Origin of the sequence: Streptomyces sp. NBC_01520 (assembly GCF_045040375.1) — a bacterium.
Taxonomy (GTDB): Bacteria; Actinomycetota; Actinomycetes; order Streptomycetales; family Streptomycetaceae; genus Streptomyces.
Genome location: NZ_CP109404.1, coordinates 4472846 through 4585693, shown reverse-complemented (window position 1 = coordinate 4585693; position 112848 = coordinate 4472846). Strand labels below are relative to the sequence as shown.

The 112848-nt window shown below is 71.4% G+C and carries 107 protein-coding genes, 1 tRNA gene, 3 pseudogenes and 1 riboswitch (2 of these 112 only partly in view); of the genes and pseudogenes, 55 read left to right on the top strand and 56 right to left on the bottom strand.

The window, feature by feature from the left end; genetic code table 11:
* Window positions 1-1348 carry the beginning of a sacsin N-terminal ATP-binding-like domain-containing protein gene (locus OG524_RS20825; RefSeq protein WP_405389342.1) on the bottom strand. 1838 nt of this gene lie to the left of the window's left edge, so 1348 of the gene's 3186 nt are visible here — the first part of the coding sequence; the start codon lies at window positions 1346-1348; the stop codon falls past the left edge of the window.
* 400 nt (window positions 1349-1748) lie between these two features.
* Window positions 1749-2681, bottom strand: coding sequence for a DUF3027 domain-containing protein (locus OG524_RS20820; protein ID WP_405389343.1), 933 nt, complete (start codon window positions 2679-2681; stop codon window positions 1749-1751).
* Between the two features lie 462 nt (window positions 2682-3143).
* Between OG524_RS20820 and OG524_RS20815 the strand changes: the two genes are divergently transcribed.
* From OG524_RS20815 to OG524_RS20800, 4 genes are read left to right on the top strand one after another with little or no spacing between them, the layout of a single operon-like run.
* Complete coding sequence (locus OG524_RS20815; protein ID WP_405389344.1) at window positions 3144-4580, top strand: MFS transporter; 1437 nt, start codon at window positions 3144-3146, stop codon at window positions 4578-4580.
* A 27-nt stretch (window positions 4581-4607) separates the two neighbouring features.
* A complete protein-coding gene (locus tag OG524_RS20810) occupies window positions 4608-5090 on the top strand; it encodes a DUF2771 domain-containing protein (protein WP_405389345.1) in 483 nt (160 codons plus the stop codon).
* Between the two features lie 28 nt (window positions 5091-5118).
* Complete coding sequence (locus tag OG524_RS20805) at window positions 5119-5838, top strand: futalosine hydrolase (RefSeq protein WP_405389346.1); 720 nt, start codon at window positions 5119-5121, stop codon at window positions 5836-5838.
* On the top strand, window positions 5810-6703 hold the full coding sequence (locus tag OG524_RS20800; RefSeq protein ID WP_405389347.1) for a 1,4-dihydroxy-6-naphthoate synthase: 894 nt from the start codon (window positions 5810-5812) through the stop codon (window positions 6701-6703). Before OG524_RS20805 ends, OG524_RS20800 begins: the two co-directional genes overlap by 29 nt.
* 102 nt (window positions 6704-6805) lie before the next feature.
* Here OG524_RS20800 and OG524_RS20795 read toward each other — a convergent pair whose 3' ends face one another.
* Window positions 6806-7189 carry a cold-shock protein gene (locus tag OG524_RS20795; RefSeq protein WP_056797121.1) on the bottom strand — a complete coding sequence of 128 codons (384 nt, stop codon included), beginning with the start codon at window positions 7187-7189 and terminating at the stop codon, window positions 6806-6808.
* Between the two features lie 168 nt (window positions 7190-7357).
* Between OG524_RS20795 and OG524_RS20790 the strand changes: the two genes are divergently transcribed.
* A complete protein-coding gene (locus OG524_RS20790) occupies window positions 7358-7594 on the top strand; it encodes a hypothetical protein (protein ID WP_384497615.1) in 237 nt (78 codons plus the stop codon).
* A gap of 9 nt (window positions 7595-7603) precedes the next feature.
* On the opposite strand, the gene OG524_RS20785 is transcribed toward OG524_RS20790, so the two are convergent.
* The 3 genes from OG524_RS20785 to OG524_RS20775 form a co-directional block, all read right to left on the bottom strand.
* Window positions 7604-8224 carry an HAD family hydrolase gene (locus OG524_RS20785; protein WP_405389348.1) on the bottom strand — a complete coding sequence of 207 codons (621 nt, stop codon included), beginning with the start codon at window positions 8222-8224 and terminating at the stop codon, window positions 7604-7606.
* A 107-nt stretch (window positions 8225-8331) separates the two neighbouring features.
* Entirely contained in the window at window positions 8332-8586 is a 255-nt protein-coding gene (locus OG524_RS20780; protein ID WP_405811484.1) for a hypothetical protein, read from the bottom strand.
* Window positions 8587-8949: 363 nt separating this feature from the next.
* Entirely contained in the window at window positions 8950-10047 is a 1098-nt protein-coding gene (locus tag OG524_RS20775) for a hypothetical protein (protein ID WP_405389351.1), read from the bottom strand.
* Window positions 10048-10111: 64 nt separating this feature from the next.
* Between OG524_RS20775 and OG524_RS20770 the strand changes: the two genes are divergently transcribed.
* Window positions 10112-12577: a helicase C-terminal domain-containing protein gene (locus OG524_RS20770; protein ID WP_405389352.1), complete on the top strand. Its 2466-nt coding sequence runs from the start codon at window positions 10112-10114 to the stop codon at window positions 12575-12577.
* Between the two features lie 170 nt (window positions 12578-12747).
* Window positions 12748-14391 (top strand): DNA repair helicase XPB, encoded by a 1644-nt coding sequence (locus tag OG524_RS20765; RefSeq protein ID WP_405389353.1) that lies wholly within the window; start codon window positions 12748-12750, stop codon window positions 14389-14391.
* 45 nt (window positions 14392-14436) lie between these two features.
* Here the strand turns inward: OG524_RS20765 and OG524_RS20760 are convergent, their stop codons facing one another.
* Window positions 14437-14625, bottom strand: coding sequence for a hypothetical protein (locus OG524_RS20760; RefSeq protein WP_405389354.1), 189 nt, complete (start codon window positions 14623-14625; stop codon window positions 14437-14439).
* Between the two features lie 369 nt (window positions 14626-14994).
* On the opposite strand from OG524_RS20760, the gene OG524_RS20755 reads away from it, so the two are divergent.
* Window positions 14995-17079, top strand: coding sequence for a HelD family protein (locus OG524_RS20755; RefSeq protein WP_405811483.1), 2085 nt, complete (start codon window positions 14995-14997; stop codon window positions 17077-17079).
* Between the two features lie 16 nt (window positions 17080-17095).
* On the opposite strand, the pseudogene OG524_RS20750 reads toward OG524_RS20755, so the two are convergent.
* The 7 genes and pseudogenes from OG524_RS20750 to OG524_RS20720 form a co-directional block, all read right to left on the bottom strand.
* Window positions 17096-17347: pseudogene (locus tag OG524_RS20750) on the bottom strand (MMPL family transporter); the annotation flags it as partial.
* Between the two features lie 54 nt (window positions 17348-17401).
* Complete coding sequence (locus tag OG524_RS20745) at window positions 17402-18097, bottom strand: copper homeostasis protein CutC (RefSeq protein WP_405389356.1); 696 nt, start codon at window positions 18095-18097, stop codon at window positions 17402-17404.
* A 355-nt stretch (window positions 18098-18452) separates the two neighbouring features.
* Window positions 18453-19472: a CU044_5270 family protein gene (locus tag OG524_RS20740; protein WP_405389357.1), complete on the bottom strand. Its 1020-nt coding sequence runs from the start codon at window positions 19470-19472 to the stop codon at window positions 18453-18455.
* Window positions 19465-20184, bottom strand: a complete 720-nt coding sequence (locus OG524_RS20735) for an RNA polymerase sigma factor (protein WP_405811482.1) — start codon at window positions 20182-20184, stop codon at window positions 19465-19467. Before OG524_RS20735 ends, OG524_RS20740 begins: the two co-directional genes overlap by 8 nt.
* Window positions 20185-20290: 106 nt before the next feature.
* The gene (locus OG524_RS20730) at window positions 20291-21178 is read right to left on the bottom strand and encodes a biotin-dependent carboxyltransferase family protein (RefSeq protein WP_405811481.1); all 888 of its coding nucleotides are present in this window, start codon (window positions 21176-21178) and stop codon (window positions 20291-20293) included.
* The gene (locus tag OG524_RS20725) at window positions 21175-21810 is read right to left on the bottom strand and encodes an allophanate hydrolase subunit 1 (RefSeq protein ID WP_405811480.1); all 636 of its coding nucleotides are present in this window, start codon (window positions 21808-21810) and stop codon (window positions 21175-21177) included. The genes OG524_RS20730 and OG524_RS20725 overlap by 4 nt, the downstream gene beginning before the upstream one ends.
* Window positions 21807-22556, bottom strand: coding sequence for a LamB/YcsF family protein (locus OG524_RS20720; RefSeq protein ID WP_405393138.1), 750 nt, complete (start codon window positions 22554-22556; stop codon window positions 21807-21809). Before OG524_RS20720 ends, OG524_RS20725 begins: the two co-directional genes overlap by 4 nt.
* Before the next feature lie 92 nt (window positions 22557-22648).
* Between OG524_RS20720 and OG524_RS20715 the strand changes: the two genes are divergently transcribed.
* Both OG524_RS20715 and OG524_RS20710 read left to right on the top strand, forming a co-directional pair.
* On the top strand, window positions 22649-23293 hold the full coding sequence (locus OG524_RS20715) for a hypothetical protein (RefSeq protein ID WP_405389362.1): 645 nt from the start codon (window positions 22649-22651) through the stop codon (window positions 23291-23293).
* Between the two features lie 72 nt (window positions 23294-23365).
* Window positions 23366-24679 (top strand): Cmx/CmrA family chloramphenicol efflux MFS transporter, encoded by a 1314-nt coding sequence (locus OG524_RS20710; RefSeq protein WP_405811478.1) that lies wholly within the window; start codon window positions 23366-23368, stop codon window positions 24677-24679.
* Here the strand turns inward: OG524_RS20710 and OG524_RS20705 are convergent.
* Both OG524_RS20705 and OG524_RS20700 read right to left on the bottom strand, forming a co-directional pair.
* Window positions 24627-24902: a DUF4031 domain-containing protein gene (locus OG524_RS20705; RefSeq protein WP_405389364.1), complete on the bottom strand. Its 276-nt coding sequence runs from the start codon at window positions 24900-24902 to the stop codon at window positions 24627-24629. The two genes, OG524_RS20710 and OG524_RS20705, sit on opposite strands and share 53 nt — an antisense overlap.
* On the bottom strand, window positions 24899-25267 hold the full coding sequence (locus OG524_RS20700; protein WP_405389365.1) for a hypothetical protein: 369 nt from the start codon (window positions 25265-25267) through the stop codon (window positions 24899-24901). Before OG524_RS20700 ends, OG524_RS20705 begins: the two co-directional genes overlap by 4 nt.
* Before the next feature lie 145 nt (window positions 25268-25412).
* Here OG524_RS20700 and OG524_RS20695 point away from each other — a divergent pair, with 145 nt between their 5' ends.
* The 7 genes from OG524_RS20695 to OG524_RS20665 all read left to right on the top strand — a co-directional run bounded on the left by OG524_RS20695 (window position 25413) and on the right by OG524_RS20665 (window position 32076).
* A complete protein-coding gene (locus OG524_RS20695; protein ID WP_405389366.1) occupies window positions 25413-26330 on the top strand; it encodes a MurR/RpiR family transcriptional regulator in 918 nt (305 codons plus the stop codon).
* A gap of 73 nt (window positions 26331-26403) precedes the next feature.
* Window positions 26404-27372, top strand: coding sequence for an N-acetylmuramic acid 6-phosphate etherase (gene murQ / locus OG524_RS20690; protein WP_405389367.1), 969 nt, complete (start codon window positions 26404-26406; stop codon window positions 27370-27372).
* 44 nt (window positions 27373-27416) lie between these two features.
* Window positions 27417-28940 carry a PTS transporter subunit EIIC gene (locus tag OG524_RS20685; protein ID WP_405389368.1) on the top strand — a complete coding sequence of 508 codons (1524 nt, stop codon included), beginning with the start codon at window positions 27417-27419 and terminating at the stop codon, window positions 28938-28940.
* Between the two features lie 200 nt (window positions 28941-29140).
* Window positions 29141-30103 (top strand): SDR family NAD(P)-dependent oxidoreductase, encoded by a 963-nt coding sequence (locus OG524_RS20680; protein WP_405389369.1) that lies wholly within the window; start codon window positions 29141-29143, stop codon window positions 30101-30103.
* A gap of 95 nt (window positions 30104-30198) precedes the next feature.
* Window positions 30199-30369, top strand: coding sequence for a hydrophobic protein (locus OG524_RS20675; RefSeq protein ID WP_405389370.1), 171 nt, complete (start codon window positions 30199-30201; stop codon window positions 30367-30369).
* A gap of 157 nt (window positions 30370-30526) precedes the next feature.
* Window positions 30527-30880, top strand: coding sequence for a PRC-barrel domain-containing protein (locus OG524_RS20670; RefSeq protein ID WP_405389371.1), 354 nt, complete (start codon window positions 30527-30529; stop codon window positions 30878-30880).
* Window positions 30881-31236: 356 nt separating this feature from the next.
* Entirely contained in the window at window positions 31237-32076 is an 840-nt protein-coding gene (locus tag OG524_RS20665) for a hypothetical protein (RefSeq protein WP_405811473.1), read from the top strand.
* 22 nt (window positions 32077-32098) lie between these two features.
* Here the strand turns inward: OG524_RS20665 and OG524_RS20660 are convergent, their stop codons facing one another.
* Window positions 32099-32305, bottom strand: coding sequence for a hypothetical protein (locus OG524_RS20660; RefSeq protein ID WP_405389373.1), 207 nt, complete (start codon window positions 32303-32305; stop codon window positions 32099-32101).
* 16 nt (window positions 32306-32321) lie between these two features.
* Complete coding sequence (locus OG524_RS20655; RefSeq protein ID WP_405811471.1) at window positions 32322-32591, bottom strand: hypothetical protein; 270 nt, start codon at window positions 32589-32591, stop codon at window positions 32322-32324.
* Window positions 32592-32694: 103 nt separating this feature from the next.
* Here OG524_RS20655 and OG524_RS20650 point away from each other — a divergent pair, with 103 nt between their 5' ends.
* Window positions 32695-33537, top strand: a complete 843-nt coding sequence (locus tag OG524_RS20650; RefSeq protein WP_405389375.1) for a Scr1 family TA system antitoxin-like transcriptional regulator — start codon at window positions 32695-32697, stop codon at window positions 33535-33537.
* On the top strand, window positions 33518-33784 hold the full coding sequence (locus OG524_RS20645; protein ID WP_405389376.1) for a DUF397 domain-containing protein: 267 nt from the start codon (window positions 33518-33520) through the stop codon (window positions 33782-33784). Before OG524_RS20650 ends, OG524_RS20645 begins: the two co-directional genes overlap by 20 nt.
* Before the next feature lie 325 nt (window positions 33785-34109).
* Here OG524_RS20645 and OG524_RS20640 read toward each other — a convergent pair whose 3' ends face one another.
* Complete coding sequence (locus tag OG524_RS20640) at window positions 34110-35039, bottom strand: AraC family transcriptional regulator (protein WP_405811468.1); 930 nt, start codon at window positions 35037-35039, stop codon at window positions 34110-34112.
* A 110-nt stretch (window positions 35040-35149) separates the two neighbouring features.
* Here OG524_RS20640 and OG524_RS20635 point away from each other — a divergent pair, with 110 nt between their 5' ends.
* The 3 genes from OG524_RS20635 to OG524_RS20625 all read left to right on the top strand — a co-directional run bounded on the left by OG524_RS20635 (window position 35150) and on the right by OG524_RS20625 (window position 38593).
* The gene (locus tag OG524_RS20635; protein WP_405811466.1) at window positions 35150-35830 is read left to right on the top strand and encodes an NAD(P)H oxidoreductase; all 681 of its coding nucleotides are present in this window, start codon (window positions 35150-35152) and stop codon (window positions 35828-35830) included.
* Window positions 35831-36167: 337 nt separating this feature from the next.
* A complete protein-coding gene (locus OG524_RS20630) occupies window positions 36168-37847 on the top strand; it encodes a sensor histidine kinase (RefSeq protein ID WP_405812481.1) in 1680 nt (559 codons plus the stop codon).
* A gap of 92 nt (window positions 37848-37939) precedes the next feature.
* A complete protein-coding gene (locus OG524_RS20625) occupies window positions 37940-38593 on the top strand; it encodes a response regulator (RefSeq protein WP_405389380.1) in 654 nt (217 codons plus the stop codon).
* Window positions 38594-38604: 11 nt separating this feature from the next.
* On the opposite strand, the pseudogene OG524_RS20620 reads toward OG524_RS20625, so the two are convergent.
* Window positions 38605-39283, bottom strand: a pseudogene (locus tag OG524_RS20620) (NAD(P)-dependent alcohol dehydrogenase); the annotation flags it as partial.
* 460 nt (window positions 39284-39743) lie between these two features.
* On the opposite strand from OG524_RS20620, the gene OG524_RS20615 reads away from it, so the two are divergent.
* Window positions 39744-40646: a hypothetical protein gene (locus OG524_RS20615; RefSeq protein WP_405811464.1), complete on the top strand. Its 903-nt coding sequence runs from the start codon at window positions 39744-39746 to the stop codon at window positions 40644-40646.
* Window positions 40647-40916: 270 nt separating this feature from the next.
* Here OG524_RS20615 and OG524_RS20610 read toward each other — a convergent pair whose 3' ends face one another.
* Together OG524_RS20610 and OG524_RS20605 are read right to left on the bottom strand one after the other, a co-directional pair.
* Window positions 40917-42068, bottom strand: a complete 1152-nt coding sequence (locus tag OG524_RS20610) for a DUF3103 family protein (RefSeq protein WP_405811462.1) — start codon at window positions 42066-42068, stop codon at window positions 40917-40919.
* A 246-nt stretch (window positions 42069-42314) separates the two neighbouring features.
* Window positions 42315-44903, bottom strand: a complete 2589-nt coding sequence (locus OG524_RS20605) for a glycoside hydrolase family 9 protein (RefSeq protein ID WP_405393140.1) — start codon at window positions 44901-44903, stop codon at window positions 42315-42317.
* A 390-nt stretch (window positions 44904-45293) separates the two neighbouring features.
* Between OG524_RS20605 and OG524_RS20600 the strand changes: the two genes are divergently transcribed.
* Entirely contained in the window at window positions 45294-46334 is a 1041-nt protein-coding gene (locus tag OG524_RS20600; RefSeq protein WP_405389385.1) for a LacI family DNA-binding transcriptional regulator, read from the top strand.
* Between the two features lie 83 nt (window positions 46335-46417).
* Here the strand turns inward: OG524_RS20600 and OG524_RS20595 are convergent, their stop codons facing one another.
* A complete protein-coding gene (locus OG524_RS20595; protein ID WP_405389386.1) occupies window positions 46418-49198 on the bottom strand; it encodes a glycosyl hydrolase in 2781 nt (926 codons plus the stop codon).
* A 240-nt stretch (window positions 49199-49438) separates the two neighbouring features.
* Between OG524_RS20595 and OG524_RS20590 the strand changes: the two genes are divergently transcribed.
* The 4 genes from OG524_RS20590 (at window position 49439) to OG524_RS20575 (ending at window position 54280) form a co-directional block, all read left to right on the top strand.
* Window positions 49439-50740 (top strand): ABC transporter substrate-binding protein, encoded by a 1302-nt coding sequence (locus OG524_RS20590; RefSeq protein ID WP_405389387.1) that lies wholly within the window; start codon window positions 49439-49441, stop codon window positions 50738-50740.
* A gap of 216 nt (window positions 50741-50956) precedes the next feature.
* Complete coding sequence (locus OG524_RS20585; protein ID WP_405389388.1) at window positions 50957-51928, top strand: carbohydrate ABC transporter permease; 972 nt, start codon at window positions 50957-50959, stop codon at window positions 51926-51928.
* Window positions 51925-52830 carry a carbohydrate ABC transporter permease gene (locus OG524_RS20580; protein WP_405389389.1) on the top strand — a complete coding sequence of 302 codons (906 nt, stop codon included), beginning with the start codon at window positions 51925-51927 and terminating at the stop codon, window positions 52828-52830. Before OG524_RS20585 ends, OG524_RS20580 begins: the two co-directional genes overlap by 4 nt.
* Before the next feature lie 46 nt (window positions 52831-52876).
* Window positions 52877-54280, top strand: a complete 1404-nt coding sequence (locus OG524_RS20575; RefSeq protein WP_405389390.1) for a GH1 family beta-glucosidase — start codon at window positions 52877-52879, stop codon at window positions 54278-54280.
* 133 nt (window positions 54281-54413) lie between these two features.
* Here OG524_RS20575 and OG524_RS20570 read toward each other — a convergent pair whose 3' ends face one another.
* The 5 genes from OG524_RS20570 to thrC all read right to left on the bottom strand — a co-directional run bounded on the left by OG524_RS20570 (window position 54414) and on the right by thrC (window position 59311).
* Entirely contained in the window at window positions 54414-54923 is a 510-nt protein-coding gene (locus OG524_RS20570) for a DinB family protein (protein ID WP_405389391.1), read from the bottom strand.
* Between the two features lie 165 nt (window positions 54924-55088).
* Window positions 55089-56711, bottom strand: coding sequence for a chaperonin GroEL (groL, locus tag OG524_RS20565; protein WP_405389392.1), 1623 nt, complete (start codon window positions 56709-56711; stop codon window positions 55089-55091).
* A 310-nt stretch (window positions 56712-57021) separates the two neighbouring features.
* Window positions 57022-57228, bottom strand: a complete 207-nt coding sequence (locus OG524_RS20560) for a cold-shock protein (RefSeq protein WP_003967346.1) — start codon at window positions 57226-57228, stop codon at window positions 57022-57024.
* A 480-nt stretch (window positions 57229-57708) separates the two neighbouring features.
* The gene (locus tag OG524_RS20555; protein ID WP_405389393.1) at window positions 57709-57984 is read right to left on the bottom strand and encodes a MoaD/ThiS family protein; all 276 of its coding nucleotides are present in this window, start codon (window positions 57982-57984) and stop codon (window positions 57709-57711) included.
* 28 nt (window positions 57985-58012) lie between these two features.
* The gene (gene thrC, locus OG524_RS20550; protein WP_405389394.1) at window positions 58013-59311 is read right to left on the bottom strand and encodes a threonine synthase; all 1299 of its coding nucleotides are present in this window, start codon (window positions 59309-59311) and stop codon (window positions 58013-58015) included.
* Between the two features lie 18 nt (window positions 59312-59329).
* Window positions 59330-59457, bottom strand: a riboswitch (SAM riboswitch).
* 153 nt (window positions 59458-59610) lie between these two features.
* Between thrC and OG524_RS20545 the strand changes: the two genes are divergently transcribed.
* Together OG524_RS20545 and OG524_RS20540 are read left to right on the top strand one after the other, a co-directional pair.
* Complete coding sequence (locus tag OG524_RS20545; protein ID WP_405393141.1) at window positions 59611-60561, top strand: glucosyl-3-phosphoglycerate synthase; 951 nt, start codon at window positions 59611-59613, stop codon at window positions 60559-60561.
* A 56-nt stretch (window positions 60562-60617) separates the two neighbouring features.
* Window positions 60618-61994, top strand: coding sequence for a trehalose-6-phosphate synthase (locus OG524_RS20540; protein ID WP_405389395.1), 1377 nt, complete (start codon window positions 60618-60620; stop codon window positions 61992-61994).
* Between the two features lie 25 nt (window positions 61995-62019).
* On the opposite strand, the gene otsB is transcribed toward OG524_RS20540, so the two are convergent.
* The 3 genes from otsB to OG524_RS20525 all read right to left on the bottom strand — a co-directional run bounded on the left by otsB (window position 62020) and on the right by OG524_RS20525 (window position 64519).
* Window positions 62020-62868 (bottom strand): trehalose-phosphatase, encoded by an 849-nt coding sequence (otsB, locus tag OG524_RS20535; protein ID WP_405811455.1) that lies wholly within the window; start codon window positions 62866-62868, stop codon window positions 62020-62022.
* Between the two features lie 180 nt (window positions 62869-63048).
* Window positions 63049-63291 carry a DUF3263 domain-containing protein gene (locus OG524_RS20530; protein ID WP_405389397.1) on the bottom strand — a complete coding sequence of 81 codons (243 nt, stop codon included), beginning with the start codon at window positions 63289-63291 and terminating at the stop codon, window positions 63049-63051.
* A 10-nt stretch (window positions 63292-63301) separates the two neighbouring features.
* Window positions 63302-64519: an extracellular solute-binding protein gene (locus OG524_RS20525; protein ID WP_405393142.1), complete on the bottom strand. Its 1218-nt coding sequence runs from the start codon at window positions 64517-64519 to the stop codon at window positions 63302-63304.
* A gap of 244 nt (window positions 64520-64763) precedes the next feature.
* Between OG524_RS20525 and OG524_RS20520 the strand changes: the two genes are divergently transcribed.
* The 3 genes from OG524_RS20520 to OG524_RS20510 all read left to right on the top strand — a co-directional run bounded on the left by OG524_RS20520 (window position 64764) and on the right by OG524_RS20510 (window position 67967).
* The gene (locus OG524_RS20520; protein WP_405389398.1) at window positions 64764-65696 is read left to right on the top strand and encodes an ROK family protein; all 933 of its coding nucleotides are present in this window, start codon (window positions 64764-64766) and stop codon (window positions 65694-65696) included.
* Window positions 65696-66859, top strand: a complete 1164-nt coding sequence (nagA, locus tag OG524_RS20515) for an N-acetylglucosamine-6-phosphate deacetylase (protein ID WP_405389399.1) — start codon at window positions 65696-65698, stop codon at window positions 66857-66859. Before OG524_RS20520 ends, nagA begins: the two co-directional genes overlap by 1 nt.
* A gap of 160 nt (window positions 66860-67019) precedes the next feature.
* On the top strand, window positions 67020-67967 hold the full coding sequence (locus OG524_RS20510; protein ID WP_405811452.1) for a 1-phosphofructokinase family hexose kinase: 948 nt from the start codon (window positions 67020-67022) through the stop codon (window positions 67965-67967).
* Window positions 67968-68043: 76 nt separating this feature from the next.
* Here OG524_RS20510 and OG524_RS20505 read toward each other — a convergent pair whose 3' ends face one another.
* Together OG524_RS20505 and cdgB are read right to left on the bottom strand one after the other, a co-directional pair.
* Entirely contained in the window at window positions 68044-69027 is a 984-nt protein-coding gene (locus OG524_RS20505; protein WP_405389401.1) for a carbohydrate-binding protein, read from the bottom strand.
* Between the two features lie 132 nt (window positions 69028-69159).
* On the bottom strand, window positions 69160-70812 hold the full coding sequence (cdgB, locus tag OG524_RS20500) for a diguanylate cyclase CdgB (RefSeq protein WP_405389402.1): 1653 nt from the start codon (window positions 70810-70812) through the stop codon (window positions 69160-69162).
* Window positions 70813-71191: 379 nt separating this feature from the next.
* Here cdgB and OG524_RS20495 point away from each other — a divergent pair, with 379 nt between their 5' ends.
* The 3 genes from OG524_RS20495 to OG524_RS20485 are packed head-to-tail and all read left to right on the top strand — an operon-like array spanning window position 71192 to window position 72879.
* Window positions 71192-71698: a flavin reductase family protein gene (locus OG524_RS20495; protein ID WP_405389403.1), complete on the top strand. Its 507-nt coding sequence runs from the start codon at window positions 71192-71194 to the stop codon at window positions 71696-71698.
* A gap of 43 nt (window positions 71699-71741) precedes the next feature.
* The gene (locus tag OG524_RS20490) at window positions 71742-72323 is read left to right on the top strand and encodes a sugar O-acetyltransferase (RefSeq protein WP_405389404.1); all 582 of its coding nucleotides are present in this window, start codon (window positions 71742-71744) and stop codon (window positions 72321-72323) included.
* 10 nt (window positions 72324-72333) lie between these two features.
* Window positions 72334-72879, top strand: a complete 546-nt coding sequence (locus tag OG524_RS20485) for a TetR/AcrR family transcriptional regulator (RefSeq protein ID WP_405389405.1) — start codon at window positions 72334-72336, stop codon at window positions 72877-72879.
* 214 nt (window positions 72880-73093) lie between these two features.
* On the opposite strand, the gene arfB is transcribed toward OG524_RS20485, so the two are convergent.
* On the bottom strand, window positions 73094-73528 hold the full coding sequence (arfB, locus tag OG524_RS20480) for an alternative ribosome rescue aminoacyl-tRNA hydrolase ArfB (RefSeq protein WP_405811448.1): 435 nt from the start codon (window positions 73526-73528) through the stop codon (window positions 73094-73096).
* Between the two features lie 172 nt (window positions 73529-73700).
* Here arfB and OG524_RS20475 point away from each other — a divergent pair, with 172 nt between their 5' ends.
* Both OG524_RS20475 and OG524_RS20470 read left to right on the top strand, forming a co-directional pair.
* Complete coding sequence (locus OG524_RS20475) at window positions 73701-74276, top strand: TerD family protein (protein ID WP_384501496.1); 576 nt, start codon at window positions 73701-73703, stop codon at window positions 74274-74276.
* A gap of 271 nt (window positions 74277-74547) precedes the next feature.
* The gene (locus tag OG524_RS20470) at window positions 74548-76137 is read left to right on the top strand and encodes a M4 family metallopeptidase (RefSeq protein ID WP_405389406.1); all 1590 of its coding nucleotides are present in this window, start codon (window positions 74548-74550) and stop codon (window positions 76135-76137) included.
* 21 nt (window positions 76138-76158) lie between these two features.
* Here the strand turns inward: OG524_RS20470 and OG524_RS20465 are convergent, their stop codons facing one another.
* Window positions 76159-77574 (bottom strand): M1 family metallopeptidase, encoded by a 1416-nt coding sequence (locus tag OG524_RS20465; RefSeq protein ID WP_405811445.1) that lies wholly within the window; start codon window positions 77572-77574, stop codon window positions 76159-76161.
* A 134-nt stretch (window positions 77575-77708) separates the two neighbouring features.
* Between OG524_RS20465 and OG524_RS20460 the strand changes: the two genes are divergently transcribed.
* Window positions 77709-78206, top strand: coding sequence for a hypothetical protein (locus OG524_RS20460; RefSeq protein ID WP_104787848.1), 498 nt, complete (start codon window positions 77709-77711; stop codon window positions 78204-78206).
* A gap of 27 nt (window positions 78207-78233) precedes the next feature.
* Here OG524_RS20460 and OG524_RS20455 read toward each other — a convergent pair whose 3' ends face one another.
* Window positions 78234-78944 (bottom strand): pentapeptide repeat-containing protein, encoded by a 711-nt coding sequence (locus OG524_RS20455; protein WP_405389408.1) that lies wholly within the window; start codon window positions 78942-78944, stop codon window positions 78234-78236.
* Between the two features lie 100 nt (window positions 78945-79044).
* On the opposite strand from OG524_RS20455, the gene OG524_RS20450 reads away from it, so the two are divergent.
* The gene (locus tag OG524_RS20450; RefSeq protein ID WP_405389409.1) at window positions 79045-80247 is read left to right on the top strand and encodes an NAD(P)-binding protein; all 1203 of its coding nucleotides are present in this window, start codon (window positions 79045-79047) and stop codon (window positions 80245-80247) included.
* 43 nt (window positions 80248-80290) lie between these two features.
* Entirely contained in the window at window positions 80291-81292 is a 1002-nt protein-coding gene (locus OG524_RS20445) for a zinc-binding dehydrogenase (RefSeq protein ID WP_405389410.1), read from the top strand.
* A 16-nt stretch (window positions 81293-81308) separates the two neighbouring features.
* Here the strand turns inward: OG524_RS20445 and OG524_RS20440 are convergent, their stop codons facing one another.
* Together OG524_RS20440 and OG524_RS20435 are read right to left on the bottom strand one after the other, a co-directional pair.
* Window positions 81309-81785 carry a GNAT family N-acetyltransferase gene (locus OG524_RS20440; RefSeq protein ID WP_405389412.1) on the bottom strand — a complete coding sequence of 159 codons (477 nt, stop codon included), beginning with the start codon at window positions 81783-81785 and terminating at the stop codon, window positions 81309-81311.
* Window positions 81786-81825: 40 nt separating this feature from the next.
* A complete protein-coding gene (locus OG524_RS20435) occupies window positions 81826-82734 on the bottom strand; it encodes an aminoglycoside phosphotransferase family protein (RefSeq protein ID WP_405389413.1) in 909 nt (302 codons plus the stop codon).
* Window positions 82735-82836: 102 nt separating this feature from the next.
* Between OG524_RS20435 and OG524_RS20430 the strand changes: the two genes are divergently transcribed.
* Window positions 82837-84237, top strand: a complete 1401-nt coding sequence (locus OG524_RS20430; RefSeq protein ID WP_405389414.1) for an NAD(P)/FAD-dependent oxidoreductase — start codon at window positions 82837-82839, stop codon at window positions 84235-84237.
* 211 nt (window positions 84238-84448) lie between these two features.
* On the opposite strand, the gene OG524_RS20425 is transcribed toward OG524_RS20430, so the two are convergent.
* Window positions 84449-84521: transfer RNA gene (locus OG524_RS20425), tRNA-Thr, on the bottom strand.
* 158 nt (window positions 84522-84679) lie between these two features.
* On the opposite strand from OG524_RS20425, the pseudogene OG524_RS20420 reads away from it, so the two are divergent.
* From OG524_RS20420 to OG524_RS20400, 5 genes and pseudogenes are all read left to right on the top strand, one after another.
* Window positions 84680-84898, top strand: a pseudogene (locus OG524_RS20420) (helix-turn-helix domain-containing protein); the annotation flags it as partial.
* Between the two features lie 86 nt (window positions 84899-84984).
* Entirely contained in the window at window positions 84985-85731 is a 747-nt protein-coding gene (locus OG524_RS20415; RefSeq protein ID WP_405811441.1) for an RNA-guided endonuclease InsQ/TnpB family protein, read from the top strand.
* A gap of 336 nt (window positions 85732-86067) precedes the next feature.
* Complete coding sequence (locus tag OG524_RS20410) at window positions 86068-87204, top strand: ABC transporter ATP-binding protein (RefSeq protein WP_405389416.1); 1137 nt, start codon at window positions 86068-86070, stop codon at window positions 87202-87204.
* Window positions 87205-87437: 233 nt separating this feature from the next.
* Entirely contained in the window at window positions 87438-87857 is a 420-nt protein-coding gene (locus OG524_RS20405) for a hypothetical protein (protein WP_405389417.1), read from the top strand.
* A gap of 33 nt (window positions 87858-87890) precedes the next feature.
* Complete coding sequence (locus OG524_RS20400) at window positions 87891-88610, top strand: NDP-sugar synthase (protein ID WP_405811438.1); 720 nt, start codon at window positions 87891-87893, stop codon at window positions 88608-88610.
* Window positions 88611-88710: 100 nt separating this feature from the next.
* On the opposite strand, the gene OG524_RS20395 is transcribed toward OG524_RS20400, so the two are convergent.
* The 10 genes from OG524_RS20395 to OG524_RS20350 form a co-directional block, all read right to left on the bottom strand.
* Complete coding sequence (locus OG524_RS20395; RefSeq protein ID WP_405811437.1) at window positions 88711-90309, bottom strand: DoxX family membrane protein; 1599 nt, start codon at window positions 90307-90309, stop codon at window positions 88711-88713.
* Between the two features lie 260 nt (window positions 90310-90569).
* A complete protein-coding gene (gene rlmB / locus OG524_RS20390) occupies window positions 90570-91526 on the bottom strand; it encodes a 23S rRNA (guanosine(2251)-2'-O)-methyltransferase RlmB (protein WP_405389420.1) in 957 nt (318 codons plus the stop codon).
* Window positions 91527-91646: 120 nt separating this feature from the next.
* The gene (gene cysS, locus OG524_RS20385; protein WP_405389421.1) at window positions 91647-93047 is read right to left on the bottom strand and encodes a cysteine--tRNA ligase; all 1401 of its coding nucleotides are present in this window, start codon (window positions 93045-93047) and stop codon (window positions 91647-91649) included.
* 60 nt (window positions 93048-93107) lie between these two features.
* The gene (locus OG524_RS20380; protein ID WP_405389423.1) at window positions 93108-94361 is read right to left on the bottom strand and encodes an MFS transporter; all 1254 of its coding nucleotides are present in this window, start codon (window positions 94359-94361) and stop codon (window positions 93108-93110) included.
* Window positions 94358-96070, bottom strand: coding sequence for an ABC transporter permease subunit (locus OG524_RS20375; RefSeq protein WP_405811434.1), 1713 nt, complete (start codon window positions 96068-96070; stop codon window positions 94358-94360). Before OG524_RS20375 ends, OG524_RS20380 begins: the two co-directional genes overlap by 4 nt.
* 4 nt (window positions 96071-96074) lie before the next feature.
* A complete protein-coding gene (locus tag OG524_RS20370) occupies window positions 96075-97583 on the bottom strand; it encodes an ABC transporter substrate-binding protein (protein WP_405811432.1) in 1509 nt (502 codons plus the stop codon).
* Window positions 97584-97631: 48 nt separating this feature from the next.
* Window positions 97632-98225 carry a GNAT family N-acetyltransferase gene (locus OG524_RS20365; RefSeq protein WP_405389426.1) on the bottom strand — a complete coding sequence of 198 codons (594 nt, stop codon included), beginning with the start codon at window positions 98223-98225 and terminating at the stop codon, window positions 97632-97634.
* 152 nt (window positions 98226-98377) lie between these two features.
* Window positions 98378-98896 carry a 2-C-methyl-D-erythritol 2,4-cyclodiphosphate synthase gene (gene ispF, locus OG524_RS20360; RefSeq protein WP_405811430.1) on the bottom strand — a complete coding sequence of 173 codons (519 nt, stop codon included), beginning with the start codon at window positions 98894-98896 and terminating at the stop codon, window positions 98378-98380.
* Window positions 98886-99650: a 2-C-methyl-D-erythritol 4-phosphate cytidylyltransferase gene (gene ispD, locus OG524_RS20355; protein ID WP_405389428.1), complete on the bottom strand. Its 765-nt coding sequence runs from the start codon at window positions 99648-99650 to the stop codon at window positions 98886-98888. The genes ispF and ispD overlap by 11 nt, the downstream gene beginning before the upstream one ends.
* 382 nt (window positions 99651-100032) lie before the next feature.
* The gene (locus tag OG524_RS20350) at window positions 100033-100515 is read right to left on the bottom strand and encodes a CarD family transcriptional regulator (RefSeq protein ID WP_006380568.1); all 483 of its coding nucleotides are present in this window, start codon (window positions 100513-100515) and stop codon (window positions 100033-100035) included.
* Window positions 100516-101159: 644 nt separating this feature from the next.
* On the opposite strand from OG524_RS20350, the gene OG524_RS20345 reads away from it, so the two are divergent.
* Window positions 101160-101858, top strand: coding sequence for a DUF461 domain-containing protein (locus tag OG524_RS20345; protein ID WP_405389430.1), 699 nt, complete (start codon window positions 101160-101162; stop codon window positions 101856-101858).
* A gap of 233 nt (window positions 101859-102091) precedes the next feature.
* On the opposite strand, the gene OG524_RS20340 is transcribed toward OG524_RS20345, so the two are convergent.
* Both OG524_RS20340 and OG524_RS20335 read right to left on the bottom strand, forming a co-directional pair.
* Window positions 102092-102772 carry a response regulator transcription factor gene (locus OG524_RS20340; RefSeq protein ID WP_014047499.1) on the bottom strand — a complete coding sequence of 227 codons (681 nt, stop codon included), beginning with the start codon at window positions 102770-102772 and terminating at the stop codon, window positions 102092-102094.
* Entirely contained in the window at window positions 102769-104037 is a 1269-nt protein-coding gene (locus OG524_RS20335) for a sensor histidine kinase (protein ID WP_405389431.1), read from the bottom strand. Before OG524_RS20335 ends, OG524_RS20340 begins: the two co-directional genes overlap by 4 nt.
* A 199-nt stretch (window positions 104038-104236) precedes the next feature.
* Here OG524_RS20335 and phoU point away from each other — a divergent pair, with 199 nt between their 5' ends.
* Both phoU and OG524_RS20325 read left to right on the top strand, forming a co-directional pair.
* Entirely contained in the window at window positions 104237-104914 is a 678-nt protein-coding gene (gene phoU / locus OG524_RS20330; protein WP_384499564.1) for a phosphate signaling complex protein PhoU, read from the top strand.
* 167 nt (window positions 104915-105081) lie between these two features.
* Window positions 105082-105231, top strand: a complete 150-nt coding sequence (locus tag OG524_RS20325) for a hypothetical protein (RefSeq protein ID WP_164494140.1) — start codon at window positions 105082-105084, stop codon at window positions 105229-105231.
* A gap of 78 nt (window positions 105232-105309) precedes the next feature.
* Here OG524_RS20325 and OG524_RS20320 read toward each other — a convergent pair whose 3' ends face one another.
* Window positions 105310-106659, bottom strand: a complete 1350-nt coding sequence (locus OG524_RS20320) for an MDR family MFS transporter (protein ID WP_405389432.1) — start codon at window positions 106657-106659, stop codon at window positions 105310-105312.
* Window positions 106660-106867: 208 nt separating this feature from the next.
* Between OG524_RS20320 and OG524_RS20315 the strand changes: the two genes are divergently transcribed.
* Window positions 106868-107629, top strand: a complete 762-nt coding sequence (locus tag OG524_RS20315) for a phosphoglyceromutase (RefSeq protein ID WP_405811426.1) — start codon at window positions 106868-106870, stop codon at window positions 107627-107629.
* A gap of 527 nt (window positions 107630-108156) precedes the next feature.
* Complete coding sequence (locus OG524_RS20310) at window positions 108157-108624, top strand: VOC family protein (protein ID WP_405389434.1); 468 nt, start codon at window positions 108157-108159, stop codon at window positions 108622-108624.
* A gap of 320 nt (window positions 108625-108944) precedes the next feature.
* On the opposite strand, the gene OG524_RS20305 is transcribed toward OG524_RS20310, so the two are convergent.
* Window positions 108945-109271, bottom strand: a complete 327-nt coding sequence (locus OG524_RS20305; RefSeq protein WP_405389435.1) for a hypothetical protein — start codon at window positions 109269-109271, stop codon at window positions 108945-108947.
* A gap of 294 nt (window positions 109272-109565) precedes the next feature.
* Here OG524_RS20305 and OG524_RS20300 point away from each other — a divergent pair, with 294 nt between their 5' ends.
* On the top strand, window positions 109566-109814 hold the full coding sequence (locus OG524_RS20300) for a hypothetical protein (protein WP_361899439.1): 249 nt from the start codon (window positions 109566-109568) through the stop codon (window positions 109812-109814).
* The gene (locus tag OG524_RS20295) at window positions 109811-110053 is read left to right on the top strand and encodes a hypothetical protein (RefSeq protein ID WP_384499532.1); all 243 of its coding nucleotides are present in this window, start codon (window positions 109811-109813) and stop codon (window positions 110051-110053) included. Before OG524_RS20300 ends, OG524_RS20295 begins: the two co-directional genes overlap by 4 nt.
* 21 nt (window positions 110054-110074) lie before the next feature.
* On the opposite strand, the gene OG524_RS20290 is transcribed toward OG524_RS20295, so the two are convergent.
* Entirely contained in the window at window positions 110075-110845 is a 771-nt protein-coding gene (locus tag OG524_RS20290) for a hypothetical protein (protein WP_405389436.1), read from the bottom strand.
* A gap of 267 nt (window positions 110846-111112) precedes the next feature.
* On the opposite strand from OG524_RS20290, the gene OG524_RS20285 reads away from it, so the two are divergent.
* The gene (locus OG524_RS20285) at window positions 111113-112138 is read left to right on the top strand and encodes a phosphotransferase family protein (RefSeq protein WP_405811422.1); all 1026 of its coding nucleotides are present in this window, start codon (window positions 111113-111115) and stop codon (window positions 112136-112138) included.
* Here the strand turns inward: OG524_RS20285 and OG524_RS20280 are convergent.
* Window positions 112107-112616 (bottom strand): YbjN domain-containing protein, encoded by a 510-nt coding sequence (locus OG524_RS20280; protein ID WP_405389439.1) that lies wholly within the window; start codon window positions 112614-112616, stop codon window positions 112107-112109. The genes OG524_RS20285 and OG524_RS20280 overlap by 32 nt on opposite strands.
* A gap of 68 nt (window positions 112617-112684) precedes the next feature.
* Window positions 112685-112848, bottom strand: partial view of a D-inositol-3-phosphate glycosyltransferase gene (mshA, locus tag OG524_RS20275; RefSeq protein ID WP_405811420.1) — the end only. The gene runs 1189 nt beyond the window's last position; only the last 164 of its 1353 coding nucleotides appear in the window; its start codon lies off the right edge, out of view; its stop codon occupies window positions 112685-112687.

The window sequence follows — 112848 nt, the reverse complement described above, 5'->3', positions numbered from 1 at the left end:
TCTCGGCACCCACGCCCTCGACGACCTCGGCCTCGATGGGCCGCAGCGCGGTCGTCGCCTGACGGGGCGCACCCGCTCCGGCATCCTCCCAGTCCTCCCACGCGGGCTCGGCGGCCGGGTCCCGGGGCGCGGCGGGTTCCAGGAACGCGATCCGGGGCAACCGTTCCAGGATCGCGGCCCGCAGCGCGCCGTCGAGCTGCCCCTTTCCGAGCGGGCCGGGCACCAGCGCGATCGTGGTGATCGACACGGGCTCCCACCCGGCGAGCAGTTCCGCGTACGCGTCGGCCGCGCGCTGCACCAGGAAATCGGTCAGCGGGCCCGGCGCGGGATGCCGGCGGGTCGTGTCGAGCGGCAGCGAGACGATGAGCAGCGCGGGGACGCCGAGGGGCTCGTCGGTGGGCGTCGGCGCGTGCACGACGGGGGCGGTACGGGGGCTCTCGGGCGCCCCGTCCTCGCCGACGGGCACGGCCCACGTGACCGACCAGTAGGGCCGCAGCCGCTCCTCGACGGGCCGGTCGGCCAGCAGGGAGGGCTCGACGGATCCGTGCCGGGCGACCGTGCGCCAGCGGTGGAGACCGTGCGTGGAGTCGTCGACGTGCGTGTACGGGCCGTGCTGCGAACGGTGCAACGTCCTCACGCCGTCCGGGGCTTCGATGACGATCTCGTCGAGGCCGGTGAGGGTCAGCAGGAGCGCGTCGTCGACTCCGGCCAGCAGCCGCCCGACGAGGTCCTCGGCCACGCCGTCGCGGAGCGGCAGGACGACGACGGTGTCGTACCCGTCGGGCGCGGTGCCCTCGGCGGGCAGCGGGAGCCGGAGCAGCGGTACGTGGCCGTCGCGGCGGCGGAGCTCGTCCCCGAGGCCGGGACTGCCCACGGCGGCCTGCCGGGCGAGGTCGCGGGCCTCCGCGAGGGACCAGCGGACGCCGCCGTGCCGGCCGATGACGGCCGGCTCGTCGCTGACCGCGAGCACGGCGGCGAAACCGACGCCGAAACGGCCGACGGACGACTCGTGGCCCTCACGCTTGGCGGAGGCCCGGAGCGTGCTCAGCGACTCGACGCCGGTCGCGTCGAGGGGGGCGCCGGTGTTCGCGGCGGCGAGGACGGCCGGGCCGTCGCCCGCCGCGTGCAGGGTGAGGCGGAGCCGGCCGGGGACGCCCGCGCGGGCGGCGGCGTCGGCGGCGTTCTGGGCCAGCTCGACGACGAGCCTGTCCCGGTAGCCGCCGAGGACGAGGTCCTCCTCGGCGTTGGCGTCCTCACGGAAACGGGCAGGACCGGCGCCCCAGGCGTCGAGCACGCCGCGCCGCAGCCGTGCCGTCCCGAACGGATCGGCCCCCTCGGTCGCATTCATGCTCACGCTCGTAACTCCGCTCTTCCGGTGACCCGTGACGCCCAGTGTGCGCCCGAAGGTACCGCGAGCGGGGCCGCCGCCATGGGCAGCCTGTGCCCCGCGCGCACCGGACGCCCCGGCTCACCCCTCGCGCCCGGCCGCCCGAACCGGCACAAGGGTTGCGTCCTCAAACGCCGGACAGGCTGGATTCGGCCCTGGTCAGGCCAGATCGAGCCGTCCGGCGACTAGGACGAAGCCGTCACCGGAGCAGGCCAGGACCACACCGCGCGCTGAGGACACACCACCCGCACAGGGCCGAATCGAGCCCGTTCGGCGATCGAGGACGAAGCCGTCCCCGGGGCGCCCCGGGCCGGGCGACGTCCGGGCACCGCAAGCCCGGACCCCGCAGCGGACAGGAGCGTCAGGAGTGGCCCAGATCCTCCGTCGGCCCGTCCGCCTGCGCCGGCACCGAGCCGGAGTCCGCAGGACGCAACGGATAGTCGTCCACCTGCAACGTGTCCAGCGCGTGCGGCGCCGGCTGGACCGGCTTCGGCATCACCGCGGCCTCGGAGTGCCCCCCGCAGCCGTAGGAGAGCGAGACCACCCGACCGTCCGCCGGCGCGAACTCGTTCGCGCACACCCCGAAGGCCTGCTTCAGCGACCCCGCCATCGGCACCAGGAACGCACAGGTCACGCAGGACGCGGGCGCGGCCTGCGCCATGGGCGTCTTCGCGCCGAACTCCTCGTCCCACCGGTCCGCCGCCAGCCGCAGCCCGTACCGGGACAGCACCCGTGCCCGCCGCGTGCCGAGCTCCTCCGCGACCGAGGCGATCGAGCCACGGGTCGTCCCCGCGGGCCGGATCGTCAGCTCCGCGTCCTCCGCGTCGACGAGGGCCGCCAGCTCCTGGGACACCTCGGAGACCGGAGAGTTCGGCAGGGGCTCGTCCTCGCCCGTGTAGCCGGGCTCCAGGCGCGGGTCCTCCGCCTCGGTGGGCAGCAGGTCGCCGGGACCCATGTCGCCGGGCCGCAGCCGCTCGCTCCACGGCACCCACTCGGGGGCGAGGAGCGCGTCGGAGCCCGGCAGCAGCACCGTTTCGTCAAGGGTGACGTTCTTGGCGCGGGAGGCCCTGGCGACCGTCACCGCCCAGCGCCAGCCCCGGTAACCGGGCTCCTTGCACTCGAAGTAGTGCGTGACGACCCGGTCCCCCTCGGAGACCAGCGCCACGTGTTCACCGACCACTCCGGGCCAGGCGGCCTCCTCGGCCGCCTCGCGGGCGAGGTCTACCGCCTCGGCACACAGACGGTCAGGGGCGGGGGTACGGGCCGTACGGCTTCGCGTCGTCGCAGCACTCACAGGTCTCGCTTCTCTCCATACGCCGTCTCACGAGCGCGCCAGCAGCCCATCGGTGTCCGATTTCAGCCATGACAGGTGTGGGCGGAGCGGACCTGGGGGCCGCGTCGACGTCCACACCCGTTGTGCCTGCCTCGGGCGCGCCTTCTGCCCCCCATTCTGCGGGATCGCGGAGAGGCGCGCGGCCAAGAACAACCGCCGGTGGCGCGTGAGTGCACGCTACCCTCTCTGCCGCCCCGCGCCCACCTGCCCGCCCCAAACAGGACCGGAACAGTGCCGGATCCACAGCTGAGCAGGCACGGAGAGGGGCGAATCCGGTGTGCGCACCCCCTGATCCACCCGCCGGGACCCCACGTCCGTAAGCCACCGGACGGCCCATTCGGTCACCCACCCGTGTGGGGATCCGTCGCCGCGCCCCGGCCCGATCATGGTTCGTGACGGCAGGGTGTGGGGCACTATGACCACGTGGCTGCCGCCAGGTCGTCCGACGGGTCCGGCCCGCTCCGCAGAGGGGGCCGGGCGATGGGCCATGCCCTGCGGACCCCGTTCACGGGCACCGCGAAGGGGATCCGGAAGGCGACCCACGCCCACGGGGCCGGCGAGTCCGGCCTCGGCAAGCTGATCGAGCTGCACGCGGTCAACGGGGCGGGTGACGTCATGATCACCGTGGCGCTCGCGTCCACGGTGTTCTTCTCCGTGCCGACGGACGAGGCGCGTGGGCGCGTCGCCCTGTACCTCGCCGTCACGATGGCCCCCTTCACCCTCCTCGCGCCGGTGATCGGCCCGCTCCTGGACCGGCTGCCGCACGGCCGTCGCGCCGCGATGGCCGGCGCCATGTTCGCCCGGGCGGTGCTCGCGATCACCATGTCGGGGGCGGTCGCGACGGGCGGCCTGGAGCTGTATCCGGCGGCGCTGGGTGTCCTGGTGTCCTCCAAGGCGTACGGGGTCGTGAGAAGCGCCGTCGTACCCCGCCTCCTGCCACCACGCTTCTCCTTGGTGAAGGCCAATTCCCGGGTCACCCTGGCCGGTCTGCTGGCGACGGGCGTGGCGGCCCCGATCGGGGCCGGGCTCCAGATGATCGGATCGCCCTGGCCGCTCTACGGCGCCTGTGTGATCTTCCTCGGCGGGACCGTCCTCGCCTTCACCCTGCCGCACAAGGTCGACTCCGCGAAGGGCGAGCGCAAGGCCCGCCTGGTCGTCCCGCACGGCGAGGAGGCCACCCCGGCGCCACGCCCGGGCAGCACCCGGGACGGCCGGAAAAAGGACGGGACGAAGAACGGGAAGAAGGACGCCCGGGAGAAGCCGCCGGGGCTGCGGTCCGTCGGGCCGTCCGTGCTGCACGGCCTCCAGGCGAACGCCTCGCACCGCGCGCTCTCCGGCTTCCTGATCTTCTTCCTCGCGTTCCTGCTGCGTGAGCACCCGCTCTCCGGGCAGAGCGCCGCCGTGTCGCTCGGCATCGTGGGTGTCGCGGCAGGGGTCGGCAACGCCTGCGGTACGGCGGTGGGATCCTGGCTCAGGGCCCGCGGCCCCGAGGTGATCGTCGCGACGGTGCTGGGGCTCGCCCTGGGTGTCGCGGTGCTCGCCGCCGTGTTCTTCAGCACCCTGATGGTCGCCGTGCTGGGCGCGGTCGCCGGATTCACCCAGGCCCTGTCGAAGCTGTCGCTGGACGCCATGATCCAGCGGGACGTGCCGGAGGAGGTGCGGACCTCGGCCTTCGCCCGGTCCGAGACCGTGCTCCAGATGTCCTGGGTGGTCGGCGGCGCCATCGGTATCGCCCTCCCACTCAACGGAGTACTCGGTATGTCCGTCGCCGCCGGCATCCTCGCCCTCGGCGCAGCCGCCTCCGTACGGGGCCTCCTGGGCGCCGCGCGGCGCGGCTCACCGCACCCCCGCGTGGCGTGAGCGGTGACGACCGATAACCTTCGGCGCATGACCGTTGCGTTCTTCTCCGGTAAGGGCCGTCGAATCGGCGTCGCTCTTGGTGCCGTGTCCGCGGGACTCCTTGTCCTGTCCGCCTGCGACAAGCCGACGCCGCTCGCCACCGTGACGGTCGGCGACAACTCGGTGAGCACCGAGGCCGCCTGCTACAACGACGGCAATGCTCTCAAGGAGTCCGAGATCCAGGGCTGCCTCAACAAGAAGGCGGAGAAGTCCGTCAAGGTCGCGATGGACGACAAGGTCCGCTTCGGCGTCGACCCCGAGGTCGCGGAGAACGGCTGGACCCTGTTCATCAACGGCCAACAGGCCGAGCAGGAGCCGTACAAGAAGACCTACCGCTCCATCCCGGGCAGCGCCTTCTTCGCCAGCCAGACCGGCGAGGAGACCGCGTCCAAGACGCAGATCAGCATCGTCGAGACGAAGGGACAGAAGCTCACGGGCGTCTGGCACTTCGAGCTCAAGAAGACCTCCTGATCCCCTGAACCTCTGAAGGACCACCGCTGTGCGGGTGCTTGTCGTGACCGCCGTCCCTGTTGAACGGGACGCGGTCACGCGCGCGTTCGGGGGTCCGGCACGGGTACGTGAGGTGCCTGGCGCCGAGGTGCACCACGCCGGTCCGTTCGACGTCCTCGCGGGCGGCGCGGGTCCGGCCGCCGCAGCGGCCGCCGCAGCCTTCGCCCTGGCCGCCGCACCCGCCTCCGAGCCGTACGGCCTCGTCGTCTCGGCCGGTATCGGCGGCGGCTTCTCCCCCGCCGCACCCGTCTGCTCCCTCGTCGTCGCGACGGACATCGTCGCCGCCGACCTGGGTGCCGAGACCCCGGAAGGCTTCGTGCCCGTCACCGGTCTCGGCTTCGGCAGGGACTCGTTCCTGCCGCCCGCCGCCCTCGTCCGGGACGTGGTGGCGGCCACCGGCGCCGTGCCGGGCCCCGTGCTCACCGTCTCCACCGTGACCGGCAGCGCAGCCCGCACCGCCGCGCTGCTGGCCGCGCACCCCGGAGCGGTCGCGGAGGCCATGGAGGGCTTCGGCGTCGCCGAGGCGGCGGCACGGCTCGGCGTGCCGGTGCTGGAGATCCGGGCCGTCTCGAACACCGTGGGCCCGCGCGACCGGGACGCCTGGCGCATCGGCGAGGCCCTGGCCGTGCTCACCGAGGCGTTCGGGAAGACCGCGGCCGTAGTAGAAGGTTGGACCCACCATGACCGACATGACCGAAACCGTGACTGACTCCGCCGCCGCACCGGGTGCGAAGCTGCGCATCGCCTTCTCGCCGTGCCCGAACGACACCTTCGTCTTCGACGCCTGGGCGCACGGACGGGTCCCCGGCGCGCCCGCCCTCGATGTCACCTTCGCCGACATCGACCTCACCAACGGCATGGCGGAACGCGGCGAGCTCGACGTGCTGAAGGTCTCGTACGCCGTCCTGCCCTGGGTGCTCGACGAGTACGCCCTGCTGCCGTGCGGCGGTGCACTGGGGCGGGGCTGCGGGCCGCTCGTCCTCACGAAGGAGCCGGGCACCGACCTGACGGGGAAGACCGTCGCCGTGCCGAGCGAGCGCTCCACCGCCTATCTGCTGTTCCGGCTGTGGGCGGCCGAGGTCGTGCCGGACGGCGTGGGCAAGATCGTCGTCCTGCCGTTCGACGAGATCATGCCCGCGGTGCGCGACGGCCGGGTGGACGCCGGGCTCGTGATCCACGAGGCCCGTTTCACGTATCGGAACTACGGCCTCCACAGCCTCGCCGACATGGGCGAGCACTGGGAATCGACCACCGGACTGCCGATCCCGCTCGGCGCGATCATCGCCAAGCGGTCACTGGGCGAGCGGACGCTGCAGGAACTGGCCGACTCGGTCCGCACGTCGGTACGGATGGCCTGGGACGACCCGGAGCAGTCACGGCCGTACGTCCTGGAGCACGCCCAGGAGATGGACCCGGCCGTGGCCGACCAGCACATCGGGCTCTACGTCAACGAATTCACCGCCGACCTCGGCGAGAACGGCTACGCGGCTATCCGCGGCCTGCTGACGCGGGCGGCTGCCGAAGGGCTCGTACCGCCGCTGGGCCCGGACGCCCTGTCCTTCGCCGCCCGCTGACCGTACGAGCGGCACTGCGCGAGGAGCACGGGCGGCGCCCTCCGGCGGAGGGCGCCCGGCGGCGGCAGGACCGCGCGCCGGGTCCGCGCCGTCCCGGCCGGCTCAGACGTCGAGCTGGTCGGCGACCGCCCTCAGCAGGCCCGCGATCTTCGCGCCCGAGGCCTTGTCGGGGTAGCGGCCCCGCTCCAGCATCGGCGTGATGTTCTCCAGAAGGGTCGTCAGGTCCTGCACGATGGACGCCAGCTCGTCCGGCTTGCGGCGCTGCGCCGCGGCGACGGACGGGGTCGGGTCGAGGATCACCACGGAGAGGGCCTGGTCACCGCGCTGGCCCGCGACCACACCGAATTCGACGCGCTGGCCGGGCTTGAGGGCATCGACGCCGGCCGGGAGTACGGACGAGTGGACGAAGACGTCGGCGCCGTCGTCGCGCGAAAGAAAGCCGAAGCCCTTTTCCGAATTGAACCATTTGACCTTACCCGTGGGCACGTCTGTCCTCGTCCTCGTACTCGTCGGTGTGTGGCGGAGCCGCGGAAACGGCTCCGGATAGCAGTACAGCGGGTCTCCACGACCCGCCGTGCTCAAGGCTAGTGGCCCAGGGGCCGGAGACAAGGCGTCGCCGATGGGTTCCGCCGAGGTGGGAACTACCCTGGCCGGGTGACTACTACTCCTTCCGGCGCAGGCGACCGGCTCGTCCAGGTCGGTGCGATCGTCTTCTTCATCGGCGCACTGGCCACTTTGGTCACTGTGGCCCCGCTGTTCCTGGGTACCGATCCGTTCCCGTCCGTCGCTTATGCGGTGTGCATGTTGATGGGAGTGGGCTTCCTCATCGCCGCGGCGGGGGTGGTGCGCTCGGCGTGGAAGAGCTCCCCGAAGCGCGCCGCCACCCGCTGACCGGAGCCGTCAGGAGCGTCCGGCGAAGGCCCGCAGCCAGTCGGGGAACGCACTGAGATTTGGCAGGATCACGTCGGCGCCGGCCGCCCGCAGTTCGTCCGCGTCGCACGGCCCTGTGGTGACTCCGACCGACAGGGCGTTCGCGACGCGTGCCCCGCGCACGTCCCCGGTGTGGTCACCGACGTAGATGTGCGCGCCGTGCTCCAGGAGCGCCTCCCCCTTGCCCTCGGCCCAGAGCCCGCCGATCAGCACGTCCGGCTCGATGCCCAGGTGCGCGAGGTGCAGCTTCGCGTTCGGCCCGTACTTGGCCGTGACGACGAGCGCGCGTCCGCCGAGGGCCCGCACCGCCTCGACGGCCTCGCGGGCACCCAGGAGCGCGGTCGACGGGGTGATCGCGTGGTCCGGGTACATCGCGCGGTACCGGTCGGCGGTCGTCGCGATCATGTCGGCCGGAAACCAGTGGGCAAGCTCGTCCTCGAGCGGCGGACCGAGCCGGCTGATGGCCAGGTCGGCGTCTATGGCGAAGCCGGTCTCGGCGGACAGGGCGAGGAAGGCGGCCTTGATTCCGGGCCGGGAGTCGATCAGCGTCATATCGAGGTCGAAGCCGACCGTCGGGGCGTTTGAGTGCATGAAGCCATTGTGCCGAGGCACCGGACCGGCCGATGTGGCACTGCTTAGACTTAGCCAAGCCTTACCTCCCTTTGCCCGTTTCTCCGCGCACTGGATTGGGTCCGATGTCAGCCGCCGCCGAACCTCGCCTGTCCCGACGCGCGCTCGCGACGGCGGCGGCCGTCGTCGCCCTGCTGGTGGCCGTCCTGCTCAGCCTCACCGTGGGGGCGCGGACCATCGGACGGGCCGCGGGTCATCGGCTTCGGCATCTCCCGGGTCGCGGCCAACCGGACGATGACCGCGACGGGGCGTGTCCTGGGCACTCCGCCGTACATGTCCCCCGAGCAGTTGGCGTCGACGCGTGCCCTCGGACGTGTTCTCACCGGCCGCCGCGCTGACGTTCGCCGCGTGCGGGTACGGGCCGTTCGACGCGGAGAGCTCGTACGCGGCCGCGTACGACACCGCCCACACACCGCCGGTGCTGGGCGGGGTGCCTGAGCCGTTGCGCTCGGTCCTGGCCCGGTGTGTGGCGGTTGGGCCGGTGGGACCGCAGACCGCAGGGACCACAGATCGCGCGAATCAGCCGCCGGCCGCGTCCGTAGGACCACACCCACCGGCCTGTCGCCGAGCCCGGGGGACCACGGCGGCTCGACCGACCACCGAGCCCGCCGGACCACGGCGGCCCGGCGGCCCCGGGTCCGGCCCCGGGTGCGGCTCGGCTCCACCGCCGCCGGTCCCCCGCCCCGTCAGAGCCGACGCGCCCGCCACACCAGGTACACCGCCGACGCCACCGCGGCCGTACGCAGGACCACCGGCCAGGCCTCGGTCATCGCGTCCCCCATGGCGCCCTCCGCGAGGGCGCTGCCCCAGCGGCCCGTCACGCGGCCCCACAGCCAGACGAAGGCACCGGCCACCACCACGCCGGGCAGGCCCAGCGCGATCCACTTCGCCTCCGCGCGCGAGATCCGCCGCGAGCTGTACGCCAGCAGCCAGCCGGCCGCGAGCGCGATCCACGAGCCCAGCACCGCGCCGGCCACCAGCAGCGCGGCGGCCAGCAGCAGGAACGGATTCCCGAGGCTTGCCCTCTCCGCGGAGGCAGAGGCGGCGGCGGCCGGCCCGCGGCGGCGCAGCCGCAGCCGCCCCCGCAGCCGCTTCCGGGCAGCCGGGGCGGCCTCCTCCCCGGCGGCGTCCGCCGACGGCTCCGCCTCCGCCTCCGGCTTCTCGACCGGCCGCCGGGACCGGAACAGTTCCGGGCTCTCCAGCCCGCCCACGAACCCCGGCACGGCCGTGCCCGGGTCGCCCTCGCCGAACGGTCCGGGCTCGATCCGCCACCACTCGGGCGCCCCGGACGGGGAACCCGCCTCGTCCATCCCGACCATGTGCGGCGCCGATGCGGACGGCCAGCCGGGCACCCGGCCCTCGTCCTCGTCCTGTTCCGGGGGCCTCCCCCCGGTACTTCCCCCGGCCTTCTCCTCCGCCGGGGACCCGCCCGACGCGCCCTTGCGCAACGCGTCTTTCCGGAGGATCCCCCGCCGCGGCCGGGGCATCGCGCGCGGCTTCGCGGCAGCCGTCGGCGGCTCGGCCCGCGGGGTGGGCAGCTCCACCGTCCCGTCGCCCGACCCGGCTGCCGCGGCGACGAGTTCGGCGGGTGCGCCCAGGCGGCCGATGATGCGCCGGACCACTGCGGGAGAGTCCGGTCCGTTCGTCCCGCGCTGCCGGTCGATCTCGCCCCGCAGTGTCGCGACGAGTCTCATCCGGGCGCCCGAGGACAGCTGTTGCTGCTGCGCCAGGTCACCGACCCGGCTCAGATAGTCGTAGACAAGCTGGTCGCTCTCGATCCCCACGCGTTGGTTCTCCCTCTACCCGCCCTGCCCCGACGGTAGCGTTCCAGGGGCTACCGTGGGACGGATGGGGACGACCACACCACCGCGCACGCTCGCCGAAGCCCTGCGCGCCCGGGGCGACGAATCGCTGGCGGGGCTTCTGCGTGCCCGCCCCGACCTGCTCAGTCCCGTGCCGAACGACATCACCCAGCTGGCGACACGGGCCGGCACACGCGCCTCCGTCATCCGTGCACTGGAGCACCTCGACCGGTTCGCCCTGCAGACCGCCGAGGCGCTGGCCGTGGCGCCCGATCCCGCTCCGTACGACGCGCTGCTCGCGCTCCTCACCGGTGACGGCGAGGGGGACGGCGACGGGCGCGACGACGCCGGTGCGGCGATCACCGCCGCTCTGCCCGCCGCGCTCACGACCCTGCGCGAACAGGCCCTGGTCTGGGGCGAGGACGAGCGGCTGCATCTCGTGCGCACCGCGCGCGAGCTGCTCGCCCCGTCCCCGCAGCACCCCTCCCCCACCGGTCTCGGCCCGACCGTCGCCGAGGCGACGGCCGGCATGTCGCCGGGCAGGCTGCAGGAGATCCTGACGGCCGCCGGACTGCCGGCCACCCATGACCCGGTCTCGGCCGTCGCCGCGCTGGCCGGTCTCTTCACGGACCGGACCAGGATGGCGGCGCTGCTGGACACCGCCCCCGTCGAGGCGCTGTCCGTACTGGACCGGCTGGTGTGGGGCCCGCCGTACGGGGAGGTCACCCCGAATCCCGCCCCGCCCGTCCAATGGCTGCGGGACCGCGGCCTGTTGCTGCCGGTGTCGACCCGGACCGTCGTCCTGCCGCGCGAGGCCGCGCTGCACCTGCGGGCCGGCCGCGCCCACCGCGTACCCGAGCCTGTGCCGCCGGCCCTCGTGGCGGCGGCCGAACGCGATCCCCAGGCTGTGGACAGGGCGGCGGCCGGTCAGGCCTTCACCGCGCTGTCGACGATCGAGGAGCTGCTGAAGCTCTGGAACAACGGCGGTCCGGCCATCCTCCGCGCGGGCGGGCTGAGTGTGCGCGAACTGAAGCGCGTCGCGAACGCCCTCGACGTGTCCGAGCCGATCGCCGTCTTCTGGGTCGAACTCGCGTACGCGGCGGGGCTGCTGGCCACCGACGGGGAGGCCGACGAGCGGTATGCGGCGACGCCCGCGTACGACGACTGGCTCGAACTCCCCGCCCAGGACCGCTGGACCCGCCTCGCCACCGCCTGGCTGACCGCGACCCGCACCGCGGGCCTGGTCGGCGGCCAGGACGCCAAGGGCCGTGCGCTCTCCGCGCTCGGCCCCGAGCTGGACCGTTCGGCCGCGCCCGAGGTACGCCGCCGGGTGCTCGCCCTGTTCGCCGCGCTCCCCCCGGGCACCGCACCCGACCCGCAGACCCTGCTGGCCCGGCTCCGCTGGGAGCGGCCGCTGCGTGCGGCCGCGTCCGGCAGGGCCTCGTCCTCCGGCGACATCTCCGACCTGCGTTCCCGGCTCGCCCTGTGGACGGTCAACGAGGCGGAGCTGCTCGGCGTCACCGGTCGCGGCGCCCTCTCCTCCCAGGCCCGGGCACTCCTCGAACAGGGCACCCGCGAGGCCGCCGCCCGCCTCGCCCCGCTCATCCCCGAGCCGCTCGACCACGTCCTGCTCCAGGCCGACCTGACGGCCGTGGCCCCCGGCCCGCTGGAACGCCCGCTCGCCGAGATGCTGTCGGTGCTCGCGGACATCGAGTCCAAGGGCGGTGCGACGGTCTACCGCTTCACGCCCGGTTCCGTACGCCGCGCCCTGGACGCCGGTCAGGCCGCGTCCGACCTGCACGCCTTCCTCGCCACGCACAGCCGCACGCCGGTGCCGCAGCCGCTGAGCTACCTCATCGACGACGTGGCCCGCCGCCACGGCCATCTGCGGATCGGCGCCGCCTCCGCGTACGTACGCTGCGACGACGAGGCCGTACTGAACGAGATCCTGGCCGACAAGCGCTCGGCCGCCCTGCGGCTGCGCCGTCTCGCGCCGACCGTCCTGGCCGCCCAGACCGACCCGGGCTCGCTGCTCGAAGGGCTGCGGGAGATGGGATACGCCCCGGCCGCGGAGTCCGCCGAGGGCGATGTGCTGATCACCCGCGCCGGCGCCCGCCGCACCCCGCCCCGAACGGCTCCCGCCCCCGTCCCCGAGGGCCCGCCCGTACCGGACACGACCCTGCTGTCCGCCGCGGTACGGGCCATCAGGGCCGGGGACACGGCCGCGCGGGCCGTCCACAAGGACTCCCCGGACACGGCGTCGGCCGGTTCGCTCCCCCGCACGACCCCCGCCGAGACCCTCGCCACGGTGCAGGCGGCCGCGATGACCGGGTCCGCGGTATGGATCGGCTACGTCAACGCGGACGGCGCGGCCAGCCAACGGGTGATCGCCCCCGTCAAGGTCGAGGGCGGCTTCGTCACGGCATACGACCACACAGCCGACGAGGTCCGCACCTACCCCCTGCACCGCATCACAGGCGTAGCGGAACTGGCCGACGACGCGGCCCCGTAACCCCGGCCCTCCTGGGAAGTCACGGACGAATATCCGCCCCGTATGCCCGATATGGCCGTCGGTAACTTCCCCATGCCAGGGGTGGGCCGCGCACGCCCCCGATGAGGCACACTGGACGTTTGGCTGTTCTCATCCGGGCGGCCACCCCCTGCCGGAAAGGGCCGACGCGCGTGACCGGACCCCTCATCGTCCAGAGCGACAAGACGCTGCTCCTCGAAGTCGACCACGACCAGGCGGACGCCTGCCGTCGTGTGATCGCCCCGTTCGCGGAGCTGGAGCGTGCACCCGAGCACATCCACACCTACCGGGTCACCCCGCTCGGCCTGTGGAACGCCCGCGCCGCGGGGCACGACGCCGAGCAGGTCGTCGACGCGCTCGTGGAGTACTCGCGCTACCCCGTGCCGCACGCGCTCCTCGTCGACATCGCCGAGACGATGGCGCGGTACGGCCGCCTCACCCTGTCCAAGCACCCGGTGCACGGCCTGGTGCTGACCTCCAACGACCGGCCGGTGCTGGAGGAGATCCTCCGCTCGAAGAAGGTCCAGCCGCTGGTCGGGGCCCGTCTCGACCCGGACACCGTCGCCGTGCACCCCTCCGAGCGCGGGCAGATCAAGCAGACGCTGCTGAAGCTGGGCTGGCCCGCCGAGGACCTCGCCGGGTACGTCGACGGCGAGGCGCACCCCATCGAGCTCGACCAGAACGGCTGGGCCCTGCGCCCGTACCAGAAGCAGGCCGTCGAGGGCTTCTGGCACGGCGGTTCCGGTGTCGTCGTCCTGCCCTGCGGTGCCGGGAAGACGCTGGTCGGCGCCGGTGCGATGGCGGAGGCCAAGGCGACCACGCTGATCCTGGTCACCAACACCGTCTCGGCCAGGCAGTGGAAGCACGAGCTGGTGAAGCGGACCTCGCTGACCGAGGACGAGATCGGCGAGTACAGCGGTACGCGCAAGGAGATCCGGCCGGTCACCATCGCCACGTACCAGGTGCTGACGACCCGCCGTAAGGGCATCTACCCGCACCTGGAGCTGTTCGACTCCCGTGACTGGGGGCTCGTGATCTACGACGAGGTGCACCTGCTGCCCGCCCCCGTCTTCAAGTTCACCGCCGACCTCCAGGCCAGGCGGCGCCTCGGGCTCACCGCCACGCTGGTGCGTGAGGACGGGCGCGAGTCGGACGTCTTCTCGCTCATCGGGCCCAAGCGGTTCGACGCGCCGTGGAAGGAGATCGAGGCGCAGGGCTACATCGCGCCCGCCGACTGCGTCGAGGTCCGCGTCAATCTGACGGACTCGGAACGGCTGGCGTACGCGACGGCCGAGGCCGAGGAGAAGTACCGGTTCTGCGCGACGACCGCGACGAAGCGCAAGGTGACCGAGGCGCTCGTCCGCAAGCACCAGGGTGAGCAGACCCTCGTCATCGGGCAGTACATCGACCAGCTCGACGAGCTCGGTGAGCACCTGAACGCCCCCGTGATCAAGGGCGAGACCAGCAACGCCCAGCGCGAGAAGCTGTTCGGCGCGTTCCGCGAGGGTGAGATCAGCGTGCTGGTCGTGTCGAAGGTGGCGAACTTCTCGATCGACCTGCCGGAGGCCACGGTCGCCATCCAGGTGTCGGGAACGTTCGGCTCGCGCCAGGAGGAGGCGCAGCGGCTCGGCCGGGTGCTGCGGCCGAAGGCGGACGGGCACGAGGCCCGGTTCTACTCGGTGGTCGCCCGCGACACGATCGACCAGGACTTCGCGGCACACCGCCAGCGGTTCCTGGCCGAGCAGGGGTACGCGTACCGGATCGTCGACGCGGACGAACTGCTCGCGGACAGCTGACCCGGAGGCTGTCGGGCGCCGGGCGGGAGGGCGTCCGGCGGTCTCTCAGCGGTGGCGGCGGATGACGCCCGCCTCCTCCGCGTACTCGCCGAGGACGGCCACCCCGAAGGCGGTGCGCGCGAAGACGCCGACGGCGCGCACCGCGTCGCCGAGACGGTGGCGGGGGTGACCGGTGGCCGCGGTCGCGCCGTGCGCGGGCCCGGTCCTGCGTGGGTTCACATATACGGTGCTCATGCATTCCATGGTGCTCCGCCCCCGCCCGGAACGTCATCGGCCTGTGGACGGAAGCGCGCGAGGGCCCGGGTAGGGCCCAGGTCGCACCCCGCCCTCTGCCGTCCCCTACGGGACGTACGGACACCGTCCTTATTCGTTCGACGCCGCGGACCGCGGTCGATACAATCGCCGGTCTGCCCGCCTCCCGCACCGTGGTACCGGTCCGCCACCTTGAGCGGCCGGCAGCCGGGGGAGCGCCGCCGACCGGACGGAAACCGGCCGACAACAGCCGTACGCACCATCTGCGTGCGCACCTGTGAACGTCCTTGAGCGGACCAGGCCCTCTGAGCCCGGTCCGCCGTCCTGCGTTGAAAAGCCGGAGGCAACACCGTGCCCGCGCACGAAGAGACAAGCGAAGACACCAGCGAAGCGACGAGCAGTCCACTGGCCGGGGAACGCGCCCACCTCGCCGGTTCCCGCGCCGCACTGCGCGCCATGCGCGAGGACGTACAGTCCCTCGACATCCGCGACGTCACGGCGAACTGGGTCAACGCCGCCGTCCTGCAGGCCCAGATCGACGACCGCATCAAGGCGCTCGCCGACCTCTCCCACACCCCGCTGTTCTTCGGCCGCCTCGACTACCGGCACCCGGTCGGCACGGACGAGGCGGAAGGGGCCGAGGGCGAGCAGTTCTACATCGGGCGCCGCCACGTCCACGACGCCCACGGCGACCCGATGGTCATCGACTGGCGCGCCCCGGTCTCCCAGCCGTTCTACCAGGCCTCCAGGAACAACCCGCTGGGCGTCGACCGGCGCCGCCGCTTCGGCTACACCGGTGGCGAGCTGACCGCGTACGAGGACGAGCACCTCACCGACCCGGCGGAGACCGAGCAGACCAGCAAGCTCCTCCAGGCGGAGATCGAGCGGCCCCGCGTCGGCCCGATGCGCGACATCGTGGCGACGATCCAGCCGGAGCAGGACGAGATCGTCCGGAGCGACCTCGGCGGAACGGTCTGCGTCCAGGGAGGCCCCGGCACCGGGAAGACGGCCGTCGGCCTGCACCGTGTCGCCTACCTCCTGTACGCGCACCGCGAACGGCTCGCCCGCACGGGCACCCTCGTCATCGGCCCGAACCGGTCGTTCCTGCACTACATCGAGCAGGTGCTGCCCGCGCTGGGCGAGCTGGAGGTGAAGCAGGCCACCGTCGAGGACCTGGTGACGGCACAGGTCGAGGTGCGCGGCGCGGACGAGGCCGCCACCGCCGTGATCAAGGGCGACGCCCGGATGGCCGAGGTCCTGCGGCGCGCACTCCGCTCGCACGTCACCCCGCCGACGGAGGGGGTCGTCGTGGTGCGCGGCTCGCGGCGCTGGCGCGTACCGGCGTACGAGATCGAGGAGATGGTCGACGAGCTGCTGGCCCGCGACATGCGCTACGGCGCAGCCCACGAGGCGCTCCCGCAGCGCATCGCGCACGCCGTCCTCGTACGGATGGAGGAAGCGGGCGAAGCTCCGGACGACCGCGTGCAGAACGCGGTGGCGCGTACGCCCGCGGTGAAGGCTGCCGTGAAGGCGGTCTGGCCTGCGGTGGACCCGGCGAAGCTGGTGCTGCGGCTCCTCTCGGACCCCGAGTTCCTGGCGGTGCACGCGGAGGGGATCCTCACCGCGGACGAGCAGAAGCGGATCGTCCTGGCCAAGCCGGCCCGCAGCGTGAAATCGGCGAAGTGGTCGGCGGCGGACGCGGTCCTGATCGACGAGGCGGGCGACCTGGTGGCCCGTACGCACTCGCTGGGCCATGTCGTCATCGACGAGGCCCAGGACCTGTCCCCCATGCAGTACCGGGCGGTGGGCCGCCGCTGCTCGACCGGCTCGGCGACGGTGCTCGGCGACCTGGCGCAGGGCACGACACCCTGGTCGACGGAGAGCTGGGCACAGGCGCTGTTCCACCTCGGCAAGGGGGACGCGGTGGTGGAGGAGCTGACCGCCGGATTCCGTGTGCCGCGCGAGGTGATCGCGTACGCCTCCCGGCTGCTCCCGGCGATCTCGCCCGGCCTGGCCCCCGTGGAGTCCGTACGTGAGACGCCCGGCTCGCTGGCCGTACGGGAGGTGGCCGGCGCGGACGCCCTGGACGCGGCGGTGGTCGCGGCGTGCGAGGAGTCGCTGGCCCACGAGGGCTCGATCGGCCTGATCGCCGCCGACGCCCGCATCCCGGCACTGGCCGACGCCCTGACGGCGGCGGGCCACGCGTACCTCTCCCCCGGCGAGGAGACGACGGCCGCGTCCCGGCTGACACTGGTACCGGCGTCGCTGGCGAAGGGCCTGGAGTACGACTACGTGGTGCTGGACGAACCGGCCGCCGTGGTCGACGGCGAACCCGACGAACGCACGGGCCTGCGCCGGCTGTACGTGGCCCTGACCCGGGCGGTCTCGGGCCTGGTGGTCCTGCACGCGGCCCCGCTGCCGGAGCGGCTCGGGTAGGAACCGCCGCCCCGCCTCACCTGCCGGTCCGGGCGGCCTGTGCCGCGTCCCCGGATCCTTCCGCGTCCACCTTCGGAAGGATCCGGTCCAGCCGGCGCGGTGTCCACCGGGCGGCGCGGCCGAGCAGGGTCATCACGGCCGGGACCAGGAGGAGCCGGACGACGGTGGCGTCGACGAGCACGCTCGCCGCGAGACCGAGTCCGAGACCGAGACCGAGACCGAGCATCTTCACCACGATGTTGTCGCTGATCAGGAACGCGGCGAAGACGTCGCCCGTCGCGCGCCCGCCCGTCGCGCCCCGCGCGCCCGCCCCGCCGCGTGCTCACCCGTCGAGGGCCGCGCGCCACTCCCGTACCGCCGCCACGTCCACCGGGCCCGACCAGCCGGCCGGGCGGGCGGCGCCGCCGATGTGGAAGGCGTCGATACCGGCGGCCACCAGGCGAGGCAGGTGTTCCAGGCGGAGCCCTCCGCCCACCAGGATCTGCGGCTCGTAGCCCGGCTGCCCGGCGGCCGCTCGAGCCGCGTCGGCGAGCAGGGTCGGGATGCCGTCGTCGACGCCCTTCGCCGAGCCCGCCGTCAGGTACGTGTCCAGGCCGGGCAGTTCCGCGAGGTGCTTGCGGAGCGCGTCACGGTCCACGGCGCGGTCGATCGCCCGGTGGAACGTCCACCGGCAGCCGTTCAGCTCGGCGACGAGACGCTCGACGGCCACCAGGTCGACGTTCCCCTCCTGGTCGAGGAAGCCGAGCACGAATTCCTCGGCCCCCTCCGCCCGCATCTCTCGCGCCCTCTCCACGAGCACGTCGATGTCGCCGACCGCGAACCCGTCCGCGACCCGGAGCATGACGCGCAGCGGGATGTCCACGGCGGACCGGATCTCCGCGACGGTCTTCGGGGAGGGCGTCAGGCCGTCCGCGGCCATGTCGGTGACCAATTCGAGGCGGTCCGCACCACCCGCCTGAGCCGCGACCGCGTCCTCCGCGTCGAGAGCGATCACCTCCAGGACTGCACGGTTGCTCATGAGGTTCCATTCCTTCGGAGCGGCTATAGGTCTAGTCCAATAAACAGCCTACGGGTCAGCTCCGGACGGCGCAGCTTCCCCATGGGAACGCATGGGCGTGAAAGATACGCGAGGCCCCGGGCACGTCCGTGGACCCGGCCACATCCAGGGAACGGACGCGCCGACGGCCTCACGGGGCAGCCGCCCCGCCGGCCAGGACGCGCCGCCGCCGTCGCGCCGCCCTCACCGACGAGGAGGGGCCGCGCGGCGGGATGCGGGAGGGCCACGTCACCAGCCGAAACAACTCGCGGGTAGGTTGCACTCGGCGTGTGCGGGGCGGACCCGGCCCCCCGACCGGGCCCGCCCCGCACACGCCCTACGGGCGCTGCCCCATCCGGTCCACCACGGCTGCCCGGACGAGTCCCTTGACCTCCACGAACTTCGTGGTGCCCCGCAGCTCACCGGTTACCCTCCCGCCTCTGTCCGGGCCCTCCCTGTCCGGGTTCGGCCGCACCGTCGCGGTCACCGGTTTCCCGCCGGCGATGCCCTCCTGACGCATTCCCAGATAGGCGTACGTGTCCCGCTCGAAGACGAGACCGAATGACATCCCCGGATACGAGACGCCGATGCCGTGCCGGCCGAGGGCGTCCGCCTCGTCGTCGTCCAGCACGACACCGGGCAGCCTCGCGAGGGCTTCGAACGCGGCGGCCTGCAGGCCCGGCGGCATCACCCGCGGCCCCCGCAGCAACAGGCACGCTTCCATGTACGCCATCTGATTACCCCCCTCGGCGCCGCCACCGCGCCTGAACAGGGCGAGGAGTTCGTCCGGGTCGGTCGGCAGCTTCTTCAGCTCCGCGTACTCGGTGGGCAGCGACCTCACCTCGTGCTCGCCCAACGGCGGCTCGTCGACGATCCGTTCGTCGTAGCTGTACCGGGACGGCTTGGAGCCGTCGACCGAGAGCCAGCTCTCGTCCGTGAAGGTCTTGGTCCCGCCTGTCCTGTTCCCGCCGTCGTCGAGCAGGGTCCGTCTGGTGATCTCCTCGGTGTAGAAGTACTGGTCGTCGCGCGGGACCGGCAGCGCGGCACTGTCCGTCCGTGACCGGTCCGCCGCCCGGTGGAGGACCTGCGCGGCGCTGAGCGTGGTCATCCGCGGTCTGCCCGGGCCCTCGCCCTCCCCGTCCGGCGCGGCGACCACGACGGTCCCCGCGACAGCGGCGGCGGCCGTCGAGGCGACGGCGACCCGCAGCACCAGCCGCCTGGGCACGGCCCGGAAACGTCCCCGGCAGGTCTCCTCGGCCACGGCACGCGCCAGCCGGGCACGGGCGGCGGCACGGGCGTCGCCCGTCGGCCCCGGTGTGTCGGCCTCGAACGTCCGCAGTGCAGTCAGGTCATCCATGGTCCTGCTCCTCCCGGTCCTCGAACAGGCGCGCCGGATCCGCCCCGCCCAGGGCGTCGCGCAGTCTTTTGCGGGCCCGGTGCAGCCGCGAGCGCACGGTGCCCACCGGTATGCCGAGGGCCTCGGACGCCTCCGCGTAGTCGAGGTCGCCCCAGGCGACGACCAGCAGGGCGTCCCGGTAGCGGGCGGGCAGCGCGGCGAGGGCTCCGGCCAGCTCGGCCCGGGTGCTCTCGGCGCTGACCCGGGCCGCCACCCGGTCGGCCAGCGGCTCCCCGTCGCCGCTCCCTTCGTCCGGGACGGTGGAGGCGGCCCGCGCCAGGGTCCTCAGCCGCCGGGCCTCGGCCCGGCGGTGGCCGCCGACGAGGTTGGTGACGATCCCGTAGAGCCAGGGCCGCGCGTGCGGTCTCGACAGGTCGTACCGGCGGCGCTGCTGGAAGGCGATCACGAACGTCTCGGCCATCAGGTCGTCGGCCGCCTCCGTGCCGAGCCGCCGGGCGGCGTACCGGTGGATGTCGTCGGCGTACCGGTTGAACAGCACGGCGAAGACGTCGGGGTCGTCCCAGGAAAGCCGGACGATCGCGGCATCGGTCCCGGAACTCCCGTCCGTACCACCCGCCCCGGAACTCCCGTCCGTACCACCCGCCGCGGAACTCCCGTCCGTACCACCCGCCGCGGTGACACGGTGCGGCTCCAGACTCGGTGGCGCGGTCACTGGTCGGCTCTTGAGCTCATCGGGACCCCCTCGAAGGTGCGGGCACTGTCACCTGTTGTTGTCCGCCGACCCCGTTCGAGTTCCCGTCCAATTTCCAGGTGGTCGCTCAGGCCGCCACGAACCGCACGGGCGTACCGGGCACCGCCTGGGCCGCCGCTGCCAGGGCGGCCTCGGCGACGACGCCGACGACCGGGTAGCCGCCCGTCGTCGGGTGGTCGTTGAGGAAGACCACGGGCCGCCCGTCCGGCGGCACCTGGACAGCACCCAGCACGATGCCCTCGCTTGGCAGTTCGCCGTCCCGGGAGCGTTCCAGGGCGGGCCCCTCCGTACGCAGTCCGATGCGGTTGCTCCGCTCCGAGACCCGGTACGCGGCGGTGCTGAGCGTACGGAGCGCGGCCGGGGTGAACCACGTGTGGCGGGGCCCGGGGTACAGCGGCAGGACCAGCTCCGCGGGGGCACCCGGCCAGGGCACGGCGTCGGCGGGCGGGCAGCCGTGTCCGTGCCCCAGGGGCAGTACGTCACCGTCGCGCAGGACCGGCGGGCCGAGCCCCGAGAGCAGGTCGGCGGACCGGCTGCCCAGCACCGGTTCCGGCACCAGACCGCCGCCGAACGCCAGATAGCTGCGGAGCCCGTGCACGGCGGGCCCGGCCTCCAGCACGGCCCCTTCCGGTACGCGCACGGGCGCACCCCACGCCACCGGCCGGCCGTCCACCGTGACCCGGCAGCCCGCCCCGCCGACGACGGCGGTCATGGACCGGGCGCCGGACAGGCGGACCGCGCAGCCCGTGAGCGTGGTCTCCAGCACCGCCGCGTCCGGCGCGTTGCCGACGAGCCGGTTGGCCAGCCGCCGGGCGGGCGCGTCCAGCGCCCCCGCCCGGGGCACCCCGAGATGCGCCCAGCCGGTCCGCCCCTCGTCCTGCACGGTCGTCAGCGCCCCTGCCCGCACGACATGGAGCCCGGGGCTCATCCGCATACCCCCGCCGCCGGGGCTCATCCGCGCACCCCCGCCGCCACGAAGCGCACCCGGGCGCCGGGGCCGAGCAGCGCCGCCGGTTCGCGTCCCGGGTTCCACAGGGCGGCAGGCTCCGGCATCCGGCCGACGATCTGCCAGCCGCCGGGCGACGCACGCGGGTAGATCCCCGTGTACGGCCCGGCGAGGGCCAGCGCACCGGCGGGCACCCGGGTCCGCGGGGTGGCTCGGCGCGGTACGCGCAGGTGGCCGGGCAGCCCCGTGAGGTATCCGAATCCGGGCGCGAATCCGCAGAAGGCCACCCGGAACTCCGTACCGGCGTGGATGCGCGACACGTCTTCGACGGCGACGCCCCACATCCCGGCGACCTCTGCGAGATCCGGGCCGTCGTAGACGACGGGGATCTCGACGGCCTCCCCCGTGCCCCGGTGCAACGGCGGAATCTCCCAGGTCAGCAGCCGCTCGGCCAGCGCACGGTCCTCGACCCCGTCCAGCAGCACCGTCCGGGCGCCGGGAACGATCTCGCGGACGGCGGGCAACGAGCCGTCCGCCCGGCTGCGCAGCAGCTCCGCGTGGAAGGCCTCCGCGTCCTCACCGGAGGCCAGCTCCACCAGGAGGGCCCGGGGTCCGGCCGGCAGCACCCGTACCGCGCTCACGCGAACGCCCGCACGGACACGCCCGCGTCCTCCAGCGCCCTGCGGATCCGCAGGGCGAGCGCCGCCGCTCCGGGGGTGTCGCCGTGGACACACAGCGACCGAGCGGCGACCGGTATCCGGCTCCCGTCCAGGCCGGTCACCGTCCGCCCGACGGCCATGCCGACGCTGCGGTGTACGACGTCGTCCGCGTCGTGCAGCACCGCGCCCGCCTCGCCGCGCGGCACGAGCGTGCCCTGCGGGGTGTACGCACGGTCGGCGAACGCCTCCGGCACCGCTGTCAGGCCCGCCGCCTCCGCGTGGGCCAGCAGTCTGGACCCGGGCAGCCCGAGGACCGCCGGACGGCCGCCCGCGAGCAGGACGCCCTCGACGACTGCGGCTGCCTGGCCGTCGTCCCACACGACGCGGTTGTACAGGGCGCCGTGCGGTTTCACGTACGAGACGGTGGAGCCCGCCGACTCCGCGAAGACCCGCAGCGCACCGATCTGGTACGCGGTCTCGGCGGTGAGCTCGCCGGCCGGGACGTCCATGGCACGGCGTCCGAAACCGGCCAGGTCGCGGTAGGAGACCTGCGCCCCGATCCGCACGCCCCGGGCCGCCGCCAGGTCGCAGACCCGGCGCATCACGGAGGCGTCCCCGGCGTGGAAGCCGCAGGCCACATTGGCGCTCGTGACACAGGTCAGCAGCGCCTCGTCCTCGGTGAGGGTCCAGCGTCCGAACCCCTCTCCGAGGTCCGCGTTGAGGTCCATCGGGTACGTCGGGTCCGCAGTGTCCGTCACGGGCGCACGCTAACCACCGGCCGCCCCGCACGACAAGGCCGGGCACGTCCTACAGTCGCCGTATGACCGACGCCCTCACGCTCCGCACCCGCTGGCAGGACGCTCTCGTCGCCGCCCGGCGCGGAGCCCCCGGCCCCGACCCGGCTCCGTACGCCGACAACCTCCTGGCCCGATGGGCCGAATCGCAGCGGCGCTACCACACGACCGCCCATCTGACCCAGGTCCTGGACCGCGTCGACACCCTGGCCGGCCATGCCACCGACCCGGACCTGGTGCGTCTCGCCGTCTGGTTCCACGACGCGGTCTACCGCCCCGACCGCACCGAGAACGAGGAGCGCAGCGCCGCCCTCGCCGAGCGGGCCCTGCCGGAGGCCGGTGTCCCCGACGCCGGCGTGGCCGAGGTGGCCCGGCTGGTCCGGCTCACCGTCACCCACGACCCGGCGGACGGCGACACCAACGGGGAGGTGCTGTGCGACGCGGACCTGGCGATCCTCGCGGCGGGCCCGCAGGAGTACGCGGCGTACGCGGCGCAGGTACGGGAGGAGTACGGCTTCGTCCCGGACGACGCCTTCCGTGAGGGCCGGGCGGCCGTCCTGCGGCAGCTGCTGGACCTGCCCAGGCTGTTCCGTACGCCGCACGGGGTCGCGGAGTGGGAACCGCGTGCCCGGCAGAACCTGACGACGGAGCTGGAGCTGCTCACCCACTGAGACGGGGGAATGCCAAGGGAAGAGACACTGTTGGTCACAGTCATGCCCGACTCCGCCTCCAGCCGTCCCCGTATGCCCTTGGCCGTATACATCCTCGGCCTTTCGGTCTTCGCTCTCGGTACCAGCGAGTTCATGCTGTCCGGGCTGCTGCCACCGATCGCCGACGACATGCACGTGTCGATCCCGCAGGCCGGACTCCTCATATCCGCCTTCGCGATCGGCATGGTGATCGGCGCCCCGCTGCTGGCCGTGGCCACGCTCCGGCTGCCACGCCGCACGACGCTCATCGCGCTCATCTCGGTCTTCGGCCTGGGCCAGATAGCGGGTGCGCTGGCGCCGACGTACGAGGTGCTCTTCGTCTCCCGCGTGGTGAGTGCGCTGGCGTGCGCCGGTTTCTGGGCGGTGGGCGCGGCGGTCGCCATCGCGATGGTGCCGGTGACCTCGCGGGCCAGGGCGATGGCCGTGATGATCGGCGGGCTGTCGATCGCCAACGTGCTGGGCGTGCCGCTGGGCGCGTTCCTCGGGGAGAGCTTCGGCTGGCGTTCGGCGTTCTGGGCGGTGGGCGCCGCGTCCGCCGTGGCCCTGGTCGGCGTCGCCACACGCATCCCGCGCATTCCGCTGCCCGACGAGAAGCCGCAGCTCAAGCGCGAGGTCACGATCTACCGGGACCGCCAGGTGTGGTTGTCGATCGTGATCACGGCGCTCGCGGCGGGCGGTGTCTTCTGCGCGTTCAGCTATCTCGCGCCGCTCCTGACGGATGTCGCGGGGCTGAGCTCCGGCTGGGTGCCGTGGGTGCTGGCGCTGTTCGGCGTCGGCGCGGTGATCGGGACGACGATCGGCGGCCGGGTCGCGGACGCGCACCTCTTCGGGGTGCTGCTGAGCGGCATCACCGCGTCGACGGTGTTCCTGGTGGCCCTGGCCCTGTTCGCGTCGAACCAGGTCGCGGTGATCGTCCTGGCGTTCCTGCTCGGACTGTCCGCGTTCTACACGGCCCCGGCGCTCAACGCCCGGATGTTCAACATCGCGGGCGTCGCCCCGACGCTGGCCGGTGCGACGACGACGGCGGCGTTCAACCTGGGCAACACGAGCGGCCCGTGGCTGGGCGGCACGGTCATCGACGCGGACTTCGGCTTCCAGGCGACGGCCTGGGCGGGCGCCGCGATGATGCTCGTCGGCCTGGCAGCGGTGGTGGTCTCGATGCGCCTGGGCGGCAACGGCACCCCGTCCCGACGCGTCGCAGGCGCCCCGGGAAAGGCCAAACCCACGCGGCCCACCGAGCTGACTCCTGCCACCCCTTCCACTTCTGCCACTCCTTCCACCTCTGCCCCGCTGATCACTGCCGCGGAACAGGCCGCCCCTTCGGGCGCCGCAGCCCCGCGGCAGTGATCCGGCGCACGATCTCCTTCGATCCGACCTCCTGAGCCCCGGCGTGCACCGCGTCCGCGTAGTGCGCCTCGGGTACGTCGTAGTGGTCGCGCTCGAACGCGCGGGCCGGGCAGCCGATCGCGGCGGCGAAGGCGTGCAGCTCGTCGAACGACACGTCGCTGACCAGGTGGGACCACATGCGGCCGTGCCCCGGCCAGGTGGGTGGGTCGATGTAGACGGTCATCCGCCGAGCACCCCGGCGAGCTCCCCCACGGGTGCGACGGCCACCGTCGCCTTGGTGCAGACCCAGTGCGGGTCGGGGCCGAGCTCGGGTTCGACCTCCAGGGCGTGCGGCCCGTCCTCGGTGCACACCGGGCACAGCGGCCAGCGGCCGTAGCGCTCCAGCAGCGCGTCCTGCACGTCCTGCGCCACCAGGCCGGTGACGAAGGCCACGCCTTCGGGCCACTGCTCGACCCACCAGCGCCGATGGGTCACCGCGTCCTCGACCAGCGAGACGATCTCGGCCTCGGCCACGTCGCCCGCGACGAGGTCGGCCATCACCAACGCCCGCGCGCTATGCAACTCCCGCTCCACCACACTCAACTCCATCCCCCCATTCTCCCCCGCCCTCCCGGTCCGGTCATCGGGAACTTAGCGACACCCACATCGGGCATTTCACCCGCATTTCCGTCCCTACCCTCCCAACCAGTCATAGGGGATTGACGAAGGGGCGGAGTGGAAATAACTTTCAAGGGTGACCAATGACGTGAAGGAAAGTTTCAGCGCTGATTCCCCGCCCGCGCCGGCGGCCCTCGCGGCCAAGGTGCGGACCCTCGCCCCGTCCATGACCCGCTCCATGCAGCGGGTCGCCGAAGCCGTGGCGGGGGACCCCGCCGGATGCGCCGCCCTCACCGTCACCGGTCTCGCCGAGCTCACCGGCACCAGCGAGGCCACCGTCGTCCGCACCGCCCGCCTCCTCGGCTACCCCGGCTACCGGGACCTGCGCCTGGCGCTCGCCGGGCTCGCCGCGCACCAGCTGTCCGGCCGGGCGCCCGCCGTCACCGCCGACATCGCGGTCGACGACCCGATCGCCGACGTCGTGACCAAGCTCGCGTACGACGAGCAGCAGACCCTCGCCGACACCGCCGCGGGCCTCGACACCGTCCAGCTCGGCGCCGCGGTCGCCGCAGCCGCGACCGCCCGCCGCATCGACATCTACGGCGTCGGCGCCTCCTCCCTCGTCGGCCAGGACCTGGCGCAGAAGCTGCTCCGCATCGGTCTGATCGCCCACGCCCACACGGACCCGCACCTCGCGGTGACCAATGCCGTGCAGCTCCGCGCCGGCGACGTGGCCATCGCGATCACGCACTCCGGCTCCACCGGTGACGCCATAGAGCCGCTCCGGGTCGCCTTCGACCGGGGTGCGACGACGATCGCGATCACCGGCCGCCCGGACGGACCGGTCTCGCAGTACGCCGACCACGTCCTGACCACGTCGACCGCCCGCGAGAGCGAGCTGCGGCCCGCCGCCATGTCGAGCCGTACGAGCCAACTGCTCGTCGTCGACTGCCTGTTCATAGGCGTCGCCCAGCGTACGTACGAGACGGCCGCACCCGCCCTTGCCGCTTCGTACGAGGCACTCGCCCACCGCCACAGCCCGCGCAGCCGCTGACCACACGGCCGCACCCGCACCCGCACCCGCACCCGCAGAACCGTACGAGACCGAGAAAGCAGAGCAGCTGTCCATGACCTCCACCACCGACGCCGGCAACGACGCCGCCGCCCCCGACGGCTACGGCGAGCTGCGCGCGCAGCTCGCCACCCTCACCACGGAGGCGTTCCGCCCCGAGCTCGCCGAGATCGACCGGCTCTCCACCCAGGAGATAGCCCGGATCATGAACGGCGAGGACGCCACCGTGCCCGCCGCGGTCGCCGAGAAACTGCCGCAGATCTCCGCAGCGATCGACGCCACCGCCGAGCGCATGGCGCGCGGCGGCCGGCTGATCTACGCGGGCGCCGGCACGGCCGGCCGCCTGGGTGTGCTCGACGCCAGCGAGTGCCCGCCCACCTTCAACACCGACCCGTCCGAGGTCATCGGCCTGATCGCGGGTGGCCCGTCCGCCATGGTCAAGGCTGTCGAGGGCGCCGAGGACAGCAAGGAGCTGGCCGCAGCCGACCTTGACGAGCTGGGCCTCACCGCCGACGACACGGTGGTCGGCATCTCCGCCTCCGGCCGCACGCCGTACGCCATCGGGGCCGTCGAGCACGCCCGCGGCAAGGGCGCGCTCACCCTCGGCCTCTCCTGCAACGCCGGCTCCGCACTCGCCGCGGCCGCCGAGCACGGCCTGGAGATCGTCGTCGGCCCCGAGCTGCTCACCGGCTCCACACGGCTGAAGGCGGGTACGGCCCAGAAGCTCGTCCTCAACATGCTGTCGACGATCACGATGATCCGGCTCGGCAAGACGTACGGGAATCTGATGGTCGACGTGCGCGCGTCCAACGAGAAGCTGCGCGCCCGCTCCCGCCGGATCGTCTCCCTCGCCACCGGCGCCTCCGACCAGGAGATCGAGGCGGCGCTCGCCGCCACCGACGGCGAGGTCAAGAACGCCATCCTCACGATCCTGGGCGAGGTCGACGGTCCCACAGCCGCCACGCTCCTGGCCGACTCCCACGGCCACCTCCGCGCCGCCCTCGCGGCCGTACGCACCACCTGACGCACCACCTGCACCACTCCCCCGCACAGCAAGGCACCACGCACATGGCTACTGAAGACAAGAACCGCGCCACCGCCGCCGCGATCCTTCCGCTCGTCGGTGGCGCAGCGAACGTCAGCTCGATCGCCCACTGCATGACCAGGCTCCGGCTCGGCCTGCACGACCGTTCCCTCGTCGACGACGAGGCCCTGAAGGCCGTCCCCGCCGTGATGGGCGTGGTCGACGACGACACCTACCAGATCGTCCTCGGCCCCGGTACGGTCGCCCGGGTCACCCCGGAGTTCGAGCAGCTGGTCGAGGAGGAGCGCGCGTCCGCGCCCCCCGTCGTCCATACCTCCCAGGAGCTGGCGGCGCAGGGTGCGGCGATCAAGGCGCAGCAGAAGGCGAAGAACGCCACCCCGTTCAAGCTGTTCCTGCGCAAGATCGCGAACATCTTCGTCCCGCTGATCCCGGCCCTCATCGGCTGCGGCATCATCGCCGGTCTCAACGGCCTGCTGGTCAACCTCGGCTGGCTGCCGTCGGTCACGCCCGCCCTGGCCGCGATGGCCTCCGGCTTCATGGCGCTGATCGCGGTCTTCGTGGGCTACAACACGGCGAAGGAGTTCGGCGGTACGCCGATCCTGGGTGGTGCGGTCGCGGCGATCATCGTCTTCCCCGGCGTCGCGAACATCGACGCCTTCGGCCAGGCCCTCTCCCCGGGTCAGGGCGGTGTGCTCGGCGCGCTGGGGGCCGCGGTCCTCGCGGTGTACGTGGAGAAGTGGTGCCGCCGCTGGGTGCCCGAGGCCCTGGACGTCCTGGTCACCCCGACCCTGACGGTGCTGATCTCCGGCCTGGTCACGATCTTCGGCCTGATGTACGTCGCCGGTGAGGTCTCCTCCGCCATCGGTACGTTCGCCGACTGGCTGCTGTCCACGGGCGGCGCGGGTGCGGGCTTCCTGCTCGGCGGCTTCTTCCTGCCGCTGGTGATGCTGGGCCTGCACCAGGCCCTGATCCCGATCCACACGACGCTGATCGAGCAGCAGGGCTTCACGGTCCTGCTCCCCATCCTCGCCATGGCCGGCGCGGGCCAGGTCGGCGCGGCGGCCGCGGTCTACCTGCGCCTGCCTCGTAACGAGTCGATCCGCAAGACCATCAAGTCGGCCCTCCCGGCCGGTCTGCTGGGCGTCGGCGAACCTCTGATCTACGGTGTCTCGCTCCCGCTCGGCCGCCCGTTCATCACGGCCTGTGTCGGCGGCGCGTTCGGCGGCGGCTTCGTGGGCCTGTTCAACCAGCTCGGCGACTCCGTCGGCTCCACGGCCATCGGCCCGTCCGGCTGGGCCCTGTTCCCGCTCCTGGACGGCAACCACGGTCTCGGCTCGACGATCGCGATCTACGCGGGCGGTCTGGCGGTCGGCTACGTCGCCGGATTCGTCGCCACGTATTTCTTCGGCTTCAGCAAGGCCCTGCTGGACGAGTTCAACGTCTCGCAGGAGCCGGTCCCCTCGACGGTCGCCGCCACCGGCGGCCCCGCCACGACGGACCCGGGCACCGCACCCGGCGCCCCGGCGAAGGAACCGGCGGGGGTCTGATCTCCGCCTCGAACCCCTCGAACCCCTCGAACCCCTCGGACCGCCGGGCCCCGGACCCCCCCCCGGTGCCCGGCGGTCCGAGGGGTCCGGGGGTCCGCACCACCTCGCGGCAGAGGCGGTGCGGTGCCCGCCCGCCGCCGTCGTCGGCGGCGGCGGCGGCCCTTGACCTGGAGCGCGCTCCAGCATCTAGCGTCTCCGCCATGACGACACCTCAGCACAAGATCGGATCGGGTTTCGGTGCCCGGAGCACCGTGGACGACGTCCTGGGCGGCATCGACCTGTCCGGCAGCACCGCGATCGTCACCGGTGGTTACTCGGGACTCGGCCTGGAGACAACCCGCGCCCTGGCGGGTGCCGGTGCACGCGTCGTCGTCCCCGCCCGGCGACGGGCCGCCGCCCAGGCGGCGGTGGAGGGCATCGACGGCGTCGAGACCGACGACCTGGACCTGGCCGACCTCGACAGCGTCCGCGGTTTCGCCGAGCAGTTCCTGGCGTCGGGCCGCACGGTCGACATCCTGATCAACAACGCCGGCATCATGGCCTGCCCCGAGACGCGGGTCGGCCCTGGTTGGGAGGCGCAGTTCGCCACGAACCACCTCGGTCATTACGCGCTGGTCAATCAGCTCTGGCCGGCGATCGCCCAGGGTGGCGGGCGGGTGGTCGCCGTGTCCTCCGGCGCCCACGGCATCACGGGCGTGCGCTGGGACGACGTGCAGTTCGAGCACGGCTACGACAGATGGCAGGCGTACGGGCAGGCGAAGGCGGCGAACGTGCTGTTCGCCGTGCACCTCGACGCACTCGGCCGCGACGCCGGGGTCAGGGCGTTCGCGGTGCATCCGGGCAGCATCCTCACCCCGCTGCAACGCCACCTCCCGAAGGCGGAGATGGTCGAAGCGGGCTGGATCGACGAGAACGGCAACCCGGCCGATCCCACCTTCAAGACACCCGGGCAGGGTGCGGCGACGCAGGTATGGGCGGCGACCTCCCCCCGGCTGGCGGGCATGGGCGGCGTGTACTGCGAGGACTGCGACGTGGCCGAGCCTGCCGGCGACGGCTCGGGAGGCGGCGTGCACCCACACGCCACCGACGCGGAGCAGGCCGCGCGCCTGTGGGCGCTGTCGGCCGACCTCACGGGCGTCGACGCTTTCGCGGCGGAGACCTGAGGAAGACGCCGACTCGCACGGCGACGAAAACCTTCGGATAATCTGGGAGTAGGAAATCATCTCAAGGGCATCAGAAGCCTTGGAGGTTGATAACAATGGTTCCCCTGCTTCTCGTTCTTCTGCTCGCCCTGGTCCTCTTCGGTGCCGGGTTCGCACTCAAGGCGCTGTGGTGGATCGCAGTAATCGTCCTCGTGGTCTGGCTGATCGGATTCCTTGTCCGGCCGACCGCGAGCGGTGGCCGACGTGGCCGGTGGTACCGCTGGTAGAACGCCTTCACCAGCACTGTTGACGCGGGTGGGCCCGGACCGAATATCCGGGCCCACCCGCATTCACCTTTTCCCGTCGCCTCATATGCGTGCACCTCCGGAACGGGGGCACGCGAGTTGTGGAACACGAAAGATTCCGTCGCGAAAGGAGCCAATGATGACCGACCACCTGTGGGGCTACCAGCCGACAAGCGGTCACACCGCCGGCGCCGACCTGACCGGTTATTCGGTCGAGGCGACGGACGGAAGTGTCGGAAAGGTCGACAAGCACTCCGACGAGGCCGGCTCGGCCTACCTCGTCGTCGACACCGGTGTCTGGATCTTCGGCAAGGACGTCCTGCTGCCCGCAGGCACGATCAAGGCCATCGACATCGAACGCCGGACGATATTCGTCGACCTGACCAAGGCTCAGATCAAGGACTCGCCCGAGTTCAACAGGCACCGGCACGCGAACGACCCGGGGTATCACGCCCAACTCGACAGCTACTACGGCACCTTCCGCATCATGTGAACCCAGCGCACCCCGACCGACCGGAAGAGACCGGGCAGAGCACCGGGCAGAGCACCGGGCAGAGAACCTGGCAGAGAACCGAACGCCGTTCACCGGCATCACACTGTCCAGACGCTGATCCGTGAACCATCGGGCAACGCGTACGGACAGTGGGAGGCGGCAGACATGACGCACGGGCCGGCTCGTGTGACGGTGAGGGATCATCGGCCCCGCGCGCGGAACGGCGGGCGGAGGAGGGGCGCGGGCCCCGACACGGCATCACCCGAGCGGCGTTCGCCGTCCTGCGCCGTGACGGACTCCCCCTGTTCGGCCGGGCCGCACGCGTAGCCGGGCCGGCGGCACTGGGGGGCCTGCTGGTGACGGTCGTGGCCTTCCTCGTCGCCTGGCCCACGTTCACCCGGATACGCCTGAACGCGATGCAGGCCCGTCTCGACGAGGACTCCTACGCCCCCAGCGGCAGCCTGGTGAACAGCCTGTGGCTCATCGCCCTGGCCTGCCTGCCGTTCCTGATACTCCTGCTGCACCTGGGATGCACCGTTCTCCAGACCGCGTCCGCCCGTGCGGCTGCCGGACGGGCTCCCGGCCGCTTCCGTACGGTCCTGGGCGTGGACCTGCTGCGCGGAGTGTGCGTATGGGCTCCGCTGGTGCTCGGTGTCCTGGTGGCGGAGTACTTCACGACCACCACGTTCAGGGAGTACACCGCGATCGTTCCGAAGTGGGAGTACCCCAACCTGTTCCTCCTGCTGCGCTACGGTCCGCCCTTGCTGGGCCTGGTGGCGGCGCTGGTGCTCCGGCTCGGCTGGACCCTGGCCCCGACCGTCGCCGCGACGGAAGGCCTCACACCCGTCGCCGCCCTGCGCCGCTCCTGGTCGCTGGTGTGGGGCCGGGCCGCCGCCTGGTTCCGCACCGTGGCCGTCGCGCTGCCCCTGGGCGGGCTCACCGCCGGCACGTATCTGCTGCTCCACCTCGCCGCCCGGCCACTGCGCCCCGGCACTGTCGCCCGCTTCCTGACGTGGGGCCCGGACAACACCTACGCCGCGTACGTCGCCGGGCTCCTCGCCCCCATCGCCTTCGCCCTGCTGCTCACCGGCGCCCTGACCCTTCCACCGGCGTACACCACCCTCGCGATACTCCACCAGCGGCTCGTCCTGGCCCGGGGGCGGCAGCCGGCGGATGCGGCGGCCACCCGAATGTGACGCCGGGCGACGGCCTACGCCCTCACGGCAACCGCCCCTCCCGGTTGATCTCCCTCACCCGGGCCCGCAGCACGAGTCCCGACGGGGCCGGCCGGACAGCTTCGGGCGGACAGTCCCACTCCGCGCCGCCGCCCGGCGGACGCAGTTGTACGTACGGCCCGACACGCCCCATCACGCGGCCCACCCTGCCGTCCCGGCCGTCCATGACGAACGATCCGGGCTCCGGCATGCACGGCTCAAGCCCTTCAACTGTCATGAGCCACCGCCGCTTCCCGCTGCAGCTCTTCCAGCCCGGCGCTCAGCCGCAGCGCCGTGTCGATCGTGCACCGGCCGAGGTCGACCAGCGGGGCCGGCTCGTCGCGTGCGCACGACACCGGGTCGATCCGCAGCGACGGCAGCTTCACGCCGATCCCGGCGAGCCCGGCCCGCAGCCGTGCCACCGCATCCTCCGCAGCCGCCACTCTGCCCGCTGCTTCTCTGCGCCGTTCCGTAGCCGTCATCATGATCTTCCCCATTTCCACGCTCAGTAGTTGCTATGCCTACCCAGCGTGGCCAATTCGTCGGTACCGTGGAAGAGGTGCAGTTCCAACACCCGCACGTGTGTCACAGGGAGTCGCCATGCCCGGGCCGAAGAAGCTCGATCCCTCGTCCTCGCCCCGCGCCCTCCTAGGCGCCGAACTCCGCCACAGGCGCGAGGCCGCAGGCCTCTCCCAGGAGGAACTGGGCACCCCCCTGTTCGTCAGCGGCTCCTTCATCGGCCAGTTGGAGGCCGGTACGCGCCGCATGCAGGCCGATCAGGCCCAGAAGCTGGACGAGGTGCTGGGCGCCGGCGGGTTCTTCACGCGGAACTGCGTCGCGCTGAAGCAGTCGAAGTACCCGGACCACTTCGCGGAGGCCGCCGAGGCGGAGGCGGTCGCAGTCACTATCAAGGAGTACGCGCCGCTTCTCATCCCAGGGCTGTTGCAGACGGAGGCGTACGCACGGGCGGTCTTCCGAGGCGGTCTGCCCACGGCTACGGAGAGCGCGATCGATGAGCTGGTAGCCGCCAGGCTGGAGCGAGCCCAGCTCCTGGCCGATCCAACGACGCCCTTGTTGTGGGTAGTTCTCGACGAGGCGCTGCTGCGTCGCAAGACAGGTGGGGCTGCGGTAATCGCAGAGGCGCTGCGTCACGTGGCTGCGATGGCACGTCAGCGACGCGTGATTGCACAGGTTTTGCCCTTCTCAGCAGGCGCCCACATGGCCTTGGAAGGTCCGCTCAAGCTGATGTCGTTCTCGGATGCCCCCTCTCTCGCCTATCTCCAGGGCCTGGGCACAGGAAAGTTGCAGGACGATCCTGCAACCGTCCGCCACTACGAGCTGACTTACGATCTGGTGGCGGCCAGCGCATTGTCACCGGAAGCGTCCCTGGCCCTGATCGAGTCGGTGGCGGAGGATTACGCCCATGAAGCCCATCGGATCTGACTACGACCTGTCCACGGCGACCTGGCACAAGTCCTCGTACAGCGGCGGCGACGGCGGCAACTGCCTCGAAGTCGCCACCTGGCGTAAATCCACCTACAGCGGGGCCAGTGGCGGTGACTGCCTCGAAGTCGGCGAGGGCCACCCCGGTGTCGTCCCCGTGCGCGACTCCAAGGTGACCGACGGACCCGCGCTGCTCTTCCGGTCCGACGCGTGGGCCGCCTTCGTCACCGGTCTCAAGCGCGGCTAGGAGGCCTCTACCCGCACCTTCCATTCGCATGGGAGCGCCGCTCTCACCACCCTGCAGCAGATCGGCGGCGCGACCGGTATTGCGGTGCCGATCGCCGTGCTGACGCTCTTCAGCGACCCGCACAATGCAGGATCGACCGCAGATGATCTGCTCACCGGCATGCGAGCGACCTTCATCGCTGCAGCTGCGGGCCCAGGACCCGTTCCAGCGACGGGTGGATCTGGGCGCGCAGGCGCCGTGGAGCCGGTTGGTGACCGTGGCTCGTCTGGTCGAAGAAGCAGGCCCGTGCCGCCCGGCCCGTGTCTCTGCGGCCGCGTGCCGTGACTCACGCCGCCGTGGTGCGGAACGTGCTGGGGCTGAGTCCCTTGTGGCGTTTGAAGGCGGTGCTGAAGCCGAACGCGTCGGCGTAGCCGACGGTCTTGGCGATCTGGGCGATGCTGAGGTCGGTGTCGGCCAGGAGTGCCTCGGCGTCGTCCATGCGGCACTCGGTGAGGTAGGTGAGGGGCGGACGTCCCATCAGCTCGGTGAAGCGACGGGCGAACAGCGCCCGGGAGACGCCGGCTTGAGCGGCCAGCGACGCGACCGTCCAGCTCTCGGCGGGCCGCCCGTGGAAGGCGTGCAGGGCGGGGGCGAGGACCGGGTCGGCGAGGCCGCGGTACCAGCCGGGCGCGTCGGCGCCTGCCCGGTCGAACCAGGTGCGCAGCGTGCAGACCAGAGCCCAGTCCAGGAGCCGGTCCATCAGCGCCTGCGAACCGGCTGAGAGCCGGGCGGCGTCGGCGGCGGAGTTCTCCAGCCAGGCGCAGACCTCGGCGTCCTCGGCCACGACCAGGACGGGCGGCAGGGCTCGCAGGAGCCGTTCGTGGCGGTGCCCCGAGGCGCGGTAGGCGCCCACGATCAGCGCGGTCGCTCGATCCGGGCCGGTGCCCCAGTGAATGCCGTCGAGTTCCTGGCCGGTGCACGCGGCGTCCGCGGTGAAGCAGTTGATCTCGTACGCGGTGTGGGGGCGGTGGACAGTGCCAGGCTCGTCCGCGAGGCGGAACCGTGCGGGGCCCTGGACGATGGCCGTGTCGCCCGCGCCGATCGCGCACTCGGTGCCGTCGGACAGCAGTAGCGTGCCGCCACCGCGGAGCACGCTGACCATGGTGAGCGGAGCGGCGTCGGCGAAGGTGATACTCCAGGGCGCCGTCAGGACGGCATGGCTGACGACCGAGCCCTCGGCTCGGATGCCGCTCAGCAGTGAACTCAGAGGATCCACACCGCAATCGTAGACGATCTCCAATGTCTTGGAGAGTTTCTCCCATGGATCATCTACGGTGCCGCGGTTGTACTGGACTCACTGCACAGATCGAGCCCTCGGGAGACACCGTGCCGCAGCACAGCAGTGACACCAGGACAGCCCTCGTGGTCGTCGCGCACCACCGCAGCGATTCCCTCACCGCCCATACCGCCCGCCGCGCGGCTGCCCAGATCGAGGCCGCCGGATACCGCATCGACCTGCTCGACCTGCACGCCGAGGGGTTCGACCCGCGGATGAACGTGGAGGACCAGCCGGATTGGGGCAACCGGGAGAAGCCGTACTCGGACCAGACGCACGCCCACATGCGGCGGATCCTCGACGCCGATGTCGTCGTCGCCGTCTTCCCGGTGTACTGGCAGAGCGTGCCCGCCCTCCTCAAGGGATGGATCGACCGCGTATGGAACTACGGGTTCGCCTACGGCCGCAGCAAGCCCCGCCTGGCGGGCAGGCGCATGCTGTGGCTGGCCCTGGCCGGCGCCACCGCCGACGACCCCATCGCGGAGTCGATGCAGTCCGTCCTCGATGCCAACCTGAGCGACGGCATCGCCTACTACTGCGGCTTCTCCCGCTCCACCGTAGGCCTGCTCCTGGACGCGGAGGAGCGACCGCAGCGCATCGACGCCGAGGGCAATCTGCTGGTCGGCGAAGCGGTCGCCGGCGCCGAGCGGAAGGCGCAGTACACCGATTTCGACCGTCGGGCACGGAAGTTCGTGGAGGAGCTCCTCGCGGACGAACTCGTCGCGGCCTGACGGTCTCCGGATCCCGTGGGCTGACACTGCGGCAGTACGTGCGGGACCTGTTGGCCCGGGTCGCACCGGCGGACACCTGGCGCGATTCCGCCGCCTGCGGGTCGAGCGCTGCGCCGCCGGGACGCCGCAGGACATGCGCGCGCTGCAAGGTTCCACGACTTTCGTCGCAGGCCGCCGCGACCAATGGCCACAGCGGTGTCCGGTCCGGGGTCTCTACCGTAGGCGCGTGACTCGTGCCGAATCCATGGACCCCGCAACCCCGCCCCTGACCTCGGCGGTGAGGGCGCTTCAGGCGTTCCGGCCGACCGTGCCGGGGCGGGCCCTCTTCGCGCCCGGGATGTGGCCCGTCGGGCGCGTCGTGGGCGAATCGATCCTCAGCCTGGCGCTCGCGCTGCTGGCGATGGGCACGGAGTTCCTGGACGACAGCGGCACCGTGCAGGTCTTCGGCGTCGCGCTGGGGGCGGCACTGTTGTCGCCCCTGCGTCGGGTGCTCCCCGCGACCGTCCTGCTGATGGTCGCCGTCGGCTCCGTCCCGTTCGCCGGACTCGGGCCCCTGTTCCTCGTCGCCTCGTGGTCGGCCGGGCGGCGGATCGAGGGTCTGGGCAGGGCGGCCGGTGTCTTCGCGCTCACCTACGCTCTCACCCTCGGCCAGACCGCCGTGTCGGAACCCGACGTCTCCCTGTCGATGCTGGTCTTCAGCGGACTGTTCCTGCTGGTCCCGACCATCGTGCCGGGGCTCGCCGGGCGCTACTGGTCGCAGCGCCGCACCCTGACCGACACCCTGCACGAGTACAACGCGCAGCTCCTGCGCGAGCGCGAGATGATCGCCGGGCACGCCCGGATACGGGAGCGTCAGCGCATCGCGCAGGACATGCACGACAGCCTCGGCCATCAGCTCGCGCTGATCGCGGTGCACACCGGTGCGCTGGAGGTGGACCGTGAGCTGACGGGGCGGCAGCGTGAGGCCGTCGGTGTGCTGCGTGAGGCGTCGGTGGCCGCGATGCACGAACTGCGCGACGTGGTGGGCGTACTGCGGGACGGGGTTCCGGACAGCCCGCGGGCAGCCGACACGGACGGTGAGGAGCCCGGGAATCCCTCTCGTGGGGTGGCCGGTATCGAAAGTCTGGCGGAGGGGTCGCGGAGGGCCGGGGCTGCCGTGGACGTGCGGCGTTCGGGCGAGGAGCGGCCGCTCGCGCCGACCGCCGACCATGCGGCGTACCGCGTGGTCCAGGAGGGTCTGACCAACGCTCACAAGCACGCGCCGGGGGCCGCTATCACCATCGGGCTGCGGTACGAGCCGGACTCGCTGGTCGTGGAGGTCGCCAACGGTCCGGCGGTGGAGCCGGTGAGCGGCAGTGTGGCGAGCGGCTGCCAGGGGCTGACGGGGCTGGAGGAACGGGCGCGGCTCGTCGGCGGGATGGTGCACGCCGGCCCCACGGCGGACGGCGGCTTCCGGCTGGCGGGCGTCCTGCCGTACACGTCGCCGGGTGACGGCTTCCCGAGCCCGCCGCCCGGTGATGTCCTGGCGACGTTCGTCGCGCCCACCGACGACTTTCGGGCGCAGAACGCGAAGGGCTCCGCGGGTGAAAGTGATCCGGTCACCGACTGGAACGGTTTCCCGAAGGAGTTGGCCAGGACCATGAGCAGGACCAAGAGGGGCAACGGCATAGCCATCGGCTGCGGAGTTGCGGTGCTCGTCGCCGTGCTGCTGGTGATCGGTCTGGTCGTCGGGGGGATCTTCCTCATGCGTGAGGCGGACTCGGCGATGATCGAGCCCAAGCAGTACGAGGCGGTGAAGGTCGGCCAGTCCGAGGCGGAGGTCCGCGACCAGCTGCCGAGCGGCGAGTCGTTCCTGAACGCCGAGACGGGCAAGGGCGCGCCGCCCGAGCCGGAGGGGTCGACGTGTCTCACGCTCCTCTCCACGGAGTTCGGGACGGGCTGGGACGCGGAGCCGGTGTTCCGGTTCTGTTTCAAGGACGGCAAGCTGATCGAGAAGAAGTCCTTCGAGACGAAGTGAGGGCTCCTGCCCGGCTGTTCGGCCGGACACCCGATCGGGGATGATGAACCGATGCCCGCAGGTATGACCGCTCAGGACCGTTCGGGAGAGTCGTGATCAGGGTTCTTGTGACGGACGACGAGCCGCTCATTCGCGCGGGCATCAGGATGATCCTTTCCTCGGCCGACGACATCGACGTCGTGGCCGAGGCGGCGAACGGCCGCGAGGCGGTCGGGATCGCGCGGGCCCAGCGTGTGGACGTGGCCCTGCTGGACATCCAGATGCCGGTCATGGACGGGCTGACGGCCCTGGCCGAGCTGCGTCGGACCGTGCCCGAGGTTCGGGTGCTGATCCTGACGACGTTCGGGGAGCGGCACAACGTCCTGCGGGCCCTGACCGAGGGGAGCGCCGGCTTCCTCCTGAAGGACTCGGCGCCCGCGGAGCTCATGCGCGCGGTACGGGCGGCGGCGGCCGGGGAGGCGTATCTGTCGCCCGGCGCCACCCGTCATGTCGTGGACTCGCTGGCGTCCGGCGGCACCGCGCACCGCGCGGAACAGGCCCGCCGCCGGCTGGAGAAGCTGACGGCACGCGAACGGGACGTCCTGGCCCTGCTGGGCGAGGGCCTGTCCAACGCGGACGCCGGTCAGCGGATCCACATGAGCGAGGCGACGGTCAAGGCGTACGTGAGCCGCATCCTCGCCAAGCTGGGGTGCGAGAACAGGGTGCAGGCCGCCCTGCTGGCCCGGGACGCGGGCCTGGGGGCGTAGGCCGGGCCCGCTCACACCACCTGGATCACGTGCTTCCCCCGCACTCCGCCCGCTTCCAGGGCCCGGTGGGCGGTGGCGATGCCGGTCAGGGGATGGACGCCGTCCACCACGGGGCGGATCGCACCGCTCTCCGCGTAGCGGGTCAGTTCGGCGAACAGGTCGCGCTTCGGGTTGCCGCTGAAGAAGCGGACCCGGTGCGGGCCACAGGCCGTCGAGACGAGCAGGCAGGAGAGGCTCCGGCAGAGGTGGTCCACGTCGGACGCGATGGAGACCATGCGCCCGCCGGGGGCCAGGAGCCGCCGGAAGGCGGGTGTTCGGTGCCGACCGTGTCCAGGACGACGTCGAAGGTGCCGAGGCCGGCCGGGCCCGTCGTCGTGTAGCTGAAGGCCTCGTCGGCGCCCAGGTCCCGGACGAGGTCGAGGTTCTTGGCGTCCGCGAGGCCGGTGACATGCGCGCCCAGGGCCTTGCCGAGCTGTACGGCGACGCTGCCGATCCCGCCGGAGGCACCGCGGGCGAGGAGCCGCTCCCCCGGTTTCAGCCGCGCCTTGGCCCGCAGCGCCGTGATGGCCGTCGTACGGGCGGGGAGGGAGGCGGCCTCGATCAGGCTGAGGTTCTCCGGGGCGTACGACAGCTGCCGGGGCCGACCGCCACGTATTCGGCGGCGCTTCCGAAGCGGCGCCCCAGCAGCCCCCCGCCGGCCAACTGCGGTGCGACGGCCGGGGCGGGCGAGCAGGCCGCCGCCGCGTCCCGGCGCCCGGTCGCCCATCTGCTCCAGTCGTTCCGGGCCGGACCGGCCGCTCCCCTGCCGTCGCCCGTGCGGCTTGACCTGGACCTGGACCGGATCCACCCGCACTGAGCGCGGGACCTGGACCGGATCCACCCGCACTGAGCGCGGGACCTGGACCGGATCCACCCGCACTGAGCGCGGGACCGGGACCGGGGCTCAAGCCGCGAGTTCCGAGCGCTCTTTCAGCGGAATGGGTGGAGGGATTGTCTTCCCACCCACCCTCCCTGCCTGGGGGGTTGACTTTTCGTGACCGACTTGCCACGGACAGTCGCGGCGTTCTGGCGTGCCGATAGACCAAGCGACCCCCACCTGGTGCGGGAACACCGGGCAGGGGTCTCACCAGATCGATCGAACGGCGATCTCATGGCTGCCGGCCAGTTTAGTGCTACCCCCTCCACCCCGTACGAGCCCCCGCACCCGATGGCCAACCCCGGCTACGGCAAGCGCTCGGCTCCGGACCAGCGACCGCGCGGCGAGCGCGACTTCGCGCATCTGCCGCCCCGCGAGGCGGCCGTCGCCGCGTACCTCGACCGGCTGCCCGACGGCGCCGACATCTCCGTGAAGACCCTGGCCAAATGGCTCCCGTACGGACAGTGCGCCCTGCGTACCGCGCTCAACCGGATCCAGGCGGCCGGCCACCTTCGCCGGGGCAGCGAATGCGTCGCCACCGACGAGGTGCTGCTCTGGGTCACCCGGACGTTCTTCTCCCGGACCGCGCGGGACGACGACTGGTGGGCGTCCTTCAGCCGGGGCGACGTACCGCAGGAGACGCGACGCCCCACCCGTTCGCGGGCGTTCGTCCTGCTGGCCGCTCTGGGGCGTACCGCGCCCGCGCTGAGCCTGTCGGCGGCGGACTGCGTGAGTCTGGAACCGCAGGTGAGCGAGTGGTTCGAGCGGGGCGCCACCGAGGCGCAGACCCTGCACGCCCTGACGCACGGGCTCCCCGCCGTCGTGCACCACGCCGCCTCCCTCGTCCGGCGCCGCCTCCTCGACAAGCTGCCGCCCGAGCGGACCCGCCCAGCCCCCCGGACCGTCCTGCGCACCCTGGAGTGCAGCGTGTGCCGTGCGCCCGGCATCCCCGAGGCGCTGCGCGGCGGCCGGTGCGGTCCGTGCCGCGACGAACCGGTGGACGGCCCCGCCGGTCCCCCCGGAGCGGTACCCACCACCGGGGTGCGCGAGCGGATGACAGCGGTCCGGGCAGGCCTTGTCCCACGGCAGGACAGGACCGTCAGGGCCAGGGAGTCCATGGCCCGCACCCGGCGCTGATCGCGCCCCGGCGCGGGGTCCGTCGGAAGCGGGCCGGAGTCGAGGCGAAGCGGGCGCCTCCGCACGGCAGCACGGCAGACTCGGCGGACGCCTGGTGACTGGGACGGTGCCCTCCACAGGGCGGATCGCGCCGCTCTGCGCGTACCGCGGGATGCGCGAGCGGATCTCCGCGTACCGCGCGGGCCTTGACCCTCGGCGCCGACCGGCCGGCCCCCGGGGGAAGGACCGGCCGGACGGACAAGGGGTGTGGGTTGCCTCGCGTGTGCCGGGTCAGAGCCCCGACACGTAGTACGGGGAGACGTTGATCCAGCCGTTCGCCGCCGCGCCGTTGCGGGTGCCGCTGGAGGTCTTGGCCAGGGTGTACCAGGAGTCGACGTAGTCCGGGTCGTCGACCCACCAGGAGGTGGGAATGGCGTCCAGGAGTGCGTCGACGAGCGGAACGTACACGCCCTGGTCGGTGATCGTGAGGAGGATCGCGACGAGGCTCCTGGCGAGCGCCTCGTAGTTGGTGTCGCCGTCGTCCTCCATCATGACCGCGTCGGCCAGGTTGTATTTGTAGTTCGACCAGTTCACGAGGACCTGGCGGGGGTAGTACGTGGTGCCGCCCTCGTTCAGGTACGGCATCTCGACGATGTCGACACGCGCCTTGCCGTCGTGGCCGAAGCCGGTGACGAGGCTGAAGATCTCGGCGTCACCCTTGATCCACGGCTCCTGCACGTCGGAGATCCGCACCGAGTTGATCAGGGTGGTGTCGATGCCCGCCACGGCCGTCGACGCGAGGGTGTTCACCTCCGCGGCCGGGGCCGGGACGTCGAGCCCTTTCGCCGCCAGGGCTTCGCGGAGGACCTCGAGCCCTGCGGTGACCGCCTTGGCACCGTCGATGTCGACGAGGTAGACGGGCTGCTCGGGGATGGTGTCGACGGCCAGCTCACGGGCGGTGCCCTCGCTGTCGTACGCGATGAACGTCGCGGTGTCGTCGGACGGGGCGGCGGCCACCAGCGGGGTCTCGCCCCCGGCCAGCCGGGCCTCCATCGACGGGTGCGCCAGCCCGACGCGCAGCAGCGAGCCGATGTCGCCGCCCAGGCCCTTCGCGGTGGCGACGCCCCGGTCCGCCGAGGCGATCGACGCGGCGAGACTCCTGCCCCTGGCCGTGGTGGAACGGCTGGTCAGGGCCCGCAGGTCCACCGAGTCGGCGGCCAGCGCGGCCGACCGGACCTGACTGTTCCAGGCCGGATCGGCGAGGGAGGCAGCGAGGGTGCGCGCGGTCGCGTCCTCGATGCCGGCGACCGACGCCGCCGGTACGACGGCGGACCGGGCCGAGTCGTTCTGCGCTGCCAGCGCGGTGCCCTGCAGGGGTACCAGAGCCGTCGCGGCCAGCACGACCCCGATCAGGGTGGTGCGCAGCGGCATGGATGTGCTCAAGGCTGTCTCCTGATGACTGGGTGGAGCACAACGGGGGTGAGCGGGTCCGGTCATCTATGCGAGTAGACCCCGCCGCTATAGATGTACATGCCCATGCCCGTCCAAACCGCGCCGGTCGAAAATTCTTCTTCCAATTGCCCTTCCACACAAGCCTGTTGGCGTTTCGACCGGGACGCGCGACGCCCGGGTGCGGTGTCCGCCGGGAGGCGGCCCGCACCCGGGCGTGACCGTGCAGGCTCGGGTGGATCAGCTCGTTGCGCAGGAAAGGCCGTTGAGCTTGAAGGTGCTGGGTTCGGCCGCCGTAGCGGAAGCCGTGGTGTTGAAGCCGAAGTCGACCGTGGCACCCGGCGCGATCACCCGGTTCCAGGACAGCGGCCGGGCGCTGATCGTCCTGCCGTACTGGTCGAACTCGGCGCTCCAGGTGTGGCTGACCGCCTGCTCGCCGGGGAGCAGCCAGGTCAGCTGCCAGGGCGAGACCGGTTCCGGGCCGGTGTTCTTGAGCTTCACCGTGACCGTCGAGCCGGTGTTCCAGGGGTGCGAGACGTAGGAGACCTCGCAGGTGCGCGCCACGGCGCGCCGGCCGTCGCCCGCGTCGTCCAGATACGAGGCGATGAAGGCGAGCGGCGCGTTCCAGTTGATGGTGACCTCGTTGGTGGCCCAGGAGCCGATGTCGTCGAGGTAGCACATCGCGGGCGCGCAGCCGCCCAGCTTCTCCACGGCGACCGGGTCACCGGCGGCGACGGCCGTGAGGTTGGGGCCGCCCGCGATCGAACCGGCCGGCGGGTGGGGGAGGTCCGGGTCGTTCTGGTGCGCCCAGAAGCGGTGGTGCTGGTTGCGCGAGTCCCGCTCGCCGTAGCCGGTGACGTACGACCGGTTGAGGGGGTTGCGGCCGAGGAGGTAGTCCGCACCGCTCAGCACCGCGTCCTGGTACGCGGCTTCGCCGGTCAGGTCGTGGGCGGTGGCCAGCACGATCATGTTGTTCAGGACCTGGCTGTTGGAACCCCAGACGTAGTCCTCGTCCTTCGGGGCGTACGGCAGGCCGTACACCTGTGCGCGGGACTGCGCGGCGTAACGGTCGGCCGCCGTGGTGACCACGGAGCGGACCTCGCCGAGCTGTGCCGTGGTCAGGCCGTTCGGCACGGTGGCCAGCGTGAGCACGCCGAGCCCGCCGGTGGAGCCCCACGAGATTCCGCCGCCCGCCGGGAAGACCGCGTCGGTGTCGCCGTGCAGGGCCGAGGAGAGCACGGCCTGACGGAACGTGTCCTCTCCCGTCGTGGTGAACAGCTCCGCGGCGGCCCAGTAGAACTCGTCCGAGACGTCGCCGTCGCTGTAGGTGCCGCCGCCCGTGCCGTCGTTCGGGTCGGCGAGCACGTCCGGGTGCGCCTGGGCCGCGGCCCAGGCGGTCCGGGCGGCCTTCAGGCAGCGGCCCGCGAAGGCCGCGTCGTACGGGGCGTAGAGCCGGGCGCACTGGGCGGCCGCGGCGGCCAGGTTGAGCGTGGCGGCCGTCGAGGGCGGGTGCAGCTCGCGCTGCTGGGGGTCGAGGTGCGGGGCGAGCGGCAGGCCCGTCCACGCGGCGTCGTGCATCTTGTGGTGGGCCATCCCGGCCAGCGGCTCACCGGCGGGAACCTGCATCCGCATCAGGAACTCCATCTCCCAGCGCGCCTCGTCGAGGATGTCCGGTACGGCGTTGCCCCGCTCGGGCACCCGCAGCGCGCCGTCCCCGAGCTCCGCGGACTCGGCGTCCTCGGCGGTCAGGGTGCGCTCGTACGTGGCCATGAGCTGGGCCACCGAGATCCCGCCGTTGACCACGTACTTCCCGTGGTCGCCCGCGTCGTACCAGCCGCCCGACACGTCCAGCCGGTAGTCACAGACACCGGGCTGACAAGGGACGTCCGTGTCCCCCTTGTTGGGCGCCACACCGATGTGTCCGGCCGGCCGCGCGTAGGCGTCGCCGACGAGGTCCGCTTCGATGGGGGTGCCGCTGCGGTTGTGGTAGAAGTACGCCAGCGCGTCGGAGCGCAGGCTGTCGTACAGGTCGGAGCGCAGCGAGAACGGCTCACTGACCTGGCCGTCGATCTCGACGGTGTAGCCGTCGCCGGCCGTGGTGAGTGCGCTGAAGTCGAAGGTGTGGACGCGCAGTCGGGAGCTCGGGTCCTCGCCCTGCGGGACGGTCGTGCCGGTGGCGGCCGTCGTACCGTCGGCGGCCTTCACGGACCAGGCGAGGGGCGCTTCGGCGTCGGTGACGACCGTGCCCTTCTTGGGGCCGTGGGGCAGATATCCGACCTGGTTGACGCGGACCGGCGAACCGGTGTCCGGTTCGTACACGGGCGGCTCGGCGCCGCCGCGCAGCGACACGTCGTCGAGGCAGAAGGTGGTCGCGCTGTCGCCGCCCCCGATCTGCAGGGCGACCTGGGCGCCCGGACGGTCGGCCGCGGCGGTGAAGACATGGGTGACCGTCACGGCGTCCGGCCCGACCGGGTCGGCGGTGGCCAGCTCCGTGGTGTACGGCGCGGTGGCCTCCTGGACCCGGGTCTGGACGGTGAGGGGCTCGGTCGACGTGGCCGTGTAGCTGAGCGTGTAGCTCTCGCCCGCGACGATCGGGATGTCGTTCTGGCCGATGATGACGTCCCACGGATTGGCCGTCCCGGCCGGGACGGCGGCGCAGAGCCGGCCCTCGGTCACGGCCCCGGACGTGTTGGCCGTCCACCACCAGGGAGCGGTACCGGCCGCGAAGTCGCCGTTGGTGATCTGTTCGGGGCCGGGTTCGGCCTCCTGGGCACCGGCCGTGCCGGGCACCGCCAGCGCCGCCGCGAACAGTAACGCGGCGGCTGACATCCCGAACACGCGCCGCCCGTGCCGGGGACGGACGCGCACGGGCCGTGCGGAGAGTGGTGAGGCATTCACCGGGAGGGCCTTTCGTCGACAGGGTGCGGGTGGGGCGCCCTTGCATATATGGGAGCGCTCCCATCGGCATTGTGGAGGCGGAACGACCGTTCCGCCAGGGTCATGACAGAGAATGGGGAGAATGTCCGGGCGGCCGCCAACCGGGGTTCGGCGGGCGGCAGTCCGGGTCCCGGCGGGGCAGCCGTCCGACTCCCGGCGGCCCTTCCGGGGATGGGTTGGAAGCGCTCTCAGCCCAGGGGTGGGCCCCGGCGTTACGCTGTAGGCGACCTGGCGGTGCCCCGTCTGCCCCGTGCCGCCGCCCAGCAACGAGGAGCGCCCGTCTTGCCTGAGCAGCACCCCGGGTCCCGGCCCACCCTGGAAGCCGTCGCGGCACGGGCGGGGGTGTCACGGGCCACCGCGTCCCGGGTGGTCAACGGGGGTGACGGAGTCCGCAAACCGCTGGTGGACAAGGTGCGCCAGGCGGTCGAGGAGCTCCAGTACATCCCGAACCACGCCGCCCGGACCCTGGTCACCCGGCGGACCGGAGCGGTGGCCGTGGTCATCGCGGAGCCGGAGATCCGGATCTTCTCGGACCCGTTCTTCTCCCAGCAGATCCGGGGCATCAGCAAGGAACTGGCCGCCCACGACACCCAGCTGGTGCTGCTGATCGTGGAAGGGCCCGCGGACTTCGACCGGATCGCGCGCTATCTGTCCGGCGGCCATGTCGACGGGGCCCTCGCCTTCTCCCTGCACACCGACGACCCGCTGCCCGCGATCACCCGGCGGGCCGGGATCCCGACGGTGTACGGGGGCCGGCCGAGCTGGACCGCGGGCCCCGGGGAACAGGCCGTGCAGTACGTGGACGCCGACAACCGGGGCGGGGCGCGGGCCGCCGTGCAGTATCTGCGGGGGCTCGGGCGGGAGCGGATCGGGTACATCGGAGGGCCGCCCGACCAGACCTCGGCCATGGACCGGCTGGACGGCTACCGGGACATCCTGCTGGAGCTGGATCCGACGCTCGTCGCGGAGGGCGCGTTCACCGTGGAGAGCGGGGCGCGGGCGATGGCGGAACTCCTGGAGCGGCGGCCCGACCTGGACGCCGTGTTCGCGGCCAACGACCTGATGGCCACGGGCGCCCTGCGGGTGCTGCACGAGCACGGGATCGCGGTGCCCGAGCGGGTCGCCCTGGTCGGATTCGACGACATGGACTCGGTGGCCGAGACCGCCGACCCGCCCCTGACCACGGTCCGGCAGGACATCGAGGGTCAGGGCCGGCTGATGGCCCGGCTGCTGCTGCGCGGCCTGGACAAGGACCGCACGGGGGCCGACCGCCCCGACTCGGTGATCACCCCGACCACGCTCGTACGACGCGCCTCGGCCTGAAAGACGTACGGCGGGCCCGGCGCAGAAGGGGGTACGGCGGGCCCCGGACCGAAAGGCCCGGGGCCCGCCGCACACCATGGCCTCTAGACGTACGGGATCTTCACGACCGCCGCGTCCGTGCCGGTCTGCACCTGGGACGTGCCGTCGCCCAGCGCGTTCCAGATCTCCAGGCGGACCGTTCCGGCCTTGAGGGCGCCCAGGCTTCCGGTCACCGCCGTGGTGCCCACCGCCTGGGTGTACTCCTCCCATCCCGCGACCGGGTCGGTCGCGAAGTAGCGGAAGGTTTCGGTGCGGTCGAACGTGCCGTCACCGGTGAGGTCGTAACTGACCCTGACCTGCGGGGCGAGCCCGACCTTCGTACCCGCGTCGACCCGGAGGCGGAATGTGGTGGACGTGCCTGCCGCGAGGGTCCCGTCGACGTTCTTGATCTCGTAGACCGTCGGCCTGTACGGGGTGCCGTCCCGGTTGACGCCGTCGGCCGAGGCCAGCGTGTCGGCTCCCGCCACGCCGTCCGTGGCGGTGGTGAGGATGCCGCCGGACTTCAGCCGGAAGGTGTTGCCGGTGGACGGACCCGGCTCCTCGGGATCGGGGTCGCCGCCGCCGGTACCCGTGCCGGTGGCCGTGGAGCGGGCCGGCACCGAGAGGGTCGCGCCGTCGGAGAAGGTGACGGTGCGGGCGGTGGAGCCGTGGTTGTGAGCGGCGTACGTACGGACGCCGTTCTTGGCGAAGACGGCCGACGTCGGGATGTTCCCGCTGACCGTCAGATCGGGTGCGCCCAGGGTGTCGAGCGTGGTGATCCAGTGGTACGTGTGCGCCTTGGACTCACCCTCTTCCGGGGTGTAGCCCGCGTTGCCCGCGTCCCACTTGGCCTTTGCCAGGGCCGGATCGGCCAGCGACTCGAACTGCCACAGCAGGTCGCGCCACTCGACGGCCGGTCCGCCGTTCTCGCGCTCCATCTCGGCGATGTTGCGCTTGATGGCGGCCTTCTCACGGGCCAGGTGCAGCGAACCACCGGTGACGGGGAGGACGTTGATGCCGTGGATCTCCTCCGGGTTCGCGGTCCACCAGGTGGAGTACGCGCCGCCGCTGCCCCAGACCATGCCGACCGTGTCATGCCCGAAGGAGCCGGGGAAGACCTGCTCGTCGGCGTCGAACCAGTACTGCGTGATCGCTTCCGACTCGGTGGTCAGCAGATAGCTGCCGAGGTCGCGCAGCGTGGTGTCACCCGTCGCGGCGCCCCACAGGACGAGTCCCGCGCTGAGGTTGACCGACTCCGACGAGGACTCCTGGTTGTTGCCCGCCGCGAAGCCCTGGTGGCCGGAGGCCCAGCTGTGGCCCGCGTACACGTCGAAGCCGCGCAGGAACGGGTACGCGGTGTCCGTGCGGCTGGGGTTGGCGGCGTCCCGCACCAGGGTATTGACCATGGCGCCCCAGGCGGAGTCGGCGGCCCACGCCTGGTCGTACTGGGCGACGATCGCCGCCGCGTACACGTAGTAGCTGTAGTGGAAGTGGTGGTCGTTGAGCTCGGTGTCGCTGCCGTACGAGGCCGGGTAGCCGGTCAGCGTCTTCCAGTCCTTGTCGTAGCTGAACTCGCTCGCCCCGCCCGCCGTGAACCACTCCTGGAGGCGGCCCTTCATCAGGCCCAGCAGCTTGTCCCGGATGCCCGGCTGGCCGATCTGGTCGGCGACGGGCACCAGCTGGGCGAGGCGGCCGAGCGCCTTGCCCGTCCAGTACGTGTCACTGGCCCCGGAGAACGGGTCGGAGGCGTTCGCCACCTCGTTCAGATAGCCGGTCAGCCGCGCCTTGTCGACCCCGCTGGAGGCGGGCAGGGCGGGCAGCACGCCCTGGTTCTTCTGGCTGGTGGTGAAGGAGGCGGACTCCCGCACCTTCATGGTGCCGCGCGGGGAGACGTACGTGTACGGCGTGAGCGCGTCCGTGGTGTGCAGCCACTGGTGGCGGTACAGCGCCTGGAGCGCGCCGCGTTCGGTGCCCTCCTTGGCCTCCGTGGTCAGGCTGTAGGTCGCCTTGACCGTGCCGCCGGTGGACTCCCAGGCCACCTTGGAGCCGGTGACGAAGCTGAAGGCGTACTTCCGGTAGGTCGCGAGCGCGTCCGTGGACGGCAGCACGGCGAGCGAGAAGTAGTCCTTGCCGCCGAGCCCGGCCGTGATCGCCGTGCCGGAGACGTTCCAGTCGCTGCCGGTCGGGGCGAACAGGGCGTAGTGGTGGCCGGCGACCGTGATGCCGAGGACGTTGCCGTTGTCCGCGAAGACCGTGGGGGTGCCGGCCGTGGTGATCCGGGCGTCGCCGCCGGAGCCCTTGGCGTACACGAAGGGCATGCCGTGCCCGATGGTCGTGCGCAGGGTGCGGGTGCCGTCCGACCAGTAGGGGGTGACCGTCCAGTCGGACCAGTCGTCGGCCTTGGTGTCCGGGGAGTTGAGGCCATTGAGGCCGACGGTGAGATCGGCCTTGTGGGCGTACTCGTACTGGCGGCCGCCACCGACGACCGCGGGCGTGGTCGGGTAGCCGACCTCCAGTCCGCCGGAGGTCGCCTGATAGGTCAGCGGGTGGCCGTACATCGGGGTGGAGTACGGGTTGTCGCCGTAACGCTGGTAGGCGAGTGAGGACCACCAGTCGTTGGTCGGGACCGGCTTGTCCTTCGCCGCCGCGGTGAGCTTGGGCGTGACGGGGGCGCCGGTGTTCGTGGTGGGACCGGACGTACCGGCGGGGCGGCTGTCGGTGTAGCTGCCGGACCCTGCGGGGATGGTGGCGGCTGCCGCCGGGGATGCGGCAGGGCCCAGGCCCACGGCGGCCAGGGCGATGGCCAGGACCGTCGCCGCTGCTGGTCTGGAGAGGGAGGCTTGCATGGGCAGCACCTCGTCATGGGGGGATCGGAGCGCGTTCGAGAGCGCTCTCAAGTGCCAAGGAACGTAAAACTTCTGAAACGTAAGTGTCAATAGAACTCACACAGACAGTAGTTGGACGCAACGCAAAGCCGTTACGCGTTCGAGTCTTGACGGGGAGGGAGGGCTGCGGGACGCTCCAGACGCAGGTTTTGAGAGCGCTCTCAAGCGCTCGGTTCATCCCGAAGCCAAGGGAGGCTTCCCATGCCCATCGCCCGAGCCGCCAAGAGAGCCACCGTCCGCCTCGGCGCGGTCGTCCTCGCCGGGACGCTCCTCGCCGCCTGTGGGTCAGGCACCTCGGACTCCTCCGACAGTGCGAACGGGGACGTCACGCTGACCGTCGACCTCTTCGGATCGTTCGGCTACAAGGAGGCCGGGCTGTACGCGGAGTACGAGAAGCTGAACCCCGGCGTCACCATCAAGCAGACCGACACCGAGGACGAGGCCGACTACTGGAAGTCGCTCCAGACCCGGCTGGCCGGCGGCGGCGGGCTCGCCGATGTGCAGGGCATCGAGGTGGGCCGGATCGCGTCGGTCACCCAGCAGCAGGCCGACAAGTTCCAGGACCTGAAGGAATTCGGCGCCGACAGGCTCAAGGACCAGTTCGCCGACGCCAAGTGGTCGGCGGCGACCACGAAGGACGGCAAGGTCCTCGGCCTCGGCACCGACGTCGGGCCCGAGGCGATGTGCTACCGCACCGACCTCTTCGAACAGGCCGGACTGCCCACCGACCGCGAGGAGCTCGCCCAGAAGTGGTCCACCTGGGACGGCTACCTGGAGCTCGGCAAGCAGTACAAGAAGAAGGCCCCCGCCAAGAACGCCTGGCTGGACAGCATCGGCAGCCTCTACGGGATCATGATCGGCCAGGAGAAGGAGCGGTACTACGACGCCTCCGGTGAGCTGATCTACGAGAACAACCCGGCCGTCAAGCAGGCCTGGGACACCTCGGTCGAGGCGGCCGAGGCCGGGCTGAGCGCCAAGCTCGACCAGTGGTCGCCGCAGTGGAACCAGGCCTTCGCCGCCGGTTCGTTCGCCACCATCCCGTGCCCCGCCTGGATGCTCGGCTACGTCAAGGGCCAGGCCGGTGACGCGGGCAAGGGCAAGTGGGACATCGCCAAGCTGCCCGGCGGCGCGGGCAACTGGGGCGGCTCCTACCTCTCGGTCCCGCGCGCGGCCGAGCACAAGAAGGAGGCGTACGAGCTGATCAAGTGGCTCACCGCCCCCGAGCAGCAGGCCAAGCTCTTCCAGAAGCAGGGCAACTTCCCGTCCTCGACGGGCGCCATCGCTAAGGTCGCCGACGCCAAGGACCCCTACTTCTCCGACGCGCCGATCGGCCAGATCTTCGGTGACGCGGCCAAGGAGTCCCCGGTCCAGGTGCTCGGCGTGCACGACCAGAACGTCGCCCAGCAGCTGACCAACGCGCTGAGCGAGGTGGAGCGCAAGGGCACGTCGTCGGAGAAGGCGTGGGAGACGGCGAAGAAGGGCGTGGCGAACGTGATCGGCTGACGCCCGGTCACCGCGTCACCGCGTCACCGGGGCCATGAGCCACCACGCCACCGCCCCGGTGACCGGCTGACGCTCCGTCGACGCCATCACCGGGGGCCGGCGAGACACCCCGCCACCGCCCCGCCGGGGCCGGTCCGCCTCCGCAGTCCGGCGGACCGGCCCCCACCCCGTAACTCCCCGACTCCCCCTGCCCGTAACTCCCCGAAGGGCCGCACCGTGACCCTCACCGCCACCGCGCAGGCCGCGCCCCGGGCGCCCGGAACCGGGTCCGACGACGGTCGGGCCGCCTCCCTCCGGCGCACCTGGCAGAAGCTCTCGCCGTACGCCTACATCGCCCCGTTCTTCACCCTCTTCGCCGCCTTCGGGCTCTTCCCGCTGCTCTACACGGCGTTCGTCTCGCTCTACCGGGTCGAACTCCAGACGAGCGGCGACATGGAGTGGCGCGGCATCGCCAACTACACGGCGCTGTTCACCGACGAGTACTTCTGGACCTCGCTGCGCAACACGTTCACCATCGGCGTGCTGTCCACCGTCCCGCAGCTCGCCATGGCCCTGGGGCTGGCGCACCTGCTCAACTACAAACTGCGCGGGCGCACCTTCATCCGGACGGCGATCCTGCTCCCGTACGCCACCTCGGTGGCCGCCGCGACGCTGGTCTTCGCCCAGCTCTTCGGCCGCGACTTCGGGCTGATCAACTACGTGCTGGGCCTCGTCGGGTTCAGCCCCGTCGACTGGCAGACCGGCACGGTCGCCTCGCAGATCGCCGTCTCCACGATCGTCGTCTGGCGCTGGACCGGCTACAACGCGCTGATCTACCTGGCGGGCATGCAGTCCATCCCGGGCGAGCTGTACGAGGCCGCGGAGATGGACGGGGCGTCCCGCTGGCGGCAGTTCATCCATGTCACGCTGCCCGGTCTGCGGCCCACGATCGTCTTCACGGTGATCGTGTCGACGATCGGCGCCACTCAGCTCTTCGGGGAGCCCCTGCTCTTCGAGGGGTCCATCTCCGGCGGCATCTCGCACCAGTACCAGACCCTCGGCCTGTACATGTACGAGCAGGGCTGGGGTTTCTTCCACCTGGGCCGGGCCGCCGCCATCGCCTGGGTGATGTTCGTCCTGATCGTGGTGCTCGTCGGGGCCAACGCCCTCGTCGTGCGCCGCCGTGCCCGTAAGGAGGCCGGCCGATGACCGCGCTCGCCACGGAGCCGACCGCGCCGAAGACCGTCCGGCCCAGAACCCCGCCCGCCCGGCGCGCGAGGCCGCGGGGCGCACGGGGCATGCACGGCGGCTGGCTCTCGTACCTGATCCTCGGCTTCGCACTGCTGATCTCGGCGTTCCCGTTCTACTGGACGATCGTCGCGGCCAGCCGCTCCAACGCGGACCTCGCGAAGGTGCCGCCCTCGCTGCTGCCCGGGCCGAACCTCATCAAGAACTTCGAGGCGGTGCTGGAGGAGGCCGCGATCGGCAAGGCGCTGCTGAACTCGTTCATCGTGTCCGGCTCCATCACCGTCGGCACCGTGCTGTGCTGCACCCTGGCCGGATTCGCCTTCGCCAAGCTGCGCTTCAAGGGCCGTGGCGCGCTGCTCACCCTGACCATCGGCACGATGATGATCCCGCCGCAGCTCGGCGTCATCCCGCTGTTCATGCTGATCGCGGAACTCCAGTGGGTGAACCAGCTCCAGGCCGTGATCCTGCCAGGACTGGTGTCGGCCTTCGGGGTGTTCTTCATGCGCCAGTACCTGGTGCAGTCGCTGCCCGACGAACTGATCGAGGCGGCCCGCGTCGACGGCGCGTCCACCGCGCGCATCTTCTGGTCCATCGTCATCCCGGTCGCCCGGCCCGGCATGGCAGTGCTCGGCATGCTCACCTTCATGACCGCGTGGAACGACTTCTTCTGGCCGATCATCGCGCTGTCCTCGCAGGAGCCGACCGTGCAGGTCGCCCTGCGGCAGCTCGGCGGCGGCTACGTCCACGACCAGTCGGTGATCATGGCCGGCACCCTGCTCGGCACCCTCCCCGTGCTGCTGGTCTTCGGCTTCCTCGGCCGGCAGATCGTCGGCGGGATCATGCAGGGAGCCGTCAAGGGCTGAGTCCTCCCCCCACCACCCCCAACTCACCTCCTGGAGTGCCAGTCTCATGACCGCTGTCGATGCCCGCCCCAACACCGTGGCGGGGCTGCGGTTCCCCACCGGATTCCGCTGGGGGACGGCCACCGCCGCCTATCAGATCGAGGGAGCGGCCACCGAGGGCGGCCGCACCGAGTCCATCTGGGACACCTTCAGCAGAACCCCCGGCAAGGTCCGCAACGGCGACACCGGCGACATCGCCGCCGACCACCTGCACCGGATGCCCGAGGACGTGGCGCTGATGAAGGAGCTCGGCGTCACCGACTACCGCTTCTCGGTGTCCTGGCCCCGGGTCCAGCCGACCGGCCGGGGCCCCGCCGTCGAGCACGGCCTCGACTTCTACCGGCGGCTCGTCGACGAACTGCTGGCCGCCGGCATCCGGCCCGTCGCGACGCTCTACCACTGGGACCTGCCGCAGGAACTGGAGGACACGGGCGGCTGGCCCGAGCGCGACACCGCGCACCGGTTCGCCGAATACGCCGGGCTCGTGGCCCGCGCCCTGGGTGACCGGGTGGCGACGTGGACGACGCTCAACGAGCCCTGGTGCGCGGCCTTCCTCGGCTACGGCAACGGGGTCCACGCCCCCGGACGTACGAGCGACCTCGCCGCCCTGCGCGCGGCCCACCACCTCAACCTGGCGCACGGCAGCGCGACCGGGGTCCTGCGGAGCCTGCTGCCGTCCTCCGCCGAGGTCTCGCTGACCCTGAATCTGCACGCCCTGCGCCCACTGGCCGACACCCCCGCGGACCACGACGCCGTCCGCCGGATCGACGCCGTCGCCAACCGGATCTTCCTCGAACCCGTCTTCCACGGGCGGCTGCCGCAGGACCTGGTGCAGGACACGGCGACGGTGACCGACTGGTCCTTCGTCCGGGACGGCGACCTGGAGGTCATCTCCGCGCCCACCGACTCCCTCGGCATCAACTACTACTCCCCCAGCGTCGTCTCCGCCGGCTCGTCGGAGTCCCCGTCCCCGTGGGCTGGTGCCGAGAAGCACGTGGCGTTCACGGCCGCGGACGGCCCCCGCACGGCGATGGACTGGCCGGTGGACGCGAACGGCCTGTACGAACTCCTCACCCGGCTCCGCGAGGACCTGCCCGGCCTGCCGCTGATGGTCACCGAGAACGGCGCCGCGTACGACGACTACGCCGACCCGTCGGGCCAGGTCCACGACCCGGAACGGGTGGCGTACCTGGACGCCCACCTGTCGGCCGTGCATCGCGCGATCGGGGACGGCGTGGACGTACGCGGGTACTTCCTGTGGTCGCTCCTTGACAACTTCGAGTGGGCGTACGGCTACAGCAAGCGGTTCGGCATCGTGCACGTCGACTTCGCCACGCAGCGCCGCACCCCGAAGGACAGCGCCCGTTGGTACGCGGACGTCATCGCGCGGGGCGGCCTCGAACGCCCCTGACCACCGGGGCCCCCACGCCTCGCACCGCCGCCGACCACCGGGGCCCCCACGCCTCGCACCGCCGTCGAACAGCTGTGGCCCGCCTCCCCTTGTCCTTCCGTTCACGGGGTGCGGGCCACAGCGTGCGAAGTCCTCACGCCCCCACGGTCCCGTCGACGCCCTCGCGCAGGAGGTCCGCGTGCCCGTTGTGGCGGCTGTACTCAAGGAGCACGTGCACCATCGCCAGGCGCAGCGACACCTCCTTCTCCCAGCGCGGCTGGCGGCCCAGCAGGTCCAGGGAATCGGCCTCCCGCTCGACGCGGCGCGAATTCTCCACCTCGGCCTCCCAGGCGCCGAACGCCTCCACCCTGTTCGAGGCGCTCGCGTCGTAGGCAGCCTGGAAGTCGATCCGGTCGGACCAGACCATCGGCGCCCCGTTGTCCTCGAACACGCGGCGGAACCAGGCCCGTTCCACCTCGGCCATGTGCCGCACCAGTGCGAGCAGCGAGAGCGTGGACGGGGGCATCGACCGCCGCCGCAGCTCGTCGTCGTCCAGCCCCTCGCACTTCATGGCCAGGGTGGCCCGGTGGTAGTCGAGGAAGGCCCGCAGAGTCTCACGCTCGCTGCCCGAAACCGGCGGGCCTGTCCGGGAGTCCGTGGTCACGGGCGTGCGCTCCTTCGGGAGGGGGACGGAGAGGGACCAGTATCCGGCACCCCCGCGATCACGCGGACAGGAACGACGCCGGCCCCCGGGACGAATCCCGGGGGCCGGCGTCGTACAGGTACTGCGGGGTGCAGCTGACGCTGCGTGGAGCTGCTGATCCGAGGATCAGAAGTCCATGTCACCGCCCGGCATGCCGCCCGGAGCAGCCGCGGAGGCCTTCTCCGGCTTGTCGGCGATGACGGCCTCGGTGGTGAGGAAGAGCGCGGCGATGGACGCGGCGTTCTGCAGGGCGGAGCGCGTGACCTTCGCCGGGTCGATGATGCCCTCGGCGATCATGTCGACGTACTCGCCGGTCGCGGCGTTGAGGCCGTGACCGATCGGCAGGTTGCGCACCTTCTCGACGATGACGCCACCCTCGAGACCACCGTTGACGGCGATCTGCTTGAGCGGAGCCTCCAGCGCGAGCTTCACGGCGTTGGCGCCCGTGGCCTCGTCACCGGTCAGGTCGAGCTTCTCGAAGACGGCCGAGGCCTGGAGCAGAGCCACGCCACCACCGGCGACGATGCCCTCCTCGACGGCGGCCTTGGCGTTGCGCACCGCGTCCTCGATGCGGTGCTTGCGCTCCTTGAGCTCCACCTCGGTGGCGGCGCCGGCCTTGATGACGGCCACGCCGCCGGCCAGCTTCGCGAGGCGCTCCTGGAGCTTCTCGCGGTCGTAGTCCGAGTCGGAGTTCTCGATCTCGGCACGGATCTGCTTGACACGACCCTGGACCTGGTCGCTGTCACCGCCACCGTCGACGATCGTCGTCTCGTCCTTGGTGATGACGACCTTGCGAGCGGTGCCGAGCAGGTCGACGCCGGCGTTCTCCAGCTTGAGACCGACCTCCTCGGAGATGACGGTGCCACCGGTGAGGATGGCGATGTCGCCGAGCATGGCCTTGCGGCGGTCACCGAAGCCCGGAGCCTTGACGGCGACGGACTTGAAGGTGCCACGGATCTTGTTGACGACCAGGGTCGACAGGGCCTCGCCCTCGACGTCCTCGGCGATGATCAGCAGGGGCTTGCCCGACTGCATGACCTTCTCCAGCAGCGGAAGGAGGTCCTTCACGTTGCTGACCTTGGAGTTGACGATGAGGATGTACGGGTCGTCGAAGGACGTCTCCATACGCTCCATGTCGGTCGCGAAGTACGCCGAGATGTAGCCCTTGTCGAAGCGCATACCCTCGGTGAGCTCAAGCTCCAGACCGAAGGTCTGGGACTCCTCGACGGTGATGACGCCTTCCTTGCCGACCTTGTCCATAGCCTCGGCGATCTTGGCGCCGATCTCGGTGTCAGCAGCGGAGATGGAGGCCGTCGAAGCGATCTGCTCCTTGGTCTCCACGTCCTTCGCCTGCTCCAGCAGAGCGGCGGAGACGGCCTCGACGGCCTTCTCGATGCCACGCTTCAGAGCCATCGGGTTCGCACCCGCGGCGACGTTGCGCAGGCCCTCGCGGACGAGTGCCTGGGCGAGAACGGTGGCAGTGGTCGTACCGTCGCCGGCGACGTCGTCCGTCTTCTTGGCGACCTCCTTGACCAGCTCCGCACCGATCTTCTCGTACGGGTCCTCGAGCTCGATCTCCTTGGCGATGGAAACACCATCGTTGGTGATCGTGGGCGCGCCCCACTTCTTCTCGAGGACGACGTTTCGGCCCTTGGGGCCGAGGGTGACCTTGACGGCGTCGGCGAGCTGGTTCATCCCGCGCTCGAGACCGCGCCGTGCCTCCTCGTCGAACGCGATGATCTTGGCCATGTGAAGTGGTCCTCCCGGACAGGGGTGGATTTCTCCGGACCGAGAGGCGCCCGCGACGGACGGCCAGCGTGCTCTGTGGTTCCTTGCCCCACGGAGCCTGCGGGCCTCACCGGCCCGGTCCAAGTTCTGTCACTCTCACCTGGAGAGTGCTAACGCCAATGATTAGCACTCGACCCCTGCGAGTGCAAGCGTCCCCCCCGTCCGTGGACAACCGGGAGGGGGCGCACGGACGCACGCAGGGCCCGTATCCCCTCATCGGGGGTACGGACCCTGCGTGCGTGAGTAGTGTCGTTGGCCGACCGTGCCGAGCTCAGCCGACGGCGAGCTTGACCATGTCCGCCTGCGGCCCCTTCTGGCCCTGCGAGATCTCGAATTCAACTCGCTGACCCTCTTCGAGGGTGCGGTACCCGTCCATCTGGATCGCGCTGTAGTGGACGAAAACATCCGCACCACCGTCGACCGCGATGAAGCCGTACCCCTTCTCCGCGTTGAACCACTTGACGGTGCCCTGAGCCATGCCTAACTCCCCTATTACTGGCCCTTGCACGAGCACCGCACTTCGCGGGCCCGGGTCAAACTCACCCTCCGACAGGAGAGGGTGGCGTGCGCCGGAACGCGTCGACCGCGGCCGAATGTATCTGCCCAACTGCCCTCTGCAACAGGTCAATCGGACGAGAATTCTGGGCAGGCCTGAACGCCCGGATATGGAGAACTCGTGATACTCCGGGGCAATTCGGGCCGGACAAAGGCGGCTTATGCCACAAGGAGTTCACGTACTTTGGCTGCTTCTTGTCGCGACCGGGCGCATTCTCATATGCGGGCGGCACGGGCAGCTGAGGGGACTTCCCCAACTGTACCGCGCTCAACCATGCAGAATTGCCCCCTCCGCTTCTCTCGCGGAGGGGGCAATGATGTTCAGGCAGTTGTGCGGCCGGGCGGGAGCGTCGGGCCCCGGGCGTCGCGAACGACGGTCAGCCTCCGGCACCGTGTCCGACGGTCAGCCTCCGGCGACGGCCGGGATGATCGAGATGCCGGCGCCGTCCGGGGTGGCCGCCTCCAGGCCGCCCTCGAAGCGCACGTCGTCGTCGTTGACGTACACGTTCACGAAGCGGCGCAGCTTGCCCTGGTCGTCCAGGACCCGGGCGGCGATGCCCGGGTGGTCCTTCTCCAGGGACTCGATGACCTCGGAGAGGACCGTGCCCTCTGCCGGGACCTCGGCCTGACCGCCCGTGTAGGTGCGGAGGATGGTGGGGATGCGGACCTTGACGCTCATGTGGGTGCCTTCCTTCGGTCTCGGGTGGTCAGTTGGCGGCGGCGAGGCCGGCGGCGCGGAACGCCTCCAGGCTGGGCCGGATCGTGGCCGCCACACCGGTCGTCGGGGCGACGGCGTCCAGCGTCTTCAGACCGTCACCGGTGTTCAGCACGACGGTCGTCAGCGTCGGGTCCAGCAGACCGGCCTCGATCAGCTTCTTCGTCACGCCGACCGTCACACCGCCGGCGGTCTCCGCGAAGATGCCCTCGGTGCGGGCCAGCAGCTTGATCGCGTCGACGACCTGCTCGTCGTTCACGTCCTCCACGGCACCGCCGGTGCGCCGGGCGATGTCCAGGACGTACGGGCCGTCGGCCGGGTTCCCGATGGCCAGGGACTTGGCGATCGTGTTCGGCTTCTGCGGCCGGACGACGTCGTGGCCCGCCTTGAAGGCGGTGGAGACCGGGGAGCAGCCCTCGGCCTGCGCGCCGAAGATCTTGTACGGCTTGTCCTCGACCAGGCCGAGCTTGATCAGCTCCTGGAGGCCCTTGTCGATCTTCGTGAGCTGCGATCCGGACGCGATCGGGATGACGAGCTGGTCGGGCAGCTGCCAGCCGAGCTGCTCACAGATCTCGTACGCCAGGGTCTTGGAGCCCTCGCCGTAGTACGGCCGCAGGTTGACGTTGACGAAGCCCCAGCCCTCGCCGAGCGGATCGCCGATGAGTTCCGAGCAGAAGCGGTTGACGTCGTCGTAATTGCCCTCGATACCGACCAGTTCACCGCCGTACACCGCGGCCATGACGACCTTGCCCTGCTCCAGGTCGTGCGGGATGAACACGCAGGAGCGGAAGCCGGCGCGGGCCGCGGCGGCGCCCACCGCACCGGCGAGGTTGCCGGTGGAGGAGCAGGACAGGGTGGTGAATCCGAAGGCGCGGGCGGCCTCGACGGCGATCGCGACGACGCGGTCCTTGAAGGAGTGCGTCGGGTTGCCGGAGTCGTCCTTGACGTACAGGCCGCCGGTGACGCCCAGCTCACGGGCGAGGTTGTCGGCCTTGACCAGCTTCGTGAAGCCGGGGTTGATGTTGGGCTTGTCCGCGACATCGGAGGGAACCGGCAGCAGCGGCGCATACCGCCAGATGTTGTCCGGGCCTTCGGCGATGCGCTTCTTCAGCTCTTCGGGGGAGCCGCTCGGCAGGTCGTACGCCACTTCGAGCGGCCCGAAACAGGACGCACAGGCGAAAATGGGACCGAGCTCGAAACGCTCGCCGCATTCGCGGCAGGAAAGCGCTACGGCGGGACCGAGGTCCACGGCGGAAGAATTGTTGTTCGTTGCAACTGTCTGCACGGCCATGATGGCGGAGGCCCTTTCTCCTCATCTTCCTCGCGACGTATTTCGCCACAAGACGGAATTGGCACCTTCCCCACCGTGACCTCGCGGTCGGCAGGAGGGTTGCCGGGACTTCAACGGGCCGTTCCCTCAGTCCCTCTGGATGAGCGCTATGGCACCGGACCATTGATCCGGGCGTTTATTCGCGGACCGACCCCGACATGCGAGGGCCATCCGCGTTGTTCAAGACTGTAACCGAAGCCCCGGGCGATGGAGATAGTCGTCCGAACCGCGAGATGGATCACATACAGGGAGTATCGACCGTGCTGGAAGAGGTGGAACGCTGGCTGACCAGGCGTTCCTGGTCAGCCGCCGACCGCCCGCTCGAACGGCTCACGGCCGCCCGGGCGAGGGATCCGCACCGTGCGAGCGTGAGTGTCGTGCTGCCCGCGCTGAACGAGGAGGCGACGGTCGGCTCGATCGTCACGGAGATCAGACGCGAGCTCATGGAGAAGGTCAGGCTCGTCGACGAGCTGGTCGTGATCGACTCCGGCTCCACCGACGCCACCGCCGAGGTCGCCCGGCGGGCGGGCGCCCGCGTCGTGCACCGGGACGCGATACTCCCCTCGCTGCCCGCCGTCCCCGGCAAGGGCGAAGTGCTGTGGCGGTCACTGCTGGTGACCAGCGGGGAGATCGTCTGCTTCATCGACGCGGACCTGCGCGACTTCTCGGCGGACTTCGTGTCCGGGATCGTCGGCCCGCTGCTGACCGACCCCGAGGTCGAGTTCGTCAAGGCCATGTACGACCGCCCGTTGGGAGACACCGCAGGCCAGGGCGGCCGGGTCACCGAGCTCGTGGCACGCCCGCTGCTCAATCTGCACTGGCCGCAGCTGGCCGGCTTCGTCCAGCCCCTCGGCGGCGAATACGCGGTACGCCGCTCCCTGCTCGAACGGCTGCCCTTCCCCGTCGGTTACGGAGTGGAACTGGGCCTGCTCGTCGACGCCCTGCACACGGTGGGCCTGGACGCACTGGCCCAGGTCGACGTCGGCGTACGCAAACACCGCCACCAGGACGGCCAGGCGCTCGGCAGGATGGCCGCGGCGATCTACCGCACCGCGCAGCTGCGGCTCTCCCGGGGGCATCTGGTGCGGCCCTCGATCACCCAGTTCGAGCGGGGCGCGAACGGCTTCGTACCGCGCACCCACGCGGTGGACACCGAGGAGAGGCCGCCGATGCGTGAGATCGCGGAGTACGCGTCCCGGCACGCGGCGTAGCAAGGCGGGTCCTGCTTCACGTTTGGCGGCTTCCCGAACGGGCTAGGTTCGGGTACATGGTCTCCGAGCACGCTGCCCAGGTCCTCGTCGCGTCCAACCGCGGCCCGGTGTCGTACACCCTGCGTGAGGACGGCACGCTCGACTCGAAACGCGGCGGGGGCGGTCTCGTATCCGGCCTCAGCGCCGTCGAGGACAAGCTGTGGGTGTGCGCCGCGCTGGGCGACGGCGACCGCGAGGCAGTCCGGCAGGGCGTCTGTGAGCCCGGTGTCCGGATGCTCGACATCGACGCCGGGGTCCACGCCGACGCGTACAACGGCATCGCGAACTCGGTGCTGTGGTTCGTCCACCACATGATCTACCAGACGCCGGTGGAGCCCGTGTTCGACGCGGAGTTCCGCCGGCAGTGGGCCTCCTTCGAGGCGTACAACCGGGCCTTCGCCGAGGCGCTCGCCGAGGAGGCGGGCGTCGGCGCGGCGGTCCTGGTGCAGGACTACCACCTCTCGCTGGTGCCCGGCATCCTCCGAGAGCTCCGGCCCGACCTGCGGATCGGACACTTCTCGCACACCCCGTGGGCGCCGGTGGACTACTTCCGGCTGCTGCCCGACGACATCGGCGAGCAGCTGCTGCGCGGCATCCTGGGTGCCGACCGGGCCGCGTTCCTGACCCGTCGCTGGGCGGACGCGTTCATCTCCTGCTGCACGGAGATCCTCGGCGGCACCGGCCACACCCGGATCGGGGTGCACGGGCTGGGCGCCGACGCGGACTTCCTGCGCCGCCGCGCCCACGAGGCGGACGTGGACGCGCGGATGGAGACGCTGCGGGAGCAGGTGGGCGCCGGGCGGAGGACGATCGTGCGGGTGGACCGCACGGAGCTCTCCAAGAACATCGTGCGCGGCCTGCACGCCTACCGGGCGCTGCTGGAGGAGCGTCCCGAGTGGCGCGAGCGGGTGGTGCACGTGGCGTTCGCCTACCCCTCCCGGCAGGACCTCGCGGTGTACCGCGACTACACGGCGGAGGTCCAGCGGGTCGCCGACGGGATCAACGAGCAGTACGGCACCCCGGACTGGACCCCGGTCCTGCTGCACGTCGACGACGACTTCGCGCGCTCGCTGGCGGCGTACCGGCTGGCGGACGTGGCGCTGGTCAACCCGATCCGCGACGGCATGAACCTGGTCGCCAAGGAGGTCCCCGTCGTCTCCGACGAGGGCTGCGCACTGGTCCTCTCCCGGGAGGCGGGGGCGTACGAGGAGCTGGGCGAGGACGCGATCGTGGTCAATCCGTACGACGTGTCGGCCACGGCGGCGGCCCTGCACGAGGCGCTGACGATGGACCGCGACGAGCGGGGCGCCCGGACGAAGCGCCTTGCCGCCGCTGCGACTTCGCTGCCGCCGCAGCGGTGGTTCCTGGACCAGCTCGACGCGCTGCGGGGCTAGGGGCGCGCCTCCCGCGCGCCGGGGGTTACGGCTGTCGCAGGTGCTGGGCGAGGGTGGCCAGCAGGTCCACCACCGCTGCGGGGCCCGGCAGCAACAGGTCGGCGCGCTCCGCGAGTTCGGGAACCTCGGTGCCGCTGCAGACCAGCAGGCCCGCGGTGCCGTTGGTGCGGAGCTTCTCCACCGCGGCGTACGCGGCGAGGTCACCCAGGTCGTCGCCCGCGTACAGGACGGACTCGGCACCGGTCTCCCGTACGTACTCCGCGAGCGCGACACCCTTGTCCATGCCCGGCGGGCGCAACTCCAGGACCAGGCGGCCCGGTTCGACGATCAGGCCGTGCCGGGCGGCGAGGTCTCCGAGCGGGCCGCGCAGGGCGTCGAAGGCGGCCTGCGGTGCGGACGCGCGGCGGGTGTGCACGGCGACCGCCCGCCCCTTCTCCTCGATCCAGGTGCCGCTGCCCGCCCCCGTCCCCTCCAGCACCGCGGGCAGCTCCGTCAGGGCGGCCGCGACACCGGGGTGCGGTTCGGGGGCGTGCACGGTGCCGGTGACGGCGTCCCAGCGTTCGGCGCCGTAGTGCCCGAGGACGACGAGGTGGTCCAGGCCCGGCACCCCGGCGAAGCCGCCGTAGCGGACCGCGACAGCGGCGGGGCGGCCGGTGACCACGGCGACGGAGGCGACCCGCGGTGCGAGCGCGGAGAGGGCCGGGACGGCGCCCGGGTGGGCGCGGGAGTCTTCCGGGTCGGGGACGATCTCGGCGAGCGTGCCGTCGAAGTCCAGCGCGACGACGGCCCGGTCGGGCCGGGCGAGCAGCGCGACGAGGCCTTCGCGGCCGGCCTGGGTGGACGGGATCGGGAGGGGGTGCTCCGGGTTACCCATGCGGGCGAGCGTATCCGGCGGGCCGGCGCCCCGCGCGGCTTCCGGCCGCCACGGTGGTGCGGAGCGGGCCCGTCCGGGGGCGAGGACAGCCCTGGATTCACGTACCGCAGGACCCCGGACACGCGCACCTCAGGATCTCCGGGGCGTCCGCCGTCCGCCCGGCGCGCGGCCGGTTCCGCCTCAGCGGCGGCCCCGCCTCGCGTCCCGGACCCGGCGGAGGCGGTTCACCGTCACCGGGTCCTCCTCCAGCGCGCGCCGGTCGTCGAGGAGGGCGTTGAGGAGCTGGTAGTAGCGGACCGGGGAGATGCCCAGCTGCTCCCGGATCGCCCGTTCCTTCGCGCCGGGGCCGGACCAGGAGCGCCGCTCGACGGCGAGTACCGCGCGTTCCTGGTCGGAGAGCGGGGCGGCGGGGTCGGCGGTCATATCAACCAACCTACTCCGCGTTCTCGGCCTGCCGCGCCCGCTCCGAGATCCCCCCGAGCACGCTCTCCGGGTTGCCGTTCGGCTCGACGGCGTCGCCGATCCTCTCCTTGATCGACTCGCTGGCCTGCGCCCAGGAGGTCTTGCCGAACGGGTACAGCGTGGAGTTCGGCAGCGCCGACAGGAACTCGTGCAGCGACTCGTACTTCCCGTCGGACTCCATCGCCAGGGACGCGCTGCCGGTGACCGGGAGCAGGTCGTACCGGTCGGCGAAGTCCATGACGTTGTCGTCCGTGTACGCGAAGTCGAGGAACCTGCCGATCTCCTCGCGGTGGCCGTTCTGCTTGAAGCCCATCATCCAGTCGGCCACGCCCATCGAGCCCTTGGTCGGCCCCTCGTGCCCGGGCAGCGGCACCATGCCGACGTCGATGCCCTTCTGCTCCGCTTCCTGCATCAGCGTCGGGTGGCCGTTGAGCATGCCCACATCGCCCTTGGTGAACGCGTCGAACGCCTTTGCCCGGTCGAGCTCGCCGGGGGCGACGGGCCCGGTGAGGCCCTTGCCCACGAGGTCGTTCTTCAGCCAGGTGAACGTCGCGACGTTGGCCGGGGAGTCGATGTCGTAGTTGCCGGTTTCGTCCGTGTAGCCGCCGCCCCCGCTGAGCATCCACATCAGGGTCTCGGCCTGGGACTCCTCGGGGCCGAGCGGCAGGGCGAAGGGGTACGTCACGCCACGCCGCTTCAGGGCGGCGGCGTCGCTCTGGATGTCGGCCCAGGTCTGCGGGGCGTCGATCCCCGCCTCGGAGAACAGTCCCTTGTTGTAGAAGAGCAGCCGGGTGCTGGCCACGAACGGCAGTCCGTAGAGGCTGCCGTCGACCTTGCCCGCGTCACTGAGCGAGGGCAGGAAGTTGGACTCGGTGCGGATCGCGAGCATGTCGTCGGAGGTGTAGAGCTTGCCCGCCTTGGCGTAGTCGGCGTACGCCCCGATCTGCGCGATGTCGGGGGCCTCGCCGGCCTTCACCATGGCCGCGACCTCGCGGTCGACGTCCTTCCAGGAGTAGACCTCGACATCGACCTCGATACCGGGGTTGGCCTTCTCGAACTTCCCGGCGACCTCGCCCCAGTACTTCTCGGAGCTGCTCGCCGCGTCGGTCCCGTAGTCGGCCGCGACCAGCTTCAGGGTGACGTCCCCCGAACCGCTCTCGCTCCCACAGCCCGACAACGTTGCCGTCATGCCGAGTGCGGCTATCGCCGCGGTCAGACCCACAAAGCGCCGCTGCACAGCCCTGTTCACCCCTACGTCAGTTCCTACCGGTCACGGTCCGTCGTTGACCGGTGATCCTGCCTCCCGACCCGCCGGAGGTCTACACCACCGCCGTATCGATTCGGCAATCTAGCAGGGTCGTTTTGTATGCATGCTCAACAAACCACGATAGTGGACTAGACCTTTTAGGGGTCGGCGGGCGAAACTGTCTTCCGTGAGACACGTCATCGCCCTCGATGTGGGCGGCACAGGAATGAAGGCCGCACTGGTCGGGGCCGACGGCACCCTGCTCCATGAGGCGCGCCGGGCCACCGGCAGGGAGCGCGGGCCCGAAGCCGTCGTGGAGACCGTCCTCGGCTTCGCCGCGGATCTCCAGGCCCACGGCAGGGAACGGTTCGGCGAAGGCGCGGTCGCCGCCGGGGTCGCCGTGCCCGGGATCATCGACGCGGAGCACGGGATCGCGGTCTACGCCGCCAACCTGGGCTGGCGCGACGTGCCCCTGCGGACACTCATCGGCGAGCGGCTCGGCGGCATACCCGTCGCACTCGGCCACGACGTCAGGACCGGCGGCCTCGCCGAAGGACGGATCGGCGCCGGCAAGGGAGCCGACCGCTTCCTGTTCGTGCCGCTGGGCACCGGCATCGCCGGCGCCATCGGCATCGCGGGCAGCATCGAGGCCGGGGCCCACGGGTACGCGGGCGAGATCGGCCATGTCGTGGTCCGGCCGGACGGCCCGGACTGCGGATGCGGTCAGCGCGGCTGCCTGGAGACCCTCGCCTCCGCGTCCGCGGTGTCCCGGGCCTGGGCCGCCGCGTCCGGGGACCCGGACGCCGACGCCGCGGACTGCGCGAAGGCCGTCGAATCGGGCGACCCCGCGGCACTGCGCGTCTGGGCGGACGCCGTCGACGCGCTCGCCGCCGGACTGGTCACCGCGCTCACCTTGCTGGACCCCCGCACGCTCATCATCGGTGGCGGTCTGGCCGAGGCAGGGGAAACCTTGTTCACACCACTGCGTGCGGCTGTCGAGGAACGGGTCACGTTCCAGAAGCTGCCTCACATCGTCCCGGCGGCCCTCGGGGACACCGCCGGATGCCTGGGCGCAGGGCTGCTCGCCTGGGATCTTCTCTCCACGGAGGTATCCGCCTGATGGCCGGACGCGCAGACAGCACAGTTCTCGCAGGTGCCCGGGTGGTGCTGCCCACCGGGACCGTCGAGGACGGCCGGGTGATCATCGAGGGCACCCGAATCGCCGGCAGTACGCGGGAGGGCGCCCGGACCGTCGACCTTTCGGGCCACTGGGTGGTCCCCGGTTTCGTCGACATGCACAACCACGGCGGTGGCGGCGCCTCCTTCGCCACCGGCACCGCCGAGGACGTCCTCACCGGCGCCCGGGTGCACCGCGAGCACGGCACCACGACCGTCGTCGCCTCGACCGTCACCGGCGACATGGACTTCCTGGCCCGGCAGGCCGGAATGCTCTCCGAACTGGTGGAGCAGGGCGAGATCGCAGGCGTCCACTTCGAGGGACCCTTCATCTCCCCGTGCCGCAAGGGCGCCCACAGCGAACAACTGCTCCGCCACCCCGACCCCGCCGAGGTCCGCAAGCTGCTCGACGCGGCACGCGGCACCGCGAAGATGGTCACCCTCGCCACCGAACTGCCCGGCGGCATCGAGTCCGTACGGCTGCTCGCCGAGCACGGGGTCATCGCGGCCGTCGGGCACACGGACGCGACGTACGAGCAGACCGTCGAGGCCATCGAGGCGGGCGCCACCGTCGCCACGCACCTCTTCAACGCGATGCCCGCGCTCGGCCACCGGGCGCCCGGCCCGATCGCGGCCCTCCTGGAGGACGAGCGGATCACCGTCGAGCTGATCAACGACGGCACGCATCTGCACCCCGCCGCCCTGGAGATGGCCTACCACCACGCCGGCGCCGACCGCGTCGCGCTGATCACCGACGCCATGGACGCGGCCGGGGTCGGCGACGGCCGCTACCAGCTCGGCCCGCTCGCCGTCGAGGTCAAGGAGGGCGTCGCCCGCCTGGTCGAGGGCGGCTCCATCGCGGGCTCCACCCTCACCCTGGACACCGCGTTCCGCAGGGCCGTGACGATCGACCGCATCCCCGTCGACGACGTCGTACGGTCCATCTCCGCCAACCCGGCCCGGCTGCTCGGCCTGTACGACAGGGTCGGCTCGCTGGACCCGGGCAAGGACGCCGACCTGGTGGTCCTGGACGCGGACTTCGCGATCAGGGGCGTCATGCGGCGGGGCGAGTGGATCGTCGAGCCGTCCCTCGCACGGACCGGCTGAAGGCGTCATCCTGTTGACGGCACGTTGAACACGTAACGAAGAGACGGCGGTTGTCCCGGAGGACTGGGACGGCCGCCACCTCTTTGACATGATCGCCCGGGCAGCGCCCGGCGGAGACGGCGCACAGGACGGACGACCAGGGAACCGGAGGCAGGCGCGGGTGATACTCACCGTCACGCTGAACACGGCACTCGACCTGACGTACACCGTCCCCGCCCTCGTCCCGCACACCAGCCACCGGATCAGCGAGATGTCCGAACGCCCCGGCGGCAAGGGCGTCAACGTGGCCCGGGTGCTCTCCGCGCTGGGGCACGACACCGTGGTCACCGGCTTCGCCGGGGGCGCCACCGGAGCCGTCCTGCGCGACCTGCTCGGGACACTCCCCCGCCACGCCACCGACGCACCGCTCACCGACGCGCTCGTCACCGTCGCCGGGAACACCCGCCGCACCACGGCCGTCGTGGACCGCACCAGCGGCGACACCACCCAGCTCAACGAACCCGGACCGCACATCGGCTCCGACGAATGGGCCGCCTTCCTGCGGACGTACGGCGAACTGCTCCCCGGAGCCGCCGCGGTCGCCCTCTGCGGAAGCCTGCCGCCCGGCATACACGTCGGCGCGTACGCGGAACTGATCCGCCTCGCCCGCGCGGCCGGCGTCCCGACGCTCCTGGACACCAGCGGCGAACCGCTGCGCCGCGGCATCGCCGCCCGCCCCGACCTCGTCAAGCCGAACGCCGACGAACTCGCCCGGCTCACCGGCGCCCGCGAACCCCTGCGCGCGACCCGTGACGCCCGCCGCCGGGGCGCCCACAGCGTCGTCGCGTCCCTGGGCGCGGACGGACTGCTCGCCGTCACCCCGGACGGCACCTGGCGGGCCGCACCACCGGCGCCGGTACGCGGCAACCCGACCGGCGCGGGCGACTCCGCCGTCGCCGGACTGCTGTCCGGACTCGCGGAGAAGCTGGACTGGCCGGCCCGGCTGGCCCGCGCGGTGGCCCTCTCGACGGCGACCGTGATGGCCCCGGCGGCCGGTGAGTTCGACCGCGCGGCCTACACGAACCTGCTGCCCCGCGTCACCGTCGAACAGCAGGCCTCCGCGGCCTGAGCGGCCCCGGAGACACCACGTCCCGGCTCGCACGGGGCGAGAACCGGGACGATGGTGGCGTACTGCTCGTCAGCTACTACTTGACGTGACCCGACTTCAGCGACAGCTGGTCCAGGTTGGCGTCGCACTGGTCGCCCTCGAGGCACGACAGCGTGAGCGTGTTCGACCCCTCGTTCAGCTGGACGTACGCGAACGTGTTCGTCCAGCCCTTCTCCAGATCGCCCTCCGCCGCGTGCGCGAAGTTCTTCATGTTGATGGAGCGGGGATCCTCGTCGTTGACCGTGAGGGACGTCTTGGCGTCCTTGCCGGGCACGCCGTACGTCACGAAGAGCGTGTACGGGCCGCTCGCGGGCACATCGACCGTCCAGGAGGCCGACCGGCCGACCTCGTTGAGGCTGATGTACTGGCCGTTCGCGCTCTTCGCGCCCTTGACCGAGTTGTCCAGCGCCGCCGAGCCGCCGAGCGTCAGCGTCGCCGCGTCCTGCTTGGGCAGGTCGACCGGCTCCTTGGACGCCTCGGAGGACTTCTCGGGCTTCGGCGACTCCTCGACCTCGCCCGCGGGACCGGCCGACGTACCGGCCTCGTCCTTCTTCTTGTCCTTGGCGTCGTCGTCCGTCATCAGGGCCGCACCGATACCGATGAGCACCACCGCGACCACGGCGACCGCCGCGATCAGCAGCGCCTTGGTGTTGGGACCGCCCCGGCCGGAACCCGAACCCCTGCCGCCGTGCGGCGGGACCGGGCCGGTGGGCGCGCCACCGGGGTAGGTCTCGGGCGCCGCGTACTGCGGGTTCGGACGGCCGTACTGCCCGCCCTGCTGCGGCGGGGGCTGCTGGCCGTAGGCCTGCTGCTGCGGCGGAACCTGCCCGTACTGGCGTTCGCCGACGGTCCGCACCTGGTTGTAGGACGTTCTGGGTACGCCGGGCTGCGCGACGGGGCCGGGGTAGCCGTAGCCGCCCTGGCCGGGCGGCTGGGCGCCTGCCGCCCGCCCGTCCTCGTACAGGTAGCCGAACGGATCGTCGTCCTCGGGCTTGCTCGCGCCGTTGTTTCCGGCCGTCATCCCTGGGTCACTCCTCACCATGTCGCCAGCCGTCGCCGACCGGCCGAGCCTACCCCGAACGGAGCACGCGTCGAATTGCCCTCGGCCCACCCGGAATCCGGGCGTGGTACGGGGACTGCCGGGGTGTGAACGTCAGCCGGCTCGGCGGTGAACCTTCGACCTGGACCGCTTCTCCACGTACATCCGCTGGTCGGCGGAGCGCAGGACCTCTTCCACGGTCATCCCGCACTCGGCCCAGCCGATACCGAAACTCGCCCCGACCCTGACAGCCCGGCCGTCCACCCGGATGGGCGGAATGATGGCATTACGCAAGCGTACGGCCAGGTCTGCGGCATCCGCCGCCCCCAGACCGTCCGCGAGGACGACGAATTCGTCACCCCCGAGCCGTGCGACGGTGTCCCCGTCGCGCACACAGGTGGTGAGCCGCCGGGCGACCTCGATGAGAACCGCGTCACCCGTGTGATGTCCGAAACGGTCGTTGATGGACTTGAAGCCGTCCAGGTCGCAGAAGAGCACCGCCAGGCCCTTCGCCCCGTCGTCGCGCTCCATGTCGGGGGCCACGACGTGCACGTGGTGGTCGTACGGGCCGACACCCGGGACCGCGTCCGCCTCGTAGCCGTCGGCGCGGTACGCGTGCGACGCCTCCATGTCCCCGTACGCCGCGTCGAGCGCCTCTATCGCGGTGGTGGCGACGGCGGAGTGGGGCCTCTCACACAGCCGGGCGCTGAGGCGGGCGCGCAACTCGGCGCTGTTGGGCAGGCCGGTGAGCGCGTCGTGCGAGGCGCGGTGCGCGAGATGGAGCTCGTTGCGCTTGCGCTCCTCGATGTCCTCGACGTGCGTGAGCAGGAATCGCGGACCGTCGGCGGTGTCCGCGACGACGGAGTTGCGCAGCGAGACCCAGAGGTAGGTGCCGTCCCTGCGCCCCAGCCGCAGCTCCGCCCGGCCGCCCTCGGCGGAGGTGCGGAGCAGTGTGCCGATGTCCTCGGGGTGGACGAGATCGGCGAAGGAGTAGCGGCGCAGCACGGAGGCGGGGCGGTCCAGGAGGCGGCAGAGCGCATCGTTGGTGCGCAGCAGCCTGCCGCGCTGGTCGCCGCCCATCTCGGCGATGGCCATGCCGCTGGGGGCGTACTCGAAGGCCTGGCGGAAGGATTCCTCGCTGGCCCGCAGCGCCTGCTGTTCCCGTTCGAGTCTGACCAGGGCGCGCTGCATATTTGCTCGAAGCCGTGCGTTACTGATCGCAATGGCTGCCTGGGAGGCGTACATCTGCAGGGCTTCCCGGCCCCAGGCACCGGGCCGGCGGCCGTTGCGCGGCCGGTCGACGGAAAGGACGCCCAAAAGGTCCAGACCTCCACCGGAGGCGTACATGGGGGCGTAGAGGCGGTCCAGGGGGTGCCACTCGTCCTCGAAGCGCGGCTCCGGACCCTCGGTGTGCCACTGCGGTACGTCGTCGTCGAGGAGGACCCAGCCCTCGGTGTGCGGTATGAAGCGGAGTCCGTCCCAGGCCTCGCCCATGGCCAGCCTGCGATCCCAGGAGTCGCGGGAGCCGACACGGCCGGTGATCAGGGCTTCCGCGGCGGCGTTCCCCGCGAAGGCGGCGACGACGAGGTCACCGTCGGGGCGGACCAGATTCACGCAGCCCAGCTCGTAGCCGAGGCCGGTGACGATGCCGTCGGCCACGGTCTGCAGCGTGTCCGCCAGACTGCGCGCCGTATTGAGGTCGGCGACGGCCTGGTGCAACTGCCGCATGGTCGCAAGGCGGACGTACGGCTCCGACTCGGCCTCCATCGCTCGCACTCCCCGAGACCTCGACAGCAACTCCAGGTTTCATATCGACGTACTTATTGCAGTGTCACGCTCACTGAATCACAGTGAGCTGTGCACCCGGTACACAGGGTCAACAAATATTGCTCTCTGTGACTCAAGTCACAACAGATGGTGAAGAGGCCGCAGTTGCCCCGCGTGGCCTGTCGTCCTTTTCTGTTCGCAAATCCGCCATCGCGCACACCGCCCGGCCACCCGTGCGCGGACCCTGGTCCGGGAGTCCTAGGACCCGGCTGGTCCCTCGGCCCGATGCGACGGCGCGGCGTCCGGCGCTAGCGTGCCCGGTGTGCTGCAAAAGACTCCTGCCACCCCGCACCCCGAAGCCGTCCCCCATGCTGAGGGGGTGAGCAACGACGAATTCCGCGCCGCCCTCGCCCGCCTGGCCGCGGGCGTGGTGCTGATCACCGCCCAGGAACCGCCGCTCGACGAGCACGGGCGCGGCGAGGACGTCGGCATGACGGCGACCGCCTTCGTCTCGGTGTCCCTGGACCCGCCGCTGGTCATGGTGAGCCTGCGCAACGACTCACGGATGGACGACCTGCTGGCCGAGCAGCCGCTGTGGGCGGTGTCCGTGCTGACGGAGAGCCAGCGGCAGATCGCCGGCCGCTTCGCCATGAAGGGCCGGATCAGCGACCGGCTGCTGTTCGAGGACGTCCCCTACATACGCGGGGAGATGACGAGCGCACCACTCATCGGCGGGGCGCTCGCCACGCTGGAGTGCCGCACCGAGCAGCGGGTCCTGGCCGGCGACCACACGCTGGTGATCGGACGGGTGCTGACCGCGTCGCTGCCCAGCGCGGACGGCGAACCACTGGCGTACTTCAAGGGCCGCTACCGCCGGCTGGGATGAGCGAGCGTACGACCGTACACTTCAAGGACGTACGATCGTACGCATGGCTACGGACCACTTCGCCGACGACCCGCGCACGAACCTGGAGCGGATGCTCGCGGGTGACCTCTACATCGCGGACGACCCCGAGATCGCCCGGCTCCAGCAGCACGCGATGCGGCTGGCCGCCCGCTACCAGGCCGCCTACGTCGAGGACGCGGGCACGGCCCGGCCGCTGCTCGCCGAGCTGCTCGGCTCCGTGGGCGAGGGCGTCGACGTGCGGCCGCCGCTCGCCGTCGACTACGGCAGCAACATCACCGTCGGGGCGCGCACCTTCGTCAACTACAACCTGACGGCGCTCGACGTCGCGGCGATCACCATCGGTGAGGACTGCCAGATCGGCCCGAACGTCCAGCTGCTCACACCCACCCACCCGGTGGAGCCGCAGCCCCGGCGGGACAAGCTGGAGGCCGCGCGCCCGATCACCATCGGCGACAACGTCTGGCTCGGCGGCGGCGTCATCGTGTGCCCAGGGGTGACGATCGGCGACAACTCGGTCATCGGCGCCGGTGCGGTGGTCACGAAGGACATCCCCGCGAACGTCGTCGCCGTCGGCAATCCCGCCCGGCCCGTGCGCGAGATCTGACGGCGCCCGCATGGCCACCGGACAGACCGACCCCCGACGGCGCGAACGGATCCTCGCCGCCGCGCTCGACCTCGTCGCCGAGGAGGGCGTGGCGGGTGTGTCCCACCGCAAGATCGCCGTCCGCGCCGACGTGCCGCTGGGCTCGATGACGTACCACTTCACCGGCATCGACGACCTGCTGGGCGAAGCCTTCACGGGGTTCGCCGACCACATCGTGGCCGTCTTCGACCTCCACCTCGGCCGCGCCGGGAGCCCCGGGCAGGCCCGCGAGGCCGTCACCGACCTCATCCACACGCTCTCCGAAGGGCCCCGCCGCGACCTGGTCCTCACCCAGGAGCTCTACACCCTCGCCGCCCGTCGCCCGGAGTACCGGAAGCTGACCCAGGCGTGGATGCGGCGCAGCCGCGACCTCCTCGAACAGCACTTCGACGCCACCACGGCCCGGCAACTGGACGCGCTCATCGAGGGGCTGACCCTGCACCGCGCCCTGGACGAGGCACCTCATGACCGTGAGCTGACGCGCCTGGCGGTCGCCCGGCTCACCGCCGCGGCGTAGCAGCCCCACAGCAGCCCGTGGGGTGCGGACCTGACCCCGCAACCGCACGGGCCTCGGGGCGCGGGGGCTTCCTGCGGCCTTGGGGTGCGGGGGCTTCCGGCGGGCCTCGGGGTGCGGGCGCTTCCCGCGAACTCGGGGCGCGGAGGCTTCCGGCAAGCTCGGGATGCGGGCGCTTCCCGCAGGCCTCGGGCCGCAGTCCGCGCGCGGGGTCGGCCTACCAGTCGCGGCCGGAGCGGCCGCGCTTCGTGTCGCCGCGCTGCTTCTTCTCACGCAGTCGGCGCTCGTTGATGCCCCGCGGGATCTTCTTCTTGAGGCGCGGCTTCGGCGGCGGCGCCGTGGCCTCCGCCAGAAGGGCGGCCAGCCGCACGGCGGCCGTCTCGCGGTTGCGCCACTGGGAGCGGTGCTCCGAGGCGCGTACCGCCACGACACCGCTCACCAGCCGGCTCGCGAGGCGGTCCAGCGCCCGCGCCTTCCAGACCTCGGGCAGCGCCTCGGTCGCCGCGAGGTCGAAGCGGAGCTCCACCTGGGAGTCGCTGGTGTTGACGTGCTGCCCGCCGGGCCCGGAGGACCTGGAGAAACGCCACATGAGCTCGGCCTCCGGCAGGGAGACCGAACCACGGATGACATAGGGCCCGGACATGACACCCATGTTCCCTGCCCCGCAGCCCGTTCGTCACCTTCTTTTGCGAGCGTTCGGCCAGAAGTTCGGTAAAGAAAGTAAAGCGAGCAGGAACCTCGTGGTCCACTGCCTGCGTTATGACAGGTGACGGTAGCTTTCGTGATGGCACGAAGCCCGCACACGACGAGGAAAGGGACTTCCCATGGCAGTAAGCCTGTCCAAGGGCGGCAACGTCTCGCTCACCAAGGAGGCACCGGGCCTGACCGCCGTCACGGTCGGCCTCGGCTGGGACGTCCGCACCACCACCGGAACCGACTTCGACCTCGACGCCTCGGCGATCGCGGTCAACACGGCCGGCAAGGTCTACTCCGACGGCCACTTCGTCTTCTTCAACAACAAGGCGACGCCGGACCAGACCATCGTCCACACCGGTGACAACGTCACGGGCCAGGGCGAGGGCGACGACGAGCAGATCAACGTCAACCTGGCGGGCCTCCCGGCGGACATCGACAAGATCGTCTTCCCGGTCTCCATCTACGACGCCGAGACCCGCAGCCAGAACTTCGGCCAGGTCCGCAACGCGTTCATCCGCATCATCAACCAGGCCGGCGGCACCGAGCTCGCCCGCTACGACCTGAGCGAGGACGCCGCCACCGAGACCGCCATGGTCTTCGGCGAGCTCTACCGCAACGGCGCCGAGTGGAAGTTCCGCGCGGTCGGCCAGGGCTACGCCTCGGGCCTGCGCGGCATCGCGCAGGACTTCGGCGTCAACCTCTGACGCGAACGGTCCGTACACGGGAGCCCCCGGCCGACTCTTCGGCCGGGGGCTCCCGTGTGTCATGACAGCGCCCGGTCCGACGCCCCGTCACCTGCCAACCCGCCTCACGTCACCCCGCGAATTCGTCACACATAGCGGACACGGTCGCATCCCATTCGGACAAGAACTGGTCAAAAACTTGTGAGGCAATTGTCAGCACACCGTCAAATTTGCTCATTCGGTGGCACGCTCTCCGCTCGTAACCCCCCACAGGACGAGCAACGGAGAAGGCATGACCCCCCACATGAACACCCGTCGCGCCGCTGCCCTGGCCGCAGTTGCCGCGATGGTCGTCGTCGGAGTGCAGAGCGGGACGGCCACGGCCGGTCCCAACACCCCCGGCGACAACGCCTCTTCCACCCGCACGGCCCCCGGTGCGGCCACGCTCGGCGTGAACACCGCCGGGCAGCGCACCACCGCCCTCCGCTCCGCACAGACCCGCGCCGCGGCGGCAGCCGAGACCCTCGGTCTGGGCAGCCAGGAGAAGCTGATCGTCCGTGACGTGATCAAGGACGCCAACGGCACCGTGCACACCCGCTACGAGCGCACCTACGCCGGACTGCCGGTCCTCGGCGGCGACCTCGTCACCCACACCGCGTCCGACGGCGAACTCAAGGGCGTCGACAAGGCCACCGAGGCCCGCATCACCGTCCCCTCCACCCAGCCGGAGGTGAAGACGGCCGCGAGCGCCCGCAAGGTCGTCTGGGCGGGCAACGGCAAGCCCGTCCTCGCCTTCGAGACCGTGAAGACCGGTGTGCAGAAGGACGGCACACCCAGCGAGCTGCACACCGTCACCGACGCCGTCACCGGCAAGAAGCTGCACAGCTACGAGGGCATCGAGACCGGCACCGGCAATAGCCAGTACAGCGGCGAGGTCAGCCTGACGACCACCGAGGGCGGCTCGGGCTTCGAGCTGACCGACGGCGACCGCGGCGGCCACAGGACGTACGACCTCGACCAGGGCGAGACCGGCACCGGCGACCTCGTCACCGACGCCGACGACACCTGGGGCGACGGCACCGGCGACGACCGCCAGACCGCCGCCGTCGACGCCCACTACGGCGCCGCGAAGACCTGGGACTTCTACAAGACCGAGCTCGGCCGCGACGGCATAGCCGGCGACGGCAAGGCCGCGTACTCCCGGGTCCACTACGGCGACGCGTACGTCAACGCCTTCTGGGACGACAGCTGCTTCTGCATGACGTACGGCGACGGCGCCGACAACAAGAGCGCCCTCACCGCGATCGACGTAGCCGGCCACGAGATGAGCCACGGCCTCACCGCCGCCACGGCCAACCTCGACTACTCCGGCGAGTCCGGCGGACTCAACGAGGCGACCAGCGACATCTTCGGCACCTCCGTCGAGTTCTTCGCCGACAACAGCACCGACGCCGGTGACTACCTCATCGGCGAGAAGATCGACATCAACGGCGACGGCAGCCCGCTGCGCTACATGGACAAGCCCAGCAAGGACGGTGGCTCGGCGGACTACTGGGACGCCGAGGTCGGCGACCTGGACGTCCACTACTCCTCCGGCGTCGCCAACCACTTCTTCTACCTGCTGGCCGAGGGCAGCGGCGCGAAGACCGTCAACGGCGTCGACTACGACTCCCCGACCGCCGACGGCTCGACGGTTACCGGCATCGGCCGCCAGAAGGCCTACCAGATCTGGTACAAGGCGCTCTCCGTCTACATGACGTCGAGCACCGACTACGCAGGGGCGCGCACGGCGACCGAGAAGGCCGCGACCGACCTGTTCGGGGCGGACAGCGCCGAACTCGCCGCCGTCGACGCCGCCTGGACCGGAGTCAACGTGAAGTAACCCGCACGGAACGGGAGCCGGTCAGCCACGCGCGGGCCGGCTCCCGCCGTTGAGCCAGGTGTCCCACAACTCCGTCAGATCAAGGCCGGACTCCCGCTCCACGTACGCGGTGAAGTCGTCCGTCGACGCGTTGCCGTGCCGATGCGCCTTCAGCCAGCCCCTGACGAGGCCGAAGAAGGCGTCGTCGTCGCCCATCTCCTCCCGGATCCGGTGGACGACCATCGCCCCGCGCCCGTACACCGGAGGCTCGGACAGGTCGGCGGCGCCCGGCGGACGGCCCGGTGGAAACGCCCAGTTCGCCCCGTCCTCGTACGCCTCGTCGAAGAGCTCCCGCACCGTGGCGTCCCCGTGGTCCTCGCTCCAGAGCCACTCCGCGTACGTCGCGAAGCCCTCGTTGAGCCACATGTCCTGCCAGCTCGCCGGCGTGACGGAATTGCCGAACCACTGGTGGGCCAGCTCGTGGACGAGCAGGCCGACATCGGGCGGGCCGGGGAAGAAGGGCCGGTTCTGGGTCTCCAGGGCGTACCCCGCGTCCTCGCCCAGGCCGACGATCGCCCCGGTCGACGCGAAGGGGTACGGGCCGAACATCCGCACCCCCCACTCCATGACCTCCGGAATGCGGGCCGGCACCACGGCGCCCGGCCCGGCCGCCTCCGGATCGACCGCGGTCACCACCGGCAGGCCGTCCGGGGTGACGTCGTGCCTCAGCGTGTAGCGGCCGACCGCGACGGTCGCGAGGTAGCTCGCCATGGGTTCGCGGGTACGCCAGTGGAACACCGTGCGCCCACTGGCCGTGCGACGGGACGTCAGCTCCCCGTTGGAGACGGCGGTCTGCCCGTCGGGGACGGAGATCCGGACGTCGTACGAGGCCTTGTCGCCCGGGTGATGGTTCCCGGGGAACCAGGCCGGGGAACCGGCGGGCTCCCCGAGCGCGACCGCCCCGTGCTCCGTCCTGAGCCAGCCCTCCTGGGACCCGTCCGCATCGGTGACGGTCCGCGGGGCACCGGAGTAGCGGACGACGGTGCGGAAGGTCCGGCCCGTGCGGAGGCGGTCCTCGACGTCGTCGTCCGGCCGCAGCGTCAGCTCCCCGCCCGCCCGGTTCACGGAGGCCGGCCGCCCCTCGACGGTCGCCGACCGGACATCGAGCCCGGTGAGATCCAGGTTGAACGCACTGAGGTCCTGGGTGGCCCGGGCGGTGATCACCGCCGTGCCCCGCAGCCGCCCCGCCGCGGTGTCCACGTCGAGGTCCAGGTCGTAGTGCGTGACGTCGTAGCCGCCGTTGCCGAGCCGGGGGAAGTACGGATCGCGCACACCGGCGGCACCCGGAGTGCCCACGACCCCGCCCCGGCCCGCCGTACAGGCGGTGGCGAGGGTGAACACGGCGAGCAGCAGGGCTGCGCCGGGCACGGTGCGGCGTGCCGCTGTTCGCTGATCCACACCGGCGATCCTATGTACGCGAGCGGAGTGCCGGGCGGCGGGGAAACGGCCACCACCGGACCACCGCGGCCCGGGCGGCGGCCGAGCCGTCCCGCCCGGCGCGGTCCGCTCACCGGGCATGACACCATCGAGCCGTGCTCGACATCGGCTACTCCCTCTCCCGGCGCTTCCCGGACCCCCCGCAGACCGACTACCGCCGCGCGGACGTCCACGCCCTGCGGCACGATCTGTTCTCCGGCGACGTCTACCTCGCCGACACCAAGGCGGACCGCGAAGTATCCACAGCCTGGGGATGGGTTCCCGTCCTCGACTTCGCCTGGGCACTCTGCGACATCGTCGAGCAGATCGACCGGGACCCCCGCGGCAACCGCTCGCACCGCCGGCAGTACGCCGAGCTGGACTTCACCGAATCCTCCGACCGCATGCTCTTCGAGCGCCGCTTCGGCTGGGTGGACGTCGAAGCCGACTGGATGCCGGGCGACGAGCCCCCGCTCACCTTCAGCCACTCCCTCCTGCGCCGCGAGGCCCGCGACTTCCTGCACGACCTGATCGCCGACCTGGCCGACATGCACGAAGGCCTCGCCGACAACCCCGTCGTCTGGGACCTCCAGGCCCGCTTCCCCCGCCTCTGAGCACGCCCCACCACCCCCGGCCCCGGCTCACATCTCCACCCGCACCCCGATCTGCGCCGCGAACGCCGGAGCCAGCTCCATCAGCTGGGACGGACTGATCACCGCCCCGGCGAGCCGCTCCACCCCCCGCGCGATGTCGAGCTCGGCCACCGTCCGCAGATCGACCGAATCCATCCGGACAGCACTGAAGTCGGCCCGCTTCAGCACACAGTCACGGAACTCCACCCGCGTCAGCTGCGCCTCCCCGAAGTCCGGCTCCGACAGCACACAGCTCTCGAACACGACGTCCTTCAGCCGCGCCTTGCGCAGATTCAGGTAGTCGATCTTCCCGCCCCGGACGAGCACCCGCTCCAGCACCGCCCCGTGCAACTGCACCCCGCCCAGCCGCGCGTCCACCACCTCGACGTCCCGCAGCGACGCCCCCGCGAGATCCGTACCCACGCCCCGCACACCCGTCAGCACCGAGTCGATGAACCGGGCCCGCACCAGCTCCGTACGGTCCAGGGCGCATCCCCGCAGCTCACAGTCCATGAAGCGCGCACCGGGACCCGACGCGTCCGCGAGGTCCGTCTCCTCGAAGCACACACCGTCGTAGTCCCCGTCCGGCTCCAGCCCCTCCCCGTCGTACGCGATGAGCGAGGGCAGCCGGACCTCCGGCCTGCGCACCCGCGCCACCGTGTCCTTCGCGCCCCTGCCACCCCTGCCGCCCGTGTTGCCTCTGCCTGCCATGCCCCCCATCGTGACGCACACCACCGACAACGCCCGGATCCGATGTCACAGAACCACCCCGCCCGGCCGTCCCCCTGCACACAAGCGCCCACCGCGAGGAGACACAGCCATGCAGCGCATCCACATCGTCGGCAGCGGCCTCGCCGGACTGGCCGCGGCCGTCACCGCCGCCGAGTCGCGGGCCCCCGTCACCCTGTACGAGGCCCACCACACCCTCGGCGGACGGGCCAGGACCGCCGAAGGCCCCTACCTCACCAACGAGGGGCCCCACGCCCTCTACCGCCGCGGACCCCACTGGGCCTGGCTCGAACGGCGCAACCTGCTCGGGCCGATCGCCTCCGTGCCGCCCCTCCAAGGCGCCCGCTTCCTCTTCCGCCGCGACGGCGTACTGCGCAGGACCCCGCCCCTCGCCCTGCTCCGCCTCGCCCGCCGCAGCGCCCGCACCGCCCCCGTCGGCACCGACTTCCACAGCTGGGCCACCGCACAGGCCGGCGAGGAGGGCGCCCGCGCGGCCGCCCACTACATGGGCGTGGCGCTCTTCCACCACGACCCCGGATCGCTCTCCGCCGCCTTCGTCCAGGAACGGCTCCGCCGCGCCACCGCCCTGCCTCCCGAGGCCCGCTACCCCGTCGGCGGCTGGGCGCAGATCGTCGAACGGATGGCCACCCGGGCCTGGAACCTCGGCGTACGCATCGAAACGGCCGAACGCGTCGGCACCGGCGCCCTCCAGGACCTCGCACGCAGCGGCCCGGTGATCGTCGCCACCCACCTCGCCGCCGCCCGCACCCTCCTCGACGACCCCGCCCTGACCTGGGACAGCGGCCGGGCCGCCCTGATCGACCTGGCCGTACGGACCCGGCGCGGCGACCCGTTCGTCCTCTCCGACCTCGACACCCCCGGCTGGATCGAACGCTTCACCGCCCAGGACCCGACCCTCGCCCCCCGGGGTGAACAGCTCGTCCAGGGCCAGATCCCCCTCGCCCCCGACACCCCGCGCGCCGACGCCCTCCACCGGGCCGAAGAACTCCTCGACCTCGGCTTCCCCGGCTGGCGCGACCGCACCACCTGGCGCCGCGACTCCCTCGCCTCCGGCCGCACCGGCGCCGTCGACATGCCCGGCACCACCTGGCGCGACCGCCCCGCCATCGACCGCGGCGACGGAATCCTCCTCGCCGGTGACCAGGTCGCCGCACCCGGCCTCCTCAGCGAGGTCTCCTTCAACAGCGGCATCGAGGCGGCCACCCGGGCCCTCGCCCTGATCGGGAGGACGGCACGGCCCACCGGCCCCGGCCTTGACCTCAAGCGCTCTTGAGGTCAGAGAGTGGGCCCCACGCCACCACCCAGGGGAGCCCACCATGCACGCCATCCGCCTCCACGCCTTCGGCCCCGCCGAGAACCTCACGTACGAACGCACCGACGACCCCGTACCCGCCCCCGGCCAGGTCAGGATCGCCGTCGCCGCAGCCGGCGTGCACCTCCTCGACACCGCCCTGCGCGAAGGCATGACCGGCCCCTACCCCGCCCCCGCCGAACTGCCCACCATCCCCGGCCGCGAGATCGCCGGAACCGTCGAATCCCTCGGCGACGGCACCGACCCCGACTGGCTCGGCCGCCACGTCGTCGCCCACATCGGCATGGCACCCGGGGGCTACGCCGAACTCACCGTCGTCGACGCCGACAAGCTCCACCCGATCCCCGACGGGCTCGACGCGGCCACCGCCGTCGCCATGATCGGCACCGGCCGCACCACCCTGGGCATCCTCCGGTTCACCGACCTCGGCCCCGAATCCGTCGCCGTCGTCCCCGCGGCGGCAGGCGGAATCGGCACCCTCCTCGTCCAGTACGCCAAGAACGCCGGAGCCACCGTCATCGGCCTCGCGGGCGGACCCGGCAAGGTCGCCCGCGTCACCGCGAACGGCGCCGACCTCGCCGTCGACTACACCCGCCCCGACTGGCCCCGCACGGCCCGCGCCCACCTGGACACCCTCGGCCGCGACGCCACCGTCGTCTACGACTCCGTCGGCGGGACGACCGCCCGCGCAGCGGTCGACCTGCTCGGCACGGGCGGACAGCACATCGTCTTCGGCTGGTCGGGCCAAGGACTCCACGACGGACAGCCACTCACCTTCACCGACGAGGAACTCGCCGCCCGCGGCATCACATCCCGGAACGTCCTCGGCCCCGTCATGATCGAGAAGGCCGGCAGCCTCCGGGCCCTGGAAACCCTGGCCCTCACCGAAGCCGCCGCAGGACGGCTCCGCCCCGCCGTCCAGCGCTACCCGCTCGCCGAAGCGGCCGCCGCCCACCGCGCACTCGAAACCCGCGGCACGACAGGCAAAGTCGTCCTGATCCCCTGACCCGCCGGTCGCCCGCTCAACGCCCCCCGAGCCCGGCCAGCGCCCCGTCCGTCAGCCGGTACACCGTCCACTCGTCCTGAGGACGCGCACCCAACGACTCGTAGAACGCGATGGACGGGGCGTTCCAGTCCAGCACCGACCACTCCAGACGCCCGTATCCCCGCTCCACACAGATCCGCGCCAGCTCCGCCAGCAACGCCTTCCCGTGCCCGCCACCACGCCGCTCCGGACGCACGTACAGATCCTCCAGATACACCCCGTGCACCCCGCGCCACGTCGAGAAGTTCAGGAACCACAGCGCGAACCCGACCACCTCACCGTCCTCGTCGGACACCGCGATGTGCGCGTACGCCGCGGGCCGCTCCCCGAACAGCGCCTCACGCAACTGCTCCTCCGTGGCGTTGGCCTCGTCCAGGGCCTTCTCGTACTCGGCCAGCTCACGGACCATGGCGTGGATGGCGGGGACATCAGCGGCAGTAGCTCGACGAATCATGGGGCAAGCGTAGACACATGGCCCCGGACGCCTCCACGCGTCACCCACGCCCCAGCAACCGCCGGGCGATCTCCGCATGATCCGGCGACAACCGCCGGCCCGCGCCGCGGATCCACAGCCCGTTCTGCAGCACCCGCCCCAACGTCCAGGCCCTCGCCCGCTCCCGGTCCAGCCCCAGCGCCCCGGTCAGCACATCGAACCGCCACAGCACGTCCGACGCGTCGAACCGGTTGTCCAGCGCCGGGAACAGCTCGAACCCCGGATCCCCCGCCAAAGGCTTCGGATCCAGCACGACCCACTCCCCCGCCCGTCCCTCCCGCGCACATCCGGCCAGGATGTTGTCGTAGTGCAGGTCCCAGTGCAGCAACCGGTCCCCAGGCTCCCCCGACACCTCCCGCACCGCCGCCGCACAGTCCAGCAGCAGCCGCCGCTCCCCCTCGTCCGCCAACGCCCGGGACGCCTCCGGCGCGGCCTCCAGCATCCGCGCGGTCATGTCCCCCAGCCGCCGCATCCCCTCCGGGGCCGGTACGGCCACCAGCCGGGCCGACAACTCCGCCAGCACCCGCACCGCCTCCCGCACATCCGCCACCCCCGTCAACGGACGCCGCTCGTCCAGCCGCTCCAGCAGCATCGCCCCGGTGACCCCGTCGTACTCCAGCAGCCCCACCACACCCGCGCCCGCCTCACCCCAGACCCGCAGCGCGACCGGCTCACCCACCGTCTCCTCATCCACCTCCTGCAGCTTCAACGCCGCGCGACGGCCGTCCGCCACCCGCACCACGGGAAGCACCAGCGCACACATCCCGTGCAGCGCCGGCCCGTCCCGCCGCAGCCCCCACTCCTCCAGAAACCGCCCGGCGAGCCCCGGCAGCACGGCGACGAACGCCCGCCCGGCCGCACCCCTCAACTCCGACTGTGTCGCGACAAGACCCTCAGGAACCTCGATCACACCCCGAGCCTAGAAGCCCACCGCACGACGAAACCCCCGGTCGCGCAGTAACGTCCCCTCTGCGACTCACGACTCAGCTGCACACGGACAAGCAGGGGACACATGAGCACCGTCAGCACCGTCAACGGCGGCATATCGTTCTGGTACGCGCACGAGGGCACGCCCGCCCCCCGCGAACCCCTGCCCGGCGACTCCACCGCAGACGTCTGCATCGTCGGCGGCGGCTACACCGGACTCTGGACGGCGTACTACCTCAAGAAGGCAGTACCCTTCCTCAACATCACTGTCCTGGAAGCCAAGTTCTGCGGCTACGGCGCCTCCGGCCGCAACGGCGGCTGGCTCTACAACGGCATCGCCGGCCGCGCCCGCTACGCGAAACTCCACGGCCACGACGCCGCCGTACGCCTCCAGCAGGCCATGAACGACACCGTCGGCGAAGTCATCCGCACCGCCGCCGACGAGAACATCGACGCCGACATCCACCACGGCGGCGTCCTCGAGATCGCCCGCACCCCCGCCCAGCTCGCCCGCCTCAAGGACTTCCACTCCGTCGAGATCGCCTTCGGCGAGACCGAACGCGTCCTGCGCGGCGCGCGCGAGACCGCTGAACGCATCCGCGTCACCGGCGCCGTCGGCTCCAGCTGGACCCCGCACGGCGCCCGCCTGCACCCCGCCAAACTCGTCAAAGGGCTCGCCGACACCGTCGAAGCACTCGGCGTCACCATCCACGAGTCCACACCCGTCACCGAGATCAAGCCCAAGCACGCCATCACCCCGTACGGCACCGTCCGCGCGCCCTACGTCCTGCGCTGCACCGAGGGTTTCACCGCGGGTCTCAAGGGCCACGGACGTACCTGGCTCCCCATGAACTCCTCCATGATCGTCACCGAGCCCCTCCCCCAGTCCCTCTGGAACACCATCGGCTGGGACGGCCGCGAAACCCTCGGCGACATGGCCCACGCCTACATGTACGCCCAGCGCACCGCCGACAACCGCATCGCCCTCGGCGGACGGGGCATCCCCTACCGCTACGGCTCGGCCACCGACAACGACGGACGCACCCAGCCCGCCACCGTCGAAGCCCTCCGCGACCTCCTCGTCCGCTTCTTCCCCACCACCGCAGGCACCCGCATCGACCACGCCTGGTCCGGCGTACTCGGCGTCCCCCGCGACTGGTGCGCCACCGTCACCCTGGACCGCTCGACCGGCCTCGGCTGGGCCGGCGGCTACGTCGGCTCCGGCGTCGCCACCGCCAACCTCGCCGCCCGCACCCTCCGCGACCTCATCCAGCAGGACTCCGGCCAGGCCGGCCCCACCGACCTGACCACCCTCCCCTGGGTCAACCACAGGGTCCGCCGCTGGGAACCGGAACCCCTCCGCTGGCTCGGCGTCCACACCCTCTACGCGGCCTACCGCACCGCCGACCGCCGCGAGGCCACCTCCCCGCACGCGGAAACGGACCGCATCGCGAAGGCGGCGGACCGGATCTCGGGACGGCACTGAGAAGACCCGCCCCTCCCCCTACGCCACGTCGATCCCGTACTCCTGCACCAATGCCTCCAGACCGCCCGGATAGCCCCCGCCCGTCTCCACATTCCCCGCACTTGTCTTACAGGCAGGGAAACGTGTGTCCCGGGAGTGGGTGATCTGGGGCAATGCCGCGGTTCGGGCAACAAAAAAAACCAGGCCAGCATGGCGCTGACCTGGTGTTTTGAGCCGCCTGTCGGAATCGAACCGACGACCTGGAGCTTACAAGGCACCCGCTCTGCCAACTGAGCTAAGGCGGCACAGCGCACGCCAAAATCCGCGCGCGCAGGGCCTCACTCTACACAGCGGCTCGTACACCGCTCCACGAAGTTTCGCCGCCACCGTGACCATCCGACCACCCGTGCGTTAAGAGGACTGACGTACTGATCCGCATATCGGACAGCCGGGGGGAGCGGGTATGACTGGCACGGCGGACCAGCCGTTACGGGTGACGGGCGAAGAGGCCAAGCGCATCAAGCGCGACGCTCTGGGCATCGCCGACCGTATGAGACACCACGGCCGCGCGTCGACCGCCCTGAAGAGCCGTGCCAAAGAGCCCGGCACCCAGCAGCGCGTGTACCGCTACCGCTTCTATCCGACTCCGTCGCAGGCCGAGCAGCTGAAGAAGACCTTCGGGGCCTGCCGCCGGGTCTATAACGAAGGTCTCGCCCTGCGGGCCGGCGCCTGGGAGCGGCATCGGGTGTCGGTGGGGTTCGCCGAGTCGTGCCGGGCGTTGACGGGGTGGCGGCAGGCGCCGGAGACGGGCTGGCTGGCTGGCTGGCTGGCTGGCTGCGTGAGGTTTCATCGACGGTGTTGCAGCAGTCGTTGCGGCATCTGGACGGGGCGTTCACGCGCTTCTTCAAGCAGTCGGCAAAGCATCCGCAGCGGAAGAGAAAGCACCGCTCGCGGGACTCGGCGACGTACGTGCGGACGGGCTTCCGGTGGGTGGAGAACCCGGAGCTTCCGGGTACGGGGCGGGTGACGCTGGCGAAGCAGTCGGTGCCGCTCGACATGCGGTGGTCGCGGCCGCTACCGGCGGGCGGGGATCCGGTGAAGCTGTCCGTGACGCGGGACCAGGCTGGGCGGTATTTCGTCTCGTTGCTGGTCGAGGAGCGGATCCAGCCCTTGCCTCCCGTGTTCCTGCCGGGCGGAAGCGAGCCGAAGGCGGTGGGAATCGATCTGGGTCTGGCGGCGCTGGTGACGCTGGACGACGGGACGAAGGTGGATCACCCGCGGCTGTTGCGGAAGTACGCGAAGGAGCTGGCGCGGTTGCAGCGAGGGCTGCACCGGAAGAAGAAGGGGTCGGCGAACCGGGGAAAGGCCCGGGAGCGTATCGCTCGGCTGTATGCGCTGATCAGCGATGTGCGCAGGGACATGCTGGACCAGTTGACCACCCACCTCGTGCGCGAGAACCACGTACTCGTGGTGGAAGATCTGGCCATCATGAATGACGTGCTGCTGGCTGCGTGAAGAAGTGCGGTACGGACCGACGGGCCGTCGGCCGTGATGCCTGTGGAGCCCATGTAAGACCGACCGGGTGCGCCCCGCAGGGGAGCACCCGGTCGGCAGAGGGTGCTGAAGCAGGAAGTGCCGTAGGTGGCGCACGGACCAAAAATCCGGAGCTCTGCCCGCAGACTGCACATGGTCAAAAGTTCGCTGCTCTGCCGAGACAATTTCGTTCCCATCGGACTGCTGACAGATCGGAAATCGCCAGGTAGCGTCACACCAGGCCCACTCAAGTGGACCAGACCACTCCCTTACTCGGATCGTCCGGCACGTTCCTGCCGGTGGAGGAGAAGAATCGTCATGGCCAGTGTCACGTTCGACAAGGCGTCCCGCGTCTACCCCGGCTCCACGAAGCCGGCCGTGGACCAGCTCGAGATCGACATCGAAGACGGTGAGTTCCTCGTCCTCGTCGGTCCTTCCGGTTGTGGCAAGTCGACCTCCCTGCGCATGCTCGCGGGTCTCGAGGACGTCAACGGCGGCGCGATACGCATCGGTGACCGCGACGTCACGCACCTGCCGCCGAAGGACCGGGACATCGCCATGGTGTTCCAGAACTACGCGCTCTACCCGCACATGTCCGTCGCGGACAACATGGGCTTCGCCCTGAAGATCGCCGGGATCAACAAGACGGAGATCCGGGCGAAGGTCGAAGAGGCCGCCAAGATGCTGGACCTCACCGACTACCTGGACCGGAAGCCGAAGGCGCTCTCCGGTGGTCAGCGTCAGCGTGTGGCGATGGGCCGCGCGATCGTGCGTGAGCCGCAGGTCTTCCTCATGGACGAGCCGCTGTCGAACCTCGACGCCAAGCTCCGTGTGTCGACGCGTACGCAGATCGCCTCCCTGCAGCGCCGCCTCGGCATCACCACCGTGTACGTCACCCACGACCAGGTCGAGGCCCTCACCATGGGTGACCGGGTCGCGGTCCTCAAGGACGGTCTGCTCCAGCAGGTCGACTCGCCGCGCAACATGTACGACCGCCCGGCGAACCTCTTCGTGGCCGGCTTCATCGGCTCCCCTGCGATGAACCTCATCGAGGTCCCGATCACCGACGGTGGTGTGAAGTTCGGCAACAGCGTCGTCCCGGTCTCCCGTGCGGCGCTCTCCGCCGCCGCCGACCGCGGTGACCGCACCGTCACGGTCGGCATCCGTCCCGAGCACTTCGACATCGTCGAGCACGGCGGCGCCGCCGCGCAGACCCTCACCAAGGGTTCCGCCGACGCCCCGGCCGGTCTCGCCGTCTCCGTCAACGTCGTCGAGGAGCTCGGCGCCGACGGCTTCGTCTACGGTGCCGCGCAGGTCGGTGGCGAGCACAAGGACCTGGTCGTCCGCGTCGGCGGCCGTGCCGTTCCGGAGAAGGGCACGGAGCTGCACGTCGTGCCGCGCCCGGACGAGCTGCACGTCTTCGCGACGTCGACCGGTGAGCGCCTCACCGACTGACGTCGTCCCCGCTGTAACGACGGCCCCCGCACCTCGACGCGAGTCGAGGTGCGGGGGCCGTTCGCATGCCGCGTGGTGGATAGGGGTTTCGGATCGGCCGACGCCAAATACCCCGGCACTTCGGTCAATTCACTCCGGCACGTCAACCCGTGATTCGAAAAGACTCCTCGAACCATCCCCCGCAAGGGTGACGAAATGTCGCCCATTCATCACTGACCGCTACGCTCGCCTGCGTGACCCACACCGCGCGCCGAATCGGCCGAACCCTCGCTCTCGTACTGCCCGTCGTCATGGTCCTCTCCGGGACCCTCGCGGTCACCCGCGTGTCGTGGTCGGCGCACAACACGGAGTCGCAGTTGCTGACCGCGGCCTCCGAGACCACCGTGTCCAAGCGCGCCAAGACGCCGCGCGCCCCGCAGGACGTCCTGCGTGACAAGCTCCTCGTGGAGATGAGGGAGAAGGACCCGGGCGTCGCGCTCACCGAGCTGCAGCGCACCGTCGAGGCGCGTCCGTCGATGGCCCGGCACTGCATGTCGATCGCGAAGGCGCTGGGCAAGGCCGCCGTCGACCAGTACGGACCGACGCGCGCGCACCGTTTCTCCCGCCCGGTCTGCGACACGTCGTTCGCCTCGGGCGTGGCGCAGTTCAGCTGATCCCCTACCCGGGCACGGCATATCGTGCCTGGCATGCATACGTATCCGACGCAGGCCGTGATCCTGGCGGGTGGCCAGGGTTCACGGCTGCGCCCGTACACCGATGACCGTCCCAAGCCGATGGTCGAGATCCCGGGAACCGGGACCCCGATCATCGGCCATCAGCTTGCCTGGCTGGCCGCCGAGGGTGTCACCGACGCCGTGATCTCGTGCGGCCATCTTGCCGATGTGCTGCGGGACTGGCTTGACTCGGCCGATCTCCCGCTGCGCGTCACGACCGTCGTCGAGACCGAGCCGCTGGGCCGGGGCGGCGGTCTGAAGCATGCCGCGACGCGGCTGCCGGATCCGTCGGAGCCCTGGTACGCGACCAACGGCGACATCTGGACGCGCTTCTCGCTGCGGGAGATGGCCGCGTTCCACGCCGAGCGGGACGCCACAGCGACGCTCGCGCTGGCCCGTCCGCGGATTCCGTGGGGTGCGGTGGAGACGGACGCGTTCGGGCACATCACGGACTTCATCGAGTCGCCCCCTTCGCCGTATCTGATCAACGCGGGGGTGTACGTCTTCGCGCCCCGGTTCACGGCGCTGCTGCCGGACATCGGTGACCATGAGCGGACGACGTTCCCGCAGCTGGCCCGGGAGCGCAGGCTGGCCGGGTTCCCGTTGCCGCACGGGGCGTACTGGCGGGCGATCGACACCGCGAAGGACCTCACGGAGGCGGCCAGGGAGCTGGGCGCCCAGCAGGGCTCCTGAAGCTCCTGAAGGCCGCGCACGACCATCGCGAGCCCGTATGTGACACGGCGAGGGCGGCCACCGGATGCCGGTGGCCGCCCTCGCCGTGTCGGGTGCGGTGTCAGCCGAGCAGGCCGCCGATGGGGTTCTGGCCGGCGCCGCCGGTGGAGCCGCCGTCGGTGGACCCGCCGTCCGAACCTCCGTCCGAACCGCCGGAGCTGGTGCCACCGGAGGAGGTGGGGCCCGCGCTGCTGGTCGGGGGCTCCTGCGGGGTCGTCTCCTGCGGGGGCTCCTGGCCGGCGCCCTGGGTCTGACTGGGCTGCCCGGTGCTCGCCCCGGTGGCCTGGCCGGATTCGCGGACGGCCTCGGAGCCCGGGGTGGATTCCCTGGCCGACGGGGTGCTCGGGGCACTGGACGGGGCCGCTTCGGGACGGCGCTGCTCCGGGGAGCGGGACGGCTTGTCCCTGCGGGTGGTCTCGTCGGGGAGCGGGGATCCCGGTAGTTGGTTGGTGGGGTTGCCGTCGGGACCGGGCACGGTGACGACCTCGGTGGACCGCACGGCGCCGCCGATCATGGAGCCGACGAGCAGGGTCAGCCCGACCACGACGGTCGCGACGACCGTGCCGCGGCGCAGGACGCGGCGGCGGAGGTCCCAGATCGCCGAACGCGGGCCGAGCCTGCGCCAGGCCTCGCCCGCGAGGCGCCCGTCCACCGAGTAGACGGGGGCGCCGGCGATGACGAGCGGGCTCCAGGCGGCCAGGAAGATGATGTCGGGCGCGTCGTACGCGGCGACGCTGCGCCAGCTGACCGTGACGAGGAGGGCCGCGGAGAGCAGTGCGCCGAAGACGGCGGCGACGCGCTGCCAGAGGCCGAGAACGGTGAGGACACCGACGACGACCTGGAGGAAGGCGACGGAGAGTCCTGATCCGACGGGGTGGGTGAGGGCGAAGTCGCGCAGCGGCTCGGCGAAGGGCCAGGGGTGCAGCGAGGTCATCCACTTGACCATGGAGCCGCGGTCGCCGCCGTCGAAGTAGACGGGGTCGGAGAGCTTGCCCATGCCGGCGTAGATGGAGATGAAGCCGAGGAAGACGCGCAGCGGGAGGAGGACGACGCCGAGGTTCATGCGGCGGCCGGGGAAGTAGGCGTGCCGGACGTTGTCGCCGGCGTGGCGCCGTTCCCCGGCGGTGGTGTCGTCGGGGCTCTCGTCGTACGGGTCGTGGCTCGCCGGGGGGCCGGTCTCGACGGCGTCGTAGGCGCCGACCGCCTGCCGCATGGGGGGCAGCAGCGGGCCGGTCCGGCCGGTGCGCGGTGAGATGACCACGGGGTTGGGCTGGGTCTCTTCGAGGAGCGGGATGACCTGCGTGCCGCCGCCCGTGTCGCCGCCGTAGCCGCTGCCCGCGTCGGCGCGGGGGCGGGCGTGGAGGTGGGCCGCGGTGGAGTTCCGTACGGCCTGCAGGAGTCCGGTGGCTCCGGGGTCGCCCGGCTCGGACCTGCCGCTCCATACGACGGGCGCCCGCCTGCGGCCGCCCGCGCCACTCATGGCGGGAATCCTGACCGGTCCGGCGGAGGCCACTGGGCGCAGACGTGTGCGCTGGCCCGGGGCGAGCTGCACCCGGAAGCTGGCGTGGCTGACGATGACCTGCGCGGGGTCGCTGTCCACCTTCGTCATGCTCAGGGCGGGTTGATCGTCGAACCGAGGCGTTCTGGTGTCCACACTCATCTAACCGAGTGATGTGTGATTAGGACACTGCCTTGACACGTCCGAAGTGTCCGAGACCCGTCAATAGTCTGGGACGGCCTGCGGTTCCCCGCGGATAGGCACCGGATCGGGTGCGCCGTCGGGGGCCGTGGTGTGTGGACGGGCCGCGTACGCCGGCCGGCCCGGGGGCTGTACTCCCGGGCCGGCCGTGGCGGATCGATCAGGCGCGGGGGAAAATCCCCCGGCCCGGGTCAGGCGCGGCGGCGGGCCACCTCGCTCGGTCAGGCGCGGCGGCGGGCCACCTCGTACAGGACGATGCCCGCGGCGACTCCGGCGTTCAGGGATTCGGCGCCACCGGGCATGGAGATGCGGACCCGGTAGTCGCAGGTCTCGCCGACGAGGCGGCCGAGGCCTTTGCCCTCGCTGCCGATGACGATGACGACGGGGCCGGCGAGGGCTTCGAGGTCCTCGACGGTGTGTTCGCCGTCGGCGGCGAGGCCGACGACGGTGATGCCCGCCTTCTGGTAACCCTCGAGCGCCCGGGTCAGGTTGGTGACGCGGGAGACGGGGGTGCGGGCGGCGGTGCCGGCGGAGGACTTCCAGGCTCCGGCGGTCATGCCGGCCGCGCGGCGCTCGGGTACGACCACGCCGTGGCCGCCGAAGGCGGAGACGGAGCGGACGATGGCGCCGAGGTTCCGCGGGTCGGTGACGCCGTCGAGGGCGACGATCAGCGGGTCCTCGTTGTTGTCGTACGCGGCGGCGGTGAGGTCCTCCGGGTGCGCGTACTCGTACGGCGGGACCTGGAGGACGAGGCCCTGGTGGTTCAGGCCGTTCGTCATCCGGTCGAGCTCGGGGCGCGGGGCCTCCATGAGGTGGATGTTCCCGCGCTCACCGGCGAGCTGGAGGGCCTCGCGGACCCGCTCGTCGTTGTCGATGTACTGCTGGACGTAGAGGGTGGTCGCGGGGACGCCGTCGCGCAGCGCCTCGAAGACCGGGTTGCGGCCGACGACCATCTCCGACGTGCCCTTGGCGCCACCGCGGCGCGGGGCGGGGCGGCGGGCCGCGGCCTGCTTGGCCTGGGCGCTCGCCACCCGGTTCTTCTTGTGTCCCTTGCGGGCGGAGGCGGGCGGCGTCGGTCCCTTGCCTTCGAGACCACGGCGTCGGTTACCGCCGCTGCCGACCTGCATGCCCTTCTTGTTGGACGTGCGGCGGTTCCTGCGCTGGCTGTTCCCGGCCATGACCTACCTGTTTCGTTGCTTCAGAAAAACGTGTCTCAAGTGAAAGTGTGCCGCCCGGACGGCCGGGCGGCACATTTGCGCTGCTCACGCGGGTGCTAGGGGGTTGCTGAGGGTGTCCGCTCAGCGCGGGCCGAGGGTCCACCGGGGTCCGCCGGGGCTGTCCTCGACGACGAGGCCCGACTGGTTGAGCTGGTCGCGGATGGCGTCGGCGGCGGTCCAGTCCTTGCGCTCGCGTGCCGACTGGCGCTGGTCCAGGACGAGCCGTACGAGGGTGTCGACGACGCCGTGCAGGTCCTCGCCGCGGTCGGTCTCGCCCGCCCAGTGGGCGTCGAGGGGGTCCAGGCCGAGGACGCCGAGCATGGCGCGCACCTCGGCGAGGCGTGCGACGGCGGTTTCCTTGTCGTCGGCGGCGAGGGCGGAGTTGCCCTGCCGGACGGTGGTGTGGACGACGGCGAGTGCCTGGGGGACGCCGAGGTCGTCGTCCATCGCCTCGGCGAACGCGGGCGGCACCTCGGCGGCGGGGGCGACCTCGCCGCCCGCCTTCTCGATGACGCGCTGGACGAAGCCCTCGATGCGTGCGAACGCGGACTCGGCCTCGCGCAGTGCTTCCCCGCTGTACTCGATCATGGAGCGGTAGTGCGGGGTGCCGAGGTAGTAGCGCAGGACGATGGGGCGCCACTGCTTGACCATCTCGCTGACCAGCACCGAATTGCCGAGGGACTTCGACATCTTCTCGCCGGCGAGGGTGACCCAGCCGTTGTGCACCCAGTACTTCGCGAAGTCGTCGCCGAAGGCCTTGGCCTGGGCGATCTCGTTCTCGTGGTGCGGGAAGATGAGGTCGATGCCGCCGCCGTGGATGTCGAAGGCGCTGCCGAGGTACTTGTGCGCCATCGCGGAGCACTCCAGGTGCCACCCGGGACGGCCGCGGCCCCAGGGGGTCTCCCAACTGGGCTCGCCGGGCTTGGCGGCCTTCCACATGGCGAAGTCGCGCTTGTCCCGCTTGCCGGTCTCGTTGTCGCCGGAGGGCTGCCGCAGGTCGTCGAGGTCCTGGTTGGAGAGCTCCAGATATCCCTCGTACGAGCGCACGTCGAAGTAGACGTTGCCGTCGGCCTCGTAGGCGTGGCCGCGCTCGATGAGGCCGCGCATCATCTCGACCATCTCGGTGATGTGGCCGGTGGCGCGCGGTTCGTACGTGGGCGGGAGGCAGCCCAGGGCGTCGTAGCCGTCGTTGAACGCGCGCTCGTTCTCGTAGCCGATGGACCACCAGGGGCGGTTCCGCTCGGCGGACTTCTTGATGATCTTGTCGTCGATGTCGGTGACATTCCGAATGAACGTCACGTCGTAACCGCGGTATTCGAACCAGCGGCGCATGATGTCGAAGTTCAGTCCGGACCTGATGTGCCCGATGTGGGGGGCGGCCTGGACAGTCGCGCCACAGAGGTAGATCGAGACACAGCCCGCTGTGAGCGGGACGAAGTCACGGATCTGCCGGGCGTTGGTGTCATGCAGGCGAATAGTCACCCCTCAAGGGTAGTGGGCCCGCACCAGTGCCCAGCGCCCCCTGTGGAAAACGTGTCACAACTAATCGGTGACGGTGTCCCCGGGCGCCGGTGCGCGCCCGCCGTGGGGCAGGGTCAGGGCAAGTGCGGCACCGGCGAGGGGCACTGCGGCGAGAGTTGTCCACAGGACGGGTCCCGGGGTGTCGAGGAGTGCGCCCGTGGCGGCGCTGCCCGCGAGGACGGCGAGGCCGGAGACCGAGGAGAGGGCTCCGGTGGCGAGGCCGAGCCGGTGGTCGTCGACGAGGTCGGGCACGAGTCCCCGGGCGGCGGGGATCAGCAGCATCTGGCCGACGGTGAGCAGGACGACGAGGGTCGCCGCGGGGAGCAGACCGGCGGGTCCGCCGGGTGTGAGGGGTACGGCGGCGAGTCCGGCCGCGACGACGGCGAGTCCGGTGACGAGTGCGGTGCGGGGTGCCATGCGGCGGGCCGACCAGCGGGTGAGGGGCAGCTGGACGCCCACGACGAGGAGGGAGGAGAGCGCGAAGAGTCCGCCGATCGCGCTCTGCGAACCGGTGGCGTGTTCCACCTCGACGGGCAGGGCGAGGTAGAGCTGGTTGTAGGAGACGAGATAGGTGCTGTAGGCGAGGCACAGCAGGAGGAAGGGGCGGTCGGCGAAGACGTCCCGGGGGAAACGGCCGTGTTCCGGCCTGCGGGTGGTGGTGCGGGGCCGGTGCGGCATGAGGCGGGCGTGCCCGGCCAGTACGCCGACGAAGACGAGAGCTCCGGCGATGCAGGCGGCCGTGAATCCGCCGCCCAGGAGCAGGAGGAGGGTGCCGAGCAGGGGGCCGAGGAAGGCTCCGGCCTGTCCGGAGGCGAAGAACACGGCGAGGACCTGGGCGCGCGGGGTGCCGGTTTCGGTCTCGTGTGCGACGGCTGCCCGGGCGGTCTCGGACTCGACGGCGGGTGAGAAGAGTGCGGCGGCGAAGCCGATGAGGAAGACGGCGCCGATGACGGTGGCGGTGGAGCCGGCCAGGGCGAGCCAGCAGAATCCGGCGATGCGCAGGACGCATCCGGTGAGGACGACGGGCCGGGGGCCGTAGCGGTCGGTGAGGGCGCCGCCGACGACGAAGAGGCCCTGTTGGCTGAAGGTGCGCAGTCCGAGGACGAGGCCGACGAGCCAGCCGGCCATGCCGAGTCCGTCGCCGAGGTGGGCGGCGAGGTAGGGCAGGACGGCGTAGAAGCCGATGTTGAAGGCGAACTGGGTGACGGTGAGGAGCCGGAGGTAGGGCGTGAGGCGGGCCTTGCCGGTCCGGACGCGTTCCGGGTGCGTGGTCATCGCTTCCGCCCGCCGCGTACGGCCGCCGAGGTGAGCACCGCGAGTGCGCCGAGGGCGGCGAGGGCTGCGGCGGGGGCGAGGACTGCCCAGGGGGCCCGTTCGGCATACGCCATGTTCTCCGAGAGCATGCGACCCCATTCCGGTGCCGGGGGCTGTGTTCCGAGGCCGAGGAAGCCGAGGGAGGCGAGGGCCAGCGCGATGGCGGGGACGCGCAGGACGGCGTGCCGGACGACGGGCGGTACGACGCCCGGCAGGAGGTGGCGGCGCAGCAGGTGGCCGCGTCCGGCGCCGAGGGCCACGGCGGCGGCGAGGTGCGGGGCGGCCTTCTCCTGTGCGTACAGCGCGGCGGTGTGCGCGGCGAGGGGGGCCCAGGCGACGGCGGCGACGGCGACGGCCGCGCCCCAGGGGCCGGGGCCCGCGACACCGGCGACGACGAGGCCGGCCAGGACCGCGGGCAGGGCGTTGGCGGTCTCGGTCAGGGCTCCGGCGCGGAGGAGTCCGGCGATCAGGCCCAGCAGCAGGGTGACGGCGCCGACCGCGAGGGCGGTGAGCACGGTCCGGGCGGCGCCGTGGCCCAGCCGGGCGAGGATGTCGCGGCCCAGCGAGTCGGTGCCCAGGGGGTGGGCGGCCGAGGGGGAGGCGAGGCGGGCGGCGGCGTCGACGGACAGCGGGTCGCGCAGCAGGCCCGCGACGGTGACCGTGACCAGGAGTGCGGCAAGTGCGACGGCGGTGACGGTGACGATCCGCCGTACGGGCAGGGGTGGGGCGGTGAGCGCGGGCAGGGCCCGGGCGGTGCGGGCGGGGCCGAGGAGGGCACGGGAGCCGAGCCGGGCCGCGAGTCCGGCCGCGAGTCCCAGCAGGAGCAGCAGCAGGACGCAGGCCTGGAGGACGGGCAGGTCCTGGGCGAGGGCCGCGGCGAGTGCGGTGCCGCCGAGGCCGGGGATGGCGTGGAGCGTCTCGACGGCGACGGCACCGCCGGTGAGGCCGACGACGACCAGTCCGAGTTGGGGCAGCAGGGTGGGGAGCGTACGGCGCAGGGCGTGGGCCGCGATGCGGCGCGGCGGTATGCCGCCGGCGGTGGCGGCGCGTGCCCAGGGTTCGGCGAAGGCGGCGGGCAGTGCGTCGTCCAGGAGCCGTCCGAGCAGGGCGCCGGCCGGGACGCCCATGGCGAGGGCGGGCAGGACGAGTTGTTCGGCGCGCCCCCAGCCGAGGGCGGGGAACCAGCCCAGCTGTACGGCGAGGACGGTGGCCAGGACGGCGGCCAGCAGGAATTCCGGCAGGGCGGCGAGGACGGCGGCCCCGGCACCGGCGCGGGTGGTGGCGAGTGTGCGGCGGGCTCCTCGCCGGAGTGTCGGGGCGGCGAGGGTGAGGGCGAGGAGCAGGGCGACGGCGAGGGAGACGCCCATCAGGGTCAGCGAGACGCCGAGCGCGGACGTCACATCGGGGCCCACGGGCTGCCCGGAGACCCAGGACTCCCCCAGGTCGCCCCGCAACAGTCCGCCCGCCCAGGAACCGAGCAGGTGCAGCGGGCCGCCGTCGAGCCCCGTCTCGGCGCGAATGGCGTCGAGGACCGCGGGCGTCGGCGGCCGGTCCGCGTAGCGGGCGTGCAGAATCGTGAGGGCGGGGTCGGTCCGGGTGAGCCGGGGCAGCAGGCCGATGACGGCGACGACGGCCAGGAGAGTGGCCAGCCGCGGTCCCAGGTACCGCACCCGGTCAGCCGATGCGGGTGTCGGCGGTGATGAGGGTGCGCTCCATCGGGTCGAGGGCGACGCCTTCGACGCGGGCGTCGTCGTAGCCCTGGACGAAGCGCTCGTGGACGAGCGGCACGAGGGCGTCGGCGCCGAGCACCGCGGCCTCGGCGGTCGTCTCGGCCCGGTGGCGCTCCTCGGTGCCAGCGAGGGAGGCGGCTTCGGTGACGGCGGCGTCGACGCGCGGGTCGCAGAGCTGGGAGATGTTGAAAGTGCCGTCGCAGGTGAAGTCGGAGGCGAGGTAGGAGACGGGGTCGGCGGTGTCCAGCAGTGTGTTGCGGGCCTGGATGAACGCGTCGTACCTACCGGCGAGCGCGTCGGCCTCCAGTTGCGCGTAGTCGCGGACGACCTGCTTGACGGTGAAGCCGCGCTTCTCGAGCTGCTGTTGGACGATCGTGGCGACCTCGGGGAGCTCGGGCCGGTTGGTGTAGGTGGCGAGCACGATCTCCTTCGTCTTCGCCACCTCGTCCTGTCCGGCGGCCTTCGCCCGGCTCGTGGGGGCGGTGCGGTCCTTCGCCGCCCAGGGGACACCGGGGCCGAGGAGCCCCTGCGCGGTGTCGGCCCGGCCTTCGTAGACGCCGTCGACGAGGGCCTTGGAGTCGATCGCCTCGCGGGCGGCTGCGCGCATGGCCGGGTCGGCGAAGACACCGTGCCGGGTGTTGAGCGAGAGTCCGTTGGTCCGGGCCGAGGGGAACTCGTGGACGAATCCGTCGCCGAGCAGCGACGCCTGCGAGATCGGTACGTATTCGGCGACGTCCACGGCGTCCGTTCGCAGGGCGTTGGCGCGGGCGGTCCCGTCGGCGACGAAGGTGACGTCGACGCCCGGCGACTTCGCCTTGTCGCCCCAGTAGCCGGTGTTGCGCTCCAGCGTGGCGGCGACGGCGCCCTTGACGCCGGTCAGGGTGAAGGGGCCGGTGGCGTGCCCGGCGGGGTTCACCTTGCCGCCCTGGTAGGCGCCGGCGGACAGGATCGTGAGGGAGGGGCTGGCCAGCCTCTGCGGAAGCAGCGGGTCGGCGTCCTCGGTGACGATCCGTACGGTGTCCGCGTCCGTGGCCGTCGCCCGCAGGGTGACGTCGGACAGGGCCCGGGGCAGCGGGGAGGCCTTCCCTGCGGCGGTGAGGGAGCGCACCACTGCGTCGGCGTCGACCGTCGTGCCGTCCTGGAAGTCCGCGTCGCGGAGGGTGAACGTCCAGGTGGTGGCGTTGTCCCGCTTCCAGGACGCGGCGAGCGCGGGCCGGGGGGTGCCGTTCCTGTCGAGGGTGGTGAGGCCCTCGATCACGGCGAGGCGGCTGAGGGTGACCGCGTCGTCGCCGTACGGGGACATGGCCTGGGCGGGCGGGAAGGCCATGACGACCCGGAGCCGGCCGCCGCCCTCGGAGGCCTCGCCGCCACCGCCCGAACAGGCGGCGAGAGGGAGCAGGAGGGCTGTGGCGATCACCGGCACGGGTGAACGGCGGCTTCGGAACATAGGCATGACGGAGACCCTATATGGAAACGATTATCATTTGAAAGAGAGGGGGGTTCACGCGGAGACCGGCACGGGCATCGGCAGTTCGAAGTGGATGATGCCCTGACCGCCGCCGGGCAGGTTCCGCTCGTCGCAGACCTCGTGCGCCATCGACCGCCAGAACGGCTCGGCGCCCGGCACGGCCGGATCGGTGTGGAGGTAGAGCGAGGTGTAGCCGCCCGCCGCGGCGGCGAAGGCGCCGAGCTCCCGCACCAGCCACCGGGCCAGCCCGTGCCGCCGGTGTTCGGGGCGTACGTAGATCCGGCACAGCTGGGCGGTCGTACCGGAGGGGAAGCGGTCGGCGACCCACCGCGGATTGGGCGGCGCCTGCGGACCCCGGTCCCGCACCGCTCCCGTCGCGACGGTCTCGTCACCGTGCCGCACGACCAGCAGCGTGCAGCGCTCGGGCCGCAGGTAGGCGCTCTCCGGATCGATGATGTCGGCGTGCCAGCGCGGTACGTAGCCGGAGCCCAGGTCGCGGTAGACGGTGTCCAGCATGACCGCCCGCGCGCCGCCGAGGTCCTGCGCCGTGGCGGTCCGCAGGACATACCCGTCGGTGAGGGCCGGCGCGTCCGGCACCCTCGTCGCCCCCGCGGTCACGCTCACCACTGACGCTCGCCCTCACTCCCGGCCCCAGGGGCCCCGTACGGCACATCACTTGCCGCATCAGCGTACGTGCAAGTGATGTGCAATAAGAGGGTGGGGGTGGTGTCGGGCCAGGTGGGCGGCCCGGGGGGTGCTCTCGCAGGGAGGTTCTGAGGTCAGTCGGTGGTGCGGTAGACCAGCGCGGTCGCGATGCCGGCGATGCCCTCGCCCCGGCCGGTGAACCCCAGACCGTCGGAGGTGGCGGCGGACAGTGAGACGGGGGCGCCCACCGCGTCCGACAGCACCTTCTGGGCCTCGTCGCGCCGCTTGCCGATCTTCGGGCGCAGGCCGACGACCTGGACGGCCACGTTGCCGATCCCGAAGCCCTCCGCGCGCACGATCCGGGCGGCCTCGGTGAGCAGGGTGACCCCGGAGGCGCCGGACCACTCGGGGCGGCCCGTGCCGAAGTGCTGGCCCAGGTCGCCGAGTCCGGCGGCCGAGAACAGGGCGTTGCACGCGGCGTGCGCCACCACGTCGGCGTCGGAGTGGCCTGCCAGGCCGGGACCCTCGCCCTCCCACAGCAGCCCTGCGCACCAGAGCTCGCGGCCCTCCTCGAAGGCGTGGATGTCCGTCCCGATGCCGACGAGCGGGATCAGGGGGGCCGGGGCCCGCTGCGGCGTGTGCTCAGAATCCATCGTTCGCCCTCCGGCGTGCGAGAACGGCTTCGGCCAGGACCAGGTCCAGCGGCCGTGTCACCTTGAAGGCCTCTTCGTGTCCGGGGACGACCACGACGGGCACGCCGAGGCGTTCCACCATGCCCGCGTCGTCGGTCGCGCCCTCACCGTCGACGGCCACGGCCCCGTGCGCCTTGACGAGCGTGTCCCGGTCGAAGCCCTGCGGGGTCTGGACGGCACGCAGCCTGGCCCGTACCGGGGTCGACAGGACGGGTTCGGGCTCGCCCGGCGTGCCGGGTTCGACTTCCTTGACGGTGTCGGCGAGCGGCAGTGCGGGGACGACGGCGGGCGCACCGTCCCGTACCGCCTCGATGACCGCGTCCACGGTGTCGACGGGCACCAGAGGGCGGGCCGCGTCGTGGACGAGCACGACCGAGATGCCCTCGGGCAGGGCGTCGAGGCCGAGCTTCACGGACTCCTGGCGTGTCGCGCCGCCGGGCACCACGAGGTAGTCGGTGCGCTCGGGCAGGGAGTGGTCGGCGACGAGGTTCTTGACCTCGGCCGCGCCGTCCGGGGGTGCCACCACGACGACGAGGGTGACGGCGCGGGACGCGGCCATCGCCCGTACGGCGTGGATCAGCATGGGGGTCCCGCCGAGCGAGCGCAGCGCCTTGGGTGTTCCGGGGCCGAGCCGGACACCGCGGCCGGCCGCTGGGATCACCACCGCGGTGCGGAAAGGGCGCGGTTCAGCAGGCGACGGGGACATCGGTGACATCGGTTGCACTCCGAAGCTTCGGCATGTTTGTTTCCACGGCCGACATGGGTATGGCCCCAGCGAGCCGGGCGCGACGCCTCGACCTGACCGGGACCCCTTCCGTGACCCCTGGTCGGGCAGGCCGCAGCGAGGGCTTGGTTGAGCTTGCGAGGGGGCTGGCACCGGACACGGATCCGACGGGATCCGGCCGGATCCCGTCGGTTTCCCGCAGGACTCCCGTGGTCCATGTTCCCGTCGGGCCATGGACGCCGTGGCGGGGATCCGAACATGCCGCAGCGCCCGGCGACTCACCGTGGAAGACGGTTGGTCAGCGGGCACCGCAGCACATTCTTACGACCGGCGTGATCCGGATTCCGGAGCTATCCGGGTACCGGCGTCATCGTCAGGACGCGAGGACCTCGTCGAGCAGGGCCTCGGCCTTGTCCTCGTTCGTGTTCTCCGCGAGGGCGAGTTCGCTCACCAGGATCTGGCGGGCCTTGGCGAGCATGCGCTTCTCACCTGCGGAGAGTCCACGCTCGCGCTCGCGACGCCACAGGTCACGCACCACTTCGGCGACCTTGATGACATCGCCGGAGGCGAGCTTCTCGAGATTTGCCTTGTAGCGTCGGGACCAGTTCGTCGGCTCTTCGGCGTACGGCGCGCGCAGCACCTCGAAGACCCGGTCCAGCCCTTCCTGCCCGACTACGTCACGCACACCGACGAACTCCGCATTGTCCGCCGGTACACGAACCGTCAAGTCGCCCTGGGCGACCTTGAGCACCAAGTAGGTCTTGTCCACGCCTTTGATCTGGCGAGTTTCGATAGCCTCGATCAGCGCGGCCCCGTGATGGGGATAGACCACGGTGTCGCCAACCTTGAACGTCATGTGACAGGTACCCCTTCCGTGGCTATCCAGAGTAACACGAGAACGGCTTCTCCTGAATGGCGTTTTCGCAGGTCAGGGCATATCTCGGGGCTTGACAACAGCAACACGAACGTGCTGCGGAAGGCCTCCGGAAGCGGATATTCGCAGGTCGGAGTGGGCGTGCGGTCGAGCTGAAACACACGCGCCACACGGACCGGAACCCACTCAGAAGGGGCTGAACGTCCCGTTTTGCCGGATTACAGATCTGAACTTTCCGTACTCCGTTCGGACATCGATCACCCGTACGGACCTTAGTCTCGATGGCCATTGAAATTGATCAACGGTCGACCGTCGGGTGGATTATGCGCAAGGAATGCGCCACCTCCGGGAGAATTGATCACACGCCGATCGCGTACTGCTCGCGTACCGATCGGCGTACTGCTCGCGCGCCGATCACTCGCGTTTTGTGAACGCGGTGCGAATCGACGCGATCGGACCGCCTGTCAGGTCCGGCGCCCGTAGGGGCGGGTCGGGTGCGGGCCCTGGACGGTGGCTCGGTAACCTGAGTCCGCTGACACGCACTTAGGGCGGCTTTACGTCGCTCGGCCTTCCTGTCCGCAGAGTCCGAAGTCCGCAGTCCGATCGTTCAAGGAGTTGCCGCCGCCGTGAGCCGCAGCCTTCGACACGGTGCCCTCGCCGTCACTGCCCTCGTGTTCTCGATCGCCTCGCTCTCCGCGTGCGGTGCGGGCAACAACGCAGAGACGCTCCAGGTCAGGCCGGACAACGCGGCCACCGCTGTCGACCAGATCAAGATCCAGAACGCGAACGTCATCATCCAGCCGGAGCAGGACGCCGAGGGCCCCGCCGTCGTCGCCGCCACGCTGTTCAACGCCGGCCCGAAGCAGGAGATCCTGGAGGCCGTCACGCTGCCGGGCACCAACGCCACGGTGAAGCTGCAGGCCGCCGAGGGCAAGGGACCGGTCGTGATCCCGGCCGGTGGACGCGTCGTCCTGGGCGGCAAGGGCAACGCCTCCGCCGTGATCGAGAACGGCCGTCAGGCCGGGCGCGCCGGCAACGTACAGAACGTCGTCTTCGCGTTCAGCGAGACCGGCGACGTCCAGCTGGGCGCCTCGATCGTTCCTGCGACGGGCTTCTTCAAGGACTTCGGCCCGAGCGCCCTGCCGGAGCCGGAGCCCACACCCTCGGAGGACGCCTCCGAGACGCCGGGCGAGCCGTCGGGCAGCCCGGCGGAGTCCGAAGCGGGCGCCGAGTCCGGGGCGGGCACCGGATCCGAAGCGGGCGCCGAGTCCGAGGCGGAGGGCGACACCTCCACGCCGTCGGACGGGGCTTCCGCCTCCCACTGACGCACGCCGTACTGCGAAGGGGCGCCTCCGGCCGGAGGCGCCCCTTCGCAGTAACTCGTGTCACCGCCACCGGCCGGCCCGTATCAAAGCCACCGGATCCTACGGTCCGGCCCCAGGGGCCGGGTCACGCGTGTCCGGTGGCACGGCGCCTGTGACGTGGTGCCGGTGGCGTGGTGCCTGTTGTGACGTGGTTCCTGTTACCAGCTCTACGGCCGGCGTGGCCGGGTGCCGGTTTACGGCTCGAACTTGTAGCCCAGGCCCCGCACCGTGACCAGATACCTCGGCGCACCCGGGTCGGGCTCGATCTTGGCGCGGAGACGCTTGACGTGAACGTCGAGGGTCTTCGTGTCCCCCACGTAGTCCGCACCCCAGACCCGGTCGATCAGCTGCATACGGGTCAGGACGCGGCCCGCGTTGCGCAGCAGCATCTCCAGCAGGTCGAACTCCTTCAGCGGGAGGTCGACCTTGCCGCCGGAGACCGTCACGACGTGGCGGTCGACGTCCATCCGGACCGGACCCGCCTCCAGGGCCGCCGGGGTGACCTCCTCCGGCTCGCCGCGACGGCGCAGGACCGCACGGATGCGGGCCACCAGCTCCCGCGAGGAGAAGGGCTTGGTCACGTAGTCGTCGGCTCCTATCTCCAGGCCGACGACCTTGTCGATCTCGCTGTCCTTCGCGGTGACCATGATCACCGGTACGTTGGACCGCACCCGCAGCTGCCGGCAGACCTCGGTGCCGGGCAGGCCCGGCAGCATCAGGTCGAGCAGCACGAGGTCGGCGCCGTTGCGTTCGAACTCGTCGAGGCCGTCGGGGCCGGTGGCCGCGATGGCCACCTCGAAGCCTTCCTTGCGGAGCATGTAGGACAGGGCGTCGCTGAAGGATTCCTCATCCTCGACGACAAGCACTCGGGTCACGGAAGAGCCTCCGGGGCAGGAAATGGTTCAAAAGTATCGGTCTCGTACGGCCCCTCGTCGTCAACGGCGCCGTTGACGATGAGCGGTCCGCCGGTGGTGCGCCCCCGTACGACACCCGATTCGGGCAGTCGCAGGGTGAAGGTGGAGCCCTGTCCCTCCGAGCTCCATACAGTGACCTCCCCGCCGTGCGAGGCGGCCACGTGCTTGACGATGGCGAGGCCGAGACCGGTGCCACCGGTGGCCCGTGAGCGGGCCGGGTCGACGCGGTAGAACCGCTCGAAGACCCGCTCGCGGTCCTTCTCGGAGATGCCGAGGCCCTGGTCGGTCACGGCTATCTCGATCAGATCCCCGCCGGGTGCGGCCAGCCGCCGGGCAGCGATGCCGACGCGGGTACGGGCGGGGCTGTAGTTGACGGCATTCTCCACGAGATTGCCGAGAGCGGCAGCGAGCTGACCGCGGTTCCCCCAGACGAAGAGGTCCGCCGTGCCGCCCGATGCCATGGTGATCTGCTTGGAACCGGCCTGTTGCCGGCACCGGTCGATGGCCTCCGCGACCAGTTCCTCCACCCGTACGGGTTCGGCATCCTCCAGCGGGTCGTCGTTCTGCACCCGGGAGAGGTCGATGAGCTCCTGTACGAGGTTGGTCAGGCGGGTCGCCTCGATCTGCATGCGTCCGGCGAACCGCTCGACCGCCTCCGGGTCGTCGGACGCGTCCATGACGGCCTCGGAGAGGAGCGAGAGCGCACCGGTCGGGGTCTTGAGCTCATGGCTGACATTGGCCACGAAGTCGCGGCGCACCGCCTCTATGCGGCGGGCCTCGGTGAGGTCCTCGACGAGCAGCAGCACCAGGCGCGACCCCAGCGGGGCGACCCGGGCCGAGACGGCGAGCGCCTCGCCCCGTCCCGTACCGCGCCGTGGAAGATCCAGCTCCACCTGGCGTATCTCACCGTCACGCCGGGTGTCCCTGGCCATGTGGAGCATCGGCTCGACCGACAGCCGTCCGCCCCTGACCAGCCCCAGCGCATACGCGGCGGAGCTGGCCTTGACGACGCTGTCGCTCTCGTCGAGGACCACGGCGGACGAGCTGAGCACGGAGAGGACGGTGTCCACCCCGGGAGGCAGGGGGGCATTGCTGTCGGGCCGCATGGACGTACGCGTCGGGCGCTTCTGCTCGCGTTCGCTCCAGCGGAACGCCAGCATCGCGATCACGCCGGTGCACAACCCGGCAATCGCGGCAGCTGCGGCCACTGCCGCGTTCACGTCCATGCTTCAAGGTTATGCGGGCGCGCCGACACTCTCCCAGCCATCCGGGTGCCATCTCGAACACTCGTCGCCCAGAGTTCACCGAGGGGATAGTGCTGGTTCATTTAGGGGGCCGGATCCCGACGCGTTGGCACCCCACCGTGGGAGCGTGGGGGTCGGCCCAGAGACCCCGGCCTCAGTAAGGATCTGGAGAGGGACTTCCATGCGCGACGCTTATCACGAGGAACTCGATTCGATCGGCGAGGACCTGGTCGAGATGGCCAGGCTCGTCGGATCGGCGATCGGACGAGCCACGACGTCCATGCTCGACGCCGATCTCAAGCTCGCCGAGAGTGTGATCGCCGCGGACCAGAAGGTCGACGACCTGCAGCACGACCTGGAGGCGCGGGCCATCGCGCTGCTGGCCCGCCAGCAGCCGGTCGCGACCGATCTGCGGATCGTGGTCACCTCGCTGCGGATGAGCGCCGACCTGGAGCGCTCGGGCGATCTCGCCCAGCACGTCGCCAAGCTGGCACGGCTGCGCTTCCCGCAGACGGCGGTGCCGCACGACCTGCACGCCACCATCCTGGAGATGGGGCAGCTCGCACAGCGCCTGATGGCGAAGGCCGCCGAGGTCATCATCACGAAGGACGTCGACCTGGCGCTCCAGCTGGAGCAGGACGACGACGAGATGGACCTGCTGCACCGCACGCTGTTCCAGCACCTGATGGACGACCGCTGGAAGCACGGCATCGAGACGGCCGTCGACGTGACGCTGCTCGGCCGCTACTACGAGCGCTTCGCCGACCACGCCGTATCGGTCGCCAAGCGCGTCGTCTACCTGGTGACGGGCGAGCACGCGGACGAGATCCAGGCGGCGGCGCCGGTGGAGGGTGCGTAGGGGCGCAGTAGGCGCGCGGGGGTAGCACGTCTGTTCCATCACGCGTGCGCCGTTGATGCGCCCGCCGGGTTGGGCATGCAATGGGGGCAGGGGCGGCACGGATTCCGTACGCCCCCGTCGTACGCATGCGTCGTACGCCGTCGAGTCGTACGCCCTGAGGAGGGACCATGGCCGATTCCCCCATGACCGAACCCCAGCAGGAGACCCCGACCGAAGTGGTGCATCTGACCGTGCTCGGCGCCTGCGGCTGCGGCTCGGGCTGCGGGTGCGGCTGCCAGTCCGGCGCGCCGTGCCAGTGCGGTGGATGTTCCGGCTGACCGGAGACACGCGACGGTGCCGTGCGGTCGACACCCGTCCACCGCACGGCACCATCGGCTTCCGCGGCCTCCGGCCCGTCAGGCCGTCGGCTCGACGGCGGCCTGCTCGGTGACACTCCGCACCGTGACGGCCTGCTCGGCGACACTCCGCACCGTGACGGCCTGCTCGGCGACGGTCTGCTCGGCGACCGGCCGCGGCGCGGCCGGGGATGCGGTCACCGGATCCGGCAGGTTCCGCATGAGCAGCCAGTAGCCGACCGCCGCCACCGTGCCCAGCACCGCGCAGGTGCCCCACAGCCAGTCGGCACCGTAGTGGTCGATCACGAAGCCGGACATCAGCGGGGCGACGAGTGCCGCCGCGGACCACGACATCGTGTACATGCCCTGGTAGCGGCCCCGGCCGTGCGCCGGGGAGAGCTGGACGACGATGCTCGTCTGCGTCGGCGCGTTCACGATCTCGGCGATGGTCCAGACGCACACCGTCAGCGCGTACACCCCGACCGAGCCCGCGAAGGCGGTCAGCCCGAATCCGTACCCGGCGAGCACGGACGAGATGACCAGCAGGCGGCGCGGGTCCCGGTGCTGGATGAAGCGGGTCACGGGAATCTGCAGGGCGACGATCAGCACCCCGTTGACGGCGATGGCCGTGCCGAAGTCGGAGCTGGAGAGCCCGTCCGCACCCATGGCCACCGGCAGCCCGACGTACCCCTGCTGGAAGATCAGGGCCACCAGGAACGACAGCCCGACGACTCCCATGTAGCGCCCGTCGCGCAGGACGGTGCCCAGCCGTACGTCGTCCGGGGCGCGGGCCCCTGCCGCCAGGGGCACCTCCTCGGGCCGCGATTCCGGCACCTTGAGGAACACGACGACGGCGCAGACCAGCGTCATCACGGCTTCGCCCATGAAGCCGGCCAGGTAGCTGTACTCGGCGATGAAGCCTGCTCCGGCCGAGGAGATGGCGAAGCCCAGGTTGATGGCCCAGTAGTTGAGCGAGAAGGCCCGCACCCGGTCCTCGGGCCGGACGATGTCGGCCATCATCGCCTGCACGGCCGGCCGGGACGCGTTGCTCGCCATGCCGACCACGAAGGCGACACCCGCGATCGCGCCCGGGTGGACCATGAAGCCGAGCACGGCCACGGACACGGCGGTCGAGAGCTGCGCGATCAGCATGGTGGGCCGACGCCCCAGCCGGTCCGTCATCACCCCGGCCCCCAGCGACGAGACGACCCCGCCGAGCCCGTGGAGAGCGACGACCAGACCGGCGTACGAGGCCGAGTAGCCCCGGTCCAGGGTCAGATAGAGCGCCATGAACGTGGCGACGAACCCGCCGAGACGGTTGACCAGCGTGCTGATCCACAGCCACCAGAACTCCCTGGGGAGCCCGGCGACCGTCTCGTGTGCCGCCTTTCTGAGACCGGCGACGGACATAGGGCTTCCCCCCGGGGACGTACGGAACGGATGCGGGCTCCTGTAAGTGGCCCGGTAGCTGACCGAACATTACGAATCCGGGATCCCCGACCGCCACTCGATTGACGCCGACCGTCAAACGTCACGCCGCACCCGCTGTCCGGACGCCCCCTGTCCGCCCTGTGACCGGGCGCGCGGAGGCCGCGCGGGTTCGATTACGCTCGGGCTCATGGCCGACGCACCGTACAAGCTGATCCTCCTCCGCCACGGCGAGAGCGAATGGAACGCGAAGAACCTGTTCACCGGTTGGGTGGACGTAGACCTCACCGACAAGGGCGAGAAGGAGGCGGTCCGCGGCGGTGAGCTGCTCAAGGACGCCGGCCTGCTCCCCGACGTCGTGCACACCTCCCTCCAGAAGCGCGCGATCCGCACCGCCCAGCTCGGGCTGGAAGCGGCGGACCGCCACTGGATCCCCGTCCACCGCTCCTGGCGGCTGAACGAGCGCCACTACGGCGCCCTCCAGGGCAAGGACAAGGCACAGACCCTCGCCGAGTTCGGCGAGGAGCAGTTCATGCTCTGGCGCCGCTCGTACGACACCCCGCCGCCCGCCTTGGAGGACGGCACCAAGTTCTCGCAGAGCGCCGACCCGCGCTACGCCTCCATCCCGACGGAGCTGCGCCCGCGCACGGAGTGCCTCAAGGACGTCGTCGACCGCATGCTGCCGTACTGGTACGACGGCATCGTCCCCGATCTCCTCGACGGCAAGACCGTCCTCGTCGCCGCCCACGGCAACAGCCTGCGCGGCCTGGTGAAGCACCTGGACGGCATTTCCGACGACGCCATTTCGGGCCTCAACATCCCGACCGGCATCCCGCTCGCGTACGAGCTGGACGCCGACTTCCGCCCGCTGAAGCCGGGCGGCACGTACCTCGACCCGGAGGCGGCGAAGGCCGCCATCGAGGCCGTGAAGAACCAGGGCAAGAAGAAGTAGCCTTCGTGATCATGCCCCCGACCTGCGCTTACGGCGCGGTGCGGGGGCATTTTCACGGCCTGGGCCCACTGTGGGACCTCAGCGCGGCAATGTTGCCTTGAGTCGCGGAGATCGTTGCCCTGTATGTGACGGGGGTGGGGCGCGGGTCAGCCGGTGTGATCGGGGCTTCTCCCTGGCACGGCATGTAGTTGCCCGGTGAGCACTGTCCAGGCCGAGAGCACCACTGCTCGGAGAACACGCCGACTTCTGCTGTGCGCGTGCAGCATCGCCCGAGGAGCGTGTACCTGTCGGTGTGCCATGAGCAGCTGACCGATAATCCCGGCTCGCACACCTCCTACGGCCTCGGGGGCATCGGTACGGCGGCTGCCGCCAAGCCGGTGATCTTGCGCGTTCAGCACAGGCGGTCGGTCCGGCGTCGGGGTTCAGAGGTCTGAGGATGTCGAGAACGTGTCACCGGCTCCGTCCCAGGGACATCAGCGGCCACCAGCAGCCGGCACCGGCCGCACGAGGAAGAAGGAGAAGCCAGCATGGCCGTTCAGCGGATGGACAACGTCGGCATCGTCGTCGAGGACATTGATGCCGCCCTCGCGTTCTTCGTGGAACTCGGTATGGAACTGGAGGGCAGGGCGCAGGTCGAGGGCCTCTTCGCCGATCAGTGCACCGGACTCGACGGCGTCCGTTGTGACATCGCGATGGTCCGGACCCCGGACGGTCACAGTCGGCTGGAGCTGGCGAAGTACCGCAGCCCCGCGGTGATCAGCGCCGGGCCGCGCAACCGGCCGCACAACATTCCGGGTACGCACCGCGTCATGTTCGCCGTCGACGACATCGAGGACACCGTTGCCCGCCTGCGCCCTCACGGCGCCGAACTCCTCGGCGAGATCGCCCGGTTCGAGGACAGCTATCTGCTCTGTTACGTCCGCGGCCCCGAGGGCATCATCGTCGGACTGGCCGAGCAACTGCGCCGAGAAGACGACGAGGTTCCGAACCGCTGATTTGTTCCCCGGGGCAGTCCCGTCGTCCTGCGGGCCTCCCACCGTCCTGCGGGCCTCAAGGTGAGCGCAAGGCAAGCGCACGGCCTACGTGAGGCCCGGAATCCCCCAGCCGCTCACTGAAATGGAGCCTGCCGTGGGGGCGTGATGCTTGATCAGGGGTGGGAAGACGATGCCGGCGGCGACCCGGCCCAGGGTTGTGCCTGGGTCATGACCGTCGTCGCTGGTCTGCGTGCTGGGTCGTCGTCCTGCTGGCCGCGGCCGTCTTCGGGCTGCATCTCTTCCCTTCCCTGGTGGAAGCTCTCAGCGCATAGCCCGTCCGGTCACCTCCTGCGGGTGGCCATGGCTGTCGCGAGCGCCATGGTCGTCGTCAGCACCGTCACCACGAGCGAGGCGAAGAACAGTGCCTCCAGCCACCCGGCGCTCCCGCCTGTGACCATGCCGCCGGCCGAAGCGCACGTCACCTCCGGTGGGAAGCTCTGCCTCCGCACGTTCTGGCAGGTGTTGGGCAGGTCGTCGTTGATCGCGTACGCGTTCAGCCAGAGCAGGGCCCAGGTGACCAGGAAGACGCCTGACGAGGCGAGGGAGACGCCCCACAGCAGAGTCGGGCGTTCCGGTCGCGCCTCGGTGTCCGGCTCGGGTGGTGTCATGAGCGGCAGCGTACGAGGCCGGGTGGCCGGCGTCCACGGGCGGTCGGTCGCTACAACTGGGACTGTCCGTACGCGCCCTGAGCGCCTCCCGGATGCGCACGGGCCGGACATTTCCGGCGACTTCCGAGCGCTTCCGGCCGGGGGACGCGTCGTGCGTGCGTGCGGTCCGTACGTGCGGTCCTGGTTCGAGCGGCACCCGCTAACGTGGCCCCCGTGCCTGCCCGTTCACCACGCGCGCGGGGCGTGGAACGGACAGGCGAAGCACAGAGAGCAAGGAGATCGGGGAGAGCGATCATGGGCGAGTCTCTGAAGACCTTCGTCGGCGGCACCGAGGTCGAGGTGCCCAACAGCATCCCGGCGATCCGTGCCGCGCTGCCCGAGGGAAGACGCGAGGAGTTCGACCACGCGATCAACGAGGCGGGTGTGCACGAGATCCAGGCCGTGATGCGGCACTGGATGCTCGAATCCGTCCCCGATCCCGAGGCCGAGCAGATCCTGGACCGGCTGGCGCAGGACGAGGCCGAGAGGCGGAGCGTCGCTTGAGTTTCCGTATCTCCTACGCACCGCCCGCCGACGACACCCTGGCCAAGATGCGGGACGGCTACGCCTTCCGGGACGAGATGGCGCGCACCCTGGGCCGGGATCCGTACGGACATGCCTCGACCGCCGTCAAGCGGGAACGCGACCGGCGTGAGGCGACCGTGTCCGGGGCCATCGTCCTCTACTACGTCTCCGGGTCCGTGCTGACGGTCACCGTGGTCAGGCTCGTACCGCTGCCGTGACCCGGAGGGCGGAGTCCGGAATCAGCCGAGCTTCTTGACCTGCGCGTCGACGACCTCGGCCGGCATGTCGAAGTCCGGGGCCTCCCCGCCGAAGGCGCTGAGGTTGAAGGCGAAGACGGTGGCGACCGTGCCGCCCTGGCGCAGTGTCACGAGCTTGAACGGGACGAGCGAGTCCGCCTCACCCGTCAGCACCGTCCACGCGACGGCCTCCTCGCCGCCGGTGACCTTCTCCTCGGTCAGCTTGACGACCTTCTGCTTCGAGTCCTTCATGGTCAGGGTGAAGCCGCCGGTGGCGCACTTGGCCGCGGACTCACGGAGCTCGGCGATGCTCTTCGCGGCGCCGTCGCCCTCGTAGGAGGCGAGCGTGACCAGCGAGGACGTCAAGTCGAGGGCGCCGGCGAGCGCGTCCTTCGAGGCGGAGGTGGGCTTCTTGGGCTCGCTGACGGCCTTGCGCCCTGCGTTCCCGACCGGCGTGCCGCGCTTCACCCCGTAGAAGGCGTGACCGATGGGCTCGCACTCCTTCTTGTCGACGACGACATCGGCGGCCTCGGCGATGTCCTCCGGGCCGGTCTTCGTGATCTTGTGGTCGGCGACGTCACCCTGCTCCAGCGACACCTTCTCCAGCTCGGCCGACGTCAGCGCCTTGACCGCGGTCTTCGCGTCGTCCTTCGCTCCCGGCTTCGCGCCCTCCTCCTTGCCCGTGGAGTCCGAGCCGCCGCAGGCGGTGGCCAGCAGGGCCAGGGCCGCTACGGAAGCGGCAAGGGCGGTACGGCGTACGGCGGTGGCGCGCATGGTTCGTCTCTCCGTCTGAGGGTTCACGTCTGGAAGTTCACGTCTGGGGTTCGCGTCCGGAAGGTTCGCGCCCGATGGATCAACAGCCCTTTTCCGGCGCGGAACTTCGGCGGCCACGGGAGGACGGTTGCGGTGCGTCACACTCTACGATCGGACACCTGTCCGATGATCACTCCACCCGGTCACGGGATGTGATCGTGACTCTGCTGTGATCACTCTGTGAAGGCCCTGTGGGGCCGCCGCGGCCGAACCCGAGGAGACCCGCCCGTGACCGTCGACGCGACAACAGCCGTACGCCGCGCGGTCGAGGCCGTCGCAGGCCCGGGAAGCACGGTCGTCTCCTGCGAGCCGCTCACCGGCGGCACGTACAACACCGTCACCCGGGTGACCTTCGAGGACGGCCGCGACTGGGTGGTGAAGATCCCGCCCCTCCACAGTGCCGGGATGAGCTACGAACAGCGTTTGCTGGTCAACGAGGTCACCTTCTACGGGACCGCGGCGGCCGTGGTCGGCGGCACCGTCCCGCAGGTCGTGCACAGCGAACTCGACGCCGGGGCGCCGACCGGGGCGTACGTCGTCATGACCGCGTGTCCGGGGCGCCCGTGGAACGACCTCGCGGACGAGCTGACGGACGGTGAGCGACGGCGGCTGCGCACGGAGCTCGGGGAACTCGTCGGCCGCCTCCACACCGTGACGGGTCCGGCCGGTTTCGGATATCCCGCCGGGCCCTTCGGGCCGCCGGCGCCGACCTGGCGGGAGGCGTTCACCGCGATGACCGGTGCGGTGCTCGCGGACGCGGAGGCGTACGGCGCGCAACTGCCGCGTCCGGCCGGGGAGATCCGCGCGCTGCTCGACTCCGCGGGGTACGTACTGGACGACGTGACCCGGCCCGCCCTGGTCCACTTCGACCTGTGGCAGGGCAATCTGCTGGTGGCCGGGGAGCCCGGCGCCCGGTCCATCGGCGGGATCATCGACGGTGAGCGGATGTTCTGGGGCGATCCGGTCGCGGACTTCGTCTCGACGGCACTGTTCGGGGACGTGGAGGAGGACCGGGACTTCCTGGCCGGTTACGCGTCCACGGCGGGCGGCCCCGTCGCCTTCACCCCGTCCGTACGGCTCCGGCTTGCCCTCTACCGCAGCTACCTCTATCTGATCATGCTCACCGAGACGGTCCCCCGGGGCGTGCCGGCGGACGCGCTGGAGTGGACGCGTACGGAGGTGGCGCCGCGGCTCGTGGCGGCGCTGGAGGACGTGGCGGGGATCAGTCGGCCGGGCGCCGGGTCAGGTGACTGAAGGCGTCCAGATTCCGGGTGGACTCGCCGCGCTCGACCCGCCAGGCGTACTCCTTGCGGATCGCGCTCGCGAAGCCCAGTTCGAGCAGGGGGTTGAAGGCGCCGTCCGCCGTTTCGAGGACCACGCCCAGCAGCCGGTCGAGCTCCTCGGGGGTGACCACGGAGAGCGGCAGCCGGGCGACGAGGTAGATGTCGCCGAGCGGGTCGATCGCGTAACTGACCCCGAAGAGGCGCAGGTTGTGCTCCAGCAGCCAGCGGTGCACGGCCGCGTCGTTCTCGTCCGGGTGACGGATGACGAAGGCGTTGAGGGAGAGGGAGTGCCTCCCGACGCGCAGGGAACAGGTCGTGGACAGCTTCCGGGTGCCGGGCAGCGTCACGACGTAACTGCCGGGTCCGGGGCTTTCCCATGCGAGCTCCGCGTCGTTCAGCGTCGCCTCGATGACCTGCGCCGCTGCTGCTTCCTCGGGTACGTCAGCCATGGTGCGAGCGTACGACAGAGGCACGAGGGCCTCAGCCCGGTGCGAGCGGGCACAACGGCGCGAAGGCCTCAGCCGTGGTGCGAGCGGGCGCGGCGGCGGTGGTCGTGCATCGCCGCCGTGTACACATCGGCGGTGGCCGAGGCCGCCGTGTCCCAGCCGAACGACTGGGCGTGCGCGGCGGCCGCCTCGCCCATCCGGTCGGCCAGCTGCGGGCTGTCCGCGAACCGGCCCA

Excerpts from the sequence above, each read along its gene's own strand:
- OG524_RS20580 (WP_405389389.1), top strand. The coding sequence starts at position 51,925 with ATGACCGCGCTCGCCACGGAGCCGACCGCGCCGAAGACCGTCCGGCCC.
- OG524_RS20645 (WP_405389376.1), top strand. The coding sequence starts at position 33,518 with ATGAAGCCCATCGGATCTGACTACGACCTGTCCACGGCGACCTGGCAC.
- OG524_RS20685 (WP_405389368.1), top strand. The coding sequence starts at position 27,417 with ATGGCTACTGAAGACAAGAACCGCGCCACCGCCGCCGCGATCCTTCCG.
- OG524_RS20445 (WP_405389410.1), top strand. The coding sequence starts at position 80,291 with ATGCACGCCATCCGCCTCCACGCCTTCGGCCCCGCCGAGAACCTCACG.
- otsB (WP_405811455.1), bottom strand. The coding sequence starts at position 62,868 with ATGGGTAACCCGGAGCACCCCCTCCCGATCCCGTCCACCCAGGCCGGC.
- OG524_RS20380 (WP_405389423.1), bottom strand. The coding sequence starts at position 94,361 with ATGACCACGCACCCGGAACGCGTCCGGACCGGCAAGGCCCGCCTCACG.
- OG524_RS20455 (WP_405389408.1), bottom strand. The coding sequence starts at position 78,944 with ATGGGGGGCATGGCAGGCAGAGGCAACACGGGCGGCAGGGGTGGCAGG.
- ispF (WP_405811430.1), bottom strand. The coding sequence starts at position 98,896 with ATGGATTCTGAGCACACGCCGCAGCGGGCCCCGGCCCCCCTGATCCCG.
- phoU (WP_384499564.1), top strand. The coding sequence starts at position 104,237 with ATGCGCGACGCTTATCACGAGGAACTCGATTCGATCGGCGAGGACCTG.
- OG524_RS20680 (WP_405389369.1), top strand. The coding sequence starts at position 29,141 with ATGACGACACCTCAGCACAAGATCGGATCGGGTTTCGGTGCCCGGAGC.
- OG524_RS20760 (WP_405389354.1), bottom strand. The coding sequence starts at position 14,625 with ATGAGCACCGTATATGTGAACCCACGCAGGACCGGGCCCGCGCACGGC.
- OG524_RS20505 (WP_405389401.1), bottom strand. The coding sequence starts at position 69,027 with ATGACGGCCGGAAACAACGGCGCGAGCAAGCCCGAGGACGACGATCCG.
- murQ (WP_405389367.1), top strand. The coding sequence starts at position 26,404 with ATGACCTCCACCACCGACGCCGGCAACGACGCCGCCGCCCCCGACGGC.
- OG524_RS20740 (WP_405389357.1), bottom strand. The coding sequence starts at position 19,472 with ATGGATGACCTGACTGCACTGCGGACGTTCGAGGCCGACACACCGGGG.
- OG524_RS20730 (WP_405811481.1), bottom strand. The coding sequence starts at position 21,178 with ATGAGCCCCGGCGGCGGGGGTATGCGGATGAGCCCCGGGCTCCATGTC.
- OG524_RS20660 (WP_405389373.1), bottom strand. The coding sequence starts at position 32,305 with ATGCCGGAGCCCGGATCGTTCGTCATGGACGGCCGGGACGGCAGGGTG.
- OG524_RS20370 (WP_405811432.1), bottom strand. The coding sequence starts at position 97,583 with ATGCCTATGTTCCGAAGCCGCCGTTCACCCGTGCCGGTGATCGCCACA.
- OG524_RS20300 (WP_361899439.1), top strand. The coding sequence starts at position 109,566 with ATGGGCGAGTCTCTGAAGACCTTCGTCGGCGGCACCGAGGTCGAGGTG.
- groL (WP_405389392.1), bottom strand. The coding sequence starts at position 56,711 with ATGGCCAAGATCATCGCGTTCGACGAGGAGGCACGGCGCGGTCTCGAG.
- OG524_RS20430 (WP_405389414.1), top strand. The coding sequence starts at position 82,837 with ATGAGCACCGTCAGCACCGTCAACGGCGGCATATCGTTCTGGTACGCG.
- OG524_RS20395 (WP_405811437.1), bottom strand. The coding sequence starts at position 90,309 with ATGAGTGTGGACACCAGAACGCCTCGGTTCGACGATCAACCCGCCCTG.
- nagA (WP_405389399.1), top strand. The coding sequence starts at position 65,696 with ATGGCCGGACGCGCAGACAGCACAGTTCTCGCAGGTGCCCGGGTGGTG.
- OG524_RS20440 (WP_405389412.1), bottom strand. The coding sequence starts at position 81,785 with ATGATTCGTCGAGCTACTGCCGCTGATGTCCCCGCCATCCACGCCATG.
- OG524_RS20525 (WP_405393142.1), bottom strand. The coding sequence starts at position 64,519 with ATGACGGCAACGTTGTCGGGCTGTGGGAGCGAGAGCGGTTCGGGGGAC.
- OG524_RS20475 (WP_384501496.1), top strand. The coding sequence starts at position 73,701 with ATGGCAGTAAGCCTGTCCAAGGGCGGCAACGTCTCGCTCACCAAGGAG.
- OG524_RS20675 (WP_405389370.1), top strand. The coding sequence starts at position 30,199 with ATGGTTCCCCTGCTTCTCGTTCTTCTGCTCGCCCTGGTCCTCTTCGGT.
- OG524_RS20590 (WP_405389387.1), top strand. The coding sequence starts at position 49,439 with ATGCCCATCGCCCGAGCCGCCAAGAGAGCCACCGTCCGCCTCGGCGCG.
- OG524_RS20575 (WP_405389390.1), top strand. The coding sequence starts at position 52,877 with ATGACCGCTGTCGATGCCCGCCCCAACACCGTGGCGGGGCTGCGGTTC.
- OG524_RS20320 (WP_405389432.1), bottom strand. The coding sequence starts at position 106,659 with ATGTCCGTCGCCGGTCTCAGAAAGGCGGCACACGAGACGGTCGCCGGG.
- arfB (WP_405811448.1), bottom strand. The coding sequence starts at position 73,528 with ATGGGTGTCATGTCCGGGCCCTATGTCATCCGTGGTTCGGTCTCCCTG.
- OG524_RS20490 (WP_405389404.1), top strand. The coding sequence starts at position 71,742 with ATGGCTACGGACCACTTCGCCGACGACCCGCGCACGAACCTGGAGCGG.
- OG524_RS20700 (WP_405389365.1), bottom strand. The coding sequence starts at position 25,267 with ATGGAGTTGAGTGTGGTGGAGCGGGAGTTGCATAGCGCGCGGGCGTTG.
- OG524_RS20655 (WP_405811471.1), bottom strand. The coding sequence starts at position 32,591 with ATGGGGAAGATCATGATGACGGCTACGGAACGGCGCAGAGAAGCAGCG.
- OG524_RS20410 (WP_405389416.1), top strand. The coding sequence starts at position 86,068 with ATGGCCAGTGTCACGTTCGACAAGGCGTCCCGCGTCTACCCCGGCTCC.
- OG524_RS20485 (WP_405389405.1), top strand. The coding sequence starts at position 72,334 with ATGGCCACCGGACAGACCGACCCCCGACGGCGCGAACGGATCCTCGCC.
- OG524_RS20650 (WP_405389375.1), top strand. The coding sequence starts at position 32,695 with ATGCCCGGGCCGAAGAAGCTCGATCCCTCGTCCTCGCCCCGCGCCCTC.
- OG524_RS20315 (WP_405811426.1), top strand. The coding sequence starts at position 106,868 with ATGGCCGACGCACCGTACAAGCTGATCCTCCTCCGCCACGGCGAGAGC.
- OG524_RS20450 (WP_405389409.1), top strand. The coding sequence starts at position 79,045 with ATGCAGCGCATCCACATCGTCGGCAGCGGCCTCGCCGGACTGGCCGCG.
- cdgB (WP_405389402.1), bottom strand. The coding sequence starts at position 70,812 with ATGGAGGCCGAGTCGGAGCCGTACGTCCGCCTTGCGACCATGCGGCAG.
- OG524_RS20530 (WP_405389397.1), bottom strand. The coding sequence starts at position 63,291 with ATGACCGCCGACCCCGCCGCCCCGCTCTCCGACCAGGAACGCGCGGTA.
- OG524_RS20670 (WP_405389371.1), top strand. The coding sequence starts at position 30,527 with ATGACCGACCACCTGTGGGGCTACCAGCCGACAAGCGGTCACACCGCC.
- OG524_RS20605 (WP_405393140.1), bottom strand. The coding sequence starts at position 44,903 with ATGTCAGCCGCCGCGTTACTGTTCGCGGCGGCGCTGGCGGTGCCCGGC.
- OG524_RS20310 (WP_405389434.1), top strand. The coding sequence starts at position 108,157 with ATGGCCGTTCAGCGGATGGACAACGTCGGCATCGTCGTCGAGGACATT.
- OG524_RS20280 (WP_405389439.1), bottom strand. The coding sequence starts at position 112,616 with ATGGCTGACGTACCCGAGGAAGCAGCAGCGGCGCAGGTCATCGAGGCG.
- rlmB (WP_405389420.1), bottom strand. The coding sequence starts at position 91,526 with ATGGCCGGGAACAGCCAGCGCAGGAACCGCCGCACGTCCAACAAGAAG.
- OG524_RS20705 (WP_405389364.1), bottom strand. The coding sequence starts at position 24,902 with ATGACCGTCTACATCGACCCACCCACCTGGCCGGGGCACGGCCGCATG.
- OG524_RS20800 (WP_405389347.1), top strand. The coding sequence starts at position 5,810 with ATGACCGACATGACCGAAACCGTGACTGACTCCGCCGCCGCACCGGGT.
- OG524_RS20710 (WP_405811478.1), top strand. The coding sequence starts at position 23,366 with ATGCCCTTGGCCGTATACATCCTCGGCCTTTCGGTCTTCGCTCTCGGT.
- OG524_RS20350 (WP_006380568.1), bottom strand. The coding sequence starts at position 100,515 with ATGACGTTCAAGGTTGGCGACACCGTGGTCTATCCCCATCACGGGGCC.
- OG524_RS20720 (WP_405393138.1), bottom strand. The coding sequence starts at position 22,556 with ATGGACCTCAACGCGGACCTCGGAGAGGGGTTCGGACGCTGGACCCTC.
- OG524_RS20615 (WP_405811464.1), top strand. The coding sequence starts at position 39,744 with ATGGCTGCCGGCCAGTTTAGTGCTACCCCCTCCACCCCGTACGAGCCC.
- OG524_RS20555 (WP_405389393.1), bottom strand. The coding sequence starts at position 57,984 with ATGAGCGTCAAGGTCCGCATCCCCACCATCCTCCGCACCTACACGGGC.
- OG524_RS20470 (WP_405389406.1), top strand. The coding sequence starts at position 74,548 with ATGACCCCCCACATGAACACCCGTCGCGCCGCTGCCCTGGCCGCAGTT.
- OG524_RS20595 (WP_405389386.1), bottom strand. The coding sequence starts at position 49,198 with ATGCAAGCCTCCCTCTCCAGACCAGCAGCGGCGACGGTCCTGGCCATC.
- OG524_RS20305 (WP_405389435.1), bottom strand. The coding sequence starts at position 109,271 with ATGACACCACCCGAGCCGGACACCGAGGCGCGACCGGAACGCCCGACT.
- OG524_RS20335 (WP_405389431.1), bottom strand. The coding sequence starts at position 104,037 with ATGGACGTGAACGCGGCAGTGGCCGCAGCTGCCGCGATTGCCGGGTTG.
- OG524_RS20560 (WP_003967346.1), bottom strand. The coding sequence starts at position 57,228 with ATGGCTCAGGGCACCGTCAAGTGGTTCAACGCGGAGAAGGGGTACGGC.
- ispD (WP_405389428.1), bottom strand. The coding sequence starts at position 99,650 with ATGTCACCGATGTCCCCGTCGCCTGCTGAACCGCGCCCTTTCCGCACC.
- OG524_RS20400 (WP_405811438.1), top strand. The coding sequence starts at position 87,891 with ATGCATACGTATCCGACGCAGGCCGTGATCCTGGCGGGTGGCCAGGGT.
- OG524_RS20290 (WP_405389436.1), bottom strand. The coding sequence starts at position 110,845 with ATGCGCGCCACCGCCGTACGCCGTACCGCCCTTGCCGCTTCCGTAGCG.
- OG524_RS20745 (WP_405389356.1), bottom strand. The coding sequence starts at position 18,097 with ATGAGCAACCGTGCAGTCCTGGAGGTGATCGCTCTCGACGCGGAGGAC.
- OG524_RS20770 (WP_405389352.1), top strand. The coding sequence starts at position 10,112 with ATGGGGACGACCACACCACCGCGCACGCTCGCCGAAGCCCTGCGCGCC.
- OG524_RS20810 (WP_405389345.1), top strand. The coding sequence starts at position 4,608 with ATGACCGTTGCGTTCTTCTCCGGTAAGGGCCGTCGAATCGGCGTCGCT.
- OG524_RS20325 (WP_164494140.1), top strand. The coding sequence starts at position 105,082 with ATGGCCGATTCCCCCATGACCGAACCCCAGCAGGAGACCCCGACCGAA.
- OG524_RS20630 (WP_405812481.1), top strand. The coding sequence starts at position 36,168 with ATGTGGCCCGTCGGGCGCGTCGTGGGCGAATCGATCCTCAGCCTGGCG.
- OG524_RS20540 (WP_405389395.1), top strand. The coding sequence starts at position 60,618 with ATGGTCTCCGAGCACGCTGCCCAGGTCCTCGTCGCGTCCAACCGCGGC.
- thrC (WP_405389394.1), bottom strand. The coding sequence starts at position 59,311 with ATGGCCGTGCAGACAGTTGCAACGAACAACAATTCTTCCGCCGTGGAC.
- OG524_RS20715 (WP_405389362.1), top strand. The coding sequence starts at position 22,649 with ATGACCGACGCCCTCACGCTCCGCACCCGCTGGCAGGACGCTCTCGTC.
- OG524_RS20785 (WP_405389348.1), bottom strand. The coding sequence starts at position 8,224 with ATGCACTCAAACGCCCCGACGGTCGGCTTCGACCTCGATATGACGCTG.